The 112,116-nt window shown below is 63.7% G+C and carries 109 protein-coding genes (1 of these 109 cut by a window edge); 67 read left to right on the plus strand and 42 right to left on the minus strand.

Going from position 1 to position 112,116, the window contains the following annotated elements; genetic code table 11:
- Positions 1-180: 180 nt before the first annotated feature.
- A complete protein-coding gene (locus DJ563_RS22050; RefSeq protein ID WP_274100195.1) occupies positions 181-1,341 on the minus strand; it encodes an AAA family ATPase in 1,161 nt (386 codons plus the stop codon).
- Positions 1,342-1,449: 108 nt separating this feature from the next.
- On the opposite strand from DJ563_RS22050, the gene DJ563_RS22055 reads away from it, so the two are divergent.
- The 18 genes from DJ563_RS22055 (at position 1,450) to DJ563_RS22140 (ending at position 18,896) form a co-directional block, all read left to right on the plus strand.
- A complete protein-coding gene (locus DJ563_RS22055) occupies positions 1,450-2,538 on the plus strand; it encodes an efflux RND transporter periplasmic adaptor subunit (protein WP_434518327.1) in 1,089 nt (362 codons plus the stop codon).
- Positions 2,535-3,602, plus strand: coding sequence for an efflux RND transporter periplasmic adaptor subunit (locus DJ563_RS22060; RefSeq protein ID WP_274100197.1), 1,068 nt, complete (start codon positions 2,535-2,537; stop codon positions 3,600-3,602). The genes DJ563_RS22055 and DJ563_RS22060 overlap by 4 nt, the downstream gene beginning before the upstream one ends.
- On the plus strand, positions 3,599-6,652 hold the full coding sequence (locus DJ563_RS22065; protein WP_186664672.1) for an efflux RND transporter permease subunit: 3,054 nt from the start codon (positions 3,599-3,601) through the stop codon (positions 6,650-6,652). Before DJ563_RS22060 ends, DJ563_RS22065 begins: the two co-directional genes overlap by 4 nt.
- Positions 6,653-6,837: 185 nt before the next feature.
- Positions 6,838-7,020 carry a sulfur starvation response protein OscA gene (gene oscA, locus DJ563_RS22070; RefSeq protein WP_016489716.1) on the plus strand — a complete coding sequence of 61 codons (183 nt, stop codon included), beginning with the start codon at positions 6,838-6,840 and terminating at the stop codon, positions 7,018-7,020.
- 50 nt (positions 7,021-7,070) lie between these two features.
- Positions 7,071-8,078: a sulfate ABC transporter substrate-binding protein gene (locus tag DJ563_RS22075; RefSeq protein ID WP_033702118.1), complete on the plus strand. Its 1,008-nt coding sequence runs from the start codon at positions 7,071-7,073 to the stop codon at positions 8,076-8,078.
- Between the two features lie 87 nt (positions 8,079-8,165).
- Positions 8,166-8,984: a sulfate ABC transporter permease subunit CysT gene (gene cysT, locus DJ563_RS22080; RefSeq protein ID WP_434518328.1), complete on the plus strand. Its 819-nt coding sequence runs from the start codon at positions 8,166-8,168 to the stop codon at positions 8,982-8,984.
- A 12-nt stretch (positions 8,985-8,996) separates the two neighbouring features.
- Positions 8,997-9,869: a sulfate ABC transporter permease subunit CysW gene (gene cysW, locus DJ563_RS22085; RefSeq protein WP_033702114.1), complete on the plus strand. Its 873-nt coding sequence runs from the start codon at positions 8,997-8,999 to the stop codon at positions 9,867-9,869.
- Between the two features lie 3 nt (positions 9,870-9,872).
- Positions 9,873-10,862, plus strand: coding sequence for a sulfate/molybdate ABC transporter ATP-binding protein (locus tag DJ563_RS22090; protein ID WP_033702112.1), 990 nt, complete (start codon positions 9,873-9,875; stop codon positions 10,860-10,862).
- A 297-nt stretch (positions 10,863-11,159) separates the two neighbouring features.
- Positions 11,160-11,960 carry an energy transducer TonB gene (locus DJ563_RS22095; protein WP_434518329.1) on the plus strand — a complete coding sequence of 267 codons (801 nt, stop codon included), beginning with the start codon at positions 11,160-11,162 and terminating at the stop codon, positions 11,958-11,960.
- A gap of 40 nt (positions 11,961-12,000) precedes the next feature.
- A complete protein-coding gene (locus DJ563_RS22100; protein WP_033702106.1) occupies positions 12,001-12,723 on the plus strand; it encodes a MotA/TolQ/ExbB proton channel family protein in 723 nt (240 codons plus the stop codon).
- A gap of 1 nt (position 12,724) precedes the next feature.
- Complete coding sequence (locus DJ563_RS22105; RefSeq protein ID WP_047582129.1) at positions 12,725-13,126, plus strand: ExbD/TolR family protein; 402 nt, start codon at positions 12,725-12,727, stop codon at positions 13,124-13,126.
- 204 nt (positions 13,127-13,330) lie between these two features.
- The gene (locus DJ563_RS22110; RefSeq protein WP_434518330.1) at positions 13,331-13,912 is read left to right on the plus strand and encodes an alpha/beta hydrolase; all 582 of its coding nucleotides are present in this window, start codon (positions 13,331-13,333) and stop codon (positions 13,910-13,912) included.
- 64 nt (positions 13,913-13,976) lie between these two features.
- Positions 13,977-14,807, plus strand: a complete 831-nt coding sequence (locus tag DJ563_RS22115; RefSeq protein WP_274100289.1) for a sigma 54-interacting transcriptional regulator — start codon at positions 13,977-13,979, stop codon at positions 14,805-14,807.
- A 175-nt stretch (positions 14,808-14,982) separates the two neighbouring features.
- Positions 14,983-15,768, plus strand: coding sequence for a MetQ/NlpA family ABC transporter substrate-binding protein (locus tag DJ563_RS22120; RefSeq protein WP_274100288.1), 786 nt, complete (start codon positions 14,983-14,985; stop codon positions 15,766-15,768).
- Between the two features lie 183 nt (positions 15,769-15,951).
- Positions 15,952-16,617, plus strand: a complete 666-nt coding sequence (locus tag DJ563_RS22125) for an amino acid ABC transporter permease (protein WP_274100287.1) — start codon at positions 15,952-15,954, stop codon at positions 16,615-16,617.
- Positions 16,598-17,257: an amino acid ABC transporter permease gene (locus DJ563_RS22130; protein WP_434518331.1), complete on the plus strand. Its 660-nt coding sequence runs from the start codon at positions 16,598-16,600 to the stop codon at positions 17,255-17,257. The genes DJ563_RS22125 and DJ563_RS22130 overlap by 20 nt, the downstream gene beginning before the upstream one ends.
- On the plus strand, positions 17,254-18,027 hold the full coding sequence (locus DJ563_RS22135; RefSeq protein ID WP_274100285.1) for an amino acid ABC transporter ATP-binding protein: 774 nt from the start codon (positions 17,254-17,256) through the stop codon (positions 18,025-18,027). Before DJ563_RS22130 ends, DJ563_RS22135 begins: the two co-directional genes overlap by 4 nt.
- Entirely contained in the window at positions 18,024-18,896 is an 873-nt protein-coding gene (locus tag DJ563_RS22140; protein WP_274100284.1) for a transporter substrate-binding domain-containing protein, read from the plus strand. The genes DJ563_RS22135 and DJ563_RS22140 overlap by 4 nt, the downstream gene beginning before the upstream one ends.
- A gap of 27 nt (positions 18,897-18,923) precedes the next feature.
- On the opposite strand, the gene DJ563_RS22145 is transcribed toward DJ563_RS22140, so the two are convergent.
- Positions 18,924-21,287, minus strand: coding sequence for a penicillin acylase family protein (locus DJ563_RS22145; protein ID WP_434518332.1), 2,364 nt, complete (start codon positions 21,285-21,287; stop codon positions 18,924-18,926).
- 86 nt (positions 21,288-21,373) lie between these two features.
- Between DJ563_RS22145 and DJ563_RS22150 the strand changes: the two genes are divergently transcribed.
- A complete protein-coding gene (locus DJ563_RS22150) occupies positions 21,374-21,940 on the plus strand; it encodes a sugar O-acetyltransferase (protein ID WP_033702094.1) in 567 nt (188 codons plus the stop codon).
- On the opposite strand, the gene DJ563_RS22155 is transcribed toward DJ563_RS22150, so the two are convergent.
- The gene (locus DJ563_RS22155; protein ID WP_274100283.1) at positions 21,919-22,476 is read right to left on the minus strand and encodes a DUF6436 domain-containing protein; all 558 of its coding nucleotides are present in this window, start codon (positions 22,474-22,476) and stop codon (positions 21,919-21,921) included. The two genes, DJ563_RS22150 and DJ563_RS22155, sit on opposite strands and share 22 nt — an antisense overlap.
- A gap of 235 nt (positions 22,477-22,711) precedes the next feature.
- Here DJ563_RS22155 and DJ563_RS22160 point away from each other — a divergent pair, with 235 nt between their 5' ends.
- Positions 22,712-23,638 (plus strand): alpha/beta hydrolase, encoded by a 927-nt coding sequence (locus DJ563_RS22160; protein WP_033702090.1) that lies wholly within the window; start codon positions 22,712-22,714, stop codon positions 23,636-23,638.
- Here DJ563_RS22160 and DJ563_RS22165 read toward each other — a convergent pair whose 3' ends face one another.
- Positions 23,639-24,391, minus strand: a complete 753-nt coding sequence (locus DJ563_RS22165) for a DUF2059 domain-containing protein (RefSeq protein WP_434518333.1) — start codon at positions 24,389-24,391, stop codon at positions 23,639-23,641.
- A 113-nt stretch (positions 24,392-24,504) separates the two neighbouring features.
- Between DJ563_RS22165 and DJ563_RS22170 the strand changes: the two genes are divergently transcribed.
- Positions 24,505-25,137, plus strand: coding sequence for a 2OG-Fe(II) oxygenase (locus DJ563_RS22170; RefSeq protein ID WP_033702087.1), 633 nt, complete (start codon positions 24,505-24,507; stop codon positions 25,135-25,137).
- Positions 25,124-25,621, plus strand: coding sequence for a DUF523 domain-containing protein (locus tag DJ563_RS22175; protein WP_274097555.1), 498 nt, complete (start codon positions 25,124-25,126; stop codon positions 25,619-25,621). Before DJ563_RS22170 ends, DJ563_RS22175 begins: the two co-directional genes overlap by 14 nt.
- A gap of 6 nt (positions 25,622-25,627) precedes the next feature.
- Here the strand turns inward: DJ563_RS22175 and DJ563_RS22180 are convergent, their stop codons facing one another.
- On the minus strand, positions 25,628-26,116 hold the full coding sequence (locus DJ563_RS22180) for a transporter substrate-binding domain-containing protein (RefSeq protein ID WP_274097556.1): 489 nt from the start codon (positions 26,114-26,116) through the stop codon (positions 25,628-25,630).
- 199 nt (positions 26,117-26,315) lie between these two features.
- Between DJ563_RS22180 and DJ563_RS22185 the strand changes: the two genes are divergently transcribed.
- Positions 26,316-26,795, plus strand: coding sequence for a DUF4399 domain-containing protein (locus DJ563_RS22185; protein ID WP_047582145.1), 480 nt, complete (start codon positions 26,316-26,318; stop codon positions 26,793-26,795).
- Positions 26,796-26,877: 82 nt separating this feature from the next.
- Here the strand turns inward: DJ563_RS22185 and serA are convergent, their stop codons facing one another.
- The gene (serA, locus tag DJ563_RS22190) at positions 26,878-28,107 is read right to left on the minus strand and encodes a phosphoglycerate dehydrogenase (RefSeq protein ID WP_027592284.1); all 1,230 of its coding nucleotides are present in this window, start codon (positions 28,105-28,107) and stop codon (positions 26,878-26,880) included.
- Positions 28,108-28,278: 171 nt separating this feature from the next.
- Between serA and DJ563_RS22195 the strand changes: the two genes are divergently transcribed.
- From DJ563_RS22195 to DJ563_RS22210, 4 genes are all read left to right on the plus strand, one after another.
- On the plus strand, positions 28,279-29,676 hold the full coding sequence (locus DJ563_RS22195; protein ID WP_274097557.1) for an FAD-binding oxidoreductase: 1,398 nt from the start codon (positions 28,279-28,281) through the stop codon (positions 29,674-29,676).
- A gap of 25 nt (positions 29,677-29,701) precedes the next feature.
- The gene (locus tag DJ563_RS22200; protein ID WP_274097558.1) at positions 29,702-30,367 is read left to right on the plus strand and encodes a fumarylacetoacetate hydrolase family protein; all 666 of its coding nucleotides are present in this window, start codon (positions 29,702-29,704) and stop codon (positions 30,365-30,367) included.
- Positions 30,368-30,612: 245 nt separating this feature from the next.
- Positions 30,613-31,539: an SdiA-regulated domain-containing protein gene (locus DJ563_RS22205; RefSeq protein WP_434518334.1), complete on the plus strand. Its 927-nt coding sequence runs from the start codon at positions 30,613-30,615 to the stop codon at positions 31,537-31,539.
- A gap of 91 nt (positions 31,540-31,630) precedes the next feature.
- Positions 31,631-32,533, plus strand: a complete 903-nt coding sequence (locus DJ563_RS22210; protein ID WP_274097560.1) for an SdiA-regulated domain-containing protein — start codon at positions 31,631-31,633, stop codon at positions 32,531-32,533.
- 120 nt (positions 32,534-32,653) lie between these two features.
- On the opposite strand, the gene rpiA is transcribed toward DJ563_RS22210, so the two are convergent.
- Positions 32,654-33,328 (minus strand): ribose-5-phosphate isomerase RpiA, encoded by a 675-nt coding sequence (gene rpiA / locus DJ563_RS22215; protein WP_033702077.1) that lies wholly within the window; start codon positions 33,326-33,328, stop codon positions 32,654-32,656.
- Between the two features lie 133 nt (positions 33,329-33,461).
- Between rpiA and ilvA the strand changes: the two genes are divergently transcribed.
- Positions 33,462-34,976, plus strand: a complete 1,515-nt coding sequence (ilvA, locus tag DJ563_RS22220) for a threonine ammonia-lyase, biosynthetic (protein ID WP_274097561.1) — start codon at positions 33,462-33,464, stop codon at positions 34,974-34,976.
- 44 nt (positions 34,977-35,020) lie between these two features.
- The gene (locus DJ563_RS22225) at positions 35,021-35,446 is read left to right on the plus strand and encodes a DUF2269 family protein (protein ID WP_434518335.1); all 426 of its coding nucleotides are present in this window, start codon (positions 35,021-35,023) and stop codon (positions 35,444-35,446) included.
- Positions 35,447-35,497: 51 nt separating this feature from the next.
- Here DJ563_RS22225 and DJ563_RS22230 read toward each other — a convergent pair whose 3' ends face one another.
- On the minus strand, positions 35,498-36,154 hold the full coding sequence (locus tag DJ563_RS22230) for an HAD family hydrolase (protein ID WP_274097563.1): 657 nt from the start codon (positions 36,152-36,154) through the stop codon (positions 35,498-35,500).
- A 141-nt stretch (positions 36,155-36,295) separates the two neighbouring features.
- On the opposite strand from DJ563_RS22230, the gene DJ563_RS22235 reads away from it, so the two are divergent.
- Both DJ563_RS22235 and ptsP read left to right on the plus strand, forming a co-directional pair.
- Positions 36,296-36,775 (plus strand): RNA pyrophosphohydrolase, encoded by a 480-nt coding sequence (locus tag DJ563_RS22235; protein ID WP_003249017.1) that lies wholly within the window; start codon positions 36,296-36,298, stop codon positions 36,773-36,775.
- 22 nt (positions 36,776-36,797) lie between these two features.
- Positions 36,798-39,077 carry a phosphoenolpyruvate--protein phosphotransferase gene (gene ptsP, locus DJ563_RS22240; protein WP_274097564.1) on the plus strand — a complete coding sequence of 760 codons (2,280 nt, stop codon included), beginning with the start codon at positions 36,798-36,800 and terminating at the stop codon, positions 39,075-39,077.
- Between the two features lie 68 nt (positions 39,078-39,145).
- Here the strand turns inward: ptsP and DJ563_RS22245 are convergent, their stop codons facing one another.
- Complete coding sequence (locus DJ563_RS22245) at positions 39,146-39,892, minus strand: NRDE family protein (protein WP_434518336.1); 747 nt, start codon at positions 39,890-39,892, stop codon at positions 39,146-39,148.
- 130 nt (positions 39,893-40,022) lie between these two features.
- Between DJ563_RS22245 and DJ563_RS22250 the strand changes: the two genes are divergently transcribed.
- The 3 genes from DJ563_RS22250 to DJ563_RS22260 are packed head-to-tail and all read left to right on the plus strand — an operon-like array spanning position 40,023 to position 42,665.
- Complete coding sequence (locus tag DJ563_RS22250; RefSeq protein ID WP_274097566.1) at positions 40,023-40,805, plus strand: sulfite exporter TauE/SafE family protein; 783 nt, start codon at positions 40,023-40,025, stop codon at positions 40,803-40,805.
- 29 nt (positions 40,806-40,834) lie between these two features.
- Positions 40,835-41,644, plus strand: a complete 810-nt coding sequence (gene lgt / locus DJ563_RS22255) for a prolipoprotein diacylglyceryl transferase (RefSeq protein ID WP_033702066.1) — start codon at positions 40,835-40,837, stop codon at positions 41,642-41,644.
- A 49-nt stretch (positions 41,645-41,693) separates the two neighbouring features.
- Complete coding sequence (locus tag DJ563_RS22260) at positions 41,694-42,665, plus strand: thymidylate synthase (RefSeq protein ID WP_274097568.1); 972 nt, start codon at positions 41,694-41,696, stop codon at positions 42,663-42,665.
- 39 nt (positions 42,666-42,704) lie between these two features.
- Here the strand turns inward: DJ563_RS22260 and cadR are convergent, their stop codons facing one another.
- Complete coding sequence (gene cadR / locus DJ563_RS22265) at positions 42,705-43,148, minus strand: cadmium resistance transcriptional regulator CadR (RefSeq protein WP_047582153.1); 444 nt, start codon at positions 43,146-43,148, stop codon at positions 42,705-42,707.
- Between the two features lie 83 nt (positions 43,149-43,231).
- Here cadR and DJ563_RS22270 point away from each other — a divergent pair, with 83 nt between their 5' ends.
- The 5 genes from DJ563_RS22270 to DJ563_RS22290 all read left to right on the plus strand — a co-directional run bounded on the left by DJ563_RS22270 (position 43,232) and on the right by DJ563_RS22290 (position 50,270).
- A complete protein-coding gene (locus tag DJ563_RS22270; RefSeq protein WP_434518337.1) occupies positions 43,232-45,445 on the plus strand; it encodes a heavy metal translocating P-type ATPase in 2,214 nt (737 codons plus the stop codon).
- Positions 45,446-45,454: 9 nt separating this feature from the next.
- On the plus strand, positions 45,455-46,324 hold the full coding sequence (locus DJ563_RS22275; protein ID WP_033702061.1) for a LysR family transcriptional regulator: 870 nt from the start codon (positions 45,455-45,457) through the stop codon (positions 46,322-46,324).
- A gap of 117 nt (positions 46,325-46,441) precedes the next feature.
- On the plus strand, positions 46,442-47,500 hold the full coding sequence (locus DJ563_RS22280; protein WP_434518338.1) for a putative 2-aminoethylphosphonate ABC transporter ATP-binding protein: 1,059 nt from the start codon (positions 46,442-46,444) through the stop codon (positions 47,498-47,500).
- Between the two features lies 1 nt (position 47,501).
- Complete coding sequence (locus tag DJ563_RS22285) at positions 47,502-49,226, plus strand: putative 2-aminoethylphosphonate ABC transporter permease subunit (protein WP_434518339.1); 1,725 nt, start codon at positions 47,502-47,504, stop codon at positions 49,224-49,226.
- 18 nt (positions 49,227-49,244) lie between these two features.
- On the plus strand, positions 49,245-50,270 hold the full coding sequence (locus tag DJ563_RS22290; protein ID WP_434518340.1) for a putative 2-aminoethylphosphonate ABC transporter substrate-binding protein: 1,026 nt from the start codon (positions 49,245-49,247) through the stop codon (positions 50,268-50,270).
- 99 nt (positions 50,271-50,369) lie between these two features.
- Here DJ563_RS22290 and DJ563_RS22295 read toward each other — a convergent pair whose 3' ends face one another.
- Together DJ563_RS22295 and DJ563_RS22300 are read right to left on the minus strand one after the other, a co-directional pair.
- A complete protein-coding gene (locus DJ563_RS22295) occupies positions 50,370-51,734 on the minus strand; it encodes a GTPase/DUF3482 domain-containing protein (protein WP_434518341.1) in 1,365 nt (454 codons plus the stop codon).
- Complete coding sequence (locus DJ563_RS22300; protein WP_434518342.1) at positions 51,727-53,118, minus strand: DUF2868 domain-containing protein; 1,392 nt, start codon at positions 53,116-53,118, stop codon at positions 51,727-51,729. Before DJ563_RS22300 ends, DJ563_RS22295 begins: the two co-directional genes overlap by 8 nt.
- A gap of 54 nt (positions 53,119-53,172) precedes the next feature.
- On the opposite strand from DJ563_RS22300, the gene DJ563_RS22305 reads away from it, so the two are divergent.
- On the plus strand, positions 53,173-53,691 hold the full coding sequence (locus DJ563_RS22305) for a dihydrofolate reductase (protein ID WP_274097574.1): 519 nt from the start codon (positions 53,173-53,175) through the stop codon (positions 53,689-53,691).
- Between the two features lie 33 nt (positions 53,692-53,724).
- Here DJ563_RS22305 and DJ563_RS22310 read toward each other — a convergent pair whose 3' ends face one another.
- Positions 53,725-55,116 carry an L-cystine transporter gene (locus tag DJ563_RS22310; RefSeq protein WP_434518343.1) on the minus strand — a complete coding sequence of 464 codons (1,392 nt, stop codon included), beginning with the start codon at positions 55,114-55,116 and terminating at the stop codon, positions 53,725-53,727.
- 240 nt (positions 55,117-55,356) lie between these two features.
- On the opposite strand from DJ563_RS22310, the gene DJ563_RS22315 reads away from it, so the two are divergent.
- Positions 55,357-56,412, plus strand: coding sequence for a haloacid dehalogenase-like hydrolase (locus DJ563_RS22315; RefSeq protein ID WP_434518344.1), 1,056 nt, complete (start codon positions 55,357-55,359; stop codon positions 56,410-56,412).
- A gap of 11 nt (positions 56,413-56,423) precedes the next feature.
- Here DJ563_RS22315 and DJ563_RS22320 read toward each other — a convergent pair whose 3' ends face one another.
- Positions 56,424-57,092, minus strand: a complete 669-nt coding sequence (locus tag DJ563_RS22320; protein ID WP_434518345.1) for an FMN-dependent NADH-azoreductase — start codon at positions 57,090-57,092, stop codon at positions 56,424-56,426.
- A 140-nt stretch (positions 57,093-57,232) separates the two neighbouring features.
- Between DJ563_RS22320 and DJ563_RS22325 the strand changes: the two genes are divergently transcribed.
- The gene (locus tag DJ563_RS22325) at positions 57,233-58,093 is read left to right on the plus strand and encodes a LysR family transcriptional regulator (protein ID WP_434518346.1); all 861 of its coding nucleotides are present in this window, start codon (positions 57,233-57,235) and stop codon (positions 58,091-58,093) included.
- 97 nt (positions 58,094-58,190) lie between these two features.
- On the opposite strand, the gene ilvD is transcribed toward DJ563_RS22325, so the two are convergent.
- Positions 58,191-60,032 (minus strand): dihydroxy-acid dehydratase, encoded by a 1,842-nt coding sequence (ilvD, locus tag DJ563_RS22330; RefSeq protein ID WP_033702050.1) that lies wholly within the window; start codon positions 60,030-60,032, stop codon positions 58,191-58,193.
- Positions 60,033-60,510: 478 nt separating this feature from the next.
- On the opposite strand from ilvD, the gene mgtE reads away from it, so the two are divergent.
- Positions 60,511-61,566: a magnesium transporter gene (mgtE, locus tag DJ563_RS22335; RefSeq protein ID WP_274097579.1), complete on the plus strand. Its 1,056-nt coding sequence runs from the start codon at positions 60,511-60,513 to the stop codon at positions 61,564-61,566.
- Between the two features lie 39 nt (positions 61,567-61,605).
- On the opposite strand, the gene DJ563_RS22340 is transcribed toward mgtE, so the two are convergent.
- Positions 61,606-62,802: a class I SAM-dependent rRNA methyltransferase gene (locus DJ563_RS22340; protein ID WP_274097580.1), complete on the minus strand. Its 1,197-nt coding sequence runs from the start codon at positions 62,800-62,802 to the stop codon at positions 61,606-61,608.
- Between the two features lie 191 nt (positions 62,803-62,993).
- On the opposite strand from DJ563_RS22340, the gene DJ563_RS22345 reads away from it, so the two are divergent.
- The gene (locus DJ563_RS22345) at positions 62,994-63,812 is read left to right on the plus strand and encodes an HDOD domain-containing protein (RefSeq protein WP_274097600.1); all 819 of its coding nucleotides are present in this window, start codon (positions 62,994-62,996) and stop codon (positions 63,810-63,812) included.
- Positions 63,813-63,815: 3 nt separating this feature from the next.
- Positions 63,816-64,628, plus strand: coding sequence for a bifunctional DNA-formamidopyrimidine glycosylase/DNA-(apurinic or apyrimidinic site) lyase (mutM, locus tag DJ563_RS22350; protein ID WP_027592314.1), 813 nt, complete (start codon positions 63,816-63,818; stop codon positions 64,626-64,628).
- Between the two features lie 32 nt (positions 64,629-64,660).
- Here the strand turns inward: mutM and DJ563_RS22355 are convergent, their stop codons facing one another.
- The 5 genes from DJ563_RS22355 to DJ563_RS22375 form a co-directional block, all read right to left on the minus strand.
- Positions 64,661-64,912, minus strand: a complete 252-nt coding sequence (locus DJ563_RS22355) for a YfhL family 4Fe-4S dicluster ferredoxin (RefSeq protein WP_027592315.1) — start codon at positions 64,910-64,912, stop codon at positions 64,661-64,663.
- A 109-nt stretch (positions 64,913-65,021) separates the two neighbouring features.
- Positions 65,022-65,501, minus strand: a complete 480-nt coding sequence (gene coaD, locus DJ563_RS22360) for a pantetheine-phosphate adenylyltransferase (protein WP_016489662.1) — start codon at positions 65,499-65,501, stop codon at positions 65,022-65,024.
- A gap of 111 nt (positions 65,502-65,612) precedes the next feature.
- Positions 65,613-67,211 carry a GMC family oxidoreductase N-terminal domain-containing protein gene (locus tag DJ563_RS22365; RefSeq protein ID WP_434518347.1) on the minus strand — a complete coding sequence of 533 codons (1,599 nt, stop codon included), beginning with the start codon at positions 67,209-67,211 and terminating at the stop codon, positions 65,613-65,615.
- 20 nt (positions 67,212-67,231) lie between these two features.
- Positions 67,232-67,717: a twin-arginine translocation pathway signal protein gene (locus tag DJ563_RS22370; protein WP_274097583.1), complete on the minus strand. Its 486-nt coding sequence runs from the start codon at positions 67,715-67,717 to the stop codon at positions 67,232-67,234.
- A gap of 9 nt (positions 67,718-67,726) precedes the next feature.
- Complete coding sequence (locus tag DJ563_RS22375; RefSeq protein WP_434518348.1) at positions 67,727-69,157, minus strand: coniferyl aldehyde dehydrogenase; 1,431 nt, start codon at positions 69,155-69,157, stop codon at positions 67,727-67,729.
- A gap of 151 nt (positions 69,158-69,308) precedes the next feature.
- Here DJ563_RS22375 and DJ563_RS22380 point away from each other — a divergent pair, with 151 nt between their 5' ends.
- A complete protein-coding gene (locus DJ563_RS22380) occupies positions 69,309-69,974 on the plus strand; it encodes a TetR/AcrR family transcriptional regulator (protein WP_033702040.1) in 666 nt (221 codons plus the stop codon).
- Positions 69,975-70,009: 35 nt separating this feature from the next.
- Positions 70,010-70,864 (plus strand): sulfurtransferase, encoded by an 855-nt coding sequence (locus DJ563_RS22385; RefSeq protein ID WP_434518349.1) that lies wholly within the window; start codon positions 70,010-70,012, stop codon positions 70,862-70,864.
- A gap of 12 nt (positions 70,865-70,876) precedes the next feature.
- Here the strand turns inward: DJ563_RS22385 and DJ563_RS22390 are convergent, their stop codons facing one another.
- From DJ563_RS22390 to DJ563_RS22415, 6 genes are all read right to left on the minus strand, one after another.
- Positions 70,877-71,869, minus strand: coding sequence for a hydrolase (locus tag DJ563_RS22390; RefSeq protein ID WP_434518350.1), 993 nt, complete (start codon positions 71,867-71,869; stop codon positions 70,877-70,879).
- 60 nt (positions 71,870-71,929) lie between these two features.
- Positions 71,930-73,291, minus strand: a complete 1,362-nt coding sequence (locus DJ563_RS22395; RefSeq protein ID WP_434518351.1) for a M16 family metallopeptidase — start codon at positions 73,289-73,291, stop codon at positions 71,930-71,932.
- Entirely contained in the window at positions 73,284-74,570 is a 1,287-nt protein-coding gene (locus tag DJ563_RS22400) for a M16 family metallopeptidase (RefSeq protein ID WP_434518352.1), read from the minus strand. Before DJ563_RS22400 ends, DJ563_RS22395 begins: the two co-directional genes overlap by 8 nt.
- A gap of 107 nt (positions 74,571-74,677) precedes the next feature.
- Positions 74,678-75,280 carry a 16S rRNA (guanine(966)-N(2))-methyltransferase RsmD gene (gene rsmD / locus DJ563_RS22405; protein WP_274097589.1) on the minus strand — a complete coding sequence of 201 codons (603 nt, stop codon included), beginning with the start codon at positions 75,278-75,280 and terminating at the stop codon, positions 74,678-74,680.
- Entirely contained in the window at positions 75,280-76,770 is a 1,491-nt protein-coding gene (locus DJ563_RS22410) for a M16 family metallopeptidase (RefSeq protein ID WP_434518353.1), read from the minus strand. Before DJ563_RS22410 ends, rsmD begins: the two co-directional genes overlap by 1 nt.
- On the minus strand, positions 76,763-78,118 hold the full coding sequence (locus DJ563_RS22415) for a M16 family metallopeptidase (RefSeq protein WP_274097591.1): 1,356 nt from the start codon (positions 78,116-78,118) through the stop codon (positions 76,763-76,765). The genes DJ563_RS22410 and DJ563_RS22415 overlap by 8 nt, the downstream gene beginning before the upstream one ends.
- A gap of 231 nt (positions 78,119-78,349) precedes the next feature.
- Between DJ563_RS22415 and ftsY the strand changes: the two genes are divergently transcribed.
- The 4 genes from ftsY (at position 78,350) to rpoH (ending at position 82,597) form a co-directional block, all read left to right on the plus strand.
- Positions 78,350-79,942 (plus strand): signal recognition particle-docking protein FtsY, encoded by a 1,593-nt coding sequence (gene ftsY, locus DJ563_RS22420; RefSeq protein WP_434518354.1) that lies wholly within the window; start codon positions 78,350-78,352, stop codon positions 79,940-79,942.
- A complete protein-coding gene (ftsE, locus tag DJ563_RS22425) occupies positions 79,939-80,610 on the plus strand; it encodes a cell division ATP-binding protein FtsE (RefSeq protein WP_027592328.1) in 672 nt (223 codons plus the stop codon). Before ftsY ends, ftsE begins: the two co-directional genes overlap by 4 nt.
- Positions 80,607-81,629, plus strand: a complete 1,023-nt coding sequence (gene ftsX / locus DJ563_RS22430; protein ID WP_033702032.1) for a permease-like cell division protein FtsX — start codon at positions 80,607-80,609, stop codon at positions 81,627-81,629. The genes ftsE and ftsX overlap by 4 nt, the downstream gene beginning before the upstream one ends.
- Positions 81,630-81,742: 113 nt before the next feature.
- The gene (rpoH, locus tag DJ563_RS22435) at positions 81,743-82,597 is read left to right on the plus strand and encodes an RNA polymerase sigma factor RpoH (RefSeq protein ID WP_008092958.1); all 855 of its coding nucleotides are present in this window, start codon (positions 81,743-81,745) and stop codon (positions 82,595-82,597) included.
- 87 nt (positions 82,598-82,684) lie between these two features.
- Here rpoH and mtgA read toward each other — a convergent pair whose 3' ends face one another.
- The gene (mtgA, locus tag DJ563_RS22440) at positions 82,685-83,395 is read right to left on the minus strand and encodes a monofunctional biosynthetic peptidoglycan transglycosylase (RefSeq protein ID WP_434518355.1); all 711 of its coding nucleotides are present in this window, start codon (positions 83,393-83,395) and stop codon (positions 82,685-82,687) included.
- A 64-nt stretch (positions 83,396-83,459) separates the two neighbouring features.
- On the opposite strand from mtgA, the gene DJ563_RS22445 reads away from it, so the two are divergent.
- The 4 genes from DJ563_RS22445 (at position 83,460) to trmB (ending at position 85,715) form a co-directional block, all read left to right on the plus strand.
- On the plus strand, positions 83,460-83,831 hold the full coding sequence (locus DJ563_RS22445; RefSeq protein ID WP_274097594.1) for a DUF423 domain-containing protein: 372 nt from the start codon (positions 83,460-83,462) through the stop codon (positions 83,829-83,831).
- A gap of 102 nt (positions 83,832-83,933) precedes the next feature.
- Complete coding sequence (gene thiS, locus DJ563_RS22450; protein WP_033702586.1) at positions 83,934-84,134, plus strand: sulfur carrier protein ThiS; 201 nt, start codon at positions 83,934-83,936, stop codon at positions 84,132-84,134.
- Positions 84,135-84,188: 54 nt separating this feature from the next.
- A complete protein-coding gene (locus tag DJ563_RS22455; RefSeq protein WP_015272152.1) occupies positions 84,189-84,983 on the plus strand; it encodes a thiazole synthase in 795 nt (264 codons plus the stop codon).
- A 9-nt stretch (positions 84,984-84,992) separates the two neighbouring features.
- Entirely contained in the window at positions 84,993-85,715 is a 723-nt protein-coding gene (trmB, locus tag DJ563_RS22460; RefSeq protein WP_434518356.1) for a tRNA (guanosine(46)-N7)-methyltransferase TrmB, read from the plus strand.
- A gap of 140 nt (positions 85,716-85,855) precedes the next feature.
- Here the strand turns inward: trmB and DJ563_RS22465 are convergent, their stop codons facing one another.
- From DJ563_RS22465 to DJ563_RS22505, 9 genes are all read right to left on the minus strand, one after another.
- The gene (locus DJ563_RS22465) at positions 85,856-86,182 is read right to left on the minus strand and encodes a DUF3392 domain-containing protein (RefSeq protein WP_033702028.1); all 327 of its coding nucleotides are present in this window, start codon (positions 86,180-86,182) and stop codon (positions 85,856-85,858) included.
- A 9-nt stretch (positions 86,183-86,191) separates the two neighbouring features.
- A complete protein-coding gene (gene hemW / locus DJ563_RS22470) occupies positions 86,192-87,379 on the minus strand; it encodes a radical SAM family heme chaperone HemW (RefSeq protein WP_274097595.1) in 1,188 nt (395 codons plus the stop codon).
- Entirely contained in the window at positions 87,376-87,972 is a 597-nt protein-coding gene (rdgB, locus tag DJ563_RS22475) for an RdgB/HAM1 family non-canonical purine NTP pyrophosphatase (protein WP_274097596.1), read from the minus strand. Before rdgB ends, hemW begins: the two co-directional genes overlap by 4 nt.
- On the minus strand, positions 87,969-88,403 hold the full coding sequence (locus DJ563_RS22480; protein WP_434518357.1) for a DUF4426 domain-containing protein: 435 nt from the start codon (positions 88,401-88,403) through the stop codon (positions 87,969-87,971). Before DJ563_RS22480 ends, rdgB begins: the two co-directional genes overlap by 4 nt.
- Before the next feature lie 22 nt (positions 88,404-88,425).
- Positions 88,426-89,046: a methionine biosynthesis protein MetW gene (gene metW, locus DJ563_RS22485; protein ID WP_033702023.1), complete on the minus strand. Its 621-nt coding sequence runs from the start codon at positions 89,044-89,046 to the stop codon at positions 88,426-88,428.
- A 7-nt stretch (positions 89,047-89,053) separates the two neighbouring features.
- Positions 89,054-90,193 carry a homoserine O-succinyltransferase MetX gene (metX, locus tag DJ563_RS22490; protein WP_033702022.1) on the minus strand — a complete coding sequence of 380 codons (1,140 nt, stop codon included), beginning with the start codon at positions 90,191-90,193 and terminating at the stop codon, positions 89,054-89,056.
- Positions 90,194-90,293: 100 nt separating this feature from the next.
- Positions 90,294-90,884: a YggT family protein gene (locus DJ563_RS22495; protein ID WP_033702021.1), complete on the minus strand. Its 591-nt coding sequence runs from the start codon at positions 90,882-90,884 to the stop codon at positions 90,294-90,296.
- A gap of 10 nt (positions 90,885-90,894) precedes the next feature.
- A complete protein-coding gene (proC, locus tag DJ563_RS22500) occupies positions 90,895-91,713 on the minus strand; it encodes a pyrroline-5-carboxylate reductase (RefSeq protein WP_274097597.1) in 819 nt (272 codons plus the stop codon).
- A 38-nt stretch (positions 91,714-91,751) separates the two neighbouring features.
- Positions 91,752-92,438, minus strand: a complete 687-nt coding sequence (locus DJ563_RS22505; protein ID WP_434518358.1) for a YggS family pyridoxal phosphate-dependent enzyme — start codon at positions 92,436-92,438, stop codon at positions 91,752-91,754.
- A gap of 65 nt (positions 92,439-92,503) precedes the next feature.
- Between DJ563_RS22505 and DJ563_RS22510 the strand changes: the two genes are divergently transcribed.
- Positions 92,504-93,502, plus strand: a complete 999-nt coding sequence (locus tag DJ563_RS22510) for a type IV pilus twitching motility protein PilT (protein ID WP_434518359.1) — start codon at positions 92,504-92,506, stop codon at positions 93,500-93,502.
- Positions 93,503-93,632: 130 nt separating this feature from the next.
- Here the strand turns inward: DJ563_RS22510 and DJ563_RS22515 are convergent, their stop codons facing one another.
- Positions 93,633-94,256: a C40 family peptidase gene (locus DJ563_RS22515; protein WP_186652928.1), complete on the minus strand. Its 624-nt coding sequence runs from the start codon at positions 94,254-94,256 to the stop codon at positions 93,633-93,635.
- Positions 94,257-94,423: 167 nt separating this feature from the next.
- Between DJ563_RS22515 and DJ563_RS22520 the strand changes: the two genes are divergently transcribed.
- Positions 94,424-94,843 carry an NINE protein gene (locus tag DJ563_RS22520; RefSeq protein WP_033702015.1) on the plus strand — a complete coding sequence of 140 codons (420 nt, stop codon included), beginning with the start codon at positions 94,424-94,426 and terminating at the stop codon, positions 94,841-94,843.
- Positions 94,844-94,902: 59 nt separating this feature from the next.
- Here DJ563_RS22520 and DJ563_RS22525 read toward each other — a convergent pair whose 3' ends face one another.
- From DJ563_RS22525 to DJ563_RS22535, 3 genes are all read right to left on the minus strand, one after another.
- Complete coding sequence (locus tag DJ563_RS22525; RefSeq protein WP_434518360.1) at positions 94,903-95,601, minus strand: SPOR domain-containing protein; 699 nt, start codon at positions 95,599-95,601, stop codon at positions 94,903-94,905.
- 1 nt (position 95,602) lies between these two features.
- Entirely contained in the window at positions 95,603-97,339 is a 1,737-nt protein-coding gene (gene argS / locus DJ563_RS22530; protein WP_274097718.1) for an arginine--tRNA ligase, read from the minus strand.
- A 188-nt stretch (positions 97,340-97,527) separates the two neighbouring features.
- Entirely contained in the window at positions 97,528-99,747 is a 2,220-nt protein-coding gene (locus tag DJ563_RS22535) for a primosomal protein N' (protein WP_434518361.1), read from the minus strand.
- Between the two features lie 168 nt (positions 99,748-99,915).
- Between DJ563_RS22535 and rpmE the strand changes: the two genes are divergently transcribed.
- From rpmE to DJ563_RS22550, 3 genes are all read left to right on the plus strand, one after another.
- The gene (gene rpmE / locus DJ563_RS22540; RefSeq protein ID WP_033702012.1) at positions 99,916-100,131 is read left to right on the plus strand and encodes a 50S ribosomal protein L31; all 216 of its coding nucleotides are present in this window, start codon (positions 99,916-99,918) and stop codon (positions 100,129-100,131) included.
- 2 nt (positions 100,132-100,133) lie between these two features.
- Positions 100,134-100,955, plus strand: coding sequence for a thermonuclease family protein (locus DJ563_RS22545; RefSeq protein ID WP_434518362.1), 822 nt, complete (start codon positions 100,134-100,136; stop codon positions 100,953-100,955).
- A gap of 178 nt (positions 100,956-101,133) precedes the next feature.
- Positions 101,134-102,402 (plus strand): malic enzyme-like NAD(P)-binding protein, encoded by a 1,269-nt coding sequence (locus tag DJ563_RS22550; RefSeq protein WP_027592351.1) that lies wholly within the window; start codon positions 101,134-101,136, stop codon positions 102,400-102,402.
- Between the two features lie 176 nt (positions 102,403-102,578).
- On the opposite strand, the gene DJ563_RS22555 is transcribed toward DJ563_RS22550, so the two are convergent.
- Positions 102,579-105,029, minus strand: coding sequence for a penicillin-binding protein 1A (locus tag DJ563_RS22555; RefSeq protein WP_371856397.1), 2,451 nt, complete (start codon positions 105,027-105,029; stop codon positions 102,579-102,581).
- Positions 105,030-105,210: 181 nt separating this feature from the next.
- Between DJ563_RS22555 and pilM the strand changes: the two genes are divergently transcribed.
- From pilM to DJ563_RS22590, 7 genes are all read left to right on the plus strand, one after another.
- The gene (pilM, locus tag DJ563_RS22560) at positions 105,211-106,074 is read left to right on the plus strand and encodes a type IV pilus biogenesis protein PilM (RefSeq protein ID WP_434518363.1); all 864 of its coding nucleotides are present in this window, start codon (positions 105,211-105,213) and stop codon (positions 106,072-106,074) included.
- Positions 106,071-106,607: a PilN domain-containing protein gene (locus DJ563_RS22565; RefSeq protein WP_434518364.1), complete on the plus strand. Its 537-nt coding sequence runs from the start codon at positions 106,071-106,073 to the stop codon at positions 106,605-106,607. The genes pilM and DJ563_RS22565 overlap by 4 nt, the downstream gene beginning before the upstream one ends.
- Positions 106,604-107,620 carry a pilus assembly protein PilP gene (locus tag DJ563_RS22570; protein ID WP_434518365.1) on the plus strand — a complete coding sequence of 339 codons (1,017 nt, stop codon included), beginning with the start codon at positions 106,604-106,606 and terminating at the stop codon, positions 107,618-107,620. The genes DJ563_RS22565 and DJ563_RS22570 overlap by 4 nt, the downstream gene beginning before the upstream one ends.
- The gene (locus DJ563_RS22575) at positions 107,544-108,812 is read left to right on the plus strand and encodes a type IV pilus secretin PilQ (protein WP_434518366.1); all 1,269 of its coding nucleotides are present in this window, start codon (positions 107,544-107,546) and stop codon (positions 108,810-108,812) included. The genes DJ563_RS22570 and DJ563_RS22575 overlap by 77 nt, the downstream gene beginning before the upstream one ends.
- A 4-nt stretch (positions 108,813-108,816) precedes the next feature.
- Entirely contained in the window at positions 108,817-109,335 is a 519-nt protein-coding gene (gene aroK / locus DJ563_RS22580; RefSeq protein WP_033702005.1) for a shikimate kinase AroK, read from the plus strand.
- A gap of 96 nt (positions 109,336-109,431) precedes the next feature.
- Positions 109,432-110,529, plus strand: a complete 1,098-nt coding sequence (aroB, locus tag DJ563_RS22585; protein ID WP_274097724.1) for a 3-dehydroquinate synthase — start codon at positions 109,432-109,434, stop codon at positions 110,527-110,529.
- A gap of 15 nt (positions 110,530-110,544) precedes the next feature.
- Positions 110,545-112,116: the 5' portion of an SPOR domain-containing protein gene (locus DJ563_RS22590; protein WP_274097725.1), read on the plus strand. 54 nt of this gene lie beyond the right edge of the window; the window shows 1,572 of its 1,626 coding nt (coding positions 1-1,572); the start codon lies at positions 110,545-110,547; its stop codon lies off the right edge, out of view.

Genomic DNA, 112,116 nt, shown 5'->3' on the forward strand with positions numbered 1-112,116 from the left:
GCCGCTTCGCGGCCCTTTGCGGTATGGCAGAGACGTGGGTGGGCCCTGGATGGGGTTGCCGATATTTCTGCGTTGTTCATGAGATCGAGCGCCGCGCGGGCGGCGCTCGATCTGCGCAACACCTCAACAATCAAGGCGTACTCTTGCCCGCCCTGACGCGTCCCCAATTGCATTCACACCTCAATCCGGCCAATGCCAAGCCGGCTCATCGAGCATCCCCTGCCCGACGATCACTGTCTGCCCCAACTCTTTCGTCAGCCTTATGGCATTGCAGCCCTCATCCTCTTCCAGCGCCGCCACCAACCGCGGGGCATGCGATACCACCCACACCTGGCACTGCTGCGAAGCCCGCCGGATCAGCCGCGCCAGCGCCGGTAGCAAGTCGGGGTGCAAGCTGGTCTCCGGTTCGTTGAGCACCATCATGCTCGGTGGACGGGGCGTCAGCAGGGCTGCCACCAGCAGCAGGTAACGCAAGGTGCCGTCTGACAGCTCGGCGGCACTCAACGGCCGCAACAGCCCTGCCTGCTGAAAGCGCAGGCTGAACAAGCCACCCGGTGTCGCCTCGATGCCCACCTGTGAGCCAGGGAAGGCATCGCTGACCGCCGCCTGCAGCGCATCGAAATCGCCGATCTCCTTGATGGTCTGCAACGCCGCCGCCAGGTCACGGCCATCGTGGTGCAGCACAGGCGTGCGGGTGCCAAGGCGCGCTTGGCGTGCCGGTGCCTCGGGGTCGGTACGGAAGTGATCATAGAACCGCCAGCTGCGGATCTGCTCTCGCAGGTGCAGCACTTCAGGTGAGCCCTGCACGCTACCAACCTGGTCGAACAGGCTGTCGAACTCGGTCATGTGCTGGCTCATGACCTGCCACTGGCGCCCCTCGCGGGCGCGCACCATGGCAGCGCTGCGCTCCACCAGCAGGCTGGCGGGGCGGCAGACCGGGCCCGCCCAGATCGCTTCATGCTTGATCTGCGGGTCCAGGGAAAACTTCGACTGGCTTGGCTCCGGCAGCCCAAGGCCAATGGCATAACCGAAATCTTCATCGGTGAAGCCCATTTTCAGGCGCCGTACCTGCTGGCGCGGCCCACCTTGCACCGGCACCTCGCCCTTGAGCATGCGCCGGCTGAGTTTTTCTGGCCCGGCATGGAACGTGGACTCCAGCCCACCCTCGGCCGCCAAGGCATTGACCACCCCGCCGCGCGCTGTCTCGGCCAGCAGGCGCAGGGCCTTGTACAGGTTGGACTTGCCGCTGCCATTGGCGCCGGTAATCAGGTTCAGCCGACCCAGCGGCATCACCAGCTGGTTGATCGAGCGGTAGTTGGCAATGGCCAGAGTCGTGAGCATGGGGCGCTTCCGTGTGCGGGCGAACAGGCAGTATCGCTGTTTGCTGAACCCTGAACTACGCTAACAGTCGCATTCCTCGAACCATTTGCGCGCAAGCAAGGAGCCCGCATGACGTTGAGGCGTCTTCTGTCGGTCGTCTGCCTGGGGTTGCTGTTCATGTTGTCGGGGTGCGAGAGGGAAGTCTCGAGCCCGGAACTGCCTCGGGTCGGCGTGCTACAAGTACAACCCACTGACTTCGCTGCCAGGGTCACCCTGACCGGCGACGTGCAGGCACGGGTACAAACCGATTTGTCGTTCCGTGTGGGCGGCAAGATCATTTCACGCAGCGTCGATGTGGGCGATCACGTCAAGGCCAACCAGGTACTGGCGCGGCTTGACCCCAAAGACCTGCAGAACAACGTCGACTCGGCCAAGGCTGAAGTGTTCGCCGCCCAGGCGCGTGTGACACAGACGGCCGCCGCCTTCGTGCGCCAGCAAAAACTGTTGCCCAAAGGCTATACCAGCCAGAGCGAGTACGACTCTGCAGAAGCGGCGCTGCGCAGCAACCAGAGCGCGCTCAAGGCCGCTCAGGCACAGCTGGCCAATGCCCGGGAGCAGTTGAGCTATACCGCGCTGGTGTCCGAGGCCGATGGCGTGATCACCGAGCGCCAGGCCGAAGTCGGCCAGGTGGTGCAGGCGACCATGCCGATCTTCGGCCTGGCCCGCGATGGCGACCGCGACGCGGTGTTCAACGTCTATGAATCGCTGCTGGTGGCGCCGCCAAGCGATGCCGGAGTGGTCGTCAGCCTGCTCGATGACCCCAGGGTTCAGGCCCAGGGTTTTGTCCGCGAAATCACCCCGACGGTGTCGGCGCAGAGCGGCACGGTGCAGGTCAAGGTGGCCTTGCTCAACGTGCCGCCGGGCATGCAATTGGGCTCGCCGGTCACCGCCACGGCCAATGCTCAGGGGCGACCGAGCATCGAGTTACCTTGGGCGGCACTGACCAAGGCCTTGCATGAGCCGGCAGTGTGGGTGGTGGGCGAGGGCGACAAGGTCGAGCTGCGCAAAGTGCAGGTCACGCGCTACCTCACCGGCAAGGTCGTCGTCGCCCAAGGCATCAAAGGTGGCGAAACGGTTGTGGTCAGCGGTGGTCAGCTCTTGCATCCGGGCATGCAGGTTGAAAAAGTCGATGCTCAGGATGGAGGCGCCGCGCCATGAAACGTCTAATGCTGATAGGCGCGGCAGGGCTGTTGTTGAGCGCCTGTGGCAGTGAAGAACAGCAACCCGAAGCCGTGCGCCCTGTGCTGTCGACCTTGGTCGAAGCCCAGGCGCAGTCGCAACTGGGCCGCTTCGCCGGCGCAATCCAGGCGCGCTTCGAAAGTACCCTGGGTTTTCGCGTCTCCGGGCGCATCGCCCGGCGTTGGCTGGATGTCGGCGCCCAGGTGAAACCCGGCGATACCTTGGCCACCCTTGACCCGACCGACCAGCAGAATCAGCTGCGCGCGGCCGAGGGCGACCTGGCCAGGGTTCAGGCGCAGTGGATCAACGCCCAGGCCAACGCACGTCGTCAGCAGCAGCTGTATGACCGCGGCGTCGGCGCCCAGGCCCAGCTGGATATTGCCCAGACTGACCTGAAAACCACCGGTGCCAGCCTGGAACAGGCCCGCTCGGCGGTCAGCCAGGCTCGCGATCAGCTCGACTACAGCACCCTGCGCAGCGACCATGCGGCCGTGATCACCGCCTGGCAGGCCGAAGCCGGGCAGACCGTCACGGCCGGTCAGGCCGTGGTCACCCTGGCCCGACCAGACGTCAAGGAAGCGGTCATCGACTTGCCCATAAACATTGCCGAAGCATTGACCAAGGACCTTACGTTCACCGTTGCCTCGCAGCTGGATACCAGCATCAACACCACCGCCACCCTGCGTGAGCTGGAGCCCCAGGCCGACGCTGCCACGCGCACCCGGCGTGCCCGGCTGACCCTGGCCAGCACCCCGGATGCGTTCCACCTGGGCACGGCGATCAGCGTGACCCTGACCTCGGCGATCACCCCGCGCAGTGAACTGCCCCTGAGCGCGCTGCTCGAGCGTGATGGCAAGACCCAGGTCTGGGTGATCGACCCCCAACAGAAAACAGTCGCCACCCGTGACGTCACGCTGACCGAGCGCACCAGCGACAGCTTCTTGTTGAGCGCCGGCGTACAACCCGGCGAGCGCGTGGTTACCGCTGGCGTGAACAGCCTCAAGCCCGGCCAGAAAGTTACCTTCGACGAGGACGCGCAATGAAAGGAAGCTTCAACCTGTCCGAATGGGCGCTGCGCCACCAGTCCTTCGTCTGGTACCTGATGTTCGTCGGTTTGTTGATGGGGATTTTTTCCTATTTCAACCTGGGCCGTGAGGAAGACCCGTCGTTCACCATCAAGACCATGGTGATCCAGACCCGCTGGCCGGGTGCGACGCAGGACGAGACCCTTTACCAGGTCACCGACCGCATCGAGAAGAAGCTCGAAGAGCTCGACTCCCTCGACTACACCAAAAGTTACACACGCCCCGGCGAGTCCACCGTCTACGTCTACCTGCGCGACACCACCAAGGCCGCCGACATCCCGGACATCTGGTATCAGGTGCGCAAGAAGATCCAGGACATTCGCGGCGAATTCCCCCAAGGCATCCAGGGGCCGGGCTTCAACGACGAATTCGGCGACGTATTTGGCTCCATCTACGCCTTTACCGCCGATGGCCTGACCCTGCGCCAGCTGCGTGACTACGTGGAGCAGGCCCGGGCCGAAGTGCGTGAAGTACCCAATATCGGCAAGATCGAACTGGTCGGCACCCAGGACGAAGTGCTGTACCTGAAGTTCTCCACCCGCAAGCTGGCGGCACTGGGCATCGACCAGCGCCAAGTCATGCAGGCGCTGCAGCAACAGAACGCGGTGACCCCGGCCGGGGTGATCGAAGCCGGGCCAGAGCGCATCTCGGTACGTACTACCGGGCAGTTCGCCTCCGAGAAAGATCTGCAGACCGTCAACCTGCGGATCAATGACCGCTTCTTCCGCCTGGCCGATATTGCCGATATCGAGCGCGGCTACGTCGACCCGCCTTCGCCGATGTTCCGCTACAACGGCCAGACTGCCATTGGCCTGGCGATCGGCATGAAAGCCGGCGGCAACATTCAAGTGTTCGGCGCTGCGCTGAAGCAGAAGATGGACAGCATCGTCAGCGACCTGCCAGTGGGCGTGGGTGTGCACACCGTGTCCGACCAGTCGGTGGTGGTCAAGGACGCGGTGGGCGGCTTTACCAGCGCCTTGTTCGAGGCGGTGGTGATCGTGCTGGCGGTGAGCTTCGTCAGCCTGGGCGTGCGCGCCGGGCTGGTGGTGGCCTGCTCGATCCCGCTGGTGCTGGCCATGGTCTTTGTGTTCATGGAATACAGCGGCATCACCATGCAGCGGATCTCGCTGGGTGCGCTGATCATCGCCCTGGGGCTGCTGGTGGACGATGCGATGATTACCGTCGAGGTGATGGTCACACGGCTGGAAATGGGCGAGAGCAAGGAGCAGGCGGCCACCTTTGCCTATACCTCCACGGCATTCCCCATGCTCACCGGCACCTTGGTGACCGTGGCCGGCTTCGTGCCGATCGGCCTCAACGCCAGTTCTGCCGGCGAGTACACCTATACCCTGTTCGCAGTGATCGCCGTGGCACTGATCGTGTCCTGGGTGGTGGCGGTGTTCTTTGCGCCGGTGCTGGGCGTGCACATCCTCAAGATTGACAAGCTCAAGGCCCACGACGCCGAGCCTGGCCGGTTAGGGCGGGCGTTCGAAGGCGGTTTGCTGTGGTGTATGCGCAACAGATGGCTGACCATCATCGGCACCATCGTACTGTTCGTCCTGGCGTTGTTCTGCATGCGCTTCGTGCAAAATCAGTTCTTCCCGTCGTCCGATCGCCCGGAAATCCTCGTCGATCTCAACTTGCCGCAAAACGCCTCGATCGAGGAGACGCGCAAGGTGGTCGACCGCCTGGAGGCGAGAATCAAGGACGACCCGGACCTGGTGCGCTGGAGCACCTATATCGGCCAGGGCGCAATCCGCTTCTACCTGCCCCTGGACCAGCAACTGCAGAACCCGTACTACGCCCAGCTGGTCATCGTCAGCAAAGGCTTCGAGGAGCGTGCGGGCATGATGGCGCGCCTGCAGAAACTGCTGCATGAAGAGTTCGTCGGCATCGGCACCAACGTGCAGTCGCTGGAGATGGGCCCGCCGGTGGGCCGGCCGATCCAGTACCGCGTCAGCGGCAAGGACATCGACCAGGTGCGCAAGCATGCGATCGACCTGGCCACGCTGCTGGATGCCAACGAGCACATTGGCGAGATGATCTACGACTGGAACGAGCCCGGTAAGGTGCTGCGAATCGAAATCGCCCAGGACAAGGCACGCCAGCTGGGGCTGTCGTCCGAAGACGTGGCGAACGTGATGAACAGCATCGTCAGCGGCGCACCGGTGACCGAGGTCAACGACAATATCTACCTGGTGGACGTGGTCGCCCGTGCCGTGGACAGCGAGCGGGGCTCGCCGGACACACTGCAGAACCTGCAGATCGTCACCCCAAGTGGCACCTCGATACCGCTGCTGGCCTTCGCCACCGTGCGCTACGAACTGGAGCAGCCGCTGGTGTGGCGCCGTGACCGCAAGCCGACCATCACCATCAAGGCCTCGGTCAACGGCGACATCCAGCCCACCGACCTGGTGGCCCAACTGAAGCCGAAGATCGATGAATTCGCCAGCCAGTTGCCGGTCGGCTACGAAGTGGCCACGGGCGGTACGGTGGAGGAGAGCGGCAAGGCCCAAGGCCCGATCGCCAAGGTCATCCCGCTGATGCTGTTCCTCATGGCGACCTTCCTGATGATCCAGCTGCACAGCGTGCAGAAGCTGTTCCTGGTGGTCAGCGTGGCGCCGCTGGGGCTGATCGGTGTGGTGTTGGCGCTGGTGCCGACCGGTACGCCGATGGGCTTTGTGGCGATTCTCGGGATTCTCGCCCTGGCCGGCATCATCATTCGCAACTCGGTGATCCTGGTGACCCAGATCGACGAGTTCGAAGCGCAGGGGTTCTCGCCATGGGATGCGGTGGTGGAGGCCACCAACCACCGGCGGCGGCCGATCCTGTTGACTGCGGCGGCAGCCAGCCTGGGCATGATCCCCATTGCCCGAGAGGTGTTCTGGGGGCCGATGGCCTACGCCATGATCGGCGGCATCATCGTCGCGACGTTGCTGACCTTGCTGTTCCTGCCGGCCCTGTATGTGGCCTGGTACAAGATCCGCGAGCCGCAAAAACAAAACTGACGCGCATCATCGAACCCTGTGGGCGCGGCTAAACCCGCGCCCGCAGGGTCTTTTTAAAATGGTTATATAAACATTCTTAAACAGTATTTTTAAGAATATCCGCGCCTCACTACTATTGCCCTCAAGCCAGGCGCAAACCCCCCTTCAAACCTCTGCCCGGCACCCTCACTCCAAGGAGAACGAGCATGAGTGCATCTCTGCGTAGCATCGACGGTCAGGACGAAGCCACCATTCTGCGTGAGATCCAGAGCGCCTTGCGCGATCTGCGCTTCGGTGCGGTGGAGATTACCGTGCACAACGCTCAAGTCGTCCAGATCGAGCGCAAGGAGAAGTTCCGCCTGCAACAGCCCGGCAACAAGTCCGGCTGATCGCGCCACACCTTCAAAAAATTAGAAAAATGCCAATCGGGAGCTTCACCATGTCCATCCGCCGTTATGCGCTCGCCGCCCTGGCCAGTGCTGTTTTTGCCGGTTCCGCAATCGCCAAGGACTACGAACTGCTGAACGTGTCCTATGACCCGACCCGTGAGCTGTACCAACAGTACAACGCCGAATTCATCAAGCACTGGCAGCAGTCCCACCCGGACGACAAGGTGAAGATCCAGCAATCCCACGGTGGCTCGGGCAAACAGGGCCGTGCCGTGATCGATGGCCTGCGCGCCGACGTGGTGACCCTGGCCCTGGCCGGCGACATCGACGAAATCGCCAAGCTCGGCAAGACCCTGCCGGACAACTGGCAGACCCGCCTGCCGGACGCCAGCACCCCGTACACCTCGACCATCGTGTTCCTGGTGCGCAAGGGCAACCCGAAAGGCATCAAGGACTGGGGCGATCTGATCAAAAAAGACGTTTCGGTCATCACCCCGAACCCGAAAACCTCCGGCGGCGCACGCTGGAACTTCCTTGCCGCCTGGGCCTACGGCTTGAAGACCGGTGGTAGCGAAGACAAGGCCAAGGCCTATGTGCAGGAGCTGTTCAAGCACGTGCCAGTGCTGGATACCGGCGCCCGTGGCTCGACCATCACCTTCGTCAACAACGGCCAGGGCGACGTCCTGCTGGCCTGGGAAAACGAGGCCTTCCTGGCGCTGAAGGAAGACGGGGGCGCCGACAAGTTCGAAATCGTCGTGCCTTCGCTGTCGATCCTGGCCGAGCCACCGGTGGCCGTGGTCGACAAGAACGCCGAGAAGAAGGGCAATACCGCAATTGCCACCGAATACCTCAAGCACCTGTACAGCCCGGCTGGCCAGAAGATTGCCGCCGAGAACTTCTACCGCCCACGTGACGAGAAGGTGGCTGCCGAATTCGGCAAGCAATTCCCGAAACTGGACCTGGTAACCATCGACAAGGACTTCGGTGGCTGGAAAACTGCACAACCGAAGTTCTTCAACGACGGCGGTGTGTTCGACCAGATCTATCAGGCCCAGTAATTCTGCGCCTGCGGGAGCAACACCCTTCAGTAGCCTGCACGGGCCCGGCTTAACCGCCGGGCTTCGTGCGTTCAACCAGGGATATTTATGTCACGTCGTATTTCCCCCGTCATACCCGGCTTCGGGCTGACGCTGGGCTACACCTTGGTGTACCTCAGCCTGATTGTGCTGATACCGCTGGCCGCGATGTTCGTGCATGCCGCGCAGCTGACCTGGGAGCAGTTCTGGACCATCATCAGCGCGCCGCGGGTGATCGCCGCGCTCAAGCTGAGTTTCGGCACCGCCCTGTTCGCCGCCATCATCAATGGCGTGATCGGCACCCTGCTGGCCTGGGTGCTGGTGCGCTATACCTTCCCCGGGCGCAAGATCATCGACGCGATGATCGACCTGCCATTCGCCCTGCCGACTGCCGTTGCCGGTATCGCCCTGACTGCCCTGTACGCTCCGGCGGGCTGGGTCGGCCAGTTCGCCACCGACCTGGGCTTCAAGATTGCCTATACGCCGCTGGGTATCACCCTGGCGCTCACCTTCGTCACACTGCCATTCGTGGTGCGCACGGTGCAGCCGGTACTGGCCGACATCCCCCGTGAAGTGGAAGAGGCCGCCGCCTGCCTGGGCGCGAAACCGCTGCAGGTGTTCCGCCATGTACTGGCGCCAGCACTGCTGCCCGCCTGGCTGACCGGTTTTGCCCTGGCCTTCGCCCGCGGGGTGGGTGAGTATGGTTCGGTGATCTTCATTGCCGGCAACATGCCGATGAAGACCGAGATCCTGCCGCTGCTGATCATGGTCAAGCTCGACCAGTACGACTACACCGGCGCGACCGCCATCGGCGTGTTGATGCTGCTGGTTTCCTTCATTCTGCTGCTGCTGATCAACCTGCTGCAGCGCCGTATCGAAACCCCTTGAAGGAGGCCGGCTATGTCTAGTTCATCCCTGAGCGCTACTGCCGCCGCCAATGCTGCCCGGCGTGGCAGCGCCACCTCGCGGCGTATTCTGATCGGCCTTGGCTGGCTGGTGTTCGCGCTGTTCCTGCTGCTGCCGCTGGTGATCGTGGTGTCGCAGGCTTTGAAGAACGGGTTTGGCACCTTCTTCGAAGCGATTTTCGAGCCTGATGCGCTGTCTGCGCTCAGGCTGACCTTGCTGGCGGTGGCCATTTCGGTACCGCTGAACCTGGTGTTCGGCGTCAGCGCCGCGTGGTGCGTAAGCAAGTACACCTTCCGCGGCAAGAGCGTGCTGGTCACCCTGATCGACCTGCCGTTCTCGGTGTCGCCGGTGATCGCCGGCCTGGTCTACGTGCTGATGTTCGGTGCCCAAGGCTTCTTCGGGCCATGGCTGCAGGACCACGATATCCAGATCGTCTTTGCCTTACCGGGCATCGTGTTGGCCACCATCTTCGTCACCGTGCCGTTCGTGGCCCGTGAACTGATCCCGCTGATGCAGGAGCAGGGCACCCAGGAAGAAGAGGCCGCGCGCCTGCTCGGTGCCAATGGCTGGCAGATGTTCTGGCACGTGACCCTGCCGAACATAAAGTGGGGCCTCATCTACGGCGTGGTGCTGTGTACCGCGCGAGCCATGGGTGAGTTCGGCGCGGTGTCGGTGGTGTCGGGCCATATCCGCGGCGTCACCAACACCTTGCCGCTGCACGTGGAGATCCTCTACAACGAGTACAACCACGTCGCGGCCTTCAGCGTGGCCAGCCTGTTGCTGATCCTGGCGCTCTTCATCCTGCTGCTCAAGCAGTGGAGCGAGAACCGTATTAACCGCCTGCGCCACAGCGCTGCGGAGGAATAATTCATGTCGATCGAAGTTCGTAACGTCAGCAAGCGCTTCAACAGCTTCCAGGCCCTGGACAACATCAACCTGGATATCCACAGCGGTGAGCTGGTGGCCTTGCTCGGCCCGTCCGGCTGCGGCAAGACCACCCTGCTGCGCATCATCGCCGGGCTGGAAACGCCGGATGACGGCAGCATCGTGTTCCACGGCGAGGATGTGTCCGGCCACGACGTGCGTGATCGCAACGTCGGGTTCGTGTTCCAGCATTACGCGCTGTTCCGCCACATGAGCGTGTTCGACAACGTCGCTTTCGGCCTGCGCATGAAGCCCAAAGGCGAACGCCCGAGCGAGAGCAAAATTGCCGAGAAAGTGCATGAGCTGCTGAACATGGTGCAGCTCGACTGGCTCTCCGACCGTTACCCCGAGCAGCTTTCAGGTGGCCAGCGCCAGCGTATTGCCCTGGCTCGCGCCCTGGCGGTGGAGCCCAAGGTGCTGTTGCTCGACGAGCCGTTCGGTGCCCTGGATGCCAAGGTGCGTAAAGAGCTGCGCCGCTGGTTGGCGCGCCTGCACGAGGACATCAACCTGACCTCGGTGTTCGTGACCCATGACCAGGAAGAGGCCATGGAAGTGGCGGACCGCATCGTGGTGATGAACAAGGGCGTGATCGAGCAGATCGGTTCGCCGGGTGAGGTGTACGAGCAGCCGGCCAACGACTTCGTTTATCACTTCCTGGGTGACTCCAACCGCCTGGCCTTGAGCGAAGGGAACCATGTGCTGTTCCGCCCGCACGAGGTGTCGCTGTCGCGGCATGAGACCGAGGGGCATCACGCCGCCGAGGTGCGCGACATTCGCCCGCTGGGTGCGACGACCCGGGTGACCTTGAAGGTGGAAGGGCAGAGCGAGCTGATCGAAGCTGAGGTGGTCAAGGACCACGATAGCCTGACTGGCCTGGCGCGGGGGGAGACGCTGTTCTTCAGGCCGAAGGTCTGGCAGAAGGTGGCGGACATCTGATCTGTCAGTGAACGAAGAACCCGGGCATGGTCCCGGGTTTTTTATGCCTGATGGATTGCTGAGGCTGCGAAGCTCTCGCGACAATCTGATGCCTAACGCGAATATTTTATATGCCCTGAATGCATCGTCTTTTTCTGACGCCTCTACAGCCCTTGAGGCGCGAGGCTTTGCCAGAGAACATACTTTTTAATATTCAATATGGTTCTAACCATAATTTTAAACATTACTTTAAGAGATAAGCCTCTGGCCCCGATGATTCAGCCACACACCTGAATCGAGACCCCAGGAGTTTGATCAATGGGTAATGTCCAGACGGCCGTCAGGGCCTACGACCAGCCATGGCGCCCGGCATCCGGCGACCTGGTCGAGCTTGGACGCACGCTTCGTCTTCCGCTTGGCCAGCAGCGCCTGCAACGCACGCCTGCCAGCGGCCTGAAGCGCCGCGACAAGCTGGCGTTGGCGTTGCTGGTGCTGGCGCTGCATGGCGCCGCCGCCTACTGGGTCAGCCAGGCACCGACGCCTGAGCTGCCAGTGGTGCCGCCGCAGGTGCCGCCCATGACCATCGAGTTCGCCGCGCCTGCGCCGCCCGTGGTCGAGCCGCCACCCCCCGCCCCCGCACCGCCGGTGGTCGAGCCACCACCACCGCCGCCGGTAGTCGACGAGCTGGCAACCAAGCCCAAGCCCAAGCCAAAACCGGTGCCCAAGCCTGTGGTCAAGCAGCCACCCAAGCCGCAGCCGAAACCGGTCGAGGCACCGCCGCCTGCACCGGTGGCAGCCCCCGCGCCGCCAGCCCCCGCGCCACCCGCGCCGGCCCCGGTGACGCCGGCTTCGGCCAACGCTGCGTATTTGAAGAACCCGGCGCCGGAGTATCCGCAGATGGCTCAGCGCCGCGGTTGGGAAGGCACCGTGCTGCTGCGTGTCGAGGTACTGCCCAGCGGCAAGCCAGGGCAGATCCAGGTGCAGAAGAGCAGCGGCCGCGATGCCCTGGACGCCGCTGCGCTGGCGGCGGTCAAGCGCTGGAGCTTCGTCCCTGCCAAGCAAGGCGACGTGGCCCAGACCGGCTGGGTCAGTGTGCCGATCGACTTCAAGCTTCGATAACTCTTTTCAACGCATCAGCAGAACATAGGAAGACATCATCATGAGCCTGTTGGCATCCCCCCTCGAATCCGTTGAAAGCGCAGTCATCTGGCTGCTGGTCGGCTTCTCCGTCGTCACCTGGGGCCTCGCCCTGGTCAAGGTCGTGCAGTTCGTGCGGCTGAAGCACCAGGACAAACGCTTCCACCAGCAATTCTGGGCAGCCTCGAGCCTGGACTCGGCCGCCGAGATCAGCCACGAGCTGCCTGGCCCGGCCGCTCGCGTCGCGCAGTCCGGCTATGCCGCCATTGCCGTGGGCGATACCACCCAGGCCAACGACCTCAGTCACGCCATCAATCACCAGGACCGCCTCGAACGCGCCCTGCGCCAGCAGATCGTGCGCGAGCGCCGTTCGCTGGAAACCGGCCTGGCCGTGGTCGCCAGTATCGGCAGTACCTCGCCCTTCATCGGCTTGTTCGGCACCGTGTGGGGCATCATGGAAGCGCTCAAGGGCATCAGTGCGGCAGGTTCTGCCAGCCTCGAAACTGTGGCCGGGCCTATCGGCGCGGCGCTGGTGGCCACGGGTGTGGGTATTGCGGTCGCGGTGCCTGCGGTGCTGGTCTACAACTACTTCCTGCGTCGCCTGAAGCTGACCGCCGCAGACCTCGACGACTTCGCCCATGACTTCTACAGCCTGGCGCAGAAGAGTGCCTTCCGGGTACTGGTGCACCCGGCGGTGCACAAGGCCCAGGCCGGGTTTACCCAGCCAGTGAAGGAGGCGTCCTGACATGGCCTTTTCGACCCAGGACAGCGACGAAGTCCTCAGTGAAATCAACGTCACGCCGCTGGTGGACGTCATGCTGGTGCTGCTGGTGGTGTTCATTGTCACCGCGCCACTGCTGACCAACGCCATCCCCATCAACCTGCCCAAGACCGAGGCGGTGGCCCCGGTGGAGCAGAAGGACCCGCTGGTGGTGAGCATCGACGGGGCCGGCAAGTTGTTCATCAACAAGGACGAGATCCAGCCGGACCTGCTGGAGACCAACCTCAAGGCGGCCAAGGCCAAGGACGCGCAAGTGCGTGTGCAATTGCAGGCCGACGACGGCGTGAACTACGGCGAAGTCGCGCGTGCCATGGCGGCGATCGAACGTGCGGGCATCAGCAAGCTGGCGGTGATCACCGCGCGCTGATATCCGGCAACCCTCTTCAGGCAAGTACGCTCTGTGAGCGTTTATGGGCCACATCTCTTGGCAGGGGTTGGCCCTTTTTTTTGGTTGTTGATCGGTACCAGAAAACAACTTTTGGTTATTAATAAATAGCTTCTTATTCCTTTACGAATATAACTGCCTCCCTATACTGGTCTCCAAGCACGCAAACTTACTGGAGGCGTCCCCATGCGCAATGAGTCTATTCGCTACCTGATTGTGCCGGGCTGGCAAGGATCGCCAGACAACCATTGGCAGAGTCATTGGCAGCGCACCCTGCCCAACAGCGCCCGGGTCGAGCAGCACGACTGGCTGACCCCGCAACGGCGCGATTGGGTGCAGGCCCTGGAACAGGCGATCACCGCCGAACGCTCGCCGGTGATCCTCATCGCCCACAGCCTGGGCTGCATCACCGTCGCCCACTGGGCCGCCGAGGCCAGCCCGGCGATGCTGCGCCAAGTGCGTGGCGCGCTGCTGGTGGCGCCTGCGGATGTCGAGCGGCCGACCTGCGCACCGGCCCTGCGCAACTTCGCGCCGATCCCGATGCAGGCGCTGCCGTTCCCAAGCCAGGTGGTCAGCTCCGACAACGACCCGGCAGTGAGCGTGCCGCGTGCACTGCACCTGGCCCAGGCCTGGGGTGCTGAAGCGGGGTTGCTGACCAATGCCGGGCACATCAACGTCAAGTCCGGCCACGAGCGCTGGGAACAAGGCTTCGCCTACCTGTATCGCCTGCAGAGCCGGGTCGAGCAGCGCGCACTGCGCCGCGCCTGATCGCCCCTACTGATTACCGTTAGCCTGACGCCCGGCCATCGAAGGCCTGGGGCGGGAGTTCGTCATGACCTTTCAAAACCCGTTTGGCCAGCCGCTGCTGACCTTCCCCGAGCTGGACAAGAGCCCGCTGAGCATTCGTGCCAAGGCCCTGGTGTTCATCGACCCCCGTTCGCAACAGCTTCGCCAAGACCTCGAACGCCTGGCGCCACTGCCCTTGCCTGTGCTGATTCGTGGCGAGACCGGTACCGGCAAGGAGTTGCTGGCGCGGCAGATTCATCGCGCCAGTGACCGCAGCGGGCTGTTCGTGTCGGTCAACTGCGCGGCCATCAGCCCGACCTACGCCGACGCCGAATTGTTCGGCTACAGCGCTGGTGCCCACAGCGGCACTGCCAGCAGCCGCGCCGGGTGGTTCGGTTCGGCCAACGGCGGCACCCTGTACCTGGACGAGATAGCCGACTTGCCGCTGGAGATCCAGAGCAAGCTGCTGGCCGCGCTGGAAAACCGCGAGGTGACCCGCGTCGGCGCGCAGCAGCCTCAGCCTGTGGATGTGCGCCTGGTGGCGGCGACCAGCATCGACCTGGCGCGGGTGGTGAAGGCCGGCAGGTTCAATGAGCGCCTGTACCAGTACCTGCGCGAGGGCGCGCTGGAACTGCCCCCCTTACGCGAGCGCCGTGGCGATATTCTGCCGTTGGCCGAGTACTTTGTGGGTATCTACACCGCCCGCCTGCAACGCTCTGTGCCGCTGATCAGCGACGCGGCCCAGCAGGTGCTGGAAGCCCATGCCTGGCCCGGCAACACCCGCGAGCTGGAGAACGTCATCCACTTCGCCCTGCTGGTGAATGACAGCGAAGAGATCCAGCCGGAGGACCTCGACCTGCCCAACCCTGCGCGTTAGACAGCGCTCATAAGCAAAGGCGGTGATGGCAGTTTGTTTTTGGAATAAGCAGCTAATTAAAAGATATTGTTGCGGTATAAGAAATCTCGGTATTGTCCGCTTCACGCTCACCCCACACGGGCAGGGCATCCGACTTCGCCATCGCAGATGGCCCAGATTCAGAACAAGGACCACCATGAAGAAGACCCTGCTGACCACTGCCCTGGCCGCCGCCCTGTCGCTCGCTGGCCTGGCCAATGCCGCCGAAAAGCTGGTGGTGGCTGCCACTCCGGTGCCGCATGCCGAGATTCTCGAGCTGATCAAGCCGACCCTGGCCAAGGAAGGCGTGGACCTGCAGATCAAAGTATTCACCGACTACGTGCAGCCCAACGTGCAGGTTGACCAGAAGCGTCTGGACGCCAACTACTTCCAGACCCTGCCGTACCTGCAGAACTTCAACGAGGGCAAAGGCACCCACCTGGAAACCGTGGTTGGCGTGCACGTCGAACCGTTCGGTGGCTACTCGAAGAAGGTCAAAAGCCTGAGCGAGCTGAAGGAAGGCGCCACCGTTGCCATCCCTAACGAGGGCAGCAACAGCGGCCGTGCCCTGCTGCTGCTGCAGAAGGCTGGCCTGATCACACTGAAAGATCCGAAAAATGCCTTGGCGACCCCGAAAGACATCGCCACGAACCCGAAGAAGCTGAAATTCCGCGAGTTGGAATCGGCCATGCTGCCGCGTGTGCTGGATCAGGTTGACCTGGACATGATCAACACCAACTACGCCCTGGAAGCCGGCCTGAACCCGGCCAAGGATGCGCTGGTGATCGAAGGTGCCGATTCGCCGTACGTGAACTTCCTGGTGGCTCGCCCGGACAACAAGGACAGCGAGGCCATCCAGAAGCTGGCCAAGGCCCTGACCAGCCCGGAAGTGAAGGAATTCATCGCCAAGAAATACAGCGGTGCGGTACTGCCGGCGTTCTGATCCGGTTGTAGCCCCAAGCCTGAAAACGCCGACACGTTCATGTCGGCGTTTTTGTTTGTGCGCGTGACAAGGGCAAAGTTAACCTGTGATATGCATATTCGATAAAGGTATTTATTAAATATTTTTTAGATCATTAAAGTCTAGTGATCGTGCGCCGGGGCACACTGCAGACTTGTTCTACCCATGACCTTCGACATCGCATTCATCCTCAGCACCCTGCCGGCATTTCTCAAGGCCGTGGGTGTGACCTTGCAGGTAGGCCTGATCGCCATCGCCACCTCGACGCTGGTGGCCCTGATCAACGCCACGATCCTGGTATTGCGCACGCCATACCTGTGGCGCCTGGTAAAGGGCTATGTGGAGCTGGCGCGCAATACGCCGCTGCTGATCCAGCTGTTCTTCGTGTATTTCGCCTTGCCCAGCCTGGGCCTGAAAATTTCCGGTTTTACCGCAGCGATCCTCACCATGACCTTCATGGGCGGTGCCTACCTGACCGAGGTGCTGCGTGCCGGTGTCGAGGCGGTGCCGCGGGCGCAGTTGGAGTCCGGGCGCTCCATCGGTCTGTCCGAAGGCCAATTGCTGCGGCATGTGATCCTGCCCCAGGCCACTGTCCTCAGCCTGCCCGCGCTGTTCGCCAACTTCATCTTCCTGCTCAAGGAAACCACCGTCGTTTCCGCCGTGGCCGTACCCGAGATCCTCTACACCACCAAGAACTACATCGCGTTGTACTACAAGACTTATGAAATGCTCGCCGTGCTGACCTTGCTCTGCGTGCTGCTGTTCCTGCCGCTGTCGTTGCTGCTGCGGTACCTGGAAAGGAGGCTGCAGCATGGCCAGTTCGGCGCCTGAACTGTTGCTGGTGTCGCTGCCGCAACTGGCCGGCGGTGCCGCGCAGACCTTGGCTATTTCGGCATTGGGCATCCTCTTCGCGACCTTGGGCGGCGTGCTGTATGGCGTGCTGGCCAGCCTTGGCAACCGTGGCCTGAACCTCGCCCTGCAAATCTATCTGGAGCTGTTTCGCGCCATCCCCGTGTTGGTTTGGCTGTACTTGGTGTTTTTCGGCCTGCCGATCTTCTTCGCCCTGAGCATTCCCAGTTTCTGGTGCGCGGTGCTGGTGCTGGGCCTCTGGGGGGCCAGCGAAATCGGTGAGGTGGTGCGCGGTGCGCTGCATTCGCTGCCGCGTGGTCAACGTGAAGCCGGGCTGTCGATTGGCCTGTCCGGCTGGCAGTTGTATAGCTACGTACTGCTGCCCCAGGCACTCAAGCGCATGACCCCGCCGACCATCAACATCTACACGCGGATCATCAAGACCAGCTCGCTGGCGGTATTGATCGGCGTGGTCGAGGTGATCAAGGCCGGCCAGCAGATCATCGAGCGCACCTACGAGTCGGTGCTGATCTACGGCGCGTTGTTTCTGTTCTTCTTCATCATCTGTTATCCGCTGTCCGCCGCCTCGCACGTGCTGGAACGCCGTTGGGCACACGTATGAGCGCATTGATCGAATTTCAGGGTTTCAACAAGTTCTTTGGCGAGCACCAGGTGCTCAAGGACGTCGACCTCCAGGTGCACGCCGGCGAAGTGGTGGTGGTGCTGGGGCCCAGTGGCTGCGGCAAGAGCACCTTGCTGCGCTGCCTGAATGGCCTTGAACACGCCCACAGTGGCCAACTGCGCCTGGATGGCCAGGCACTGCTCGACCCGCGCACCGACTGGCGCCAGGTGCGCCAGCGGGTTGGCATGGTGTTCCAGAGTTACCACCTGTTCGGCCACATGAATGTGATCGACAACCTGCTGCTTGGCCCGCTCAAAGTGCAAAAGCGCGAGCGGGCCGAAGCGCAGGCCCAGGCCGAGGCGTTGCTGGCGCGGGTGGGCCTGCTGGACAAGCGCGATGCCTTCCCCCGGCAGCTGTCTGGCGGCCAGCAGCAGCGCATCGCGATTGTCCGCTCGCTGTGCATGAACCCCGAGGTGATGTTGTTCGATGAAGTCACAGCGGCCCTCGACCCGGAAATGGTCAAGGAGGTGCTGCAGGTGATTCAGGGCCTGGCCCGCGACGGCATGACCTTGCTCATCGTCACCCACGAAATGGCCTTCGCTCGCGCGGTGGCCGACCGCATCGTGTTCATGGAGGCCGGCAGGGTCCTTGAACAGAGCGACCCCGAGAGCTTCTTCACCCGACCGCAGACCGCACGCGCGCAGCAGTTCCTGGAGAAATTCTCCTTTGTAGAAAGCCTGCCGAAGACACTGCACAAGGAACTGTCATGAAAACTGCCAACTTCACCAAACTGCTGGCGCCGTTGTTCGGCCTGGCCTTGCTGGCCGGCTGCAACAAGGCCGAAGAACCCCCCAAACCCGCGGCGGCCTCACCTGCAACCAGCTACCTGGAAACCATCAAGGCCCGCGACAAGCTGATCGTCGGCGTGTTCACCGACAAACCGCCGTTCGGCTTCGTCGATGAAAAGGGCCGCTACGTGGGCTTCGATACAGACATCGGTCGCCGTCTGGCCAAGGACCTGCTGGGCGATGAAAACAAAGTCGAATTCGTTGCCGTGGAGCCGGCCAGCCGTATTCCGTTCCTGCAGAGTGACAAGGTCGACCTGATCCTTGCCAACATGACCGTGACCCCGGAGCGCAAGGAAGCGGTGGACTTCACCAACCCCAACCTGCGTGTCGCCGTGCAGGCCATTGTTGCCGACGGCAGCGCGGTGCAGAAGCTCGACGACCTGGCCGACAAGACCATCATCGTCACCACGGGCACCACGGCCGATATCTGGCTGACCAAGCACCACCCGGACTGGACGCTGCTCAAGTTCGAGAAGAACAGCGAGTCGCTGCAAGCGCTGGCCACGGGCCGTGGCGATGCCTATGCCCAGGACAACCTGATTCTGTTCAGCTGGGCCAAGCAGAACCCAGGCTACCGCGTGCTGCCTGAGCTGCTGGGCGACGAGGCACCGATTGCGCCGGCGGTGAAGAAGGGCAACACCGAGTTGCGCGACTGGGTGAATGCGGAGCTGGCCAAGCTGGGCGAGGAGAAGTTCCTGCTCAAGCTGTATGACCAGTATGTGCGCAAGGAGCTGAGCGACGACACCAAGCCTGAGAGCGTGATTGTCGAAGGCGGCAAGTGGCAGGGTTGATCGGCTAACGGGGCCGCACAGCGGCCCTTACTCAGCCGGCACCAATTTCAAGGTGCTCTGCGCCGGTATCACGCCCATCTGTGCCTTCTGATACTGCCCCTCGATATAGCCCTCGGCCTGATCCGCATAATGCTGGTCAAACGGCACGCCACTTTGCCCAACCGGGTTGCTCGTCAATGCCTGCCCCGCATCGGCAAAGTCGATCAGCCTTCGCGTCGAAGGCCCATAAGTCACCGGCCATGGCGCCGGCCCGATCTTCGCCGACAGATTGTTGGGCACCTCATGCGTGCCTGGCGCGGCAAACGGGCCGACGTTGAACAGCAGGTTCAGCGGCTTTTTCACGCCGAGCGGATGGTTATGGGTCAAGGTATGGGCCTTGCCCCATTGCCAACTGGCCGGGTCGCTGCCCAGGGTATCGCGCAGGTGCTTCAAGCTCTTCTGCCAGGCGATGCGCACGATTGCCGCGCGGTCGGTACGTTCGTTGGCACCTCGGGTGCTCCACCAGGGCGACGCGGCATCCGCTGCCAGGCGGGGCAGGGCGGCATCGATGGCACGGGTGCTGATCAGCACCGGGAACCAGGTGTCGCCCAGTTCGTCATGCAGGGCAGCGAATGCCAGTTCATAGAGAAACTGGTTGAACAGCGTCGCGCTGGTCGAGTCCAGAGGGTAGTCACCGGCCCAGGCGGCCAGTTGCTCGACCAGCTCTTTTTCCTCGTCGCCCTCGGCCACCGCGCGCAGCGTCGCCAGCAACGGGGCAAGGGTGCGCGGGCCATAATCGCTGTTGGTGTCCAGCTGCAAGGCCTGGCTGTTCTGGGTGTCCCACTTCACGTCAGGGTTGGCCAGGTGGCGGTCGAGCTGGCGGCCGCGGTCCGGCAAGTTGTAGTAGCCCGGGACGGGAACGGCCGAGGGCGGCTGATAGTTGGCCGAGACGATGTAGCCGCGTGCCGGGTTCTCTTGCTGCGGGTTGGTACTGAAGGGGTAGAAACCGAGCTTGTCCGCCTGTGGGCTGGCGCCATCGAGGATGAACGTCGGGTTGACGCCTTGCGGGCGGATCGGCAGTTGTGCCGCTGCCCACCAGCCGATATCGCCACGGGCATTGGCCCAGACGAAGTTCAGCCCAGGCGCCTGAACCTTGGCGGCGGCCTCGCGCATCTTGCCCAGGGTGTCGGCGCGGTTGAGCTGGTAGAACCCGTCGAGAATCGGGTTTTCGGTTTCAAGAAAGGCCCACCACATGGCCACCGGCGTGGTCCCGGCGCTGGCGCCCAGTACCTCGTTGACGATCGGGCCATGGGGCGAGCGGCGCAGGCTGATGGTGACCGGAGCCTCGCCTTTGACGGCAATGGTCTGTTCAGTCTTTTCCAGTGTTTGCCATGTGCCGTCGATCATCACCTGGTCGCTGTTGGCGGGGTTGGTCCGTTCGGCGATCAGGTCGACGTCATCGTTCTGGAACATGGTCAGGCTCCAGCCGAAGTCGCGGTTGTGCCCGAGCAGTGCGAAGGGGTTCAGGGCCTGGAAGTAGCCGTAGAGGTTGAACCCGGGCGCCGACAGTTCGGCCTCGTACCACACCGCCGGCACTGCGAAACTGATGTGCGGGTCACCGGCCAGCAGGGGCTTGCCGCTGCGGGTATGGCTGCCGGAAACGGCCCAGGCGTTGCTGCCTTCGAACTGCGGGATACCGGCGTCGTTCAGGGCGTCATGGCTGAGCCGGGCAAGTGCCTCCAGGCTGCGCCAGTCGGCGGCGGCCAAGGGGCTAGCCAAGGCACCCTCGGGCTGCCAGTCGAGGTCGAAGATCTTCAGGTACTGCGGGCCAAGCTGGTCGCGGATGTAGGTCAATGCCGGCTCGGTACGGAACGCGGCGGCGAAACTGTAGGCCAGGTAGCCGGCGATGCTGAGGGTGTCTTCGGCAGTGAACGGACGTGGGGTAATGCCCAGCAGGTCGAATTCGATTGGCTTGGGGTGGCTGGCCTGCCAGCTTTCGATGCCTTCAAGGTAGGCTTGCAGGGCCTGCCAGGCGGGCGATTGGCGGTCCAGCCGCTGCACCATCAGTGCCGCCTGATCGCGGATGCGCAGGCTGCGGAACAGGGTATCGGTGGGCAGCAGTTTGTCGCCGAGCACCTCGGCCAGCTCGCCTCGGGCCAGGCGGCGCATGATCTCCATCTGGAACAACCGGTCCTGGGCATGCACGTAGCCCAAGGCGCGGTACAGGTCCTGTTCGTTCTGCGCCTGCAGGTGCGGCACGCCGCGCCCGTCGTAGCGCACACTGACCGGCGCCTGCAGGCCGGCGATCAGCACCTCGCCCTCGCGTTGCGGCAGCTTGCCGTGCACGTACCAGTAACCGGCGCCAGCGGCCACGGCGATCACCACGGCCAACAGGGTCAGGCTGCGCTTCATCGAGACTCCTTGTGCATTAGAACGGAAACTGTGGTCCGATCATCGACGGATTCGCGAACAGAGCATAGCCCTCGAAAGGAGTTTCCATGTCCCTCAGCGAAAAACAGAAAATGCTCAGCGGCCAGCTCTACCACGCTGGCTGCCCCGAGCTGCAGGCCGAGCAGATTGCCAACAAGCACTGGATGCACCGCTACAACAACAGCTTCGAACTGCTCAACGACGCACGTCACAGCCTGCTGGCCGAGCACTTTGGCCAAGCCGGCGAAGGCACGGTGATCCGCCCGCCGTTCTATTGCGACTACGGCTACAACATCAACGTTGGCAGCAATACGTTCATGAACTTCAACTGCGTGATCCTCGATGTGCTGCCGGTGCACATCGGCGACGATTGCCAGATTGGCCCGGCGGTGCAGATCTACACCGCCGACCACCCATTGGACCCTGAGCTGCGCCGCACCGGCCTTGAAAGCGGCCGGCCGGTAACCCTCGGCAATAATGTGTGGATTGGCGGCGGGGCGATCATCTTGCCGGGGGTGACCATTGGCGACAACGCGGTGGTCGGCGCGGGCAGCGTGGTGACGCGTGATGTGCCCGCGGGTGCAGTGGTGGTGGGTAACCCGGCGCGGGTGCGTCAGGCGCCCCAAGGGCAGTAGCAACCCACCGCCAGAGTGTTGGAGGCGGTCACTGGGCGGCCGTCGAGCAACGCCTTGATAATCGGCTCGATGAAGCTGTTGCTGGCGTTGCACACCGCGCCCTCGCTGTAGGGGCCGAAGTAGGCCAGGTGGCCTTGCCGGTCCCAAATGGCCACGGCCGGGGAGGCGGGCAGGTGTTCGCTGCCAGGAAGGCTGGCGAGGGGCTTGAGGGCAGTGAGGTTCGCCGGTAGCTGGCCGTGGCTGCCGGGCTTTTGCAACACATGGAAAGTGACGCCCTGGCCTGTGAACTGGCTGACCAAGTCGCCCAGGTGTTGTTGGTTACCGACATTGCACGGGCAGGCCGGGTCCCAGAAGTGCACGACGCGGATCGGCCCGGGGCCGGCCAGTTCGGGGGGCAGTTGCAGTTGGCTGCCGTCGAACAGGGTGGCCTGGTTGTCGAACGTGCGCAGGTAGCGGGCCTGGAAAGCGTCGTAGGCCAGCCACAGGGTGAGGATGCAGAGCAACAGGGCAAGCAGTTTGATGACGCGAGTATTCATGAGGGTGTCCGCGGGCCTTTGTAGGAGCGGCCTTGCGTCGCGAACGGGGTGCGGAGCAGCCCCAGGATTTCAGCTTCGCCGCCGACAATGCCGGGGCTGCTCCGCACCCCGTTCGCGACGCAAGGCCGCTCCTACAAGGACCGATGCCAGGCATTGGTAAGTGACCAAGCTTGCCACGTTGAGGCTCAGAGCTGAATATCACAGATCAATACTCGCTTCGCTCTGGATGTACCCGATGCCCGCTGCCTTGCTCCCCGACCTTCTGCGCGCCAGCCTGGCGCCCTTGACCGATCGCCAGCCGTTGTCGGCGCAGGGTCGGGATTACCAGCATTTCTACGGCCTGGATCTGCCCGTACAGCGCTGGCTGGGTGGCTTCCAGGCGGCTGGGTTCGATGTGGTCGGGCAAGTCTGGCTACCGCCGCAGCCGGTGGCTACCGTATTCCTGCTGCATGGCTATTACGACCACATGGGCCTCTACCGGCATGTGATCGAGTGGGCGCTGGGCCAGGGCTACGCGGTGATCAGCTGCGACCTGCCCGGGCATGGCCTGTCCAGTGGTGAGCGGGCCAGCATCAGCGACTTCTCGCTGTATCAGCAGGTGCTCGATACCCTGTTCGAGCAAGCACGCAGGCTGGACCTGCCGCGCCCATGGCACCTGTGCGGGCAGAGTACGGGTGGCGCCATCGTGGTCGACCACCTGTTGCACCGGGGCGAGCAAAGCCCGGCCGACGGGCAGGTGATCCTGCTTGCACCGCTGGTGCGGCCCAGTGCCTGGCGGTGGTCGAAGTTCAGCTACTGTGTGCTGCGCCATTTCGTCAACGGTATCGAACGGCGGTTCAGTGAGAACACCAATGACCCGGCATTCCTGACGTTCCTGGAGGCCGACCCGCTGCAACCGCGCCGCCTCCCGACCGCATGGGTCGGTGCACTGATCGCCTGGGTCAAGCGCATAGAAGCGGCGCCACGCAGCACGCGGCGGCCCTTGATCGTGCAGGGTGAGGCGGATGGCACGGTAGACTGGCCCTACAACCTCGAAGTGCTCAAGGCCAAGTTCACCGAGCCGCAGATCCTGATGCTGCCCGACGCGCGGCACCACCTGGCCAATGAACTGCCCGGCATTCGCCAGCGTTACTTCGCCTTCATCGACCAGCGCCTGGGCTGATCACTTGAGGTCGGCAGCGCTCTGGCCCACCGCCAGCCCCGCGCGCACCGCTGCCAGTGCCGCCTGGTAATACGCCTTGCCTTCGGTCGACTCGGCGAAGGTGGCAAACGCTTCAAGCTCAGCGTCGGACAAGTCGCGGTAGACATACAGCAGGGTATTGTTGAGGTCTTCGCCGATCTGGTTCATCAGCCGCTGGCGCTGGCCGTCGAGCAGGCCCTGGGCCTGACCGCCGCCGAACAGGCCGGGGATCATCGAGCTGAGGCTGTCGGCGGCGACGCCGGCAATCGCCAGGCTGACTTCGGCACCCGCTTCGCGGGCTGGCAACGCCTGGGCCAGGTGGCCGATGAGCAGCACGCGGTCGTCGCTGGCCTGGATCTTCGGCAGGCCCTTGGCATGCTTGGCCAATTGGTCCTTGCGCGTGGCCTGCAGTTCGGCGGCCACCACCTTGCGGCCCAGCGGCGACTGGAAGAAGGCCAGCGCGGGTGCGGGGTTGTTCAGGGTGGCGCGCAGTTGCGCCTGGGCACGACGGTCCACGGCCTGGGCCTGGAAGCGCTGATTGCTGTTGTTGACCAGCGCTTGGTATACCGCAGGCGGCAGGCTGTTGCGATAGCGTTCCTGGGCGGCGCTCAGGGCATCGTTGAAGTGGGCGCGCTGGTCGGGCCAGCCGGCGGCCTTGTACAGTTGATCCAGGTTGTCTGCCCAGACAGGCATGGCGCAGATCATCAGCAGAATCAGGGAAAACAGACGGCGCATTCAGGACTCCTGTCGGCAGGCTGCCATTGTCCTTGTCCCAGCGTCGGTTTGTCGAGATACCCGCGCGCTTCTCAGCCAAGTGGCGCTGTGCGAGTGAAAGGCTAATGGATATGATGCGCGCCATGCACACCTCCCCTGAACACCCGATGCTTGCGGCCGTCGTCGACGATCTGGCCACCCATGGCTGGTCCCAGCAGGCGCTCTTTCTGCCTGCCGACCTGGTGCGCGCGCTGGCGGCCGAGTGCCGGCGCCGTGATGCCGAAGGCGAACTCAACCCGGCTGGGGTCGGGCGCGGGGCTTCACAGGAGGTACGCGAGGCGATCCGCGGCGACCAGATCCAGTGGATCGACCCCGGCCAGGCCGCAGCCTGCGACCAGTACCTGGCAGCCATGGACCAGCTGCGCCTGGCCATCAACCAGGGGCTGTTTCTCGGCCTGGAAGACTTCGAATGCCATTTCGCCCTGTATCCACCAGGGGCGTTCTACCGCCGTCACCTGGATCGCTTCCGTGACGATGACCGGCGCATGGTCTCGGCGGTGTTCTACCTGAACGAAGGCTGGCAGCCGCAGGATGGCGGCCAGTTACGCATGTTCCTGGCCAATGGTGTCGAGCACGATGTGCAGCCTGTGGCCGGCTGCCTGGTGGTGTTTCTGGCGGGCGATGTGCCCCATGAGGTGTTGCCGGCCGGGCGTGAGCGCCTGTCATTGACCGGCTGGTTCCGCAGGCGTGGCAATGACCCGTTCTGAGCTGCCCAAAGTACTCGTCAGCGCTTGCCTGCTGGGGCAGCCGGTGCGCTATGACGGCCGCGCCAGTGGCCACCCGGGCCTGTTGCAGTGCTGGCAGGGCGAAGGGCGGGTGGTGCCGTTGTGCCCGGAAGTGGCCGGCGGCCTGCCGACCCCGCGCCCGCCTGCGGAGATCCCCGGCGGGCAGGGCAGCGAAGTGCTCGACGGCCAGGCACAGGTGTTGACGGTGACCGGTGAGGACGTCAGCGACGCCTTCCTGGCGGGTGCTCAACTGGCATTGGCGCTGGTGCGCCGGCACGGGATTCGGGTCGCGGTGCTCAAGTCCGGCAGCCCCTCGTGCGGTAATCGCCTGACCTACGATGGCACCTTCAGTGGGGTGAAGGTGCCGGGGGAAGGGGTGACCACAGCCTTGCTGCGGCGCGAGGGGGTGCTGGTGTTCAGTGAGCTGGAGCTGGATGAAGCGCAGCAGGCGCTGGCGAACGTGTAGGCGCGGTCACTGGCCTGCAGCCGTCTCCTGCACACCCTTGAACCACTTCTGCTCAAGCTCCGCTGTGCGCCCGCTGTCCTTGAGGCGCTGCAAGGCGTTGTTCACCGCGCTCTCGAATGCCGGGTTGTCCTTCTGGAACGGGATGACCAGCTTTTTCTCGCCAAAAGGCTGGCTCAGGTCGAACGGTGTATCGGCTTTGGGCGCGTTGTCCGACGGGGTCAGGGTGATGTCGTACTTGCCGCTTTCGACACCTGGCAGCACTTCGGCCGCAGGCGTTTCGATGAACTCGGCACGCAGGTCCAGTTGCTTGGCCAACGCTTGGCCGAAGTCGATTTCAAAGCCCGTCAGGTGGTCGTTTTCCTTGAACGCATACGGCGAGTTGTCGGCCTGCACGGCAATGCGCAGTTCGCCCCGGTCGGCGATTTCGTCGATCAGCTCGGCTTGAGCCAATGGCGTGATCAGTACTGCCAGCAGTACACCTATGGTCGAACGCATGTAATGCCCCTTTTTCCTTTGGCAATTGAATAACTTTCGCCACGACTTTCTTCCTCGTCGTGGTCGAGCGCAGCCTATGACCTTGAAGCCTTGGCGAGGTTTAACCCTAACTGAAATATTTCTCTTTGTGGGCTATGGTGAACTACCGCCGCCGATCGTTTGCAGGTGGCGGTCAATAAGTGAATCACAGGAGAAGTGAATGAACAGCCTATTTTCGCGTGCTGCCGTAGCCGGTCTGCTGATGGGGGCCTCGGTGTTCGCCAGTGCCGCGGATGCCCTGAAGAGCCAGGAGCCGCCCAAGGATGCCAAGGTCTTCATCGTTTCTCCCGCCGATGGCGCAACGGTCGACAAGACCTTTACCGTGAAGTTCGGCATCGAGGGCATGGGGCTAAAACCTGCGGGTGACCAGACCCCGCATACCGGGCATCACCATTTGCTGGTGGATGTCGACAAGCAGCCGGTGGCCGACATGCCGCTGCCAACCAGCCTGATGCCGGAGAACAACGCGCCGCTGCCGGCCGGCCCGCAAGTGCTGCACTTCGGCAAGGCACAAACCGAGGCGACCATTACCCTGACGCCGGGCAAGCACACCTTGCAGCTGGTGCTGGGTGACCAGTATCACGTGCCGTTCAAGCCGAGCGTCGAATCGAAGAAGGTCACTGTCACTGTGAAAGAGTGAAAAAAGGCCTGCGCAGCAGGCCCAGGATCCAAACGAAAAAGGGAGGCCACCAGGGCCTCCCTTTTTCATGATGCAGTGAAACTTAGAACAGTACGCGGGAGCGGATGGTGCCCTTGACGTGCTGCAGTTTCTCTTGCGCCAGGTCCGAGTATTCGGCGTCGACGTCGATTACCACGTAACCCACTTTCTCGTTGGTCTGCAGGAACTGACCGGAGATGTTGATGCCGTTCTCGGCGAAGACCTTGTTGATCTCGCTGAGCACGCCCGGGATGTTTTCGTGGATGTGCAGCAGGCGGTGTTTGCCTGGGTGCGCCGGCAGGGCAACTTCCGGGAAGTTGACCGAAGACACCGAAGTACCGTTGTCGCTGTACTTGACCAGCTTCTCGGCAACTTCCAGGCCGATGTTGGCCTGGGCCTCGGCGGTGGAACCACCGATGTGCGGGGTCAGGATCACGTTGTCCAGGCCGCGCAGCGGGCTTTCGAACTCTTCGTCGTTGGAGCGCGGCTCGACCGGGAATACGTCGATGGCGGCGCCGATCAGGTGCTTGTCCTTGATCGCGGCGGCCAGGTGATCCAGCTCGACCACGGTGCCGCGGGCGGCGTTGATCAGGATCGAACCCTTCTTCATCGCGCGGATTTCCTTCTCGCCGATCATCCACTGGGTGGATGGCAGCTCAGGCACGTGCAGCGACACGATGTCGGCCAGGCCCAGCAGCTCGTGCAAGCTGGCGACCTGTACAGCGTTGCCCAGCGGCAGCTTGGTCAGCGGGTCGAAGAAGTAGACCTGCATGCCCAGGTTCTCGGCCAGGACCGACAGTTGGGTGCCGATCGAGCCGTAGCCGACGATGCCCAGCTTCTTGCCGCGGATCTCGAAGGAATTGGCCGCGCTCTTGATCCAGCCGCCACGGTGGCAGGAAGCGTTCTTCTCAGGGATGCCGCGCAGCAGCAGGATGGCTTCGGCCAGCACCAGCTCGGCCACCGAACGGGTGTTGGAGTACGGTGCGTTGAACACGGCGATACCGCGCTCGCGGGCCGCTTCCAGGTCGACCTGGTTGGTACCGATGCAGAAGCAGCCAACCGCGACCAGCTTCTTCGCACAGTCGAAGATCTCTTCGGTCAGTTGCGTGCGCGAACGGATGCCGATGAAGTGGGCATCGGCGATCTTTTCCTTCAGCTCGGCTTCCGGCAACGAACCAGTGAGGTATTCGATGTTGGTGTAGCCGGCAGCCTTGAGGGTATCGACCGCGTTCTGGTGCACACCTTCAAGAAGAAGGAACCTGATCTTGCTCTTGTCGAGAGAAGTCTTGCTCATCTGCGTAAACCTGTATCCCGGAGAAAAAATGGCGAGGGGTGATGCTAGGCGCGGCATCGGCCTTAGCATGAACAGCGGGAGGGCTATGCTAGCATACGCGACACAATCTGAGCTTATCCCGACAGGTGAAGAGTGCTCAGGGTGACTATGAATAAGTCGAGAGTTCCAGCGATGAACCACCCCGCTGTTATTGATGAACTGATGACCCTTGTCGACCCTGGCAAGGTCCTGACCGACGCGGCTTCCCTCGAAGCCTATGGCAAGGACTGGACCAAGCATTACCCGCCCGCGCCGACTGCCATTGTGTTGCCCAAGACTGTCGAGCAAGTGCAGGCGATTGTGCGCTGGGCCAATGCGCACAAGGTGGCCTTGGTGCCATCTGGTGGGCGCACCGGGCTTTCCGGTGGCGCGGTGGCCGCCAATGGTGAAGTCGTGGTCGCCTTCGACTACATGAACCAGATTCTCGATTTCAATGCCTTCGACCGCACCGTGGTCTGCCAGCCAGGGGTGATCACGCGGCAGCTGCAGGCCTATGCCGAAGAACAGGGCTTGTATTACCCGGTGGACTTCGCTTCCAGCGGCTCCAGCCAGATTGGCGGCAACATCGGTACCAATGCCGGCGGGATCAAGGTCATTCGTTACGGTATGACCCGCAACTGGGTGGCCGGGCTGAAAGTGGTCACCGGCAAGGGCGAGCTGCTGGAACTGAACAAAGACCTGATCAAGAACGCCACCGGCTACGACCTGCGCCAGCTGTTCATTGGCGCCGAGGGTACGCTGGGCTTCGTGGTCGAGGCGACCATGCGCCTGGACCGCGCCCCGCGCAACCTCACCGCGATGGTGCTGGGCACGCCGGACTTCGACTCGATCATGCCGGTGCTGCATGCCTTCCAGGGCAAGCTCGACCTGACCGCCTTCGAGTTCTTCTCCGACAAGGGCCTGGCCAAGATCATGGGCCGTGGCGACGTGCCGGCGCCGTTCGAGACCGATTGCCCGTTCTATGCGCTGCTGGAGTTCGAGGCCAGTACCGAGGAGGTCGCCAACGAAGCCTTGGCTACCTTCGAGCACTGCGTCGAGCAGGGCTGGGTGCTGGACGGGGTGATGAGCCAGAGCGAAACCCAGTTGAAGAACCTGTGGAAGCTGCGCGAGTACCTGTCCGAAACCATCTCGCACTGGACGCCGTACAAGAACGACATTTCCGTCACCGTGTCGAAAGTGCCTGCGTTCCTGCGTGATATCGACGCCATCGTCGCAGAGCATTACCCGGATTACGAAGTGGTCTGGTACGGCCATATCGGCGACGGCAACCTGCACCTCAACATCCTCAAACCCGACGCCATGAGCAAGGATGACTTCTTTGCCTCGTGCGCCAAGGTCAACAAGTGGGTGTTCGAGATCGTCCAGCGCTACAACGGCTCGATCTCCGCCGAGCATGGTGTGGGCATGACCAAGCGTGACTACTTGGGCTACAGCCGCTCGCCCGAAGAAATCGCCTGCATGAAGGCAATAAAGGCCGTTTTCGACCCTAACGGCATCATGAATCCGGGTAAGATCTTCGCACCTGAATAAAAAGCAGTATCCAGAGGAGTCGGCCATGAGTTACCAGCACCAGTACGTAGACGGCACGCGCATTCACTTCCCCTTGGGCAAGGTGGTGTGCATCGGCCGCAACTATGCCGAGCATGCCAAGGAACTGGACAACCCGATCCCCAGCGAGCCGTTGCTGTTCATCAAGCCGGGTAGCTGCGTGGTGCCGCTGGAAGGTGGTTTCAAGATCCCGACCGACCGTGGCGTTGTGCACTACGAGGCCGAAATCGCCGTGCTGATTGGCAAGCCGCTGTCGACCAAGCCGAGCGAAGAGGAGGTGCTCGACGCCATCTCCGGTTTCGCCCCGGCACTCGACCTGACCCTGCGCGATGTGCAGGCCAAACTCAAGGAAAAGGGCCTGCCGTGGGAGCTAAGCAAGAGCTTCGACGGTGCCTGCGTGCTGCCGCCGTTCGTTTCGGCGTCCAGTTTCGAGGACGTGACTGACATCCCGGTGCGCCTGACCCTCAATGGCGAAGTGGTGCAGGACGGCACCAGCGCGATGATGCTCAACCCGATCGTGCCGATCATCCAGCACATCGCTGCGCAGTTCTCGCTGCAGGCCGGTGACGTGATTCTGACCGGTACACCCGCTGGCGTAGGCCCGTTCAATGTCGGTGATGAGCTGGTGTTGGAACTGCCGGGTGTCAGCCGCTTCGAAAGCCGGGTGCTCTAACCTGGCACCGCCTTGTGTAGGAGCGGCCTTGCGTCGCGAACGGGCCGCAAAGCGGCCCCTCGATTTCAGCGTCGCCGCCAATACCCGGGGCTGCTTCGCACCCCTTTCCGACCGGTCCGGCGCCCCGGCAAGGCCGCTCCTACACACACACACACACCGATGTAACCTGGCGGGTTTTTACCGTTTTTTCACACGGTATCTGGATAATGCGCAAACCTTCGCCCATTCACCCAGGATAACTCTGCATGGCATTGCCTTCCGGCGCCCCCGTTTCTGCAAAGCCCAAGCGACGCTTCTACCTGCGCTGGCCCTTTGGCCTGGCAGTTGCTGCGGTCATCGGCTATGGCGTCGCCGTGGCCATGCACTGGGACGACCGCGGGGCACTGTGGGTCCAGGAAAGCTTTGAAAGCACGGCCGAGCAGAGCGAGAGCGTGTGGTTGCCGGCCTACCAGGTCGATATCGACGCCAAACCCCTGCCAGGTATGGACGATGACGAAGCCTCGGACATCGCCTTCAACCCGCAAACCCGCACCCTGTTCGCCGTCATGGGCAAGAACCCGTTCCTGGTCGAGCTGAGCCTGGACGGCAATGTGCTGCGCCAGATCCCGCTGCAGGGCTGGAACAACCCGGAAGGGGTGGCGGTGATGGAGGGTGGGCACCTGGCGATCGTCGACGAGCGGCTGCACGACCTGACCGTGGTCAAGGTGGATGCGCACACCACGTCGCTCAACCACGACGATTTCCCAAGCTACGACCTGGGCAAGTCGGTGAAGAGCAACAAGGGCTTCGAAGCCGTGGCCTGGGACCCTTTGCGCCAACGCCTGGTGATCGGTGAAGAGCGCCCGCCCAAGCTGTACACCTGGAGCACCGATGGCCGTAGCCCGCTCAAGGGCGATAAACAGCCGCTGCCCAGTGATGAACTCGACCTGCGCAACCTTTCGGCCCTTGGCGTCGACCCGCGTACCGGGCACATGCTGGTGCTGTCGGCAGACTCCAACATGTTGCTGGAGCTGGATGAGCAGGGCCAGCAAGTGAGCTTCATGACCTTGCTGGGTGGTTTCAACGGCCTTGAAGACACCATTCCGCGTGCCGAAGGCGTGGCCATGGACGACAAGGGCAACCTGTACATGGTCAGCGAGCCGGCGCTTTTCTATCGTTTCAAGAAAAACTGACACGATCATCTGATTTTTCGGATGATGGCATTAAGCTTTAGTTCAGTTGTTCGTGGTTAGATTCGCCACCCCTTCGTCGAGTCTGCCTCAAATGCGTCGTTTTCTTCGCCTGTCACTGATCCCGGTCTTCATTGGCCTGCTCTTGCTCGGTTGGGCCGGGCAAGAGTTTCGCCTGTTCGAGCGGGGCTGGTTCAACCTCAAGACCTGGTGGCAGCCTGCCGAACAAGGCATTGGCCTGGACCGCTATCGGGTAGTGGTCGAGGCGCAGCCTGTCGAGGGGCTGGATGACGACATTTCGGCCCTGACCTACGACCCCGACCGCAAGACCCTGTTCACCGTCACCAATGCACGCTCGGAGCTGATCGAGCTGTCGCTGGACGGCCGCATCCTGCGGCGGGTGCCGCTGACCGGCTTCGGCGACCCGGAAGCGGTGGAGTACGTGGGGCCCAACAGCTATGTGATCACCGATGAGCGCCAGCAGCGGCTGATTCGCGTGCGCCTTGACGACGACACGCTGTTCCTCGATGCCGGCGATGCCGAGCAGTTGACCTTGGGCATTGGCCTGAACGGCAACAAGGGCTTCGAGGGGTTGGCTTACGACTCGGCCGGTAAGCGCTTGTTCGTGGCCAAGGAGCGTGACCCGATGCTGATCTACGAAGTGCATGGCTTCCCGCATGAAAACCCCGAGCAGCCTTATGCCGTGAATGTGGTGCAGGATCGCAAGCGTGATTCGCGGTTGTTCGTACGGGATCTGTCCAGTTTGCAGTTTGATGAACGCAGCGGCCATCTCCTGGCGTTGTCGGACGAATCGCGGCTGGTGCTGGAGCTGGACGTGAAGGGCAGGCCACTGAGCACCCTGTCATTGCGCAAGGGGTACCAGGGGTTGAAGCAGACGGTGCCGCAGGCGGAAGGGATCGCGATGGACGAGGCCGGGACCATTTACCTGGTCAGTGAGCCGAACTTGTTCTATGTGTTCAAACAGCCGGCAGATTGATTGGCCTTGAGGGCCGCTTCGCGGGGCAAAGCCCGCCCCACGGCCGCCCCGCTGGATTGAAGGGGCGGGGATCTGTGGGCGCGGCGGTGCGGCGATCGGACTTGCCCCGTGAAGGAGGGGTTACTCGGCCTTCAGGCTCTGCACGCCTTCAGCGGTGCCCAGCAGCAGCAGGTCCGCCGGACGTGCCGCGAACAGCCCGTTGGTGACCACGCCGACGATCGCATTGATCTGCGCTTCCAGCTCGACCGGGTTGGTGATCTGCAGGTTGTACACATCCAGGATCACGTTGCCGTTGTCGGTCAGCACGCCTTCGCGGTACACCGGGTCACCGCCCAGTTTGACCAGCTGGCGCGCCACGTGGCTGCGGGCCATCGGGATCACTTCGACCGGCAGCGGGAAGGCGCCCAGCACCGGCACCAGCTTGCTGGCGTCGGCAATGCAGATGAAGGTCTTGGCCACGGCCGCGACGATCTTCTCGCGGGTCAGGGCCGCGCCACCGCCCTTGATCAGGTTCAGGTGCGCGTCGCTCTCGTCGGCACCGTCCACATAGAACTCCAGCTCGCTGACGCTGTTCAGCTCGTAGACCGGGATACCATGGCCCTTCAGACGCTGGGCAGTGGCCTCGGAGCTGGCGACCGCGCCGTCGAAGGCGGTCTTGTGCTGAGCCAGGGCGTCGATGAAGAAGTTGGCGGTCGAACCGGTACCGACGCCGACGACGCTCTTTTCATCCAGCTTGGGCAGAATGAAGTCGACAGCGGCCTGGGCGACGGCCTGTTTGAGTTGGTCCTGGGTCATGCGGGCTCCGAGAGGGGCGGGGGAGGTTTCAAAGGGGCTTAGTATAACGGCTTGCGCGGCTTTGCTGTGGTCGCCCGACGTAGCGCTGGGGTAGACTCGCAGCCCTTGTCCTGCGGCCAGTGATGCTTTCCCGATGCTCGAACAGTACGTCAAGAAGATCCTCACCTCGCGCGTCTACGACGTCGCTGTCGAAACCCCGCTGCAAAGCGCCGGGCAGCTGAGCAAGCGCCTGGGCAACCAGATTTTGCTCAAGCGTGAAGACCTGCAGCCGGTGTTCTCGTTCAAGATCCGTGGGGCGTACAACAAGCTGGCGCAATTGAGCCCGGAAGAACTGGCCCGCGGTGTGGTCACCGCTTCGGCTGGCAACCATGCCCAGGGCCTGGCCCTGGCGGCCCGCGAGCTGGGCATCAAGGCCACGATCGTGATGCCCAAGACCACCCCGGAGATCAAGATCGAAGGCGTGCGTTCGCGTGGCGGCAAGGTGGTGCTGCATGGCGATTCGTTCCCCGAGGCGCTGGCCTACTCGCTGAAGCTGGTCGACGAAAAGGGCTTCGTCTATATCCACCCTTATGACGACCCGCACACCATCGCCGGCCAGGGCACCGTGGCCATGGAAATCCTGCGTCAGCACCCAGGCCGGCTGGACGCGATCTTCGTGCCGGTCGGTGGCGGCGGCCTGATCGCCGGTATCGCCGCCTACGTGAAGTACCTGCGCCCGGAAATCAAGGTGATCGGCGTCGAGCCGGACGACTCCAACTGCTTGCAGGCCGCGATGGCAGCGGGCGAGCGCGTGGTGCTGCCGCAGGTCGGGCTGTTCGCCGACGGTGTGGCGGTGGCGCAGATCGGCCAGCACACGTTCGATATCTGCCGCCTGCACGTGGATGAGGTGGTTACCGTCAGTACTGATGAGATCTGCGCAGCAATCAAGGATATCTACGACGATACCCGCTCGATCACTGAGCCTGCCGGGGCCCTGGGTGTTGCCGGCATCAAGAAGTATGTCGAGCTGTACGGTGTGTCCGGCCAGACCCTGGTCGCCATCGATTCGGGCGCCAACGTCAACTTCGATCGCCTGCGCCATGTGGCCGAGCGGGCCGAACTGGGCGAGAAGCGCGAGGCGATCATCGCCGTCACCATCCCCGAGCGCCCTGGCAGCTTCAAGGCCTTCTGCGAAGCGATCGGCAAACGCCAGATCACCGAATTCAACTACCGCAAGCACACCTCCGACGAGGCGCATATCTTCGTCGGCGTGCAGACCCACCCGGACAACGACCCGCGCGCGGTGCTGGTGCAGCAGTTGATCGAGCAGGGCTTCCCGGTCACCGACCTGACCGACAACGAACTGGCCAAGCTGCACATCCGGCACATGGTCGGTGGCCATTCGGCCGGTGCCAGTGATGAGATCGTGCTGCGCTTCGAGTTCCCGGAGCGCCCGGGTGCGTTGTTCAACTTCCTCAACAAACTGGGCGGGCGCTGGAATATCTCGATGTTCCACTACCGTAACCACGGCGCGGCCGACGGGCGTGTGGTGGCGGGGCTGCAGGTACCGGAGGACGAGCGCCACCTGGTGCCGGCGGCCTTGGCGAAGATCGGCTACCCGTATTGGGACGAGACCGAGAACCCGGCTTACCGGCTGTTTCTGGGCTGAGCGGCTAAGCTGGGGCTGACGGCCTGCACAAGGACAATCGAAACATGGAACACCTGACCACACTCAAAACCTTGCACATCCTTGCCACCGCGCTGCTGCTTCTGGGCGCGCTGGGCCTGGCGGTCTGGACGGTTCGCGCCCGCAGGCTGGGTGATGTCGAGGCTTACGGCAAATTGCTGCGGCGGCCGCTGGTGTTCGTCTGGCTGGTCATGGGCCTGTGCCTGGTGAGCATGCCGTTCACGGGCTGGTGGCTGGTGCACCTGGTGGGTTGGCCGCTGGGGCAGACCTGGGTGCTGGCCTCCAGCGTCATCTATACCTTCGGGGCATTGGCGGTGTGGTGGCTGCTGGTGCGCTTGAATCGGCTGCGCAAGGCTGAGGTGGTGGGGTTGCGGTTTACCTTGGCCTTGGCGGTGTTCAGCGGGGTGTGCTTCCTGTCGATTGCCGGGCTGATGGGCGCCAAGCCGGTCTGAACCTGCCGGCCGCTTCGCAGGTATCCGCCAAGCGGCCGGCACAGAAAAACATCAATCCCTCAGCGAAATTACCGGCCACCCGCGCTGCTGCGCCTCCGCCTGCAGGTTAGGGTCCGGGTCCACCGCCACCGGGTGGGTTACCTGCTGCAGCAACGGCACGTCATTCATCGAGTCGCTATAGAAATAGCTGTCTGCCAGGTCATAGTCGTTTTCCAGCATCCAGCGCTGCAACCTCGTCACCTTCCCTTCACGGAAACACGGTATATCGGTACTGCGCCCGGTAAAGCGGCCATCACGGGTTTCGCATTCGGTCGCCAGCAGGGTGCGCACGCCCAGGCGGCGGGCAATCGGCGCGGTCACGAAACGGTTGGTGGCGGTGATGATCACCAGTTTGTCGCCCGCTTCGCGGTGCTGCTGCAGCAATGCCAGGGCCTTGGGCAGGATGATCGGCTCGATGCAGTCGCGCATGAAATCGCGGTGCCACGCGTCGAGCTGGGCCGTAGGCGTTGCCGCGAGAATCTCCATGGAAAAGGCCAGGTAGGCCTGCAGGTCCAGGGTGCCGTGCAGGTAGTCCTGGTAGAAGGCATCGTTGCGTTGTTTGTAGGCAACCGGGTCGAGGATGCCGCGCTCACACAGATAGTCACCCCAGGCATGGTCGCTGTCGCCACCGAGGAGGGTATTGTCCAGGTCGAATAAAGCCAGGCGCATCGCGTTCACTCGCATCAGCCACAGGGTAGGCCCGCAGAATACGGAGTTTTCACCTCGCTGCACATAAGCTTGGCGGGCGCGTTGCTGCGCTCGCAGGCTTTGTGGAACAATGCGGTGACATGCGTTTGCGAGGTTGCTGCCGTGATCGACCCGGATGGTTTTCGCCCCAATGTCGGGATCATTCTCACGAATGATGCCGGGCAGGTGCTATGGGCTCGACGGATCAACCAGGATGCCTGGCAATTCCCCCAGGGTGGTATCAACCCTGACGAGACGCCGGAAGATGCCCTGTACCGCGAGCTGAACGAAGAAGTTGGCCTTGAACGCGATGATGTGGAAATTCTTGCCTGCACCCGCGGCTGGTTGCGTTATCGTTTACCCCAGCGTCTGGTGCGTACGCACAGCCAGCCGCTGTGCATCGGCCAGAAACAGAAGTGGTTTCTGCTGCGTCTGGTCAGCAATGAACAAAGGGTACGGATGGACCTGACGGGCAAGCCGGAGTTCGACGGCTGGCGCTGGGTCAGCTATTGGTACCCGCTGGGCCAGGTTGTGACATTCAAGCGCGAGGTCTACCGTCGCGCCCTGAAAGAGCTAGCACCGCGTCTGCTGACGCGCGACTGACGACGGAGTTCGACCCCGAGCCATGCTCAATACGCTGCGCAAGATCGTCCAGGAAGTGAACTCCGCCAAAGATCTCAAGACGGCGTTGGGGATCATTGTCTTGCGCGTCAAGGAGGCCATGGGCAGCCAGGTCTGCTCGGTCTACCTGCTCGACCCGGAAACCAACCGCTTCGTGCTGATGGCCTCCGAGGGCCTGAACAAGCGTTCGATCGGCAAGGTCAGCATGGCCCCCAACGAGGGCCTGGTCGGCTTGGTCGGTACCCGGGAAGAGCCGCTGAACCTGGAAAACGCCGCCGATCACCCGCGTTATCGCTACTTTGCCGAAACCGGTGAAGAAAAATTCGCCTCCTTCCTGGGTGCGCCGATCATTCACCACCGTCGTGTGGTTGGGGTATTGGTCATCCAGCAGAAGGAGCGCCGCCAGTTCGATGAGGGCGAAGAAGCCTTCCTGGTTACCATGAGCGCCCAGCTCGCCGGGGTTATCGCCCACGCCGAGGCGACTGGCTCGATTCGTGGCCTGGGCCGCCAGGGCAAGGGCATCCAGGAAGCTCGCTTCGTCGGTGTGCCAGGTTCGCCAGGCGCCGCCGTGGGGCGTGCGGTGGTGATGCTGCCGCCGGCCGACCTCGAAGTGGTGCCGGACAAGGCCGTCGAAGATATCGATGCTGAACTCAAGCTGTTCCAGAATGCCCTTGAAGGCGTGCGCGCCGACATGCGCAAGCTGTCGGCCAAGCTGGCCACCCAGCTGCGCCCCGAAGAGCGCGCCTTGTTCGACGTGTACCTGATGATGCTCGAGGACGCCGCCCTGGGTGGCGAAGTGACCGAGGTCATCAAGACCGGCCAGTGGGCCCAGGGCGCGTTGCGCCAGGTGGTCGGCGAACACGTCAACCGCTTCGAACTGATGGACGACGACTACCTGCGTGAGCGGGCTTCGGACGTCAAGGACCTTGGCCGCCGACTGCTGGCCTACCTGCAGGAGGCACGCTCGCAGTCGCTGGTGTACGCCGACAACACCATCCTGGTCAGCGAAGAACTGACCCCGGCGATGCTCGGCGAAGTGCCTGAAGGCAAGCTGGTCGGCCTGGTTTCGGTACTGGGCTCGGGCAACTCCCACGTCGCTATCCTGGCCCGGGCCATGGGTATCCCCACGGTGATGGGCCTCGTCGACCTGCCTTATTCGAAGGTCGACGGCATCGAGCTGATCGTCGACGGTTACAAGGGTGAGGTGTTCACCAACCCCAGCGACGTGCTGCGCAAGCAGTACAGCGAAGTGGTCGAGGAGGAGCGCCAGCTGGCGCAGGGCCTGGATGCGCTGCGTGAGCTGCCTTGCATCACCCCCGACGGCCACCGTATGCCGCTGTGGGTCAACACCGGCCTGCTGGCCGACGTCGCACGTGCCCAGCAGCGCGGCGCTGAAGGGGTAGGCCTGTACCGCACCGAAGTGCCGTTCATGATCAACCAGCGCTTCCCCAGCGAGAAAGAGCAGCTGGCGATCTACCGTGAGCAACTGGCGGCCTTTCACCCGCTGCCGGTGACCATGCGTACCCTGGATATCGGCGGGGACAAGGCGCTGTCGTACTTCCCGATCAAGGAAGAAAACCCCTTCCTGGGTTGGCGCGGCATCCGCGTCACCCTCGACCACCCGGAAATCTTCCTGGTCCAGACACGCGCGATGCTCAAGGCCAGCGAAGGCCTGAACAACCTGCGTATCCTGCTGCCGATGATTTCCGGCATCCATGAGCTGGAAGAAGCCCTGCACCTGATTCACCGCGCCTGGGGCGAGGTGCGTGACGAAGGCACCGATGTGCCGATGCCGCCGGTTGGGGTGATGGTCGAAATCCCCGCGGCGGTGTACCAGACCAAGGAGCTGGCGCGGCAGGTGGACTTCCTGTCGGTGGGTTCCAACGACCTGACCCAATACCTGCTGGCAGTCGACCGTAACAACCCACGGGTCGCCGACCTGTACGACTACCTGCATCCGGCGGTGCTGCAGGCGCTCAATACCGTGGTGCGCGATGCCCACGGCGAGGGCAAACCGGTGAGCATCTGCGGTGAGATGGCCGGTGACCCGGCGGCGGCGGTACTGTTGATGGCCATGGGCTTCGACAGCCTGTCGATGAACGCCACCAACCTGCCCAAGGTGAAGTGGATGCTGCGCCAGATCAACATGAGCAAGGCCAAGGAACTGCTGACCGATGCCATGAGCCATGACAACCCGCAGGTTATCCACAGCTCGTTGCAGCTGGCGTTGAAGAACCTTGGGCTGGCGCGGATGATCGGGCCTGGGGCCAACAAGACCCTCTGACACCTGCAGCGGCCTCTTCGCGGGGCAAGTCGGGTCGCGAATGGGCCGGTACTGGCGAAACACTTCTATCAGACCATTAGCTCAACTTCCCCCAAATGCCCACCAAAAGGCCCGAAACTGCGTTCAATCAGCCGCCTTTCACCCTGATCATCCACGATCAGCACCGTACTGGCCCGCGTCCCATAATTCTGGCTGGCAATAAACACACTCGACAGCAGCTTCTCGGTCGCCACCCCCACGCCAGTCTCCGGCAGCTCAGCCTCAGGCGCCGTCTCGCCATCGGCCAGCAACCCCAGCAAACGCTGCGGGTCAGCTGAGCCCAGCAACCGTTCCAGGCCGTCGCGCGCCTTGACCAGCTTGGGCCACGGCGTATCCAGCCCGGCATTGGAAAGCCCGTACACCCCAGCCTCCAGCAAGCGCGGCGCCGCGTCTCGAGCGTGCAGATACCCCAGCCGCGTACCATCGCCCACCAGCAGGTTGAACCCCGAATACTGGCTGCTACGGCTGGCCACCTGGTCCAGATACGCTTCAACGCCAAGCTTACCCTGCAGAAACGCCGCCACCAGCTCCCCACGGGAACGTGCGCCAAGCGCCTGCCCGGGGTCGCGAATATTGGTCAGCGCAGCGAAGCGCCCCTGCGGCCCCACGCCGAGCCACGTGCCGCCGGCCTCCAGGTCACGCCCGGCATACACCCCAGGCGCATCCTCCCAGGCCGCCAGGGCCTGCGTGGGGCGGGCATAGAACTCGTCGCGGTTGGCCGCCACGATCAGCGGCAGGGCATGCCCCGGCCGCCAGGCGAATACGATCAGGCACATCGGTTGGGCCTCTGTGTTTTGTGCCACTGTACCCACTGCGGCGGTGCTGATCCATCCTGTCACGAAGTTCACTAGAGCCTCGAGCCCGGCTTCCGTTACCATGCCGGATTGATTTGCTCAGGGGCAACGAATGGAGTTCGTACTCTATCTGCTGTTAGGCGCATGCGCTGGCGTGCTGGCCGGGCTGTTCGGCGTGGGCGGTGGCATCATCATCGTGCCGGTACTGGTGTTCAGCTTCACCTTGCAGGGCTTCGACCCTTCGGTATTGACCCACCTGGCAGTCGGCACTTCGCTGGCAACCATCATTTTCACCTCGATCAATGCGGTGCTCGAGCACCATCGCCGTGGTGCGGTGCAGTGGCCGATCTTCGCCTGGATGACCCTGGGCATCCTGCTCGGCGCCGGCGTTGGCGCCAAGACCGCATCCTTGATCCAAGGCCCGCTGCTGCAGAAGATCATCGGTGTGTTCGCCCTGATCATCGCCGCGCAAATGGCCCTGGACCTCAAGCCCAAGGCCAGCCGCGGCATCCCTGGCAAGCCCGCGCTGACCGCAGCAGGTGGGGTGATTGGCTGGGCTTCGGCTATCTTCGGCATCGGTGGCGGCTCGTTGACCGTGCCGTTCCTGACCTGGCGCAGCCTGCCCATGCAGCAGGCGGTGGCAACGTCCTCGGCCTGTGGCTTGCCGATTGCTCTGGCCAGTGCCCTGAGCTTCATGTGGCTGGGCTGGCACGAACAACACCTGCCGGCACACAGCCTGGGCTACGTGTACCTGCCAGCGCTGCTCGGCATTGCCGTGACCAGCATGTTTTTCGCCCGCTTCGGCGCGCGCTTGGCGCACAAGCTGTCGCCACGCCTGCTCAAGCGTCTGTTCGCCGCGCTGCTGTTCTGCGTTGGCCTCAGCTTTTTGATTTAGCTCGCTGATTTGAAACTAGAGGAATATCCATGCTGCCTTACCCGCAGATAGACCCCGTGGCCGTGGCCCTCGGGCCACTGAAAATCCACTGGTACGGCCTGATGTACCTGGTCGGTATCGGCGGCGCCTGGCTGCTCGCCTCGCGTCGGCTGAACCGCTTCGACCCCACCTGGTCCCGTGAAAAGCTGTCCGACCTGGTGTTCTGGTTGTCGATGGGGGTGATCGTCGGCGGTCGCCTGGGCTACGTGCTGTTCTATGACCTGCACGCCTACCTGGCCAACCCGACGCTGATTTTCGAGGTATGGAAGGGCGGCATGTCGTTCCATGGCGGCTTCATCGGCGTGATGCTGGCGGCGTTGTGGTTCGGCAAGCGCAACAACAAGACCTTCTTCGAGCTGATGGACTTCGTCGCGCCGATGGTGCCGATAGGCCTGGGCGCCGGGCGTATCGGCAACTTCATCAATGCCGAGCTGTGGGGCAAGGCCACTGACGTGCCGTGGGCAATGGTGTTCCCGCCGTTCAGCGACCCTGAGCAACTGCCACGCCACCCGTCGCAGCTGTACCAGTTCGCCCTGGAAGGCGTGGCGCTGTTCCTGATCCTCTGGCTGTATTCGCGCAAGCCGCGGCCAACCATGGCGGTCTCCGGGATGTTCGCGCTGTTCTACGGCATCTTCCGCTTCATCGTCGAATTCGTCCGGGTACCCGATGCCCAGCTGGGCTACATCGCCTGGGGCTGGCTGACCATGGGTCAGATACTCTGCATCCCGATGATTCTGGCCGGCCTCGGATTGATCTGGTGGGCTTATAATCGCAAACCCACGGCGACACCCGCCATCTGATTCCCGACGGCAGGGGCGATCCCCCTGCCGTTCTTGCTACAGGTAAGCCATGAAACAGTATCTTGACCTGGTCCGTGACGTCATCGAAAACGGTACCCTGCAGGAAAACCGCACCGGCATCCGCACCATCAGCCTGCCGGGCGCCATGCTGCGCTTCGACCTGCAGAAGGGTTTTCCAGCCATCACCACGCGCAAGCTGGCGTTCAAGTCGGCCATCGGCGAGATGGTCGGTTTTCTGCGTGGCGTGAAGAACGCCGGTGAATTCCGCGACCTGGGCTGCAAGGTCTGGGACCAGAACGCCAACGAAAACGCCCAGTGGCTGGCCAACCCGTTCCGCCAGGGGCATGACGACCTGGGTGAGATCTACGGCGTTCAGTGGCGCCAGTGGCCGGGCTACAAGCGGGTACCGCTGAGCAACCCGGCGGCCATCGAAATGGCTGAAAAGCAGGGGTTCCGCAAGATTGCCCAGGACGAAGAAGACGGCCAGGCCTTCGTCATCCTCTACAAGGCCATCGACCAGGTGCGCCAGTGCCTGGACACCATCGCCAACGACCCGGGCAGCCGGCGCATCCTGTTCCACGGCTGGAACTGCGCCCAGCTGGATGAAATGGCCCTGCCGCCGTGCCACCTGCTGTACCAGTTCCACCCGAATGCGCAGACTCGGGAAATTTCCCTGACCCTGTACATTCGCTCCAACGACCTGGGCCTGGGCACGCCGTTCAACCTCACCGAGGGCGCGGCCTTGCTGTCGCTGTTCGGCCGCCTGACCGGCTACACGCCGCGCTGGTTCACGTATTTCATTGGCGATGCCCATGTGTATGAGAACCACCTGGACATGCTCAACGAACAGCTCAAACGCGAGCCGCTGGAAGCGCCGAAGCTGGTGATCAGCGACCGCGTGCCAGCGTTTGCCGAGACCGGCAAGTATGAGCCGCAGTGGCTGGAGAAGATCGAGCCGAGTGATTTCAGCCTGGAAGGGTATGAGCACCATGCGCCGATGACGGCGCCAATGGCGGTTTAACCTTCGCAATTGCTGGGGCGCAAAGCGCCCCCAGCATGCTCAATGCCCGTGGCTTCGTCCCACATGCGAATGCTCACCTTCCGGCACCGATACCGCCCCGTTCACCTCCAGTTGCTGCAAGATCGCGCACTCATCCCCTTGCGCATTGCACCGCTGCCGCAGTTCCACCAACTGCTCCTGCAACGCCACCAACCCATCGATCCGCGCCTGCACATGGGCGATATGCTCATCGATCAACGCATTGACGCTGCCGCACGACCCTTCAGGGCTGTCGCGCAGGCGTAGCAGGCTGCGGATCTCGTCCAGGGTCATGTCCAGGGTGCGGCAGTTGCGGATAAAGGTCAGCCGCTCGACGTGGGCCTGGGTGTAGAGCCGGTAATTGCCGTCGGTGCGCGCCGGCTCTGGCAACAGCTGCTCGCGCTCGTAATAGCGGATGGTTTCCACGGCACAATCGGTGGCTTTTGCCAGTTCTCCAATCTTCATCGCGAAATCTCCAGCGGATGGCTTGACCCTATAGTGGCTACAGGGTGTTCACTTGGCAACAGGCTCACTTTAAGGATGACCCAATGAACCAGCCTGCCAGCCCCCACCACAAGCATGACCACCACGCCCACAGCTGCTGCGGTAGCACCGCCGCCCCGGCGTTGGTGCAGTTGAGCGAAAAAGCCAGCGGCGACGCACAGCTCAGCCGCTTCCGTATCGAGGCCATGGACTGCCCCACCGAGCAAACGCTGATCCAGGACAAGCTGGGCAAGTTGGCGGGCATCGAGCAGTTGGAATTCAACCTGATCAACCGCGTGCTTGGCGTGCGTCACACGCTGGACGGCACCGCCGAGATCGAACGGGCCATCGACAGCCTGGGCATGAAGGCCGAACCCCTCATTGAAGGGGACGCGGCAACGGCCGCCAGCGCCTCGCCAAGCAAGACCCGCTGGTGGCCGCTGGGGTTGTCCGCTGTTGCCGCCATTGCCGCGGAAGTGGTGCATTTCACCGGGCTGGCGCCTGAGTGGCTGGTGGCCGCGCTGGCCTTGGCGGCAATTCTGGGTTGCGGCCTGGGCACCTACAAGAAGGGCTGGATTGCCCTGAAAAACCGCAACCTCAACATCAACGCCTTGATGAGCATTGCCGTGACCGGTGCGGTGCTGACCGGCCAGTGGCCGGAAGCGGCCATGGTGATGGTGCTGTTCACGGTCGCCGAGTTGATCGAGGCGCGCTCCCTGGACCGGGCCCGCAATGCCATCAGCGGCCTGATGCAACTCACCCCCGACATGGCGACGGTACAGCAGGCCGATGGGCAGTGGCGTGAAGTGGAGGTGCGTGAGGTGGGCATCGGTGCCCAGGTGCGGGTACGGCCAGGTGAGCGCATCGGCCTGGACGGTGAAGTCACCAGCGGGCAATCCAGCGTTGATCAGGCGCCGATTACCGGTGAAAGCCTGCCTGTGGAAAAGGCCATGGGTGACAAGCTGTTCGCCGGCACCATCAACCAGGCCGGTGCCCTGGAGTACCGCGTAACTGCCGCCGCCGGGCAATCGACGCTGGCGCGCATCATCAAGGCCGTCGAGGAGGCCCAGGGCGCCCGTGCGCCCACCCAACGCTTTGTCGACCAGTTCTCGCGCATCTACACCCCGGTGGTCTTTGCCCTGGCCTTGGCCGTGGCGCTTATCCCGCCGCTGTTCCTCGCTGGCGCCTGGTTCGACTGGGTCTACCGTGCGCTGGTGCTGCTGGTGGTGGCCTGCCCGTGTGCACTGGTCATTTCTACCCCGGTTACCATCGTCAGTGGCCTGGCCGCAGCGGCGCGCAAGGGCATCCTGATCAAGGGCGGGGTTTACCTGGAGGGCGGGCGCAAGCTGGATTACCTGGCCCTCGACAAGACGGGCACCCTCACCCACGGCAAGCCGGTGCAGACCGACGCCAAGGTGCTGGAGCCTCTGTTCGAAGGCCGTGCCCAAGCCTTGGCTGCCAGCCTGGGTGAGCGTTCGGACCACCCGGTGTCGCGTGCCATTGCCCAGTTCGGCAAGGCACAAGGGCTGGCCTTGAGCGAGGTGGGCGATTTCGCCGCCCTGGCCGGGCGTGGTGTGCGCGGGGTGATCGAGGGCGAGGTCTACCACCTGGGTAATCACCGCCTGGTGGAGGAGCTGGGCCTGTGCTCGCCGGCGCTGGAGGCGCAACTGGATGCACTGGAGCGTCAGGGCAAGACCGTGGTCCTGCTACTCGACCGCAGCGGCCCGCTGGCCTTGTTCGCCGTGGCCGACACGGTCAAGCAAAGCAGTCGCCAGGCCATCGCCGAGCTGCATGAGCTGGGTATCAAGACGGTCATGCTGACCGGTGATAATCCCCATACCGCCGAAGCCATCGCCGCCCAGGTCGGCATTGATCGCGCCGAAGGCAACCTGTTGCCGGACGACAAGCTCAAGACCATCGAAGCGCTGTACAGCCAGGGCCATCGGGTGGGCATGGTCGGCGACGGTATCAACGATGCGCCGGCCCTGGCCCGTGCCGAAATCGGCTTTGCCATGGCCGCTGCTGGTACCGACACCGCCATCGAGACGGCCGATGTGGCGTTGATGGACGACGACTTGCGCAAAATCCCGGCCTTCGTCAGGCTGTCGCGCCAAAGTGCGGCGATTCTCAGGCAGAACATCATTCTGGCCCTGGGCATCAAGGCGATTTTCCTGGCGATCACCTTTGCCGGCATGGCCACCTTGTGGATGGCAGTGTTTGCCGACATGGGCGTGAGCCTGCTGGTGGTGTTCAACGGCTTGCGCCTTTTGCGCAAATAGAGGACGTGCATGCAGAGTTCCGAGCTCAAAGCCTTCTACATGGTGGCCCGCCTGGGCAGCATCACCCTGGCGGCGAAGAAGCTCGGGCTCAGCCAGCCCACGGTGACCACGCAGATCCGCAACCTCGAAGCCCAGTACGCGGTGGAGCTGTTCTACCGTGGCGGGCGGCGCCTGGTGCTGAGCGAGGAGGGCGTGCGCCTGCTGCCGATGGTCAAGGCGCTGCTGCAGCAAGAGGCCGACATCGAGTTCGAACTGCGCAACAGTGGCCAGGCCCAGGGCAGCCTGCGCATCGCGGCCACTGCGCCTTACTACATTCTCGACCTGGTGAAGATCTTCCGTGAGCGCCTGCCCCAGGTGGATGTGACGGTGGAGATCGGCAACTCGCAGCAAGTGCTGGAAATGCTCGAAGACTACCGGGTCGATATCGCTGCCTCGTCGCAACTGCTGGAGGATGCACGCCTGGTGCGCCGCGTGCTGGGCACCGACCCGCTGGTGGTGGCGGTACACCGTAACCATCCGTTGGCCCATCGCCAGGCGGTGTCCATCGACGTGGTGGCCGGGCATTGCCTGTTGATGCGCGAGCAGGGCTCGACTACGCGCAAACTGACCGAGCAGATGCTGCAGGAGGCGGGCGTCAAGGCCGCAACATTGCTGGAAATCGGCAGCCGCGAGTCGATCCGTGAGGCGGTGTTGCGCAACATCGGCATCAGTGTGATCGCCCGGCATGAAGTGCCGCACAACCCCGAATTACGGGTGTTGGTGCTGGAGGGGGCGCCGCTGATGCATGAATACCTGTACTGCCTGAAGGAGCGGCGCCAGGCGCGTTTGCCGGCAGCGTTTCTGGGGGTTGCACAAGAAGTGGCCGGGTCACAGTTCTAGGTCAGTGGTGCAGATACAAAATCTGCCTATACCACTATCGCCAGCTTTTGCCTGAACGCCACAGAACCGTCGCACAGCCTTCCTAGCATGGCCCCATCTCTTCGATGAGGCCCTGCCATGAACAACGCCACCTCGGGCGCACAAATGAAAGTGCGCAATATCCACAAGCGCTTCGGCGCCTTCACGGCGCTCAACGATGTCTCCCTGGACATCGCCGCGGGCGAGCTGGTGTGCCTGCTCGGCCCATCCGGTTGCGGCAAGACCACGTTGTTGCGCTGCATCGCCGGCCTCGAACGCCAGGACCGCGGCGAGCTGTACATCGGTGAGCGCGACATCTCCGAGCTGCCACCCCAGGCCCGGGACTACGGCATCCTGTTCCAGTCCTACGCGCTGTTTCCCAACCTCACCGTCGAAGCCAACATCGCCTACGGCCTGATGAGCAGTGGCCGTGAGCAAGCGCGCCAGCGGGTGGTTGAAATGCTCCAGCTGGTCGGCCTGTCCGGTAGCGAAAAAAAGTACCCCGGCCAGCTTTCCGGGGGCCAGCAGCAGCGTGTGGCCCTGGCGCGTGCCCTGGCGCCGGCACCTTCGTTGTTGCTGCTGGATGAGCCGATGTCGGCGCTGGACGCGCGGGTTCGTGAGCACCTGTGCACCGAACTGCGCCAACTGCAACGCCAGTTGGGTATCACCACCTTGATGGTCACCCACAACCAGGACGAGGCCATGCTGATGGCCGACCGCATCGCCGTGATGAACAACGGCCAGTTCGAGCAGTACGCCACGCCGCAGGAAATCTACGACCAGCCCGCCACGCCCTTCGTGGCCGAGTTCGTGGGCCAGGGCAACTGGCTGCCGTTTCAGCGCAGCAGTGACAACCAGGCCCAGGTCGGTGGCATGCGCATGCGCCTGACCCCCGGCTCGGCGCGGGCCAGCAGCGGCCGGCTGTTCTGCCGGCCGGAGGCGATCACCGTCAACCCGGTGGTGCACGAAGAAAACCTGTTTGCGGCCAAGGTTCGCGAGATCACGTTCCTCGGCAACCGCTGCCGCATGAGCTTCGAACTCAAAGACCTGCCCGGCCATGCATTGCTGGCCGAACTGGCCCCCGAGGCCATGCCGCGGCTGGGCTCGCAGGACATCTGGGTGGCGCTGCCACCGCAGAGCCTGCAGGTGTTTGCCTGAGATGGCCGCGCCAATGTCCCTGCCGCTGGCCCCGGCCAAGGCCACGTCCGACCGTGGCGTCGCCCTCGGTGACCGATTGTTCGTCGTCGGTGGCAAGTGGTTGCTGCTGATGTTGCTGGTGCTGGCCGTGCTGATGCCGCTGCTGGCGATCTTCTGGCGCGGCTTCAGCGGTGAGGCTGGCCAGGGTGGCGGCCTGGCGGCAGCGCGTGAGCTGTTCACCAGCGAGAGCTTTCACTGGCTGCTCGGCAATAGCCTGTCGGTAGCGCTCACCGTTGCCGCCATCGTGGTACCGCTGGCGTACCTGTTCGCCTACGCCTTGCAGCGCACCCTGATCCCGGCCAAGGGCTTGTGGCGGGGTATCTCGTTGCTGCCGCTGCTGGCGCCGTCGATGCTTCCGGCCATTGCGCTGGTCTACCTGTTTGGCAACCAGGGCCTGCTGCGCGGGCTGCTGAGCGACAACATCTACGGCTTCTGGGGGATCGTGCTGGGCGAGGCCATCTACACCTTCCCGCATGCGCTGATGATTCTGCTGTCAGCCCTGTCGCTGGCCGATGCACGCCTGTTCGACGCTGCCTCCAGCATGGGGGCCGGGCCTTGGCGGGCGTTTTCCAGCATTACCTGGCCTGCCACACGCCAGGCAGTGTTCGCGGCGTTCTGCCTGGTGTTCACCCTGACCACCACTGACTTCGGCGTCCCGGTCGTGGTCGGCGGCGACTATCAGGTGCTGGCTCTGGAAGCCTACAAAGCTGTCGTGGGCCAGCAGCAGTTTGGCCGCGGTGCACTGATCGGCATGGTCTTGCTGCTGCCGGCACTGTTGAGCTTTGCCGTCGATGCCTGGTTGCGCCGGCGCCAGGGCGAGGCCATGAGTGGGCGTGCGCAAGTGTTCGAGCCCAAGCCCTCGCGCCGCCGCGATGCCTGCTTCCTGGCCATCGTCGTGCTGGTCTGCGCGGCCCTGTTGCTGGTGATCGGCATGGCCGTGTACTCGTCGCTGGTCACGTTCTGGCCCTATAACCTCTCGCTGTCGCTCAAGCACTACATGTTCGAGGACACTGCCGGTGGCGGCTGGCTGGCTTACCGCAACAGCGTGACCATGGCGATCGGCACGGCGCTGATCGGCAGCATCGTGATCTTCAGCGGTGCCTACCTGATGGAGAAGACCCAGGGCCAACGCCTGCTCAACCAGGCGCTGCGCTTGCTCAGCTTCATCCCTATGGCGGTGCCGGGCCTGGTGCTGGGCCTGGGCTACGTGTTCTTCTTCAACCTCAGCGGCAACCCGCTGCATGTGCTGTACGGCAGCATGGGGCTGCTGGTCATCTGCACCATCGCCCATTACCTGACCACCGCGCAGATGACCGCCACCACCGCCCTGCGCCAGCTCGACGGCGAGTTCGAGGCCGCCGCGTTGTCGCTCAAGGCGCCCTTGTACCGGCACTTCCTGCGGGTGACGGTGCCGATCTGCCTGCCGGCGCTGCTGGACATCATTCGCTACCTGTTCGTCTCGGCGATGACCACTGTGTCGGCTGCGATCTTCCTGTACAGCCCCGACACCATCCTTGCTGCCGTCGCCGTGTTGAACATGGACGACGCGGGCAACGTCGGCGGTGCCGCCGCCATGTCGACCCTGATTCTGCTGACCAGTGCCAGCGCTTCACTGCTGCTGGCCGCAGCCTCGCGCGGCCTGCTGCGCCGCTCCCAAGCCTGGCGCCAACGCGCCGCGACCGCCTGACCTGTAAGGAACCCCACCATGTTCAAGCACCTTGCACTTGCCGCTGCCGTTTCTGCCGTGTTCAGCCTGCAGGCTTCTGCCGCCGAGACCCAGCTGACGGTCTATACCGCCCTGGAAGCCGTGCAGCTCAAGACCTACAAGCAGGCCTTCGAAAAGGCCAACCCGGATATCGAGATCAAGTGGGTACGCGACTCCACCGGCATCATCACCGCCAAACTGCTGGCCGAGAAAGACCGCCCGCAGGCCGATGCCGTCTGGGGCCTGGCGGCGTCCAGCCTGGCCATCCTCGACCAGAACGGCATGCTCGAAGCCTATGCGCCAAAGGACCTGGGCAAGATTTCGGCGAACTACCGCGACGCCGCCAACCCGCCGGCATGGGTGGGCATGGACGTCTGGGCCGCGACCATCTGCTTCAACACCATCGAGGCCGAAAAGCAGGGCCTGAGCAAGCCGGTAAGCTGGCAGGACCTGGCCAAGCCTGAGTACAAGGGCAAGATCGTCATGCCCAACCCGGCCTCGTCCGGTACCGGCTTCCTGGATGTCAGCGCCTGGCTGCAGACCTTTGGCGAGCCGCAGGGGTGGGCCTACATGGACGCCTTGCACCAGAACATTGGCCAGTATGTTCATTCGGGTTCCAAGCCGTGCAAGTTGGCGGCGGCGGGCGAGTTCCCGATTGGTATCTCGTTCGAATACCCTGCCGTGCAGCTCAAGCGCCAGGGGGCGCCGCTGGACATCGTGCTGCCGAAAGAGGGCCTGGGCTGGGAGATCGAGGCGACGGCAGTGATCAAGGGCACGCCAAAGGGCGATGCGGCCAGGCGGCTGGCGGATTTCTCGGCAAGCCCCGCGGCGATGGAGTTGTACAAGGAGAACTTCGCGGTGCTGGCTGCACCGGGGATTGCCAAGCCGCAGACCGAGTTGCCAGCGGATTACGAGCAGCGTCTGATCAAGAACGACTTTGCCTGGGCTTCGAAGCACCGCGACGAGATTCTTGCCGAGTGGCGCAAGCGCTATGACGGCAAGTCGGAGAAGGTGGCGCAGCAGTGAAGGGGTAGGGGCTGGAGGGGCATGCCTTGATGGGTGTGGCGCCTGGTAGATCGATCGCCACACCTCTCAAGGCGAACACCTCCCGCCCACTCACAACACTCAAATCTGCAAAACCAACGCCTCCAACTGCTCCTGCCGTTCTGCCTGATTCACCCGTGCCCCTGGGTTCAGCGTCGACCATTGCGGATGCGCCCGCGCCTTGATCAAGGCCTCAGGCAACTTGCCCTCGCGCCAGGCCTTCTCATCCAGTTCGCCCAGGCGAATGCTGTCTTGCGCCGCATGCCCGCGGTTATCCAAAGCCACCATCAACTGCTGCTGGCGCAGCGCCAACAGCCGCAACACCGTATCGTCGACGGTCAGCTCGCGCTGGCCCTTGAGTTTGCCCATCAACCTCGACCCATAATTGCGTGCCGTCTGTAGCGCTCCGCCGGCGATGGCCCCGGCCAGGGCGGCGGCGCCAAGGGTGAGGCCGCCGACCAGCAGGTCGACCCCGGCACCCGCCGCAGCACCCGCCGCAACGCCACTGCCCAGGCGCACACCCAGCAGCTTCAAGGTCTCGGGGTTGAATAGGTCATCGCCCCAGCGCCCGTCCAACAACGGCAAATCGCTGGCATGGGCGTCCTCGCGGCGGAAGGCGTACAGCTTGAGCAGCGCCTCGACACAGCGCTGTTCACGCTGGCGCACGTCCTGGCGCAGCGCCTCGATGGCCTTGGCTTCGGCAGCAGGCTCGGCCACCACGCTGCGCCGGCAGGCGGCGCAATCGAGCAGCAGCTCGGCGATCAGGCGTTTACCGCTGTGGTGGCGGGCCTGGCGTTGCGCCTGCTGGTCGTCGATCAGCCGTTGCAGGGCAGGGCGGGCGTCTTCCAGCAGCAAGGCCAGGCTTTCGTACAAACGGCGTTCGCCGTCTTCCGGCGGCGCCACGCTGTCGAACCGCACCAAGGCGTGCAAGCCAAGGCGGGCGAGGGCTTCACGCCATTCTGGCTCGCGGTGCTGGTTGCTGGCAACGAAGTTGAGCACCGGCAGCAGGGGCTTGCCACAGCTGGCCAGCACTTCCAGCTCGTCGCGGTATTTGGCCAGCACCGGTTCGCGGGCATCGATCACATACAGGCCAGCATTGCTGGCCAACAACTGGCGCAGCACCTTGGCCTCCTGCTCGAAGCGCTGGCGCGCCTCGCTGCCCTGAAGGAAGCGCGCCAGACGGGCCGGGCCGTCCAGGCGCTCGCCCGGGCGCTCCAGCCGCTCAAGGTAGTCGAGCAGGGCGATGGCGTCTTCCAGGCCAGGGGTGTCGTACAGCTCCAGCAACGGCTCGCCGTCCACCGACAGGCGCGCCCCTTCCACATGGCGCGTGGTGCTGGGGCGGTGAGACACCTCGCCAAAGCCCACATCGCGGGTCAAGGTGCGCAGCAGTGAGGTCTTGCCAACGTTGGTATGGCCGACCACGGCCAGTTTCAGCGGCTCAGTCATGGCCGTGCTCCAGCCAGGTCAGGGGCGAGGTGTCGGCGTGGGGCAGGCCGAGACGGTCCAGGGCTTCGTGCCAGTCGCCCAGGCGCTCGGCATCCAGGGCTTGACCTGGCGCGGCCTGCAGCAACCAGATACGGGTGGCGCCGGCATTGCGTGCCAGTTCGGCGAGCAGCGCCAGGCTGCCGCGGTCGGGGGAGCGGCGCGGGTCGCAGGCGATGGCCAGTCGCGCAGGCGGGAAGCGGCTCAGTTGTTCGAGCAGCTTGTTGCGTGACTCGCGGCTATCGAGCACACCGGCATCGGTCACGTTCTTGGGCAGGGCGGGCGGCCAGGGGCGCTGGTCGTCCAGCTCCAGGCCGACCAGCAGAGCACCGCTGCTACCGCTTTCCAGTTGGCCGGCAGCGAAGTGAGGCAAGGTTTCGGGCGCGGCATCCTGCACACCGATGCGTTCGCTGCGGGGCATCAGGCTTTCGCGCAGGGCTGCGTAGCCGGGCAGGCTGAGGTCCAGCGCCAGGCGCGCGCGGCCCTGGCGCCAGCGCCACAGGCACAACCCGGCCAACAGCAGGCGCGGCAGCAGGCCATACACCAGCACCACGCCGAGCAGCCAGCTGGCCCACGCCTGGCGCGCCAGGTCCAGGGCTGGCAGCGTGTCGCCGCTGGCGCGGATCAGGGTTTCGTCCGGCACCGCAAAGCCCAGCAGCGAAGGCAGGGCGCCGAGCGCCTGCGTCAGGTGGATGAACGGTTCGGCGGCGAGCAGGGTGGTTTCCCAGACAAAGCCATAGCGCCGGGTAGCCAGCAAGACCACGAGCATACCCAGCGCTGTGCTCATCGCCAGCAGCCACAAGCCGTGCACCAGCACGCCCAGCAGCCAGCGGTTCAGGCGCTGGCGCTGCAGCAGCACCAGCAGCGCTGGCGCAAGGTGCGCGGCCTTGGCATCGCGGGCAAAGCGTTCGCTCAGCCACAGCCACAGGCGGCCCAGGCCTGCACCGTGTTCGCCGCTCAGGCCCAGGCCTATCGCCCAGCCCAGCAACATCAGCAGGTTCAACCCAAGCAGGCTGCCCAGCGCCCAGAACACATTCACCGGGCGTTGGCCGTCCCCCAGGGCCGCGAAGGCCAGGCCCGCGCCGCTGAAGGCAGCGACGATCAGCAGGGCCAGCAGTGCCAGGCGTGCGCCCTGTTTCCAGTGCCGCAGGGCAGTCGCCATGCCGTCGCGTTCGGCCAGGAACAGCGCACGGGTCTCGATACGGGCCGCCAGGTCGCCGCCGACTTGGCGGGCGCGGCGGTTGGCCTCCTGGTCTTCCAGGGGGCCGGCGTGTTCCTCGCGCAGGCGCACCGCTTCGGTGAGCCAGCGTTTGTCCAGTGGCGTCGGTCCAGTCACAAGGTCTTCCATTGCACAGGTCAGGGCAGAAGCATAACCCACGGCGGGTTTGCTATCCTCGCCAGCATGACTAGCACACTCCCTCTCAGCCTGATCGCGGCCCTCGCCGAGAACCGCGTGATCGGCATCGACAATTCCATGCCCTGGCACCTGCCGGGGGACTTCAAGTACTTCAAGGCCACGACCCTGGGCAAGCCCATCATCATGGGGCGCAAGACCTGGGACTCGCTGGGCCGGCCATTGCCGGGGCGGTTGAATATCGTGGTCAGCCGCCAGCCGGGGCTGCAACTGCCTGGCGCCGAGGTGTTTGCGTCACTGGAAGCTGCGCTGGTGCGGGCTGGCCAGTGGGCGCGCGAGCAGGGCGTCGATGAGTTGATGCTGATTGGCGGTGCGCAACTGTATGGGCAGGCGCTGGAGAAGGGGCTGGTGAGCCGCATGTACCTGACCCGTGTGGAGCTATCGCCTGAGGGCGATGCTTGGTTCCCGGCGTTCGACGAGCACCAGTGGCGGCGGGTATCGAGTGAGCCGCAGGCGCCTGAAGGGGCTGGGCCGGCTTACCATTTCGACGTTTGGGAAAGGGTTTGAGAGTGTGGGGCTGCGATGCAGCCCCTAGCCATCTCAGCTATGGCTCAACTCTGCATGCTGATCATCGGCCAGCACACCTTTGTCGGTCTCTTTCAACAGCTGGCTGGTAACCACCCCAGCCGTCATCGAACCATTCACGTTCAGCGCCGTCCGCCCCATATCGATCAACGGCTCCACCGAAATCAGCAGCGCCACCAACTCGACCGGCAAGCCCATGGCCGGCAGCACGATCAGCGCGGCGAAGGTGGCACCGCCGCCAACCCCGGCAACCCCGGCCGAGCTCAGGGTGACGATGGCGACCAGGGTCGCGATCCACAGCGGGTCAAAGGTATCGATACCAACCGCCGGGGCAACCATCACCGCCAGCATCGCCGGGTACAGCCCAGCGCAACCGTTCTGGCCAATGGTGGTGCCGAACGAGGCGCTGAAGCTGGCGATCGATTGCGGCACGCCCAGGCGGCGGGTCTGTGCTTCGATATTCAGCGGGATGCTGGCTGCGCTGGAGCGGCTGGTGAAGGCGAACGTCAGCACCGGCCACACTTTGCGGAAGAAGCGCAGCGGGCTTACCCCGGTCGCAGCCAGGATGAGGGCATGCACGACGAACATCAGCCCCAGGCCGATGTACGACACCACCACGAAGCTGCCCAGCTTGAGGATGTCGTCCAGGTTGGAGCTGGCCACCACCTTGGTCATCAAGGCCAGCACGCCATAGGGGGTGAGCTTCATCACCACGCGTACCAGGCGCATCACCCAGGCCTGCAGGGTGTCGATGGCCGACAGGGCGCGCTCGCCTTTTTCGGCATCGTCCTTGATCAGTTGCAGGGCGGCCAGGCCGACGAACACGGCGAAGATCACCACGCTGATGATCGAGGTCGGCTTGGCCCGCGCCAGGTCGCCCACCGGGTTGCTGGGGATGAACGACAGCAGCAACTGCGGGATATTGAGGTCGGCGACCTTGCCCGCGTAGTCACTGTGGATCGCTTGCAGCCGGGCGCTTTCCTGCACGCCGGCCACCAGGCCGTCGGCAGTGAGGCCGAACAGGTTGGTCAGGACGATGCCGATCAGCGCGGCGATGGCCGTGATCAGCAGCAGGGTACCGATGCTCAGCACGCTGATGCGCCCGAGCGAGGAGGCGTTGTGCAGGCGCGCCACCGCGCTGAGGATCGAAGCGAAGATCAGCGGCATGACGATCATCTGCAACAGGCCGACGTAGCCGTTGCCGACCAGGTCGAGCCAGGCGATGGTGGCTTTCAGTACCGGGTGGCCAGCGCCATAGATCGTGTGCAGGACCAAACCGAATACCACGCCCAGCACCAGGCCCAGCAGGACTTTCTTGGCCAGGCTCCATTGGGTATGGCGGGTTTGTGCCAGGCCCAGCAACAGGGCCAGGAACGCCAGCAGGTTGAGTGACAGCGGCAGGTTCATTGAAGCTCCAACAAGAACAGAAGAGGCATCGCCTCTGTGAGCGATTGCGAACGGAAATGCTAACAGCCTGAAAACAAACGAATTTATACCCAAATGGAATTTGCTTAGTCGTTAATGGAATAACGGCATGTCGCAAAAAGCAATGAACACGACGTTTCAAGCTGCCTGGGCGTCGTTGTCAGGGCTGGCGGGTGCGGCATGTTGGGCTAGCGTTGCCTGGTCATTTCAGGAGATTCGTACATGCAGCTTGCTCCGAAAGCCTTCGCCGTCGGTCTTTCCCTGCTGTTCAGTGTCCAGGCCTGGGCCACCGAACTCAAGCACTGGCCCGCCGAGGCCGCCAAACAGCTCGACAGCATGATCGCCGCCAACGCCAACAAAGGTAACTACGCGGTGTTCGACATGGATAACACCAGCTACCGCTACGACCTTGAAGAGGCGCTGCTGCCGTTCATGGAGAACCAGGGCCTGCTGACTCGCGACAAGCTCGACCCTTCGTTGAAGTTGATCCCGTTCAAGGACACGGCCGAGCACAAGGAAAGCCTGTTCAGTTACTACTACCGCCTGTGCGAAATCGACGACATGGTCTGCTACCCGTGGGTGGCCCAGGTGTTCTCGGGCTTTACCCTGAAAGAGCTGAAGGCCCAGGTCGATGCCTTGATGGCCTCGGGCAAGCCCGTGCCCAGCACCTACTTCGAGGGTGACCAGGTCAAGGCCATCGAGGTGCAGCCGCCCAAGGTCTTCGCCGGCCAGGCCGAGCTGTTCAACAAGCTGACGGAGAATGGCATCGAGGTGTATGTGATTTCTGCCGCCTCCGAAGAACTGGTACGCATGGTCGCGTCCGACCCGAAGTATGGCTACAACGTGAAGCCGCAGAATGTCATTGGTGTCAGCCTGCTGCTCAAAGACCGCGCCAGCGGCCAGCTGACCACGGCGCGTAAGCAGATTGGCGCCGGCCACTATGACCCCAAGGCCAATGAAGGCCTCGAACTGACGCCGTACCTGTGGACACCGGCAACGTGGATGGCAGGCAAGCAGGCGGCGATCCTCACCTACATCGATGAATGGAAGAAACCAGTATTGGTCGGGGGCGACACGCCGACCAGCGATGGTTACATGCAGTTCCACGGCGTGGATGTGGGCAAGGGGGGCATCCACCTGTGGATAAACCGCAAGGCCAAGTACATGGACCAACTCAACGGGATGATCGCCAAGCATGCAGCCGCCCAGGCCAAGGAAGGGCTGCCGGTGACGGCTGACAAGAACTGGGTGATCATCACGCCGGAGCAGATCCAGTAACGGGGCGCACCTCAGCCGCTGCGGCCGACGATGATGGTGCGGGCCTGTGCCTGATCGATATTGCGCGCCAGCAAGCTCACTTCTACGAGGGCGCTGGCACGGACGCTGGCGCCCGCAGGGCTTAGCGTTTGTTCGGCCACGATGCTGTGCACCCGGTTGATGCCGACAAAGCGGAACCACGCATCGAGGAAGGGCTTTTCCAGGCCGAACGCCTGGTCGGGCGTTTGCGAGTCGGGGCCATACCCCAGCCCGCGGGTGTAGATGGCCACCGCCCGGCGCCCACCGAGCATGCCGTTCAAGCCTTGCTCGTCGAAGGTGAACAGAACACCCTTGTGCGAAATCGCGTCTATCAGGTGCTTGAGCTTGTACGGTATGCCGAAATTCCACAGCGGCACGCTGAACAGCAACGTATCCGCCCGGTGGAAGCGCTTGGCGAGCGCTGTGATCTGTGCCCAGGCAGCGGTTTGCGCGGGTGAAAGCGGGGCATCGGCAAGCCCTGCGTATTTGGCCGCAAGCAGGTCGCCATCCACCTCGGGCAGCGCGCACTCCCAAGGGTCGAGGCGGTCAACCTCTACGGCTTTGCGCTCTGCCAGCGCCGACAGAAAGACTTCGGCAATCTGAGCGGAAACCGAGCGCTCTCCTCTCGGTGAGGCGCACACATACAAGACACGTTCAACCACGGGTGCTTCTCCTTGGCAGCGTTGATGACACGTCCCCTGGTGCTTGAGTGCACAGGCGGGCTGCGCAAAGTCTGATTGAGGATGATCCATTATAGAAATAACGTATGCTCGCCTCATTGAGTGAGATAGGTGATCAATCCGTGTTCGATACTGTCCTTCTGCGTAGCCTGCTTGCCGTTGCCGACAGCGGTGGTTTTACCCGTGCTGCCGAGCGGCTGCACCTGACGCAATCGGCGATCAGCGCGCACATTCGCCGGCTCGAGAGCGAAGCCGGGCACAAGTTGCTGGAGCGCACCACCCGCTCGGTCAGCCTGACGCCAGCAGGTGCGCGGTTGGCAGGCTATGCGCGTACCATCCTGGCGCTGCATGACGATGCCCGCGCAAGCCTTGGCGTGGGGCGGCGGGTTTCAGGCACGGTGCTTGTGGGCTTGAGCGAGGAGATGGTCAAGGCGCCGGTGATCGACTGCCTGCGCCGATTCTCGGTCGCTCACCCGGATACTGAGCTTGTGCTGAAAGTCGGCCTGACCGGGGAGTTGCTCCCGCTGGTGCAGTCCGGTGGGCTGGATTTTGTCCTGGGTAGCCGCTGCAACGGTGATGAGCCTGGTGAGGTGTTGTGGTCCGAGCCGCTGGTCTGGGCGAGAGGGCCGCTGGCGCTGCTTGCAGATGATGAGTCCAGCGCTGTTCCCTTGGCCGTGTTTTCTGACCAGTGCCCCTATCGGGCTGCTGCCATCGAGGCGCTGGCGCGCGCGGGGCGGCAATGGCGTATCGTCTGCCAGAGCCCAAGTGCCGGAGGCTTGATGACAGCCGTGAGCGGCGGTCTTGGGGTAACACCGGTCACTCGCACGGCCGCCCTGGCCGCAGGGCTGCTGGAAGTGCCAACGCTGCCGCCCTTGCCCCATGCGCAGTTTGTGCTGACAGCGGCGGCGAAACCGAAACGCTCGGTTGCCCTGCTGCTGGCGCAGTTGCGCCAATGTGTTGCCAGGGTCGGCACAGACTCGTAAGCAAGGTAGTTGCTCTCGTCGCTCGGCGCTGGCTTTGATCCTTCAGGCATAAAAAAACCGGCGCACAGGGCGCCGGTTCTTCAAACGCTAGGAAGCCTTACAGCCCGTCGAGCATCGCCTTGTTGCGTACCGCACCCTTGTCTGCACTGGTCGCCAGCAGGGCGTAGGCCTTGAGGGCGGTGGTCACCTTGCGCGGGCGCACTTCAACAGGTTTCCAGCCTTTCTTGTCCTGCTCGACGCGGCGCTCAGCCAGCTCTTCATCGCTGACCAGCAGGTTGATCGAACGGTTGGGGATGTCGATCAATACCTTGTCGCCGTCGCGCACCAGGCCAATGGCGCCGCCAGCGGCGGCTTCCGGCGAGGCGTGGCCGATCGACAGGCCCGAGGTACCGCCCGAGAAGCGACCGTCGGTGAGCAGGGCGCAGGCCTTGCCCAGGCCTTTGGACTTCAGGTACGACGTCGGGTAGAGCATTTCCTGCATGCCCGGGCCGCCTTTCGGGCCTTCGTAGCGAATGATCACGATATCACCGGCCTTCACTTCGTCGGCGAGGATGCCGCGCACGGCGCTGTCCTGGCTCTCGAAGATCTTGGCGCTGCCTTCGAACACGTGGATCGACTCGTCGACACCGGCGGTTTTCACCACGCAACCGTCGAGGGCGATGTTGCCGTACAGCACGGCCAGGCCGCCCTCTTGCGAGTAGGCGTGCTCGAAGCTGCGGATGCAGCCGTTTTCACGGTCGTCGTCGAGGGTTTCCCAGCGGGTCGACTGGCTGAACGCGGTCTGGGTCGGGATGCCCGCCGGGCCGGCCTTGAAGAAGGTGTGCACCGCTTCGTCGTCGGTCTGGGTGATGTCCCACTTGGCGATGGCTTCTTCCATGCTGCGGCTGTGCACGGTCGGCAGGTCGGTGTGCAGCAGGCCGCCACGGGCCAGCGAGCCGAGGATGCTGAAGATGCCGCCGGCGCGGTGCACGTCTTCCATGTGGTACTTCTGGATGTTCGGCGCCACCTTGCACAGCTGCGGCACCACGCGCGACAGGCGGTCGATGTCACGCAGGTCGAACGCCACCTCGCCTTCCTGGGCCGCGGCCAGCAGGTGCAGGATGGTGTTGGTCGAACCGCCCATGGCGATGTCGAGCATCATGGCGTTTTCGAACGCCTTGAAGTTGGCGATGCTGCGCGGCAGCACCGACGCATCGTTCTCACCGTAGTAGCGCTTGCACAGCTCGACGATGGTGCGGCCAGCCGTGAGGAACAGCTGCTCGCGGTCGGAGTGGGTGGCCAAGGTCGAACCGTTGCCCGGCAGGGCCAGGCCCAGTGCTTCGGTCAGGCAGTTCATCGAGTTGGCGGTGAACATGCCGGAGCACGAACCGCACGTCGGGCAGGCGCTGCGCTCGTATTCGGCGACCTTCTCGTCGGAAGCCGAGGAGTCGGCGGCGATGACCATTGCGTCGACCAGGTCCAGGCCGTGGCTGGCCAGCTTGGTCTTGCCCGCTTCCATCGGGCCGCCGGAAACGAAGATCACCGGGATGTTAAGGCGCAGGGCGGCCATCAGCATGCCGGGGGTGATCTTGTCGCAGTTGGAGATGCAGACGATGGCGTCGGCGCAGTGGGCGTTGACCATGTATTCCACGGCGTCGGCGATGATCTCGCGGCTAGGCAGCGAGTACAGCATGCCGTCGTGGCCCATGGCGATGCCGTCGTCGACCGCGATGGTGTTGAATTCCTTGGCCACGCCACCGGCGCGCTCGATCTCGCGGGCAACCAGCTGGCCCAGGTCCTTCAGGTGCACGTGGCCCGGGACGAACTGGGTGAACGAGTTGGCGATGGCAATGATCGGTTTCTTGAAATCTTCGTCCTTCATCCCGGTGGCGCGCCACAGGGCACGAGCGCCGGCCATGTTGCGGCCATGGGTGGAAGTCTTGGAACGATAATCAGGCATGAAGCGCTCCTGGCGGCTTAATCAGGTCACAAAAAGGGGAGTGAGCTTCTCTTGTCCTATGCGCCTTAGGCCGGTTGCCACTGGCACGGATGGGGCCGAAGACACCACGGGATCGCCGCGTGCTCGACCAGAGCTCATAAACCCGCCGGGGATGACTGGCGATGAATAGCCCGATTCTACACCGCTGGCGCGGCGAGGGAATGGCGATGTGTCTGGGCGGTGGCTTTGGCCGAATAGCCGGTAGTTTGTAGGACCCTTCCGAAACGGCGCTTCAAGGGCTGACCTGCCGGCCCAGGCTGACTATGATCCGCCCGCCGCATGTGCGGCTTCACGAGATACACCCTCAATGGACCTTCCCAGTTTCAGTTCATACCGAACTCGTAAATTGGCACTGAGCGCGTCGCCGCCAGGGCCTGCGAAGGCTTGAGCCCGTGTGGCTGAGGTTTGCAGGTGCCTGCGTCGGCGCCTGGAGAACCTCATGCAACACACTTCCGATCTCTGCGTTTCCCCCCTCGACCTGCGCCAGGCCGCCCAGGCGCGCCGTGACGACCTGCTGCACCCGCACGGCTACCGCGAAGGCACGGCCGGTTACCTGATGACCAGCGAATATTCTTGCCTCGATGCCGGCCTCACTGCCAGCCAGGCCATCGACATGCTGCGCCGCGAGGCCGCCGACGCCGAAACCATCTATCAGTCCTATGTCCTCGATGAGCAGCGCAACCTGCGCGGTACCTTGTCCCTGCGCGAGCTGATCCTGGCCGCCCCCGAGCAGCCGATCGAGCAGATCATGGTGCACAAGGTCATCTGCGTGTGTACCGCGACCCGCCAGGAGGAGGTGGCCCGCCTGATACGCCAGCACGACCTGCTGGCCGTGCCGGTGCTGGACGAGGGCGGGCGCCTGGTGGGGCTGGTGACGTGCGACGATGCGCTCGACGTGGTGGTCGATGAGGCCACCGAGGACTTCCACAAGGGCGCATCCATCACCAACCACGTGGGCAACCTGCGGGATGCCACGGTCAGCCTGTTGTACCGCAAGCGGGTGTTGTGGCTGGTGCTGCTGGTGTTCGGCAACCTGTTTTCGGGGGCGGGCATCGCCGCGTTCGAAGAGACCATTGCCGCGCATATCGTGCTGGTGTTCTTCCTGCCGCTGTTGGTGGACAGCGGTGGCAATGCCGGGGCGCAGTCGGCGACCTTGATGGTGCGGGGCCTGGCGACGGGCGAGGTGGTGATGCGTGACTGGCTGCGGATGCTGGGGCGCGAATGCGGTGTGGCGTTGGCGCTGGGGTTCACCATGGCGGTGGCGGTGGCATCGCTGGGTGCGTTGCGCGGTGGGATGGACGTGGCCATCATCGTTGCCAGCAGCATGCTGGTGATCGTGTTGCTGGGTAGCCTGATCGGCATGAGCCTGCCGTTCATGTTTACCAAGCTCAAGCTCGACCCGGCGACTGCCAGCGGGCCGCTGGTGACGTCGATTGCAGATGCGGCGGGGGTGCTGGTGTATTTCGGGATTGCTTCGTACGTGCTGGGTATCTGATGTGCCTTTGGGGCCGCAAGGCGGCCCCAGGGCAGTGCATCAGCTGTTTGGCAGCAACCGGCAGGTAATGCTCTTGATGTAGCGGGTTTCGGCAATGGCCGGGTGCACCGGGTGGTCCGGGCCTTGGCCGCCGCGCTCGAGCAGTTGCAGGTTGCGATCCAGGTGACGGGCGCTGGTCAGCAGGATGTTGTTCAGGTCATCTTCGGGCAGGTGCATGGAGCATGAGGCGCTGACCAGGATGCCGTCCTTGTTGAGCATGCGCATGGCCTGTTCGTTGAGGCGACGGTAGGCCGCTTCGCCGTTTTTCAGGTCTTTCTTGCGCTTGATGAACGCGGGTGGGTCGGCAATGATCACGTCGAAGCGCTCTTCGGCGGCCTTCAGCTCGCGCAGTGCCTCGAACACGTCACCTTCGATGCAGGTGAGTTTGTCGCTGATGCCGTTGAGTGCGGCGTTGCGCTCGACGCCGTCCAGGGCGAACGCCGAGGCATCCACACAGAACACTTCGCTGGCACCAAATGCGCCGGCCTGCACACCCCAGCCACCGATGTAGCTGAACAGGTCGAGCACGCGTTTGCCTTTGACGTATGGGGCCAGGCGCGCGCGGTTCATGCGGTGGTCATAGAACCAGCCGGTCTTCTGCCCTTCGCGTACCGGGGCCTCGAATTGCACGCCGTTTTCTTCCAGCGCAACCCAGTCCGGCACTTCGCCGTAAACGGTTTCGACGTAGCGCTGCAGGCCTTCGGCATCACGCGCAGCGGAATCGTTCTTGAACAGGATGCCGCTTGGCTTGAGCACCTGGACCAGGGCGGCGATCACGTCGTCCTTGTGCAGCTCCATGGTGGCCGAGGCCAGCTGAACCACGAGGATGTCGAAGAAACGGTCGACCACCAGGCCTGGCAGCAGGTCGGAATCGCCGTAGACCAGGCGGTAGCACGGCTTGTCGAACAGGCGCTCACGCAGCGACAGGGCGACGTTGAGGCGGTGCACCAGCAGCGACTTGTCCAGTGGCAGCTTGACGTCGCGCGACAGCAGGCGCGCGCAGATCAGGTTGTTCGGGCTCAGCGCCACGATGCCCAGCGGCTTGCCGTTGGCGGCCTCGAGGACCGCCTGCTGGCCGGCCTGCAAGCCTTGCAGCGGGGTCGCGGCGACGTCGACTTCATTGCTGTAGACCCACAGGTGGCCAGCGCGCAGGCGGCGGTCGGCATTGGCTTTGAGGCGAAGGCTGGGCAGGGACATGACGTCGCTCCGGGAAAAAAGAGCGGGAGTATACCGTGTTGGCCCTTGCTGCGGTGCTGGGTGCGACAAAGTGCTGGCCAGCCGTAAAGCCAGACGATCCGGTGTTAGAATTCGCCGTCCTCAACGAGTGTGTACGCATGTCCCAAGAACTCAGCGCCGAACAGATCCAGCAAGCCTTGCAAGGCATTACCATCCCGCCGCAACCGCAGATCATGGTTGACCTGCAGTTCGAGCAGTACATGCCTGACCCGGATCTGGAAACCATCGCCAAGCTGATTTCCCAGGACCCGGGCTTGTCCGGCGCCTTGCTCAAGCTGGTCAACTCACCGCATTTCGGCCTCTCCAACAAGATTGGCTCGATCCAGCGTGCGGTGAACCTGCTGGGCAGCCGTTCGATCATCAACCTGATCAACGCCCAGTCGATCAAAGGCGAAATGAGCGACGAAACCATCGTCACCCTGAACCGCTTCTGGGACACCGCGCAGGATGTGGCAATGACCTGCCTGACCTTGGCCAAGCGCACCGGCATGCAGTCTGCGGACGAGGCCTACACCCTTGGGCTGTTCCATGATTGCGGCGTGCCGCTGATGCTCAAGCGCTTCCCCAACTACATGGAGGTGCTGGAAGAGGCCTACGCCAAGGCCGACGGCGAAACCCGTGTGGTCGATACGGAAAACCGTGCGTTCAATACCAACCACTCGGTAGTGGGGTATTTCACCGCCAAGTCCTGGCGCCTGCCCGAGCACCTCACTGCGGCCATCGCCAACCACCACAATGCCTTGGCTGTGTTCCGCGACGAGTCTTCGCGCAATGCCCAGAGCCAGATGAAAAACCTGCTGGCGGTGCTGAAGATGGCCGAGCACATCTGCGCGTCCTACCGGGTACTGGGCAGCCAGAGCGTCGACCACGAATGGGAGGTGGTGGGGCCGCTGGTGCTCGACTACATTGGCTTGTCGGACTACGACTTCGAAAACCTCAAGCAGAATATCCGAGAGCTGGGCGGGCACTGACACATGCCGGAACTACCCGAAGTAGAAACCACCCGGCGCGGTATCGCGCCCCACCTGGAAGGCCAGCGGGTCAGCCGCGTGGTGGTGCGTGACCGGCGCCTGCGCTGGCCGATCCCCGAAGACCTGGATGTGCGCTTGTCGGGGCAGCGTATCGTCAGCGTCGAGCGGCGCGCCAAGTACCTGTTGATCAATGCCGAGGTCGGCACCTTGATCAGCCATTTGGGCATGTCGGGTAATTTGCGCCTGGTCGAGCTGGGCTTGCCGGCGGCCAAGCACGAGCATGTCGACATCGAGCTGGAGTCGGGGCTGATGCTGCGCTACACCGACCCGCGCCGTTTCGGCGCCATGCTCTGGAGCCTCGACCCGCTCAACCACGAGCTGCTGCTGCGTCTGGGGCCAGAGCCGCTGACCGATCTGTTTGACGGTGAACGCCTGTTCCAGCTGTCGCGCGGGCGCTCGATGGCGGTCAAGCCGTTCATCATGGACAACGCGATCGTGGTCGGTGTGGGCAACATCTACGCCACCGAAGCGTTGTTTGCCGCAGGCATCGATCCACGCCGGGAGGCGGGCGGTATATCGCGGGCGCGGTATCTGAAGCTGGCCATCGAGATCAAGCGGGTGCTGGCGGCGGCCATCGAGCAGGGCGGCACGACCTTGCGCGACTTCATCGGCGGGGATGGGCAGCCGGGGTACTTCCAGCAGGAACTGTTCGTCTACGGGCGGGGTGGCATGCCGTGCAAGCTGTGTGGCACGACCTTGCGCGAGGTGAAGCTTGGGCAACGGGCCAGTGTGTTCTGCCCGCGCTGCCAGCGCTGAATCGGGGCCGCTTGGCGGCCCACTCGCGGGGCTCAGGCCTTGCCAGTAATCAGACGATACTTGGCCATCAGCTGTTCTTCGGTCTCCGGGTGCGCTTCATCCAGCGGGATGCAGTCGACCGGGCAGACCTGCTGGCACTGCGGCTCGTCGTAGTGGCCCACGCACTGAGTGCACAGGTTAGGGTCGATCACGTAGATCTCTTCGCCTTGGGAGATGGCCTCGTTCGGGCACTCGGGTTCGCAGACGTCGCAGTTGATGCAATCGTCGGTGATGATCAGGGACATGGGGACTCCGGCCGGGGCTCACCGCCCGGGCATGTTCAACGCAATGGGCACAATTGTGCCGCATTCGCGCCCGCAGTGCACGCGGGCGCGATATTCAGGCGATCAGGCGTTACTTCTTGAAGCGTTCGGTCAGCGCCTCTGCCACCACGGGGTGGACGAACTTGCTGATATCGCCGCCCAATGCCGCGATTTCCCTGACCAACGTCGAGGAAATAAACGAATAGCGCTCCGAAGGCGTCAGGAACAGGCTCTCGACATCGGGGGCCAGTTGCCGGTTCATGTTCGCCAGCTGGAACTCGTACTCGAAGTCGGACACCGCACGCAGGCCGCGCAAGAAGACGTTGGCGCCCTGTTCCTTGGCGAAATGCGCCAACAGGGAAGAGAAGCCGATGACTTCGACATTGGGCAGGTGCTTGGTGACCTCACGGGCCAGCGCCACCCGTTGTTCCAGCGGGAACAGCGGGTTTTTCTTGGGGCTGGCCGCCACCGCGATAATCACATGGTCGAACAGCCGCGAGGCGCGCTCGACCAGATCGCCATGGCCCTTGGTAATGGGGTCGAAAGTACCCGGGTACAACACTCGGTTCATCGCGTCATCCTGGCTGGAGTGCGTTGGGGAGTCGGATGGTAGCGCAGCGATTGCGCCCGGCCAAGTCGTGCGGCCGGCTGATGGCACTATAGACAGTGGGTGCATTTGTTGTCATGCGTTGTGTGCCAGGCGGGTGATCAGGGCATCGGTAAGCTTTGCGCTGAGGGCGTAAACCGATAATTGCGGGTTGGCGCCGATGCTGGTGGGGAAAAGCGAGCCGTCGTGAATCGACAGGTTTTCCAGCTGGTGGTGCTGGCCCAGGCTGTTGCACACCGCCTGGCGCGGGTCTTCACCGAGGGCGCAACCGCCCATCACGTGGGCGCTGCCCAGGCGTGTGCGGTACGGCGCCAGTGACAGCTCGTCGATCATCGTCAGGGCTTCACTCAGGCTGCTGGCGTAGCGGGCATCGCCGTGCACCGGCAGTACCCGCGTGGCTCCGGCGGCAAACTGGATGTGCGCCATGCTGCGGTAGGCGCGACGCAAACCGTCGCGCAGGTAATCGTTGACCGGGTAATCCAGCACCGGTGAGCCATCGCCGCGCAGCTCGACGGCGCCCCCCTGGCTTTGCGGGTGGAAGCCATCGCGCAGCAACGCCAGCATCACGTGGGTGTGCGGCAGCTCGGCCATGCGCTGGGCATTGTCGTTGCCATGCCCGCCCAGCAGGGTGCTGGCCAGGGCCGGGTGCAGGGGCGGCACTTCGAGTTTGTAGCCGATCGGGCCGTCGCTGCCGCCCAACCATTGAAAATGGTCGCTGTAGATCGATTGCGGGGCGCCGTAGTAGGGGTCGATGCGCGCGTTGAAACGTGCCGCGCTGAAGTTGACCAGGTGCAGGAAAGTGCGTTTGCCCAGGCGCGCGTGCGGGTCGGGAGCGTTGGAGCGCAGCAACAGCGCCGGGCTGTTGATACCGCCCCCAGCCAAAATGTAGTGCCGGGCGCGCACGCTGATCTGCTTGCCGGTGGTGTTTATCCCGTTGGCGTCCAGGGCGCTGCACTGCAACCCGGCGATGCGTTCGCCGTCGTGCTCGAAGCGCTCTGCCCGGGCCAGGTACAGCAGCTCGCCACCCTGGTCTAGGGTGGCCGGTATGCTGGTCACCAGCATCGACTGCTTGGCATTGACCGGGCAGCCCATGCCGCAATAGCCAAGGTTCCAGCAACCGCGCACATTGCGCGGTATCACCGCCCAACGATAGCCGAGCTGTTCGCAGCCACGGCGCAGCACTTCGTTGTTGGCATTTGGCGGCAAGGCCCAGGGGCTGATGCCCAGCTGCTGTTCGATGCGTTCGAACCAGGGGGCTAATGCTTCGTTGCCCAAACCGCTGACCTGGTGCTCCTGGGCCCAATGGGCCAGGGTCTGTGGCGGTGTGCGAAAGCTCGAGGTCCAGTTGACCAGCGTGGTGCCGCCCACAGCGCGGCCCTGCAGAATGGTGATGGCGCCATCCTTGCTCATCCGCCCCAAGCCCTCCTGATACAGGCTGGCGTAGGCCTCGCTTTCCAGCAGGTGGAAGTCGCTGCTGGTCTTCAGTGGGCCTTCTTCGATCAGCAATACCTTGAACCCGGCGGCGCTGAGCAACTGCGCGCTGGTGGCGCCGCCAGCGCCGCTGCCGATCACGGCGATGTCGGCTTGCAGGGCCAGGTCCTGCGCCAGGCGCGAGCCGTCGTGGGTGATCCAGCCGCGTTCGAGGCCTTGGCGAAACGGGTCGATTACAGGCATTGGCGGTGCTCTTGTTGTCGTCAGATCTTCGGTGGCCCAGGGTAGCCGCAGGCCGCCCAGGCTTCCGGGCGCTCGTACCAGGCCATCAGCAGCAGTTGCAGCAGCGATGCATGGCCCATGCGCAGCAGGTTCAGCGAGCTGGCCTGCCAGCGTTGCAGAAACGCGTTGATCTGCTCGGCGCTGGCTTGCTGCCAGGCGCCCCAGATACCGGTCAGGGGGCCGCGGGTCAACGGCAGGCTGAGCACGTCGAACAATTGCCGGGTGAGCTTGAGCATCTCTGGCGACAGAGCCGCCAGTTTGTGATCCAGGCTGTGCAGCACCAGCGCTTCGACGGCCTGGGTGCCGGCAAGCACTACCGGGATCAGCGCGTTCAGCAGGTGCAGGTCGTCGTCGCGCAGCGCCCGATAGCCAGTTGCGGGCGACTGCGCCGTGCAGCCGACCAGGCTGGTGGTGGCGAGGAACGCACTGGCACCCAGGCTGAAACGGAGCAGGTCGCGTCGCTGCATGGCCCGGGCTCAGCGGATGAACAGCTTGTAGACCAGGCGCTGCAAGGCCTTGCCGTAAGGCGGGTAGATCAGGCGGGCAGCGTTCAGGCGTTGCTTGGCCAGCACCGCCTTGGCTTTGCTGAAGGTCAGGAAGCCGTCGTGGCCGTGGTAGTGCCCCATACCGGAAGGCCCTATACCGCCAAAGGGCAGGTCGTCCTGGGCGACATGCAGCAGGGTGTCGTTCAGGCACACGCCACCGGAGTGGGTGTGGCGCAGTACGTGCTCCTGCTCGGTGCGCTCGTAGCCGAAGTAGTAGAGGGCCAGGGGGCGTGGGCGCTGGTTGATGTAGGCCAAGGCTTGGTCGAGGGTGTCATAGGGCACCAGCGGCAACAGCGGGCCGAAAATTTCGTCCTGCATCACCTGCATGCCGTCGGTCACCCCCAGCAGCAGGTGAGGGGGCAGGCGTCGTCCCTGGCGGGGTTCGCCGGGGTACAGGTCGAGCACCTCGGCGCCTTGGTCGCGGGCGTCGTCCAGCAGGTGCTGCAGGCGCTGCAGCTGCCGCGGGTTGATGATGGCGGTGTAGTCGGGGTTGTCGGCGATATGCGGATACAGGCGGCGAACGGCGAGCTGGTAGGCGTCACTGAAGGCCTGCAGCCGTTCGCGCGGCACCAGCACGTAGTCGGGGGCTACGCAGGTCTGGCCGGCGTTCAGGGTCTTGCCGAAGGCAATGCGCTCGGCCGCGCTGTCCAGCGGCACGCTGGCCGAGACGATGGCCGGCGATTTGCCGCCCAGTTCCAGGGTCACCGGGGTCAGGTTATGGGCCGCAGCCAGCATGACCTGGCGGCCCACACTGGTAGCGCCGGTGAACAGCAGGTGGTCGAACGGCAGGCGAGCAAAGGCCTGGCCAACCTCGACCTCACCCAGCACCACGCTGACCAGGTCTTCGGGGAACACGCGTGCCAGCAACTGCTTGAGCGCCTGGGCACTGGCCGGCGTTGCTTCGCTGAGCTTGAGCATGACCCGGTTGCCCGCCGCCAGGGCACAGGTCAGCGGGCCAATGGCGAGAAACAACGGGTAGTTCCAAGGCACGATGATGCCGACCACCCCCAAGGGTTGGTAGCGCACCTGCGCGCTGGCGGGCTGGAAGGCCAGCCCGACCCGGCGCCGGCTGGGGCGCATCCAGCGTTGCACATGCGTTTCGGCATGGCGCAGGCCCTGGATCGAGGGCAGCAGTTCAGCCAGCAAGGTCTCGTCGGCGCTGCGCCCGTCAAAGTCGTGGTCGATTGCTTCGATCAGTTGCGCCTGCTCCGCCAGCAGTGCCTCGCGCAGGCTCTTCAGCCACTGGCGGCGCTGGGCCGCCGGTGGCGTGGGGTTGCCGGCAAAAGCCTGGCGTTGAGTGGCGAACCTCGCCGTCAGGTCGAGGTCGGAATGCACAGGAGGCAAGGCAACGGGCGAGGTCATATCGGCGCGAGTCCGGGCGTGGGAGTCCCTAGAGCCTATACTCTAATCGGTACCATGGTGCGAATTTTTCCTGGCGTTCGAGCGGTGCATTCCACAGCGGATAAGCCGTAAGATGACCCTTTGACCAAGGCCCGCAGACTGGGAGCTGAGCATGGCCCCGCGCATGAAGACCCGAGAGCGCATCGTGCAGAACAGCCTGGAGCTGTTCAACCAGCAGGGCGAACGTAGCGTCAGCACCAACCATATTGCCGCGCACATGGAAATCTCGCCCGGCAACCTCTATTACCACTTCCCCAACAAGCAGGCGATTATCGCCCTGTTGTTCAGCCAGTACGAAGCGCTGGTGGACAGTTTTCTGCGCCCGCCTCAAGGGCGAGCCGCAACGGTGGAAGACAAGCGTTTCTACCTCAAGGCCCTGCTCGCGGCGATGTGGAACTACCGCTTCCTGCACCGCGACCTGGAACACCTGCTGGACAGCGACCCCGAGCTGGCCGCGCGCTATCGGCGGTTTTCCGAGCGCTGCCTGCGCCAGGGCCAGGCGATCTACCGGGGCTTCGTCGACGCCGGGATCCTGGCCATGGCGCCGGCGCAGATCGAGTCGCTGACCATCAACGCCTGGATCGTGCTGACTTCATGGGTGCGTTTTCTCAGCACCACGCGTGAGCACTCCGCGCACCTGGGTGAAGAAGCCTTCAAGCGCGGCGTCTATCAGGTACTGGTGCTGGAGCTTGGCTTCGTCACCGTTGACGCCCGCAATGCCGTGGACGCGCTGTGCCAGGAATTCCATGTACCGTTCAACCAGGCCCTGGAACTGTGAACCAGGGCACGAGTGCCATCGATCAGGAGATAGTCATGCCCCTTGCGCAATTGATCACCCCGCAACAGCTGGCCGAGCGTCTGGGCTCGCCCGATCTGGTGATCCTCGACTGCCGCTTTGCCCTCGAGGATGTGGACTATGGCCAACGCAGCTATGCCGAGGGGCATATTGCCGGGGCCCACTTCGCCGACCTTGAGCGCGACCTCAGTGGCCCGGTAAGCAAGGGACGCACGGGGCGCCACCCATTACCGGATGCGGGGCGGCTGGTTGAGCGCCTGCGCGAGTGGGGGCTGGACAACGACAGCCAGGTGGTGCTCTACGACGACGGCCCCGGTGCATTTGCCGCGCGCGCCTGGTGGTTGCTGGCCTGGTTGGGCAAACGCAGTGGCGTGTCGATTCTCGATGGCGGCCTCAAGGCGTGGCATGCAGCGCATCTGCCGTTGAGCCTGGACCCACCCCTCAAGCGCGAGGGTACGTTCACAGGTGAGCCGGATAACACGTTGCTGATCGATGCCGAGCACTTGGCCAAGCACCTGGGCGATGCGGGGCTGACGTTGATCGACGCCAGAGGCTTGCCGCGCTTTCGCGGTGAAGTCGAGCCTATCGACCCGGTTGCTGGGCATATTCCTGGTGCGCAGTGCGCGGCGTTTACCGACAACCTGGGGGTCGACGGGCGTTTTCTACCGGCCGACGCACTCAAGCAACGGTTTGCCGAAAAGTTGGCGGGGCGCTCGCCGGAGCAACTGGTGGCCTACTGCGGGTCGGGGGTGACGGCTTGCCACAATCTGTTTGCCCTGGCACTGGCGGGCTATCCGCTGGGGCGGCTGTATGCGGGGTCGTGGAGCGAGTGGATCAATGATCCGGCGCGTGGGGTGGCGACTGGGGATTGATTCGGGCTGCTGCTACGCGCCTTCTACCAGCCACTGCGGAATCCGCCGTTCCAGGTAATACCCCGGGTTGCGCAGGCTGCCATCGACAAAACCCACATGGCCACCGCGATTGTGCAGTTCAAACTGCGTCTGCGCTGCCAGTTCGCTTGCCAAGGGCAAGCTGTGGCTGGACACGAATGGATCGTCGCTGGCGTGGATGATCAGGGTCGGCGTGCGGTTCTCGCCCAGGAAGAAGCGGCTCGATGAGCGGCGGTAGTAGTCGTGCGCATCGTTGAAACCATTGAGCGGCGCAGTGACCCTGCCGTCGAAGTCCCAGAAGGTGCGCAGTTTGGTCAGGGGCCCGAGCCGTTCCAGGGCTGCTAGCCGCTCGTGTTCGCCCTTCTCATGGAAGTGGCGTTGCTTGAGCTGCACATAGGCCAGCATCTCGCGCATGAAATGGGCCTGGTAAACCTTCGAAAAACCCTGGCCGATACGGTCGGCACACTGGTCCAGGCGAAACGGCACCGACACCGCGACCGCAGCTTCCAGCTGGCTGGCCGAGCCGCTTTCGCCCAGGTATTTGAGCAGCACATTGCCACCCAACGAATAACCCACTGCATAAAGTGGCGCCAATGGGCGCTGGGCGCGCAGGTGAGCGACGATTTCTGCCAGGTCCTCGCTGGCGCCGGAATGGTAGCTGCGCGGCAGCAGGTTCGGCTCGCCCGAACAACCGCGCCAGTTCACCGCCACGCTGGCCCAGCCGCGGCTCTGCAGGGCTTGCTGCAAGCCTTTGACGTAGGGCGAGTGGGAAGACCCGGTCAGCCCGTGCAGCACCAGCACCAGCGGCGCATCCGCCTGGTGCGGGCCATGCCAGTCGAGGTCGATGAAGTCGCCATCGGCCAGCCACAGCCGCTCGCGGTCGCGCTGCAGCGCTGGCAACTTGCGCCAGAGCGGGCCCCACAAGGTTTGCAGGTGCGGGTTGGACAGGCCGACGGCCGGGCGAAAATGGGCAGTGAGGCTGGGCATGCTGGGCGACTCGTGATGTGCCTGCCTAGAGTGCCATGAAACACTGCCCCTGTACCTGCGCTATTGGTCGATGGCCGGCAGCGGTTGCTGGTCCACCATGGGGCCGACGCTGACAAGCACCTGGCGCGTCAGGTCGAACCTGCGTTGCATGACTTCGCGGACCACCTCCGGGGTCAGCTGGGTCAAGCGTTCGATGTAGGTATTCGGGTAGTCATCCGCTTGCCGTTGATAGGTGGTGTTGGTGAGCAGTGCGGCCAGGCTGTTGTTCCTGGCAACACCACGCAACAACTGCCCTGCCAGCTGTTGGCGAGCCAGTTGCAGTTCGGCTTCGCTCGGCCCTTGCCGGATAAAGTCGGCAAGCAAGGTGGATACCCGGTCCTGCGTGCCGGCCACGAAATGCGGGGCGATCTCCCACTCGATGACGAACAGCCCTCCAGCACTCATGGGCACCAGTTGGCTACGGATGTCGTAGGTGAGGCCACGACGTTGGCGCAGTTCTTTCATCAGCCGTGAGTCGAGCCCCGAGCCCAGCACTTCACTGGCCATTACCAGAGCAAGGTACTCGGGTTCGTTGGCCGGTACGTTCATCGGCAACGCCAGAAGCACTGCGTTGCTCGCCCCAGGCTGTTCAACGTTGATCGTTGCACTTGTGGTTTCAGGGGGGACTGGCAGCTCGGCGGCGGCCCACCCTTGGGGCAGTGCCTGGCTGATGCGCTGTGCAATGCCTTGCGCCTCGGTGCGCGACAGGTCGCCGACAACGACCATTTCCAGGTTGGTGGCACTGTAGGCACGTCGGTGAAACGCTTTCAGGTCGTCGCGCGTGACCGTGGCCAGCCCTTGCGCCGTGCTGCCCTGCGGGTTGGCGTAGGGATGCCCGCTGAACAGGTGGTGAAAGACCTCGCGGCGCGCCCTGAGCACCGGCTGCTTCGCGCGGGATGCGTCGTGCTGCAAGAGTTGGCGTTTGACAGTCTCCAGCGAGGTGTCGTCAAAGGCCGGCTGAGCGACCATTTCGGTGAACAGTTCGATGGCAGGGTCGAGCAGCGCCGGGGTGCTCATGCTGCGCAGGCTCAAGGTCGCGTGCTCACGGCGTATCTGTTTATCCACAACTGCACCCAGCCGCTCCATACGCTGAGCATGCTCGATCGCGTCAAAGCGCTGGCTGCCCTCGTCGAGCATGTACAGGGTCAGCGCGGCCAGATTGGGCTGGTCACCCTGAAGGCTACCCGCCTTGAAGCGCAGCATCACATCGACGATGGGCAAACCGCGGGCCTCGACGAACGTCACGCCTGTACCCGCGTCGGTTCTCCAGACCTCTACTTGCGTCTTGATGGTTTCGAAATGGTTCAGGTCCAGCCCTTGGGCGCTGAGCAGACCGTTGCCTAGGTCCGGTGCCGCCAGAGGGGCCTCTGTTCTCTCATTCATGAGGGGTCTCCTGAGGGTGCAGGAAGGTGGTCGCCATGCGAGGTGGCGTCAGGTAATCGTGCGCGGCTTGGCGAACCTGCTCGGTGGTCACTGCCTCGATGGCTTCTCGATCATCATCCAGCGCGATGGGGTCCAGCCCGCAGACCGCCTGCCTGCCGATGGCTTCTGCCTGCTCCTCGATGTCGTCTCGTGCAAACACTTGCCTGGCCAGGAGGCGCGCCTTTGCGCGTTGAAGGTCTTGCGGGCTGGGCAGGGTCTGGCGAAAGGCTTCGATTTCAGCCATCAGTCTGTCGGCTGCTGCCTCGGGCGTGACGTTGCAGTAGGCATAGAGGGTCAGCAGGCTGTCGCCACGCCGACACGGCTCGTAGCTTGACTTCAGGGCTTGCAGTACCGGCTCGTCTATCAGCAGCCGACGCTGCAGCGTTGCCGCCTGGCCTTCGGTAAGCAGATCGGGCAGCAGCCGCAAGGCATGCGCTTGCGTGCTGGAGCTGGCGGTGCGTTGGCTGGGCAGGTTGAAGCTGAGGATCAGGCCGGGCCTCAGGCCTTGCAGGCGCAGTGTTTGCGAGCGTTGAGCCAGCTTGGGGGCCTCGACGGGCGCTTGTTGAAGTGGCAGGCGATGGGCGGGGATTGCCGCGAAATGCCGCGTGACCAGTGTTTGCAGTTGTTGCAGGTCGATGTCGCCGGCGACTGCAAGGGTGGCATTGTTCGGGTGATACCAGGTTTGGTACCAGGTGCGGGCGGCCGCAGGCGTCATGGCCGCGAGGTCGGCCTTGTAGCCGATCACCGGCGTTGCATAGGGGCTGGTGCCGTGGGCCAGCAATTGGTGCTGTTCCAGTGCGAGCGCCAAAGGGTTGTTGTCGACATCGGTACGCCGCTCGGCCATTACCACCGCAAGCTCGCGAGCAAAGGATGCATCGCCGAGGGTGGCTGTGGCCATGGTGTCGGCCATGGCTTCCAGGGCAACCTCCAGCCGGCTGACGGGCAAGGTCAGTGGGAAGACCGTGGCCTCGGCATGGGTGAACGCATTCGGGTCACCGCCGAGGCGGGTCATGAGGGTCGCATACTGCCCGCTGGCCAGTTTGCTGCTGCCCTCGAACAGCAAGTGCTCCAAAGCATGGGACAGGCCAGTATGCCCCTCGGGCTCGTAGCTGGCGCCAATGTGATACCACAGTTGCACGCTTGCCAACGGGGCGCGACGGTCTTCGCGTAAATAAACGCGCAGGCCATTGGCGAGGGAGAAGGCCTGTACCGAGGGTACAGGCGTTGGGTGTTCGGTCATGGCGCAAGTGCTCCTGCAAGAAACGAAGGAGCAGCTTCAGCCATGGCGCCGGTTACTGTGCTGTAACTAATTACGCCAACACAGTAAACCGGCGTGCCGGCGGGCGGTCAGCCGCGCTGCCAAAGCGCGTAATGCACCTGGCCGGTTTTTTTCTCGCGGTGCAGGCGCCAGTTACCGGGCATTTGCAAGGCCGAGGGTGCGGTTTCGCTCTCGGTGTAGATCCACGCCTGTTCACGCAGCCACTGGTTCTGTTCCAGCAGGTTGCAGGTGTTGGCCAGCAAGTCCTGATGGAAGGGCGGGTCGAGGAACACGACGTCGAACTGCTGCTTGGCCGGGTTCTGCAGGTAGCGCAGCGCGTCGGTCTGCAGGATTTGCCCGCGTGGGCAGCGCAGCAGCTCGAGGTTGTCCTTGAGGTTACTGATGGCGGCCGGGTTGCTGTCCAGGGCCACGGCATCTTCGGCGCCGCGAGACAAGGCTTCGAGCACCAGGGCGCCGCTGCCGGTAAAGGCATCCAGCACTCGGGCGCCTTCGATGTAAGGCGCAAGCCAGTTGAACACGGTTTCGCGCACGCGATCAGGCGTTGGCCGCAGGCCGTCGCCTTCAGGCACCGTCAGACGGCGGCTGCGCCACTCGCCGGCGATGATGCGCAGGTGGCCCTGGCCCTTGCTTTGGCCCGTTTGAGGGCGGGCGGGAGGGGTGGATCTTGGCATTAGTGCTCCGGTACGCCGGGCGGTTGCTCGGCGGGCTTGTCAGTGGGGGCTGGCAGCGGTTTTTGCGGCACCTTGGGGCCAGCGGTGACGATCACCAGTTTATCGGCCGACAGGTGTTTGTTCATGGCGGCCTTGACCTGTTCGACGGTAAGGGCCTGGGACTGCTGCATGAAGTCCTCGAGCCAGGTCAGCGGCAGGTTGTAGAAGCCGATGGCCCCCAGTTGGCCGACGATACTGGCATTGCTGGCATTGGACAGCGGGAAGCTGCCGGCCAGCTCGCGCTTGGCGTCGTCCAGCTCTTGCTGGGTCGGGCCGCTTTTCAGGTAGTCGGCAAGAATGTCCTGGACCAGCTTGAGCGTGCCTTCGCTGAGTTCGGCGCGGGTTTGCAGGTTGATCATGAACGGGCCGCGCACCTGCATCGGGCTGAACACCGAGTAGACGCCGTAGGTGAGGCCGCGCTTTTCACGTACTTCACTCATCAGACGGGTGCCGAACGCGCCACCGCCAAGGATCTGGTTGCCCAGCGACAGGGCTGGCCAGTCTGGGTTCTGACGGTCGATACCCAGTTCAGCCAGCATCAGGTGGGTCTGCTTGGACGGGAAGTCGATGTGGGTCAGGCCCGCCTTGGGCTCAACGGGCTGGGGCGGTGCCACCAGCGCCGGGCCCTTGGGCAGGCCGGCGGATACCTGGGCGGCAATGGCCTCGGCTTCGGCGCGGCTGAGATCGCCGACCAGGGCGATGACTGCGTTGCCGGCGGTGTAAGCCTTGGCATGGAAGGCGCGCAGCTGTGCCAGGGTGATGCCGTTGATGCTTTCGGCGGTGCCGTCGCTCGGGTGAGCGTAGGGATGGTCGCCGTAGAGTTTGCCGAACAGTGCCTTGCCAGCGATCTTGCCGGGGTTCTGCTTCTCGTATTCGAAGCCGGCCAGCATCTGGTTCTTGATGCGCTTGAGGGCGTCCTCCGGGAACGTGGGCTTGCCGGCGACCTCGGCGAACAGCTTGAGCGCCGGCTCACGCTTGTCCTGGGTGCTCAAGCTGCGCAGCGAGGCCACGGCCATGTCGCGGTACGAGCCGTTGCCGAAGTCTGCGCCGAGGCCTTCGAAGCCTTCGGCAATGGCGGTCACGTCCTTGCCGGCAACGCCCTCGTTGAGCATGGCGTTGGTCAAGGCGGCCAGGCCTGGCGTGGCGCCGTCCTGGCTGCTACCGGCGGCGAAAGTGACGCGCAGGTCGAACATCGGCAGTTCGCGGGCTTCGACGAACAGCACCCGGGCGCCTTCGGCGGTGGTCCAGTTCTGGATGTTCAGCTGACGCCGACTGGGTGCCTTGCCATCCAGCTCGGCCAGTGACTGCAGGGTATTGGCCGGGCGGGCCGCATTGCTGTCGGCCTTCGGCGCGTTGTCAGCCAGGGCCGGGGCCGCCAGCACTGCCGCCAGCGTAAGGGCGCGGATGCCCGTAGCCAGCAGGGTGTGGCGTGGTGCGCGACGATCACTCATGAGCGGACTCCTCGGGCAGTACATGGGCAACGCTCAGGCGTTCGCGGGTGAAGTAGGTGCGCGCAGCGTTCTGGATGTCTTGCGGGGTCACGCGCTTGAGCTCGTCCAGCTCGCTGTCGATCAGCTTCCAGGACAGGCCCACGGTCTCCAGCTGGCCGATGGTGGTGGCCTGGCTGCTGATGGAGTCGCGGTCGTAGACCAGGCCGGCGATCACCTGGGCGCGCACGCGTTCGAGTTCTTCGGCGCTAGGGGGCGTGGTCTTGAGCTCTTCGAGCAGTTGCCAGATGCCCTTTTCCACGTCTGCCAGGGTTTTGTGCTTCTGCACGTTCGGCGTGGCCGAGATCAGGAACAGGCTGTCGCCACGGGTGAAGGCGTTGTAGCTGGACGACGCACCGGCCACCAGCTCCTGACCGCGCTCCAGGCGGGCCGGCATGCGGGCGCTGTAGCCGCCGTCGAGCAAGGCCGAGATCAGGCGCAGGGCGTGCACCGTGCTCGGCTCCTGGGTGGTCGCCAGGCCGGGTACGTTGAAGCCGTAGATCAGGCTCGGCAACTGGGTGCGCACGTGCAGGGTCAGTTGGCGTTGGCCTGGCTCGGCCAGCTCCAGCGGCAGCTTGGCTGGTGGGACCGCGCGCTTTGGAATGCCGGCGAAGTACTTTTGCGCCAGGCCCTTGACCTCATCGACGGTGACATCGCCGACCACCACCAGGGTGGCGTTGTTGGGCGCGTACCAGGATTCGTACCAGTGCCGCAGCTCCTCGACCTTCATGCGTTCGAGGTCGGCCATCCAGCCGATGGTCGGGGTGTGATAGCCACTGGCCGGGTAGGCCATGGCGCGGAACAGCTCGAATGCTTTCGAGTTGGGTTGATCATCGGTGCGCAGGCGGCGCTCTTCCTTGATCACTTCGATTTCGCGGCTGAACTCGTCGGCGGGCAGGCGCAGGCTGGCCAGGCGGTCGGCTTCGAGTTCCAGGGCCACTGGCAGGCGGTCGCGGGCCAGCACCTGGTAATAGGCCGTGTAATCGTCGCTGGTGAAGGCGTTTTCTTCGGCGCCCAGGTCCCGCAGGATGCGCGAGCCCTCGCCGGGGCCGACTTTGGCGCTCCCCTTGAACATCATGTGTTCCAGGGCGTGGGACAGGCCGGTCTGGCCCGGGGTCTCGTAGCTGGAGCCGACCTTGTACCAGATCTGCGAGACCACGACCGGTGCGCGGTGGTCTTCGCGCACGACCACCTTGAGGCCGTTGTCGAGGATGAATTCGTGAGTCGGTTGCACATCGGCGGCGAAGGCCGCGAGCGGCAGGCAGAGCGTGCCGAGCAACAGGCCAGCGGCGCGGCGGGCTAGAGCATTCATACGGTGTTTAACCTGTTCGGCGGCCCGCAGGGTTTAGCGTCGGCGGGCCAGGAGGTGCTAGGATACTGATCCGGTTGCCTGGCGACCATGCCTGTCGCCGTTCTGGCCCGCAGGACACTAAGACAAAACGTTGCGCATGAACCAGCCGGCTTCAAGATAGTCTGTTCTGCGTATAGAGAATTCCCGATGCGCCATTGCTGGCGCATCGCTACCCTGAGATAGCCGTCCTCCATGTTTGGTTCCAACGACGACAAAAAAGCGCCGGCCGAGTCTGGCGAAAAGAAAGGCCTGTTCAGCTGGTTTCGCAAGAAGCCGCAGCAACCTGTCGCCGAACAGCCGCAAACGCCCGAGCCACAGCCTGCTGAACCGGTAGCGCCGCAGCCTGCCGTCGAGCTGCCTGAAGCGCCGCCGCTCGCGCCTTTGGCCGCACCGGCCCCGGTTGCTCCCGAGGTGCCCCAGCCTGCGCTGCCGCCTGCTGCCTTCGTGGCCCCCGAGCCGGCGCAGGCGCCTGCTGTTACCTCAGCTCCCGAGCCTTTGCCTGCTGTTGCTCCGGCCCCCGAGCCCGAGCAGCCAGCAGTAGGTGCGGGCTTGCCCGCGAATCCGCAAGCCGCCGCCACACCGGTCGAAAGCCCTTCGCCGCTGGTGCAAGCCCCTGAAGCCCCGGTAGTTCGCGCCGCAGAACCGCCTGTCAGCAACCTGGTGCTGCCGGTCGCCGAAGAGCCCGTGGCCCTGGTGCCGGACCTGGAGCCTATCGCCCCGCCAGCGATCCCTGAGCGCCCGGTAGCCGCAGCGCCTGAGCCGGCGCCCGTGGTTGTCGAGCCAGCAGCGGTCGCGGCGCCTGCCCCGGTCGAAGCTGAACCGGTTGCCGTACCGGCCGCCACCGAACAGTCCAAACCCGGCTTCTTCGCCCGCCTCAAGCAAGGCCTGTCCAAGACCAGTGCCAGCATCGGCGAAGGCATGGCCAGCCTGTTCATGGGCAAGAAGGTTATCGATGATGACCTGCTCGACGAGATCGAAACCCGCCTGCTGACCGCCGACGTCGGCGTTGAAGCGACCTCGGCCATTGTCCAGAACCTGACCCAGAAGGTTGCCCGCAAGCAACTGGCCGATGCCGATGCATTGTACAAGTCGCTGCAGGAAGAACTGGCCGCGTTGCTGCGCCCGGTCGAGCAGCCGCTGAAGATCCAGGCGCAGAACAAGCCCTATGTGATCCTGGTGGTCGGCGTGAACGGCGCTGGCAAGACCACCACCATCGGCAAAATGGCCAAAAAGCTGCAGCTGGAGGGCAAGAAGGTCATGCTGGCCGCGGGCGACACCTTCCGCGCTGCGGCCGTCGAGCAGTTGCAGGTCTGGGGCGAGCGTAACCAGATCCCGGTGATCGCCCAGCACACCGGTGCCGACTCCGCTTCGGTGATTTTCGATGCCGTGCAGGCCGCCAAGGCCCGTGGCGTCGATGTGCTGATCGCTGACACGGCCGGCCGTCTGCACACCAAGGACAACCTGATGGAAGAGCTGAAGAAGGTTCGCCGGGTCATCGGCAAGCTCGACGCCGAGGCGCCTCACGAGGTGCTGCTGGTGCTCGACGCCGGTACAGGCCAGAACGCCATCAGCCAGGCCAAGTACTTCAACCAGAGTGTCGAGCTGACTGGCCTGGCGCTGACCAAGCTGGACGGCACCGCCAAGGGCGGGGTGATCTTCGCCCTGGCCAAGCAGTTCAACATCCCGATCCGTTTCATCGGTGTCGGCGAAGGTATCGACGACCTGCGCACCTTTGAAGCCGAGCCGTTCGTCAAGGCGCTGTTCGCCGAGCGAGAGCATCCATGATCCGATTCGAACAGGTCGCCAAGCGCTATCCCAATGGCCATGTAGGCTTGCATGAGCTGAGTTTCCGGGCGCGCCGGGGCGAATTCCTGTTCGTCACCGGGCACTCGGGTGCCGGTAAGAGCACCTTGCTGCGTTTGCTGCTGGCCATGGAACGCCCGACCAGCGGCAAGCTGCTGCTGGCAGGGCAGGACCTGGGCCAGATCAGCAATGCGCAGATCCCCTTCCTGCGTCGGCAGATCGGTGTGGTGTTCCAGAACCACCAGTTGCTGTTCGATCGCACGGTGTTCAACAACATCGCCTTGCCGCTGCAGATCCTCGGTTTGTCCAAGGCCGAGATCACCAAACGCGTGGATTCGGCGTTGGAGCGTGTGTCGCTGGCCGACAAGGGCGAGCTGTTCCCGGCGGACCTGTCCACGGGGCAGCAGCAGCGGGTCGGTATTGCGCGGGCCATCGTCCATCAGCCAGCCCTGTTGCTGGCCGACGAACCCACCGGCAACCTTGACCCGCGCCTGGCCGCGGAGATCATGGGCGTGTTCGAGGACATCAACCGCCTGGGCACCACGGTATTGATCGCCAGCCACGACCTGGCACTGATTGCGCGCATGCGCCACCGCATGCTGACGCTGCAGCGCGGCCGTCTGATCGGCGATGGGGAGGCTGGGCAATGAGCACTACACGTACGCCGAAGGTTTCCGAGCGGGTTGCACCGAAACCCGCCGACCCGCAGCCGGGAAAGAAAAAACGCGACGACGATGACGGCCCGGACTTTCGCACGTTGCTGCATGCCTGGCTGGAGAGCCACCGGGCAAGCATGGCCGACAGCTTGCGTCGCCTCGGCAAGCAGCCGATCGGCAGCTTCTTCACCTGCCTGGTCATGGCCGTGGCCTTGAGCATGCCCATGGGCCTGTCGTTGCTGCTGAAGAACGTCGAGAAGCTCGGCGGGTCCTGGCAGCGTGCCGCGCAGATTTCGCTGTACCTGAAGCTTGACGCTGGCAGCAAGGAAGGCGAGGCCCTGCGTGACGAGATCAAGCGCATGCCCGGGGTGGCCGATGCGTTGTATGTCAGCCGCGACCAGGCGCTGGAAGAGTTCCAGCAACAGTCCGGGCTGGGCGAGGCCTTGCGCGAACTCCCTGAAAACCCGCTGCCTGGCGTGGTGGTGGTGACCCCGAGCGAGGTCGACAAGCCCGCGCTGGAGGCGTTGCGTCAGCGCCTGTCGGAGCTGCCCAAGGTCGAAGTGGCACAGCTGGACCTGGTATGGGTCGAACGCCTGGCGGCGATCCTCAAGCTCGGTGACCGCTTTGTATTCGGGTTGGCGGTCATGCTGATTTCTGCGCTGCTGTTAGTAATCGGTAACACAATTCGTCTACATATCGAGAACCGCCGCACCGAGATCGAAGTCATCAAGCTGGTAGGCGGCACTGACAGCTACGTGCGCCGGCCTTTCCTGTACATGGGTGCCTTGTACGGCCTGGGTGCGGGTTTCTTGGCCTGGGGTATCCTGGCGTTCGGCCTCAACTGGCTGAACCAGGCGGTTGTCGGGCTGTCCGGCTTGTACGGCAGTGACTTCGCCCTGGGTGGCGTGCCGGCGTCCGATGGTCTGTCGCTCTTGATCGGAGCGGTGCTGTTAGGGTATATCGGTGCATGGATCGCGGTCGCTCGCCACTTGAACGAGCTGGCGCCTCGATAGTTTTTCCCGTGCCAGCATTGACTTTATTACCGTTTTGGGAACTTGTTTACCGGTTTCCGGTCAATGTTGGCAGTGCCCACAAGGCGCGAGTCTAGTAAGTCGGAGGTTCTTGAATGACCACATCGTTGCAACCTGCCTATGCCTTGGTACCCGGTGCAAACCTGGAAGCCTATGTGCACACGGTCAACAGCATCCCGCTGCTGACGGTCGAGCAGGAGCGTGATCTGGCCGAGCGTCTCTATTATGAGCAGGATCTTGAGGCCGCTCGGCAAATGGTGATGGCCCACCTGCGTTTCGTCGTACATATCGCCCGTAGCTATGCAGGCTATGGCCTGGCCCAGGCCGATCTGATTCAGGAAGGCAACGTCGGCCTGATGAAGGCCGTCAAGCGCTTCAACCCTGAGATGGGTGTGCGCCTGGTATCCTTTGCCGTGCACTGGATCAAGGCAGAAATCCACGAATTCATCCTGCGTAACTGGCGCATCGTCAAGGTGGCTACCACCAAGGCCCAGCGCAAACTGTTCTTCAACCTGCGCAGCCAGAAGAAGCGTCTGGCCTGGCTGAACAACGACGAAGTTCATCGCGTGGCCGAAAGCCTTGGCGTTGAACCGCGTGAAGTGCGTGAGATGGAAAGCCGGCTGAGTGGTCAGGACATGGCCTTTGACCCGGCGGCGGAAGCCGACGACGACAGCGCTTTCCAGTCGCCAGCGCATTACCTGGAAGACCACCGCTACGATCCGGCGGTACAGCTGGAGGATGCCGACTGGAGTGACAACTCCACCAGCAACCTGCACGAAGCGTTGCAAGGCCTGGACGAGCGTAGCCGTGACATCCTCTACCAGCGCTGGTTGGCTGAAGAAAAGGCGACCTTGCACGAGCTGGCGGACAAATACAGCGTTTCGGCCGAGCGTATTCGGCAGTTGGAAAAGAACGCAATGAACAAGGTCAAGGCGTTGATCGCGGTCTGATTCGCGCCTTGCTGAATGAAAAGCCGTGCCCTGTGAGGGGCGCGGCTTTTTTATGGGCTTCTGGGGTTGCACTGCAGCCCCGGATAATCAGAGTTTGCGCGAGGTATCCAGCTGCATCAGGTAGCTAGGCCCGCCCAGCTGGCTCATCTGCCGCCGGATCCAACCCGCCCGATTGGCCACATAGGCGCTGGGCCGGCTGGCGCTCCACTTGATCGGGCTGGGCAGCACGGCAGCCAATTGCGCGGCCTGCTGGCGGCTCAGGCGGCTGGCATCGACACCGAAGTGGTAGCGCGCGGCAGCCTGGGCGCCAAACACCCCCTTGCCCCATTCGGCGCTGTTGAGGTAGACCTCAAGGATCCGCTCTTTCGACCAGAACAGCTCGATCAGCGCGGTAAACCAAGCCTCCAGGCCCTTGCGGAACCAGCTGCGGCCCGACCACAGGAACAGGTTCTTCGCCACCTGCTGGGTCAAGGTACTGGCCCCACGAATGTTGCCGCCACGCTCGTTATAAGCCAGCGCTGCCTGAATGGCCGGGATGTCAAAGCCCCAATGGCTGGCGAACTTCTGGTCTTCACCGGCAATGACCGCAACCTTCAGGTCATCGGCGATGTTCTCCCACGGCTGCCAGTCGCGCTGCAGGTCGATCGGCTCGCCACTCACCCAGGACTGCACCTTGCGCTCAGCCATCAACGCCGTGCCGGGTGGCGGTACCCAGCGAAACACCAGCACCAGCACGATACTGCCGGCAGCGAACCAGAGCAGGGCGCGGGTAAGGCGGCGGATAAGGGATGGCAGCATGTCGATGGCTTGGCCAGGCGGGTGGAAGGGGCCATTATACAGACCCGATACAAGGAGTCCTCCCATGCTTCGCAGCTTCCTGATGCTTGCCGCCTTTTTTGGCTTTACCGGTGTGGCCTTGGGCGCATTTGCCGCGCACGGGCTGAAAAACCGCCTCACGACAGATTACCTGGCCATCTTTCATACCGGGGTTACCTACCAACTGGTGCATGCCCTGGCGATCTTCGGTGTTGCCGTGCTTGCGGCGCACCTGCCGGGGCGCCTGGTCGGTTGGGCCGGCGGTCTGTTCGCGCTGGGTATCGTACTGTTCTCCGGTAGCCTGTACCTGCTGACCCTGACGGGTGTGAGCAAGCTCGGCATCATCACGCCCATTGGCGGGCTGTGCTTCCTGGCGGGTTGGCTGTGCCTGGGCCTGGCAGCCTGGCGGCTGGGCTGACCGAGCAGTCCACAATCGCGACTAATGGCGTGCACCGCCCTTGGGTTCAAGGGTTGTTCAGCGCTAGAATGCGGGCCCCAAAGAACAACGGTGGCCGTGCGCATGCGCATTCAACTGAACGGTGAACCTTACGAACTGCCCGCTGGCGAAAGCGTCGCGGCCCTGCTGACCCGCTTGGAACTCACCGGGCGCCGGGTAGCCGTGGAACTGAACCTGGACATCGTGCCGCGTAGCCTGCATGACAGCACGCAACTGAACGACGGCGACCAGGTCGAAGTGGTCCATGCCATCGGCGGCGGCTGATTACAGCTCGGCGGTTCACATGCAAGCCCAGTAACCTTTTCCCGAGGAACAACGATGAGCAACGTTCGTAGCGACAAGCCCTTTACCCTGGCCGGGCGCACTTTCCAGTCGCGCCTGCTGGTCGGCACCGGCAAATACCGTGACATGGAAGAAACCCGCCTGGCCATCGAGGCCTCGGGTGCCGAGATCGTCACCGTCGCTGTGCGTCGTACCAACATCGGCCAGAACCCGGGCGAGCCGAACCTGCTCGACGTACTGCCGCCAGACCGTTACACCATCCTGCCGAACACCGCTGGCTGCTACGACGCGGTCGAAGCCGTGCGCACCTGCCGCCTGGCCCGTGAACTGCTCGATGGCCACAACCTGGTCAAGCTGGAAGTCCTGGCCGACCAGAAGACGTTGTTCCCCAACGTGATCGAGACCCTCAAGGCCGCTGAAGTACTGGTCAAGGACGGTTTCGACGTGATGGTCTACACCAGCGACGACCCGATCATCGCCCGTCAGCTGGCCGAAGTCGGCTGCATTGCGGTCATGCCGCTGGCAGGCCTGATCGGTACCGGCCTGGGCATCTGCAACCCCTACAACCTGCAGATCATCCTGGAAGAATCCAAGGTGCCGGTGCTGGTCGATGCCGGCGTGGGTACCGCCTCCGATGCCACCATCGCCATGGAAATGGGCTGCGAGGCGGTGCTGATGAACTCGGCCATCGCCCACGCCCAGCAACCGGTGCTGATGGCTGAAGCCATGAAGCACGCCATCGTGGCAGGTCGCATGGCCTACCTGGCCGGCCGCATGCCGAAGAAACTCTATGCCAGCGCCTCTTCGCCGCTGGATGGTCTGATCAAGTAAGAGCTCCTGATGACTGAATCGCAAGAAACGCCGATCACCGCCGAAGGCGAAGAGCGCCCACACCGCCGTATCAAGAGTTTCGTGATGCGCGCCGGGCGCATGACCGAAGGCCAGCAACGCGGCCTGGACCAGGGTGGCCCACAGTTCATCCTGCCCCTGGCTGAAAGCCCGGTGGACTACGACCAGGTGTTCGGCCGCGCTGCGCCGCGCACCCTGGAGATCGGTTTCGGCATGGGCCACTCCCTGCTGGAGATGGCGGCCGCCGCCCCTGAACTGGACTTCATCGGTGTCGAAGTACACCGTCCGGGTGTTGGCGCGCTGCTCAATGGCGTGTTGACCCAGGGCCTGAAGAACCTGCGGGTGTACGATTGCGATGCCATCGAAGTGCTGAACCGCTGCGTGGCCGACAACAGCCTCGACCGGCTGATGCTGTTTTTCCCGGACCCTTGGCACAAGGCGCGCCATCACAAACGCCGCATCGTCCAGCTGGAGTTCGCCGAGCTGGTACGGCGCAAGCTCAAGCCCGGTGGCGTGTTCCACATGGCGACCGACTGGGAGCCGTATGCCGAGTACATGCTGGAAGTGATGAGCGCTGCGCCGGGTTACCGTAACCAGGCGGCGGATGGCGCCTATGTGCCGCGTCCGCAAGAGCGGCCGATCACCAAGTTCGAGCGCCGTGGTGAGCGCTTGGGGCATGGGGTTTGGGATTTGAAGTTCGAGAAGGTGGATTGATCGGCTGATTCAGCCGGTCGAACCGCAGCGCTTGCAGAAATGCAGGCGAAAAAACCGCCTTGAGAGAGGCGGTTTTTTTATGCGAGCGTCAGGACGGAGTCCCTGCTTGCACAGAGTAGGTGCAGTTCTGCAGACGTAGATCAACCCCGCCGATCAGCCACCACGCCAATCAACACCAGCACCACCAGCAGCACCGGTGCCAGCGCATAGTTATTGAACTGGCTCAGCCCCTTCACTACCCATGGCGTGGCATAGATCAGCGCCGCACCGCTACCGATCATCACCAGCAAGGCCATCACTGGCACGCGCAGCGCGCCCGCCAAGCTGCCGATGCGTTGCTCGGCCCAGGCTTTGATATCGGTGCCGAACAGCACCAGCAGGCAGCCTACCAAGGCCAGCGAAATCTCCGACAGGTTGCTGCGGCTCCAGCGGGAAACCGTCGCGAGCAGATCAAGTACCAGATCCATGGGTCATCCTTAGGTCAAGAAATACTGCAGCAGGTCATTGAGGAACAACTGGCCGCGTGGCGTGGCCACCAGTCGATCCGGTTCGACCTGCAAAAGGCCCTTTTGTTCGGCGGCACGCCGTGCCTCGACCAGTTGTGCCAGCGGCAGGCCAGTGCGCTGGGTAAACAGTTCGGCTTCCACGCCATCGGTCAGGCGCAAGGCATTCATCAGGAATTCGAAGGGCAGCTCGTCGGCCGGCAGCAGCTTTTCGCCGGCCTTGAACGGCTTGGCCAGGTTCAGGTAGTCCTTGGGCAGGCGGGTTTTCCAGGTGCGCAGGATGCGCCCGTCGGCGAAGGTCAGCTTGCCGTGGGCGCCGGCACCGATACCGATGAAATCACCAAAGCGCCAGTAGTTGAGGTTGTGCTTGGCTGCACGGCCCGGCTGGGCGTAGGCGGAAACCTCGTACTGGCGGTAGCCGTGCTCGGCCATCAGCGCCTGCCCCGCCTCCTGGATGTCCCAGAGGATGTCGTCTTCGGGCAGCTCGGGGGGCTGGTTCCAGAACACCGTGTTGGGCTCCACAGTCAGCTGGTACCAGGACAAGTGGGTTGGCCCCAGCTCGATGGCTTGGCGCAGGTCACCCAGGGCATCGTCCAGCGACTGGTCGGGCAGGCCGTGCATCAAGTCCATGTTGAAGTTGTCGAACCCTGCGGCGCGGGCCATGCCCGCAGCGCGGATCGCTTCGTCGCCATTGTGGATGCGCCCGAGCGCCTCGAGCTTGGCGGGCTGGAAGCTCTGCACGCCGATGGACAGGCGGTTGATGCCGGTTTGCCGGTACGCCTTGAATTTTTCCTGCTCGAACGTGCCTGGGTTGGCCTCCAGGGTGATTTCGATGTCTGGTGCGAACGGGATGCGCTGCTCAACACCGCGCAGCAGGCGGCCGAGGGCATTGGCGCTGAACAGGCTCGGCGTGCCGCCACCGAAGAAGATCGAGCTGATCGGGCGCCCCTGCACGGCCACAAGCTCTTGATCGAGGTCGGTCAGCAGGGCGTCGACGTAGGCCTCTTCAGGCAGCTCGGGGCCTGCCGCGTGGGAGTTGAAGTCGCAATAAGGGCACTTGCGCACGCACCACGGGATGTGGATGTACAACGCCAAGGGCGGCAGCACGGCGAAACCTGCCGCCCCCGTCGGGAACGGCTGGGTGGACAACGTTTCGATCATGCCAGGCCCAGGCGTTGACGCAGCAGGGCCATGGCGCGGGCGCGGTGGCTGAGCTGGTTCTTGTCGACCGGGGCGAGGTCCGCGCTCGAGCAGTTGCGCTCCGGTACCCAGAACAGCGGGTCGTAGCCAAAGCCGTACTCGCCGCTGGCTTCGAACATGATGCGCCCGTGCCACAGGCCTTCGCACAGGATCGGCAGCGGGTCGTCGGCGTGACGCACCAGCGCCAGCACGCAGACGAACTGCGCACCACGCTCAGCCTCAGGCACCTCCTTCAAGGCCTCCAGCAGCTTGGCATTGTTCGCCGCATCACCCTTGCCATCGGCATAGCGCGCGGAGTAGATGCCCGGCGCGCCGCCCAGGTAATCGACTGCCAGCCCCGAGTCGTCGGCCAGTGCCGGCAGGCCAGAGATGCGCGCGGCATTGCGCGCCTTGAGAATGGCGTTCTCGACGAACGACAGACCGGTTTCCTCTGGCTCGACCTGGCTGAATTCGCCGATCGAGCGCAGCTGTACGGAGGCTCCGAGCATGGCCTGGAGTTCCTTGAGTTTGCCGGCATTGTGGCTGGCCAATACGAGTTGCTGGAAATTCATCATTCGCCTGGGAACACTTCCTGGTTGAAGCTGAGAGAGTTACTGATGCCGCCGGTTTCGACATTGAGGTCGAAGGTCACGGTTTCGGGCTGTTCGATCTTGAACTGGGCGATGTAGTACACCGCACCCTGTTCGTTGATCTGCTTGAAGGACAGCGGGCTGCTGCGCCCGGTCAGGTCCTTCACCGTGCCGCTGACGACCGCCATGGCCGGCTTGCTGGCCTTGAGCACGGCAATGTTGAGCACGCCCTGGTTCTTGCTGCGCACCAGGCCCGTGGCCGCAGCCACCTCTGGTGTCAGCATGCTCGAGGTGAACGCGCTGTAGTGTACCGTTACGTCGCCAAACACTTCCTTGCGCTCGGGACGGGCGGCATCGGCAGCCAGTGCGGGCAGGGCCAGGCACAGGCTGATCAGGAACAGGGTCAGGCGACGCATGGTGCGATTCCTCCAGTGGGCGTCAAACCGCGAGCTGGTGCTCCTGCAGGCCTGGGCTACTGACGCGATAGATGCCGATCTCACCTAGAAGATTAGGCCATAGCCGGCCGCCCCACCCATTACGGTGCAAGTGGTCGACGGCCAGGCGGTCGAGGACCTTGGCATGGCGCTCGTGGCACAGCTCTTCAAAGTCGGCGAAGGTGCAGAAGTGGATGTTCGGCGTGTTGTACCAGGTGTACGGCATGAAGTCCGAAACCGGCATGCGGCCTTTGGTCGCCAGGTACCAGCGGCAGCGCCAGTGGCCGAAGTTGGGGAAGGTGATGATGCATTGACGGCCCACGCGCAGCATCTCGTCGAGGATGCGGTCGGGGTACTCCACGGCCTGCAGGGCCTGGGTCATGATCACCACGTCGAAGCTGTTGCTGGCGAAGTTGCCCAGGCCCTGGTCCAGGTCCTGCTCGATGACGTTGACGCCCTTGGCCACGCACGCGGCGATGTTGTCGGGGTCGATCTCCAAGCCGTAACCGGTGACCTGCTTGCGGTCACGCAGCGAGGCCAGCAGTTCGCCACTGCCGCAGCCCAGGTCAAGTACCCGGCTGCCGGCGGGAATCCAGTCGTGGATGATTTCCAGATCGGCTCTCATGCTGTCCTCAGATGGCGATGCGGTTCATGTAGTTCGAGAAACCCTGCATGTAGCGAGGTGTGGGGATCAGGAAGGCATCGTGCCCGTAGGGCGAGTCGATCTCCAGATAACAGACGTTCTTGCGTGCGGCCATCAGTGCGTCGACGATCTCGCGGGAACGGGCCGGCGAGAAGCGCCAGTCGGTAGTGAACGACATGATGCAGTAGTCTGCCGTGACGCCGGCCAGGGTGGCGGCAAGGTCGCCCCCGTGGGCCGCAGCGGGGTCGAAGTAATCCAGCGCCTTGGTCATCAGCAGGTAGGTATTGGCGTCGAAACGGCCGGAAAACTCCTCGCCCTGATAGCGCAGGTAGCTTTCGACCTGGAACTCGACGCTGTGGAAGTCGTAGTTGAGCTTGTCGCTCTTGAGCTCACGGCCGAATTTCTCACCCATCGAATCATCGGACAGGTAGGTGATATGGCCCACCATGCGCGCCAGCATCAACCCGCGCTTGGGGATCACGCCCTGGTCCTGGAACGAACCGCCGTGGAATTCCGGGTCGGTGAGGATGGCCTGGCGGGCCACTTCGTTGAAGGCGATGTTCTGCGCTGACAACTTGGGCGCCGAGGCGATATCGACGCAGTGCCGCACCCGGTCGGGGTAGGTGATGGTCCATTGCAGCGCCTGCATGCCGCCGAGGCTTCCGCCCACGATCGCGGCCCACTGGCCAATGCCCAGGCGGTCGGCCAGGCGTACCTGGCTGTGCACCCAGTCTTCCACGGTCAGCACCGGGAAGTCGGCACCATAGGGCTTCCCGGTGGCCGGGTTGAGGCTGCTGGGGCCAGTGCTGCCATTGCAGCCGCCGAGGTTGTTCAGGCTGACCACGAAGAAACGGTTGGTGTCGATCGGCTTGCCGGGGCCGATGCAGCTGTCCCACCAACCTGGCTTGCGGTCGGTTTCGGCATGGTAGCCCGCGGCATGGTGGTGGCCGGACAAGGCATGGCAGATCAGCACGGCATTGCTCGCGCTGGCGTTCAGGGTGCCATAGGTCTCATAGACCAGCTCGTAGCTGGCCAGGGAGCGGCCACAGGCCAGTGCCAGCGGCTCTTCGAACCGGGCTGTTTGCGGTGTAACCAGACCGACGGAATCTTCGGGAAGGACAGTGGACATCGACCCTGCTCACGCTTGACGGAGGCGTAAGTCTAAAGAGCGCTACCCCCTGCGGCAAGCAATGGCTTGCCGCAGGGGGCGCCGATGGCCAAGGAGGGTGTCAGATCATCCGCCACAGCTCTTGCGGCATGCCTGCGTAGGCGGCAAGCGGAGGCATCACGAACGACTGAATGACCTGAATGGCCAGGAAGGCGAAGATCGGCGAGATGTCCATGCCGCCCAGGTTTGGCACCAGGCGACGGAACGGAGCCAGTACCGGTTCGCTGATCTGGTACGCAAGCTCAGCAGCCGGGTTGTGGCTGTTGGGTGCGACCCACGAGACGATCACCATGACGATCATCGCGACCCAGAAGATCTTCAGGAACAGCGAGGTGATGCCGATGATGGCCCACATCAACAGGTGCAGCACATCACCGAAGGTGCCATAGGTGACCATCAGCACGAAGGCCATCAGCAGCGCCTGAATGATCACCGCCAGCAGCAGGGACGAGGTGTCCAGGCCGCCGATGCTGGGGATGACGCGGCGGATCGGCTTGAGCAGCGGCTGGGTGGCGCGCACCGTGAACTGGCACAGCGGGTTGTAGAAGTTGGCCTTGACCAGTTGCAGCACAAAGCGCAACAGGACGATCACCAGGTACAGGCTGACCAGGGTTTGCACCACGAAAATCGCGGCGCCTGACAGTGCATTCATCTAGAGCTCCTTATTTGCCCAGTTGTTCGGCCAGCTCGGCGGACCGCGTCGCTGCGGCCTGCAGCGCCTGCTCGACGATGGCTTCGAAGCCGCTGGCCTGGAACGACTTGATCGCGGCTTCGGTGGTGCCGGCTGGCGAGGTGACGCGGCGGCGCAGTTCGGCAGCATCGACATCGCTGGCAACGGCCATGCGCGCAGCGCCCAAAGCGGTCTGCAGGGTCAGTTGGGAGGCGGTTTCGCGGGGCAGGCCGAGTTTTTCGCCGGCGGCGGTCATGGCCTCGATCAACAGGAAGAAGTACGCCGGGCCGCTGCCGGAAACGGCGGTTACAGCGTCCAGTTGCAGCTCTTGATCAAGCCACAGGGCGGTGCCCACGGCAGACAGCAGTTGCTCGGCCTGCTGGCGTTGTGCCGTGCTGACTTGCTCGGTGGCATACAGGCCGCTGACGCCTTGGCGCAGCAACGCTGGCGTATTGGGCATGCAGCGCACCACTGGGCGTGGGCCAACCCAGCTTTGCAGGCTGGCGCAGGTAATGCCGGCGGCGATGGAAACGATCAGTTGGCCTTCCTGCAGGTGGGCTTGCAGGGCCTGGCAGACGTCCTTCATGACCTGCGGCTTGACCGCCAGTACGATCACGTCGGCACCGGCGATTGCCTGGGCGTTGTCTTCGAAGGTTTCGATGCCGTGCTCGGCCTGGATGCGGGTGCGGGTCTCGGCGCCCGGGTCGCTGGCGCGGATCTGCGAAGCCTCCAGGCCCTGGGCACGCAGGCCGCCGATCAGGCTGGCGGCCATGTTGCCGGCGCCGATAAAGGCAATACGTGTCTTGCTCATGTCAGGTCCTTGTGGGAAAGAGTGAGTAAAGCATGGAATCAGACGGGCCCGTAATCGCGGGCGCCGAACAGGGCGGTGCCGATACGTACCCAGGTCGCTCCCTGGGCGATCGCCGCCTCCAGGTCGTGGCTCATGCCCATGGACAAGGTGTCCAGGCCAAGGCCCAGGCCCTGCTGCAGCTCGCGCAGGGTGGCGAACGCGGCCTCCTGCACGGCACGCTCATCGCTAGGTTCAGGAATCGCCATCAGCCCACGCAGGCGCAGATTGGGCAGGCTGGCGACCGCCTTGGCCAATGCCGGAAGGTCGGCAGGGGCGCAGCCGGACTTGCTGTCTTCGCCACTGACATTCACCTGCAGGCAGATGTTCAGCGGCCCCAGTGCGGCAGGGCGCTGCTCCGAGAGGCGTTGGGCGATCTTCAGGCGGTCCACGGAATGCACCCAGTCGAAATGCTCGGCAATGGCTTTGGTCTTGTTCGATTGAATGGGGCCGATGAAGTGCCAGATCAAGGGCAGGTCGACCAAGGCCTGCTGCTTGGTCAGCGCTTCCTGCAGGTAGTTCTCGCCGACATTGCGCACGCCTGCGGCGTGGATTTCACGGATAGCGCTGGCGGGCTTGGTCTTGCTCACCGCCAGCAACTGGATGCTGGCCGGGTCCCGCCCGGCGGCCTGTGCGGCGCTGGCGATGCGGGCGGCGAGGGCGGATAGGTTGTCTGCTATGGTGGACATGGATCGATGCCGGCGGCGATAGGGTCTGCGGCATTCTACCTGCTTGATCGCCTTTGGGGAGTCTCATGGATGTGACCGACCTGTTGGCCCGCGCCGTGGAAGCGGGGGCTTCGGACCTGCACCTGGCTGCGGGCCAGGTACCGATGCTGCGCCTTGATGGCGAGCTGCAACGCATGGACGCGCCGCCATTGCTGTCGGCGGCCCTGAGCGATGCGATGACACCCTTGCTGGCGGATGAGCAGTGCCAGCAATGGGCACAGGGTGATGAGCTGGACGTCGCGTTGCAACTGCCAGCGCTGGGCCGCTTTCGCCTGAACCTGTTTCGCCAGTTGAACGGCCTGGCGGCAACCTTTCGCGTGATCCCGAAACGCATAGCGACGCTCGATGAACTCGACCTGGGCGAAGTGTTTCTAGCTGTTGCGCAGTGTACCGATGGCCTGGTTCTGGTGGGTGGGCCAACCGGCAGCGGCAAGTCCAGCACCTTGGCGGCGCTGCTCGATCAACTCAACCGCGAACGGCCTGTGCATATCATCACGCTGGAAGACCCTATCGAAGTTATCCACAGCAGCCAGCGCAGCCTGGTCAATCAGCGCGAAATTGGCCGCCATTGTGGCGGGTTCGCTCAGGGGCTGCGCAGTGCGCTGCGTCAGGACCCGGATGTGATCGTGATTGGCGAGCTGCGCGATCTGGAGACCATACGCCTGGCGTTGCGGGCGGCGGAGACGGGGCACCTGGTGCTGGCGACAGTGCACACCCGTTCGGCCATCAATAGCATCGACCGATTGGTCGAGGTCTTTGCTGCCGAGGAAAAGCCACTGGTGCGGGCGATGCTGGCCGAGTCGTTGCGGGTGGTGGTGGCGCAGGTGCTGGTCAAGCGCGTGGGCGGCGGCCGTGTGGCGGCGCGGGAAGTGCTGGTGGCCAACACGGCGGTGCGTAACCTGATCCGTGAGGGGCGGCTGGCGCAGTTGCAATCGGCGATGCAGTCGGGGGGCGCGGCGGGCATGCGGACGATGGAGGCGGCGTTGCGTGAGCTGCACGCTAAAGGATTGACCGAAATCTTGTAGGGGCGGCCTTGTGTCGCGAAAGGGCCGCAGCGCGGCCCCAGGTTTTCAGCTTCGCATCAAAGATCGCCGGGGCCGCGTTGCGGCCCTTTCGCGACGCAAGGCCGCTCCTACACATACACACAAAGCTTGATCAGCGCTTGGCCAACGCCAGTTGCTGCTCTTTCGGCAGCACGCGTTTGGCCACGACATAGTGCTTCTGCCAGTAAGGCTTGCTCAGGTTGTCGATGCTCACCCGCTTGCCGCGGCGCGGGGCATGGATGAAGCGATCGTTGCCCAGGTAGATGGCAACGTGGTTCACCCGGCGGCTCTTGATGTTGAAGAAGATCAGATCACCCGGCTTGAGGTCGCCCTTGGCTACCTTCACGCCGTGGCCCTGGGCCATGGCATTGGAGGTGCGTGGCAGGTCGACGTCGGCCACGTCGTTGAAGGCGTATTTGACCAGCCCGCTGCAGTCGAAGCCCTTCTTCGGGCTGCTGCCGCCCCAGACATAGGGCGTACCGAGCACATTGACCGCGCGGCTGAGCACATCGCTGCTCTGCTTCGGCGACATGGCAGCCACCGGCGCGCTGCGGCTGCTGGCGGCATTGTTCGGGCGCGCGCGCAGCGTGGTGTGCTTGGTCGGCGCGTGTTTCACCGAGGCATTGGTGGTATAGCCGGTGAAACCATTGGGAAGACGTTGCTCACGATTGGTGGCGTGGGCGGCCAGGGGTAATAATAGACAGAGGGTCAGCCATGTCTTGAGTAAAGGCGGCATAGATGAAGCTCTTTATGAATAGTTATGTGTTGGGCGCGCAACTTTATAACAGCTTTTTGATCAATTTTTGATCCGTTGGTCGATTGGCAGGGTGCCATACGTCGGCCAGCAACGAGAAAGTCACATTTTTTCTTAGAAAATTTTCGGATAACCCACGAGGGCTATGAATGAACAGTTATCAACAGAGTGAACCGCTTCACGACACCCACAGCAAGGTCATCGGTTACCTGTTGTGGATTTTTGGCTTCACCGGCTCGCACCGCTTCTACTATGGCAAGCCGATCACCGGCACCCTTTGGTTCTTCACCCTGGGCTTGTTGGGCATCGGTTGGCTGATCGACCTGTTCCTGATTCCCGCGATGGACCGCGAGGCTGACTTGCGCTTCCGTGCCGGCCGAATCGACTACAACATCGCCTGGATTCTGCTGACGTTCCTGGGCATCTTTGGCGTGCATCGCCTGTACCAAGGTAAATGGGTCACCGCGATCATCTACTTCTTTACCGGTGGCCTGTTCCTGGTCGGCGTGCTGTACGACTTCTGGACCCTGAACAGCCAGATCTCCGAAGCCAACAGCGACCGGCGCTGAGGGTAAGAAAAAAGGGTAAGAAAAAGGCCTTGGCGCATCACTGCGGCAAGGCCTTCTGGTTACTGGCGGGTCTGGCGCTGTTGCAACAGCAGGTTGCTGAAGCCAGCGCCGGCAAGCTGCTTCTGCGCCCCGGTCAGCTGTTCACGATTGCTGAACGGCCCGACCAGCACGCGGTACCAGGTCTCGTCCTTGACCGTGCCCGACTCCACCTTCACCGACTGGCCCAGCAGAATGATCTGCGCACGGACCTTGTCGGCGTCAGCCTGCTTGCGGAACGAGCCGGCCTGCAGGAAGAACTGGGTGGTCGCCGCTGGCTTGATCACCGGCGGTGCCGGGGGTGGCGTCTGGCCCAGCAGTGCAGCCTGGGCCCGCGCCGTGTCGATCTTCGCTGCTTCCGCCGGGGTAACCGGGGTCACCGGCTGGGCCGGTACCGGTGGGGTTTTCTCGGGTACCGCTTCCGGCGGCACGATGACTTCGGACTCCGGCAGCAGGGTGTAGAAGTCGTACTTCGGCTTCACCGGCTGCTGCGGGGTGGTCGCTGTGGTCTTGCTGACTTCGGCGGCCTTTTCCGGTTTTTGCTGCTCCGGCTTGGTGCGCGTAATGTCACCGCCACCCGGTTCCAGCTTCATCAGAAAGACGATGAACGCGCCTACGGTCAGCCCGACCGCCAGCCATACCCAGCCGGGAATCGGCTGCTTGGCCGGCGCCTGTTGGCGGCTGGCGCCGCGCTTTGGAGCAGGTTTTTTCTTGGCAGCCAACTTACATGCGCTCCAGGGTTTCCAGGCCGAGCAGTTCCAGACCTTGCTTGAGGGTGCGACCGGTCAGTGCGGCCAGGCGCAGGCGGCTTTGTTGCTGCTCTGGGGTGTCGGCAGCGAGGATCGGGCAGTTCTCGTAGAAGCTCGAGAACAGGCCCGCCAGGTCGTACAGGTAGCTGCACAGCACGTGCGGAGTGCCCTTGTCGGCCACGCTGTTGAGCACTTCGCCAAACTGCGCCAGGCGCGCGGCAAGGTCCTGTTCCTTCTCGGCCTGCAGCACGATCTGGCCATCGACCTCGTCGAAGCCCTTGCCCAGCTTGCGGAACACGCCCGCCACGCGGGTGTAGGCATACAGCAGGTAAGGCGCGGTATTGCCTTCGAAGTTGAGCATCAGCTCGAAGTTGAAGCTGTAGTCGCTGGTCCGGTGCTTGGACAGGTCGGCGTACTTGACCGCGCCGATGCCGACCACTTCACCGATGTGGCGCAGTTCGTCTTCGGACAGGCTCGGGTTCTTCTCCTTCACCAGGGCGTAGGCACGCTCCTTGGCCTCGGTGAGCAGGTCGATCAGCTTCACGGTGCCGCCGTCGCGGGTCTTGAACGGGCGGCCATCGGCGCCGTTCATGGTGCCGAAGCCCATGTGCTCCATCTGCATCGGGTGGCCGACGAAGCCGGCGCGGCGCGCCACTTCGAACACCTGGTTGAAGTGCAAAGCCTGGCGCTGGTCGACAAAATACAGGGCGCGGTCGGCCTTGAGCACATTGCTGCGGTAACGCACGGCTGCCAGGTCAGTGGTGGCGTACAGGTAGCCACCGTCGGCCTTCTGCACGATCACCGGCAGGGGCTCGCCTTCGCTGTTCTTGAATTCTTCGAGGAACACGCACTGCGCGCCCTGGTCCTCGACCAGCAGGCCCTTGGCCTTGAGGTCGGTGACCACGTTGGCCAGGTCGTCGTTGTAGGCGCTTTCGCCCATGACGTCGGCCATGGTCAGTTTGACGTTGAGCAGCTCGTAGGTTTTCTGGCAGTGGGACAGCGAAATGTCCTTGAAGCGGGTCCACAGCGCCAGGCACTCAGGGTCGCCAGCCTGCAGCTTGACCACCAGGCCGCGGGCGCGGGTGGCGAATTCTTCGGATTCATCGAAGCGCTTCTTCGCTGCGCGGTAGAAGTTCTCGAGGTCCGACAGCTCGTCGCTGGTAATCGGGTTTTCCTGCAGGTAGGCCATCAGCATGCCGAACTGGGTGCCCCAGTCGCCCACGTGGTTCTGGCGCACGACCTGGTCGCCAAGGAACTCCAGCACCCGTGCGACGCTGTCACCGATGATGGTCGAGCGCAGGTGGCCGACGTGCATCTCCTTGGCCAGGTTGGGTGCCGACATGTCGATCACCACCTTCTCGCTGGCACCGGCCTTGCGCACACCCAGGTGGTCGTCGGCCAGGGCGGCGTCCAGGCGGTTGGCCAGGGCACTGGTGTTCTGGAAGAAGTTCAGGAAGCCCGGGCCGGCGATCTCGACCTTGCTGATGTCGTCACTGGCCGGCAGCGCGTTGATCAGCTTTTCTGCCAGGTCGCGTGGCTTCATGCCGGCCGGTTTGGCCAGCATCATCGCGATGTTGCTGGCGAAATCGCCGTGGGTCTTGTCCCGGGCGTTTTCCACCTGGATCGCCGGCGACAGCCCTTCAGGCAGCACACCGTCGGTGACGAGTTGGGTGAGGGCTTGCTGGATCAGCTGGCGAATGGTGTCTTTCATGGGGTTCTCTTTTCGACCGCAAGCGCGGTGGAGCGCTTCGATGCGCAGGTGGAAAAACTGGGCATTATCCGTTGCCGAGAGCGGGTTGCCAACCTTTGAGCTGCAAGCTGCAAGCCACAAGCTGCAAGAAAAAGCGGCATCGCATCCGCCATGCTCTTGCTTGCGCCTTGTAGCTCGTAGCTTGCAGCTCAATAGAGGTCGACCGGGTCCACATCCAGAGACCAGCGAACCTGCCGGCCGCTCGGCATCTGCTCCAACACTAGCAACCAGGCACTGATCAGTCGATGCAGAGGTGCCCGGGTATTGGCCTGTATCAACAGTTGGGCGCGGAAACGGCCCGCTCGGCGCTCCATCGGAGCCGGTACGGGGCCCAACAGTTCAATGCCTGGGAGCTGCTGTTCGGCCACCAGGCGCTCTGCCGCGCTGCAGGCTTCGTCGAGAAAACCCTCGGCCTGGCCCGGTTTGTGCGCCTCGGCGCGCAGCAGGGCGAGGTGCGAAAAGGGCGGCAGGCCGGCCGCGCGGCGCTCGTCCAGGGCCTGTTCGGCGAAGGCGAAGTAGCCTTGTTCGGTCAGCTGTACCAGCAAGGGGTGGTCGGCCAGATGGGTCTGGATGATGACCTTGCCGGGCTCTTCTGCACGCCCGGCGCGCCCGGCCACCTGCACGATCAATTGCGCCATGCGCTCGCTGGCGCGGAAATCGCCCGAGAACAGCCCGCCGTCGGCGTCAAGGATGGCCACCAGGGTCACCCGTGGGAAGTGGTGCCCCTTGGCGAGCATCTGGGTGCCCACCAGGATGCTCGGCTGGCCGCGCTGGATGGTGCCGAACAGGTTGTGCATGGCGTCTTTGCGCGCCGTGCTGTCACGGTCCACGCGCAGGATCGGGTAGTCCGGGAAGAGCACCTTGAGGCGCTCTTCGGCCCTTTCGGTACCCGCGCCCACCGGGCGCAGGTCGACGTGGTTGCACTGCGGGCATTGGTGCGGCAGGCGTTCATCATACCCGCAGTGGTGGCAGCGCAGCACGCCGGAACGTTGGTGCACGGTCATGCGTGCATCGCAGCGAGGGCATTCGGACAACCAGCCGCAATCGTGGCACAGCAACGTCGGGGCAAAGCCGCGGCGGTTGAGGAACACCAGCACTTGCTGGCCCGCTTCCAGGGTTTGGCGGATGGCCTGCTGCAACGGGCCGCTGATGCCGCTGTCCAGTGGCAGGCTTTTCACATCCAGGCGCAGCATGCGCGGCGGGCGGGCGCCGCCGGCGCGGTGGTTCATGCGCAGCAAGGTGTAACGGCCGGTCTGGGCGTTGTGCAGGGTCTCCAGCGAAGGCGTGGCCGAGCCGAGCAGGATCGGGATGTTCTCCTGGTGGGCGCGCACCAAGGCCAGGTCGCGGGCGTGGTAGCGCAGGCCTTCCTGCTGTTTATAAGAGCCGTCGTGTTCTTCGTCGATGATGATCAGGCCGGGGTTTTTCATCGGCGTGAACAGCGCCGAGCGGGTACCGATGATGATGTCTGCCTCGCCATCGCGGGCGGCCAGCCAGGCATCCAGGCGCTCGCGGTCGCCGACGGCCGAGTGCAACAAGGCAATGCGGGCGTTGAAGCGCTGCTCGAAGCGCGCGAGGGTCTGCGGGCCCAGGTTGATTTCCGGGATCAGCACCAGTGCCTGCTTGCCGGCCTCGAGTGTTTCGCGGATCAGCTGCAGGTAGACCTCGGTCTTGCCGCTGCCGGTCACCCCGGCCAGAAGGAAGGCGTTGAAACTGCCGAACCCTGTGCATACCGCGTCGAAGGCGTTGCGCTGTTCTTCATTGAGCGGCAATTCGGGCTGCGCCAGCCAGTGCTCGTGGCGCGGGGTCGGCAAGTGGCGGCGAACCTCGACCGTGACCAGTTCCTTGGCCAGCAGCAGGTCGAGGCTGTCCTTGTTCAGGTTGAGCTTGCCCAGAAGGCTGTGCGCCACGCCGTGTGGATGCTGCGCCAGGGTCTTCAGCGCATCGCGCTGGCGCGGGGCGCGGGCGATACGCGGGTCATCATGGCGGGCATCGGCGGCCACATGCCAGAACCGTTCCTGGCGCATCTCTGCCGGTTCGCCCTGACGCAGCAAGGTCGGCAACGCCCAGTTCAGGGTGTCGCCCAGGCTGTGCTGGTAGTACTGAGCGGTCCACAAGCACAGCTTGAACAAGGCGGGCGGCAGCGGCGACACCGGGTCCAGCAGTGCGGTGGCCGGCTTGATCTTGTCGGCGGGTACTTCGCTCTGGTCGCACACTTCCACCAGCACCCCGATCATCTCGCGGCGCCCGAAGGGCACGCGAATGCGCATGCCGGGCGTGAGGGGCTGGCGCGCCATGCTCGCCGGTGCCCTGTAGTCGAAAAGGCGACGCAGCGGGGAGGGCAGGGCAAGGCGCAGGATGACATCGGACACGCGGAAGGTCTCGCAAGGGCGTTTCAAAGACTGGCGAGCCTAGCAGACGACAGTCGGTGCAAGCGACAACTTGCGCTGAGGCTGGGCTCTGGTATTATTCGCCGCCTAATTACGTGCGGTATTCAACAATTGGTGTTGGGTGGCGGCACGCAGCTCGAGGAAGTGACCATGAAAGCAAATATTCATCCGAACTACGAAGTAGTTGCAGTCACCTGCAGCTGCGGCAACAAGTTTGAAAGCCGTTCGACCCTGGGTAGCACCCTGGCGATCGACGTTTGCAACCTGTGCCACCCGTTCTACACCGGTAAGCAGAAAGTCCTGGACACCGGTGGTCGCGTACAGAAGTTTGCCGATCGCTTCGGCATGTTCGGTGCCAAGAAGTAATAATGCGCATGGCGAATCCCTCGGGTTTCGCGCTGTTGCAAAAAAAAGCGCCCCTTGTGGGCGCTTTTTTTGTGGCCGCGATCTGGCATTTGCCGGCCCTGGCGTTCTGCCCGCTGCCGGCCAACCCTCAGCCCGTGGCGGTGCGGCAGGTGGTGGACGGCGATACCTTGCGCCTGACCGATGGCCGCAGTGTACGCATGATCGGCATCAATGCCCCGGAGATCGGGCGCAAGGGGCGCACCAGCGAGCCCTATGCCGAGGCCGCCAAGCGGCGCCTGCAGGCCTTGGTCAAGGCCAGCGACAGGCGTGTCGGGCTGGTGCCGGGTGCCGAGGCCAAAGACAAATATGGCCGTACGCTGGCGCATATCTATGGCCGCAATGGCAACAATCTTGAAGCACAGCTGCTCAGCGAGGGGCTTGGCTACCGCGTCGCCGTTGCCCCCAATGTGCGCTTGGTGGGTTGCCAGCAAGTGGCCGAGCAAGTCGCGCGCAAGGCGGGTGCCGGCCTGTGGCGCAGTTCGCCAGTGGTGCGCGCGAGGGATGTCCGGCAGTCCGGCTTCGCTGTCGTTGGTGGCCGCATTCAGGGTGTCGAGCGTAATCGCGGCGGCGTCTGGCTGACGCTGGATTCCACCGTGGTGCTGCAGGTTCCCGCTCGTCTGCAACGCAACTTCCCGCCCAGCTTCTTCGATAACCTCAAAGGACGCCAGGTCGAGGCACGTGGCTGGGTGCTGGATCGTTCCCGCAAGGGCGGCTTGCAGCCTGGGCAGCGACGCTGGGTGTTGCCATTGACCGATCCGAGCATGTTGGAACGCATTTCAGGCTGAAAAGATGTAGACAGTTCGCTATTGGATTGTACACACTGTCAGTCTTATGCCCCGTGGGTTATAGCGTAAAGTCGTAGGCTAAAGGCCTTGACACAAGTGACCGACCAGTCTTGTGACTCCCCGGCTCTTTGCGTATCCTCGGCGGTCCGTCAGAACAGTAAATAGCGGAATGCCCACCATGTCAGACCTGAAAACCGCCGCTCTCGAATACCACGCTCAACCTCGTCCGGGGAAACTGAGCGTCGAGCTCTCCAAGCCCACCGCCACCGCCCGCGACCTCGCCCTGGCTTACAGCCCAGGTGTTGCCGAACCCGTGCGCGAAATCGGCCGTGATCCAGAGCTGGCCTACAAGTACACCGGCAAGGGCAACCTGGTTGCGGTGATCTCTGATGGTACCGCCATCCTCGGTCTGGGTGACCTGGGCCCACTGGCCTCGAAGCCGGTCATGGAAGGCAAGGGTGTTCTGTTCAAGCGTTTCGCCGGTATCGACGTGTTCGACATCGAAGTCGAGTCGGAGAGCCCACAGGCCTTCATCGACACCGTTCGCCGCATCTCGATCACTTTCGGTGGCATCAACCTCGAAGACATCAAGGCACCCGAGTGTTTCGAAATCGAGCGCACCCTGATCGAGCAGTGCGACATCCCGGTCTTCCACGATGACCAGCACGGCACCGCGATCGTTACCGCCGCCGGCATGATCAACGCCCTGGAAATCGCCGGCAAGAAGCTGGAAGAAGCCAAGATCGTCTGCCTGGGTGCCGGCGCTGCCGCCATCTCGTGCATGAAGCTGCTGGTCAGCATGGGTGCCAAGGTCGAGAACATCTACATGATCGACCGCAGCGGCGTGATTCACGCTGGCCGCGACGACCTGAACCAGTACAAGGCGCAGTTCGCCCACGCAACCGACAAGCGCACCCTGGCTGACGCCCTGAACGGTGCCGACGTGTTCGTTGGCCTGTCCGGCCCGAACCTGCTGAGCGCAGAAGGCCTGAAGTCGATGGCGGCCAACCCGATCGTGTTCGCCTGCTCGAACCCCGATCCGGAAATCTCGCCAGAGCTGGCTCACGCGACCCGCAACGACGTGATCATGGCCACCGGTCGTTCCGACTACCCGAACCAGGTCAACAACGTACTGGGCTTCCCGTTCATCTTCCGTGGTGCCCTGGACGTTCGCGCCAAGCGCATCAACGAAGAAATGAAGATCGCCGCCGCCATCGCCCTGAAAGACCTGGCCAAGCTGCCGGTGCCGAAGGAAGTCTGCGAAGCCTACGGCGTCGAAGGCCTGGAGTTCGGCCGTGAGTACATCATTCCGAAGCCTCTGGATGCCCGTCTGATCACCGTCGTTTCCGATGCCGTTGCCAAGGCAGCCATCGAATCCGGCGTGGCGACCCTGCCGTATCCGAAGCACTACCCGCTGAACAGCGTGGATGAAGTGTTCAACGGCTGATTCTGGTCGTAGCAACACAAGAAAGCCCCGGCTCGTGAGAGTCGGGGCTTTTTTTGTCTTGGAGGCGTAGGGGCAGTGGGGTTCGTCGCCACACTTTTGTCGGCGGCGACATCGGGCGCCGCGCGGGCGGCGCTCGATCTACGCGCCCACTCAAACCTCAAGACAGCACTGCGCTTTTAGAACAGATCCATCGGCGCCGCTTCATCTGCCGGCAGCGGGCTGCCCGGTGCCGCACCGTTGCCCAGCTCATCCACCGACGGCGGCGAGTCTTCAGCCTTGAACAGCTCGAAATAGGCGTTGGGCGTGCTCGGCGAGGCGGCGCGACCGCTGACCGGGTCAACCCGCAGGCTGAGGATGCCTTCCGGCTCCGCAGGGGCGTGGTTGGGCTTGTCCTTGAGCGCGGCGCCCATGAAGCTCATCCAGATCGGCAGTGCCGCCGTGCCACCGTATTCGCGACGGCCCAGGGTCTCGGGTTGGTCAAAACCGACCCATACCGTGGTCACGTAATCGGCGTTGTAACCGGAGAACCAGGCATCCTTGGACTCGTTGGTGGTACCGGTCTTGCCCGCCAGGTCGGTGCGGCCCAGGGCCAGTGCACGGCGGCCTGTGCCACGTTTGATCACATCCTGCAGCATGCTGGTGAGGATGTAGCTGGTGCGCCCGTCGATGATCTGCTCAGCCACTGCCGGCACTTGTGGCGCCGGTGTGACCTGGCCAAAGGCGGCTGGCGCCTCGCCCGGCATCGCTACGGTGCTGATCGGTTGTTCAGGCGCGGCAAGGCCGGCCTGGTCCTCGGCGCCTTGAGGCACACGGGCCGGGTTGGCGGTGAACAGCGTCTCGCCGTTGCGGCTCTCGATGCGATCGATCAGGTAGGGGGTGATCTTGTAGCCGCCGTTGGCAAAAGTGCTCCAGCCAGTGGCGATCTCCATCGGGGTCAGGGTAGCCGTGCCCAGTGCCAGCGACAGGTTGCGGGGCAGGTCCTGTTTGTTGAAGCCGAACTTGGCGATGTAGTCGATGGTGCGGTCCACGCCCATTGCCTGCAGCAGGCGGATCGATACCAGGTTGCGCGACTTGTACAGCGCCTCGCGCATGCGGATCGGGCCGAGGAAGGTGTTGGTGTCGTTCTTCGGTCGCCAAACCTTGTCCAGGTACTCATCGACGAACACGATCGGCGCATCGTTGACCAGGCTGGCGGCGGTGTAGCCGCTGTCCAGTGCCGCGCTATAGATGAAAGGCTTGAAGCTCGAACCGGGTTGGCGCTTGGCCTGCATGGCGCGGTTGTAGTTGCTCTGCTCGAACGAGAAGCCGCCGACCAGGGCACGGATAGCGCCGTTGTAAGGGTCGAGGGTGACCAGCGCGCTCTGTGCGCCCGGCACCTGGCTGAACTTGAGCGTGCCGTCATCCAGGCGTTGCAGGCGCACCAGGTCGCCGACCTGTGCAACATCTGCCGGGCTCTGCGGTGTGCGGCCCTGGGAGTTGCTATTGAGGAACGGGCGCGCCCACTTCATGGTGTCCCAGGCGACGGTTTCTTCTTGGCCGCTACGGGTCAGCACCGTAAGCCCGGCCTTGTCGACCTGGGTGACGATGGCCGGCTCAAGGCCGCCCAGGGTGCGCTGCTTGCCCAGCTCCAGCAGCCAGGCTGCGTGGGTCTTGCCCGGGAAGCGCGCATCGGGGCCGCGGTAGCCGTGGCGTTCGTCGTAGTCGGAAAGGCCGCCGAGAATGGCTTTGTTGGCCATTTCCTGCATGTCGCTCGGCACGGTCGTGGTGACACGGAAGCCTTCGGTGTAGGCATCGCTACCATAGCGGCCAACCATCTCGGCGCGGGCCATTTCAGCGATGTACGGGGCGTTCACCTCGGGGGTCGGCACGTGGTAGCTGGCGTTGAGCGGTTCGGCCAGGGCGGTCTGGTAGCTGGCCTGGTCAATCTTGCCGAGCTTGTACATGCGGCCCAGGATCCAGTCGCGGCGCTCTTTGGCGCGCACCGGGTTGGCCAGCGGGTTGAAGCGCGAAGGAGCCTTGGGCAGGCCGGCGATCATTGCCATCTGCGCCAGGCTCACGTCACGGATCGACTTGCCGTAGTAGACCTGTGCGGCCGCATCGATGCCGTACGCCCGGTTGCCCAGGTAGATCTTGTTCACGTACAGCTCGAGGATTTCGTCCTTGGTCAGCTCACGTTCGATCTGCAGGGCCAGGAGGATTTCGTTGGTCTTGCGCGAGAAGCTGCGTTCGCTGGTCAGGAAGAAGTTCTTCGCCACCTGCATGGTGATGGTGCTGCCACCGGTCTGGATATGACCGGTTTTGACCAGCTGAGTGGCCGCGCGCATCAGGCTGCTGGGGTCGACGCCATAGTGATTGAGGAAGTTGTCGTCCTCGGCTGACAGAAGCGCCTGGATAAATTGTGGGGGGATTTCCGCGAAGCGGATCGGCGAGCGGCGCATTTCGCCGAACTCGGCAATCAGCTTGCCGTCGCTGCTGTACACCCTGAGGGGGATCTGCAACTGGATGCTTCTGAGTGACTCGACCGAGGGCAGGCTAGGGCTAAGATACAGAAACGCACCGCTCACACCGAGTACGAGCGCGCTAATGACTGCGACGGAAGACCACCAGAAGAACTTCAGCAGACGTATCAAGGCTTTTGGGCGTCCAGGTTGATAAGTGAATTGCGTACGGGTCCAGCGGACCAAAAACGCTGGGCATTATAAGCATTTTTTCGCCTCGCCGGGTGACCGGCCAGGCGGCCCGTCGATCCGTTCGGCCGTGCAGGCCTAGTGTTGACGCGGGTTTGCGGCATACAGCAAAGGAGCAGTGATGCTTGGACGTTTCGGCATGGATGCCGGTTCATTGATGGGGGTGGAAATTGCCCCCGATTCGGTTCGGGTTGTGCAGCTGCAGCGGCGCAATGGGCGTTGCCAGGTCGCGGCCTGGGCGCACGAACCGTATGAACCCTACAGTGGCGGTGACTGGGCAAGTGACCCTGTGCGCGTGGTAGGTGCCTTGCAGCGTGCCTGCAGGCGCAGCGGCATTCGGCAGCGGCGGGCTGCGCTAGCGCTGCCGGCAAATCAGGTGATCTGCAAGCCTTGCCAGTTACCGGCAGGCCAGAGTGAGGCGGACATGGAAGCGCAGTTGCTGGCCGATGCCGATCGCCTGTTCCCCTTTGCGCTGGAGGATCTGGCCTTGGACTTTCAGGTGCTTGGCCCTTCCAAGGACCAGGCCGGCTGCCTGGATGTCATGGTGGCTGCCTGTCGCCAGCGCTCATTGGAGCCGATTGAAGCCCTGCTTGATGCCGCCGGGCTGCAGCTGGAGGTGATGGAAGTCGACAGCGTCGCGTTGCAGCGAATGTTGCCGCAGAGCGAGCTTGCTGGCTCGGCCTTGTTACGCCTGGAGGCGCAAGGTGCGACGCTGCATTGCTGGCAACAGGGCGTGCCAGCGCAGCGCCGCGAGTTGCACCTCGGGCAAATGCCTGGCCAATTGCATGCGCATTTGGCGGGCGAAGCCCAGCTGAAGGGCTTGCTGGTCGTCAGCAGCTCGGTGATCGAGCAGGGGTGGCTTGAAGGCCTGAGTGAAGCGGTGAACCTGCCCTGTCGGCAACTGCCGCTGCGTGCGGGGCTGGCGCCGGGTAACGGAGGCATGCTGCTGGCATGCGCCTTGGCCTCAGGGGGCATGCGCCTGTGATGCGTCTGAACCTATTGCCTTGGCGCGAGCGGCAGCGCCGCTCGATGCTTCGGCGCTTCCAGTGGATGTTGCTTGGCAGTGCAATCCTGGCGCTTTGTTGCGTGATGCTGATTGACCAACTGGCACGCCAGCGCGCTCAGCAGCAAGCGACGAGCAATGCCAGCCGCCAGTCTGCGCTGGCGCTGCTGGGCAAGCAGCTGGAGCAGCACACCGACGTGCGTGCCGACCACGATGCCACCCAGGCGCAGGTTGCGGCGCTGGCCCGCCTGAGGGCCGATCAGGGGGTACTGCCTGCCTTGCTCGCAGATGTGGAGGCCGCGTTGCCCGCAGGTTTGCAGCTCAATGAGCTAACGCTTGCGCACGGCCGTTTGCACGTCACCGGTGTGGCCGCATCCGGCGCCGTGGTCGCCCAGTTCATGCGCGACCTCGAACGCTCTGCGGTGTTGCAAGGCCTGGCCCTCAAGCACGTGAAGCACCTGCCTTCGGGTGACGAGTTCGTCCTGACTGCGCGCGTGTCGGCGTTCTGGTCATGAGTGCAGCGTGGTGGATGCGTTGGCAAGCAAGGGTCGAGCGGTCCAGCCGCTGCCGGTGGGGCGCTTCGTTCATGCTGGGTGTGCTGGTGTTGGCGCTAGGGTGTGCAGTCCGCCTGCCGGAGCTACGGCAGGCTCAAGCGCAGGTAACTGCGCAGCATGAGCAATTGAATGAGGCGCATGCGGCCAAGGTGGCGCAGGTAGTTGAGCTGGCGCGCGCAGAGGGTTCGCTGGCTGCCGCGCGGCAGGCATTGCAGCTCGCCCGATGGCAGCTTTCGGCAGGGCAGCGCATGAGTGACTTGCTCGATGCCCTGGCGGCCTCGGGGCATGAATATGGCCTGTTGTTCGAGCGGCTAGACATACATGACGAAGTGAGCCAGGCCGATTACCGAACCACCCCCCTGGATGTGCACGTAGTGGGGCGCTATACGGCGTTGCGCCTTTGGCTGGACGACTGGCTGGGCCAGGCGCGGCTGCTGCGCGTCGAAGACATGAGCCTGCATCAAGCCGAGGGGCGGCCTACCGTGTTGCGCTTGCGCCTGAGGGTTCATGCCTACCATGCCGATGCGGCGCCTCCGGCACCCGCCTCACTGGCGGATTTGCCCGCCAGGGCAGCGGCCATGCCGCCTTTGCTCGACCCGTTCGCCTCTGGCGCGGCGCGAATGCCGCCCGGCGAACTGGGCGGCGTGCCCTTGGCACAGTTGGAAATGGTCGGCAGCCTGGCACGTGGCACAGCGCATGAAGCCCTGCTGCTGTCCGCAGGGCGGCTGTATCGCGTACGCCCGGGTGATCGGCTGGGGCGCGATGAAGGTGTTGTGGTGCGAGTCGACGAGCGGCAGGTCGAAGTGCGCGAACGTTGGTTCGTGGCCAGTGCCTGGCACGAACGCACCGCGATACTCACACTCCGAAAAGCCCTGGACAAGGAGGTCCCGGACCCGCATGAAGAAGCTCTGGAAATGGATGGCGGCGTGGGTCTTGGCGATCCCGCTAGCGTCGGCAACGCCCTACCGGGGTGAGCCGCTATCGCTGAACTTTCAGGATGTGCAGGTGCGCGCGGTGTTGCAGGTGCTGGCGGACTACGCCGGTGTGAACCTGGTCGCCAGCGACGCTGTGCAGGGCAATATCACCCTGCGGCTGCAGGATGTGCCCTGGGACCAGGCGCTTGATCTGGTGCTGCGCAGCAAGGGCCTGGCCCGTCGCGAAGAGGGTAATGTGCTGCTGGTGGCGCCTGCGGCCGAGCTTGCCGGGCAATCGCTCGACGCCCGCATGGGCCAGGTGCTGGATGCCCAGTTGCAACCGCTGCAGCGTGAGCTGATGCCGATCCATCACGCCGAAGCTTCAGCGCTCGCGCAACTGCTGCTGGCGACACTGGCGGACGACGGCATCCTGACCGGGCGAGGCAGTTTGAGTGTGGATGCGCGCACCAACACGCTGGTGGCTTACCAACCTGCCGATCGCCTTGACGAGCTGCGCCAACTGGTGGCGCAGCTGGATGTGCCGGTGCGCCAGGTGGCGATCGAGGCACGCATCGTCGAGGCCAATGTCGATTACGAAAAGAGCCTAGGGGTGCGTTGGGGTGGGCCTTTGTACGGTGAGAGCGTGCGGCCAGGCAAGGAGCTGTTCGTCGACCTTGGCGTGGAGCGTGCCGGCTCCAGTGTGGGCCTGGGCCTGCTGCGCGGGGGTATCTTGCTCGATCTGGAGCTCAGTGCCATGGAGAAGAGCGGCAATGGCGAAATCATCTCGCAGCCCAAGGTGGTCACGGCCGACAAGGAAACCGCCAGGATCCTCAAGGGCACCGAGGTGCCGTACCAGGAAACCAGCAAGAGCGGCGCCACTTCGGTGTCGTTTCGCGAGGCTTCGCTGTCGCTCGAAGTCACCCCGCAAATCACCCCGGACAACAAGGTCATCATGACCGTCAGGGTGACCAAGGACGAGCCTGATTACGTCAATGCCTTGAACAACGTACCGCCGATCCGCAAGAACGAGGTCAACGCCAAGGTTCGCGTGGCCGACGGCGAGACGATCGTGATCGGTGGCGTCTACTCGACCACGCAAAACAATGTGGTCGACAAGGTGCCATTTTTCGGCGATCTGCCGTATGTTGGGCGGCTGTTTCGACGCGATGTATTACAAGAGAAAAAATCCGAGCTGCTGGTCTTCCTGACTCCGCGTATCATGAGTGACCAGGCGATTGCTGTGAGTCGTTGATTCTGTGCGAAATTTGATACTTGTGGGGCCCATGGGCGCTGGTAAAAGCACCATTGGACGCCTCTTGGCCAAAGAGCTGCGCCTGCTGTTCAAGGATTCCGACAAGGAAATCGAACTGCGATGCGGCGCCAACATCCCGTGGATCTTCGACAAGGAAGGCGAGCCGGGCTTCCGTGACCGTGAGCAGGCGATGATCGCCGAGCTCTGCGCGCTCGACGGCGTGGTGCTGGCCACGGGTGGCGGCGCGGTCATGCGTGATGCCAACCGTCAGGCGTTGTACCAGGGTGGCCGGGTCATCTACCTGCATGCCTCGGTGGAGCAGCAGGTCGGTCGTACCGCACGCGATCGCAATCGCCCGCTGTTGCGCACCGCCAACCCGGAAGCGACCCTTCGCGCCCTGCTCGAAGCGCGCGATCCGCTCTACCGCGAAATTGCCGACCTGGTCGTTGAAACCGATGAGCGGCCACCGCGCATGGTGGTGATCGATATTCTCGAGCGCTTGCAGCAGTTGCCGCCCCGATAAGCCGGGACTATTCTCGGCCACCAGCGCCGAGGCGAGGTTCAACTTACCGCGTGCGTCGCCCAAACGGCGCCGCACCCAAGTACATTGTGGGGATACATGCAGACACTAAAGGTCGACCTGGGCGAGCGTAGCTACCCGATCTACATTGGCGAAGGCCTGCTGGACCAGCCTGAGCTGCTGGCGCCGCATATTGCCGGGCGGCAGGTCGCCATCGTTTCCAATGAAACCGTCGCGCCTCTGTACCTCGAACGCCTGGCCAAGACCCTGGGTGCGTATTCAGTGTTGCCCGTGGTGTTGCCGGATGGCGAAGCCTACAAGAACTGGGAAACGCTGCAGCTGATCTTCGATGGCCTGCTCACCGCGCGGCACGACCGCCGCACTACGGTGGTAGCCCTCGGCGGCGGCGTGATCGGCGACATGGCCGGCTTTGCCGCAGCCTGTTATCAGCGCGGCGTCGATTTCATCCAGGTGCCGACCACCCTGTTGTCCCAGGTCGACTCCTCGGTCGGTGGCAAGACCGGCATCAACCACCCGCTGGGCAAGAACATGGTCGGTGCCTTCTACCAGCCCAACGCAGTGCTGATCGATACCACCAGCCTCAAGACCCTGCCAGCGCGTGAACTGTCCGCAGGCCTGGCCGAAGTGATCAAGTACGGTCTGATCTGCGACAAGCCTTTCCTCGGTTGGCTCGAGGACAATATGAATGCCCTGCGTGCCCTGGATTCTGCGGCCCTGACCGAAGCCATCAGCCGCTCCTGCGCGGCCAAGGCTGCCGTGGTCGGCGCCGACGAGCGTGAATCTGGCGTGCGGGCGACCCTGAACCTTGGGCATACCTTTGGGCACGCCATCGAAACCCACATGGGCTACGGTGTCTGGCTGCACGGCGAAGCCGTGTCGGCGGGCACGGTGATGGCCCTGGAAATGTCCATGCGCCTTGGCTGGATCGACCAGACCGAGCGTGATCGCGCAATCCGCCTGTTGCAGGACGCAGGTTTGCCGGTGGTGCCACCACAGGAAATGACCCCGGCGCATTTCATGGAGCATATGGCGGTCGACAAGAAGGTGCTCGACGGTCGTCTGCGTCTGGTGCTATTGCGCCAGATGGGCGAGGCCGTGATCACCGACGACTATCCGAAAGAGATTCTTCAGGCCACGCTGTCGGCGGATTACCGCGCGATCGTGGCCCAGCTTTGAGGTTGTGACAGCGCAATGACCAGTTTGCATGCCGATGAGGCCTTTCTCGACCATTACCAGTTGAGCCACGATCCGTTCGCGCCCCGCGTGCCCGGTTTCAAGTTCTTCCCTGCCCAGCGCAAGCCGGTGCTGGGCCAGCTGCACCACCTGGCGCGTTACAGCCAGTTGATGCTGGTTGTCACCGGCCCCCTGGGCAGCGGCAAGACCCTGCTGCGCCAGGCCCTGGTGGCCAGCACCAACAAGCAGTCGGTGCAAAGCGTGGTGGTTTCCGCCCGTGGCGCCAGCGATGCGGCCAGCGTGCTTGGCCAGGTCGCGCAGTCGCTGGAAGTCGCCCAGCCTGAGGTCCAGGCTATCTTGTCCAAGGTGGTGCAACTGGCGCTGACCGGGCAGGAAGTGTATTTGCTGGTGGATGATGCGGAACAACTCGACGAGTCAGCACTCCAAGCGTTGCTGGAACTGGCGGCGGGTGTTCCGGAAGGGCGCCCGCACGTGTTCCTGTTCGGCGAATCGTCGCTGATTGCCGGGTTGGATGAGCTCAGCATCGAGGAAGAACGTTTCCACGTCATCGAACTCGCCCCCTACAGCGAAGAAGAGACCCGCGAGTACCTGGAGCAGCGTCTGGATGGCGCCGGCCGGGGCATCGAGGTGTTCACCCGTGAACAGATCGTCGATATCCATGAGCACTCCGACGGTTGGCCTGGCACTATCAACCAGGTTGCCCGTGACACTTTGATCGAAGCCATGATCGCCAGCCGTTCGACGGCCAAGCGACCATCCATGGGGTTGAAAATGCCTAAGAAACACGTGCTCGCGCTGTCCGCTGTGGTCGTGGTCGCCGTTGCTGCCGCGGTTCTCATGCCCAAGAAAGGCGACAAGGCACCTGCCGAGGTGCCGGCCGCCCAGGCTCAGTTGCCCCTCGGTGAAGGCCAGCCAGGTGCTGCCCAGGCCAATAATGGCAACCCGGCCATCGAATTCTCCGGCTCGTCCCAGCCGATGCCACTGCCGTTGGTAGGTCAGTCGCAACCGGTGATGCGCGAGCCACTGGCCCAGGCCGCTGGCATGGGTGATGGCGAAGAAGGCAGCCCGGCGGGCAATACCGCACTGCAGCCTGGCAACCCGCCGACCGTGACCACCATCGCACCACCGCAAGGTGTGCCGGCTGGCCCGGCCCCGGTACCCGCGCAGCCAATCGCCAGTGCCCCAGTTCAGCCGGTTGCGCCTGCGCCAAAACCCGTTGCAACCCAGCCTGCCAAACCGGTTGCACCTGCCAAGCCTGCCCCGGCGCCGACTCAGGTCGCCAGCGCCAAGCCGGCCGCCAAACCTGTCGAAAAACCAGCCGCCAGTGGCAGCGCCGGTGGGGGTTGGTATGCAGGCCAGAAACCGGGCAATTATGTGGTGCAGATCCTCGGTACCAGCTCTGAGGCCTCGGCCCAGGCGTTCGTCAAGGCCCAGGGTGGCGACTATCGCTACTTCAAGAAAAACCTGCAGGGCAAGCCGCTGTACGTCGTGACTTACGGCAGCTTCGCCAACCGCGACGCAGCGGTTGCGGCAATCAAGAACTTGCCAGCGAAGGTCCAGGCTGGTAAA

It is taken from the genome of Pseudomonas sp. NFX1 (assembly GCF_051123555.1).
Lineage (GTDB): Bacteria > Pseudomonadota > Gammaproteobacteria > Pseudomonadales > Pseudomonadaceae > Aquipseudomonas > Aquipseudomonas capeferrum.

Coding starts and splice junctions, on each gene's coding strand:
- DJ563_RS22050 (WP_274100195.1), bottom strand. CDS start 1,341: ATGCTCACGACTCTGGCCATTGCCAACTACCGCTCGATCAACCAGCTG.
- DJ563_RS22055 (WP_434518327.1), top strand. CDS start 1,450: ATGACGTTGAGGCGTCTTCTGTCGGTCGTCTGCCTGGGGTTGCTGTTC.
- DJ563_RS22060 (WP_274100197.1), top strand. CDS start 2,535: ATGAAACGTCTAATGCTGATAGGCGCGGCAGGGCTGTTGTTGAGCGCC.
- DJ563_RS22065 (WP_186664672.1), top strand. CDS start 3,599: ATGAAAGGAAGCTTCAACCTGTCCGAATGGGCGCTGCGCCACCAGTCC.
- oscA (WP_016489716.1), top strand. CDS start 6,838: ATGAGTGCATCTCTGCGTAGCATCGACGGTCAGGACGAAGCCACCATT.
- DJ563_RS22075 (WP_033702118.1), top strand. CDS start 7,071: ATGTCCATCCGCCGTTATGCGCTCGCCGCCCTGGCCAGTGCTGTTTTT.
- cysT (WP_434518328.1), top strand. CDS start 8,166: ATGTCACGTCGTATTTCCCCCGTCATACCCGGCTTCGGGCTGACGCTG.
- cysW (WP_033702114.1), top strand. CDS start 8,997: ATGTCTAGTTCATCCCTGAGCGCTACTGCCGCCGCCAATGCTGCCCGG.
- DJ563_RS22090 (WP_033702112.1), top strand. CDS start 9,873: ATGTCGATCGAAGTTCGTAACGTCAGCAAGCGCTTCAACAGCTTCCAG.
- DJ563_RS22095 (WP_434518329.1), top strand. CDS start 11,160: ATGGGTAATGTCCAGACGGCCGTCAGGGCCTACGACCAGCCATGGCGC.
- DJ563_RS22100 (WP_033702106.1), top strand. CDS start 12,001: ATGAGCCTGTTGGCATCCCCCCTCGAATCCGTTGAAAGCGCAGTCATC.
- DJ563_RS22105 (WP_047582129.1), top strand. CDS start 12,725: ATGGCCTTTTCGACCCAGGACAGCGACGAAGTCCTCAGTGAAATCAAC.
- DJ563_RS22110 (WP_434518330.1), top strand. CDS start 13,331: ATGCGCAATGAGTCTATTCGCTACCTGATTGTGCCGGGCTGGCAAGGA.
- DJ563_RS22115 (WP_274100289.1), top strand. CDS start 13,977: ATGACCTTTCAAAACCCGTTTGGCCAGCCGCTGCTGACCTTCCCCGAG.
- DJ563_RS22120 (WP_274100288.1), top strand. CDS start 14,983: ATGAAGAAGACCCTGCTGACCACTGCCCTGGCCGCCGCCCTGTCGCTC.
- DJ563_RS22125 (WP_274100287.1), top strand. CDS start 15,952: ATGACCTTCGACATCGCATTCATCCTCAGCACCCTGCCGGCATTTCTC.
- DJ563_RS22130 (WP_434518331.1), top strand. CDS start 16,598: ATGGCCAGTTCGGCGCCTGAACTGTTGCTGGTGTCGCTGCCGCAACTG.
- DJ563_RS22135 (WP_274100285.1), top strand. CDS start 17,254: ATGAGCGCATTGATCGAATTTCAGGGTTTCAACAAGTTCTTTGGCGAG.
- DJ563_RS22140 (WP_274100284.1), top strand. CDS start 18,024: ATGAAAACTGCCAACTTCACCAAACTGCTGGCGCCGTTGTTCGGCCTG.
- DJ563_RS22145 (WP_434518332.1), bottom strand. CDS start 21,287: ATGAAGCGCAGCCTGACCCTGTTGGCCGTGGTGATCGCCGTGGCCGCT.
- DJ563_RS22150 (WP_033702094.1), top strand. CDS start 21,374: ATGTCCCTCAGCGAAAAACAGAAAATGCTCAGCGGCCAGCTCTACCAC.
- DJ563_RS22155 (WP_274100283.1), bottom strand. CDS start 22,476: ATGAATACTCGCGTCATCAAACTGCTTGCCCTGTTGCTCTGCATCCTC.
- DJ563_RS22160 (WP_033702090.1), top strand. CDS start 22,712: ATGCCCGCTGCCTTGCTCCCCGACCTTCTGCGCGCCAGCCTGGCGCCC.
- DJ563_RS22165 (WP_434518333.1), bottom strand. CDS start 24,391: ATGCGCCGTCTGTTTTCCCTGATTCTGCTGATGATCTGCGCCATGCCT.
- DJ563_RS22170 (WP_033702087.1), top strand. CDS start 24,505: ATGCGCGCCATGCACACCTCCCCTGAACACCCGATGCTTGCGGCCGTC.
- DJ563_RS22175 (WP_274097555.1), top strand. CDS start 25,124: ATGACCCGTTCTGAGCTGCCCAAAGTACTCGTCAGCGCTTGCCTGCTG.
- DJ563_RS22180 (WP_274097556.1), bottom strand. CDS start 26,116: ATGCGTTCGACCATAGGTGTACTGCTGGCAGTACTGATCACGCCATTG.
- DJ563_RS22185 (WP_047582145.1), top strand. CDS start 26,316: ATGAACAGCCTATTTTCGCGTGCTGCCGTAGCCGGTCTGCTGATGGGG.
- serA (WP_027592284.1), bottom strand. CDS start 28,107: ATGAGCAAGACTTCTCTCGACAAGAGCAAGATCAGGTTCCTTCTTCTT.
- DJ563_RS22195 (WP_274097557.1), top strand. CDS start 28,279: ATGAACCACCCCGCTGTTATTGATGAACTGATGACCCTTGTCGACCCT.
- DJ563_RS22200 (WP_274097558.1), top strand. CDS start 29,702: ATGAGTTACCAGCACCAGTACGTAGACGGCACGCGCATTCACTTCCCC.
- DJ563_RS22205 (WP_434518334.1), top strand. CDS start 30,613: ATGGCATTGCCTTCCGGCGCCCCCGTTTCTGCAAAGCCCAAGCGACGC.
- DJ563_RS22210 (WP_274097560.1), top strand. CDS start 31,631: ATGCGTCGTTTTCTTCGCCTGTCACTGATCCCGGTCTTCATTGGCCTG.
- rpiA (WP_033702077.1), bottom strand. CDS start 33,328: ATGACCCAGGACCAACTCAAACAGGCCGTCGCCCAGGCCGCTGTCGAC.
- ilvA (WP_274097561.1), top strand. CDS start 33,462: ATGCTCGAACAGTACGTCAAGAAGATCCTCACCTCGCGCGTCTACGAC.
- DJ563_RS22225 (WP_434518335.1), top strand. CDS start 35,021: ATGGAACACCTGACCACACTCAAAACCTTGCACATCCTTGCCACCGCG.
- DJ563_RS22230 (WP_274097563.1), bottom strand. CDS start 36,154: ATGCGCCTGGCTTTATTCGACCTGGACAATACCCTCCTCGGTGGCGAC.
- ptsP (WP_274097564.1), top strand. CDS start 36,798: ATGCTCAATACGCTGCGCAAGATCGTCCAGGAAGTGAACTCCGCCAAA.
- DJ563_RS22245 (WP_434518336.1), bottom strand. CDS start 39,892: ATGTGCCTGATCGTATTCGCCTGGCGGCCGGGGCATGCCCTGCCGCTG.
- DJ563_RS22250 (WP_274097566.1), top strand. CDS start 40,023: ATGGAGTTCGTACTCTATCTGCTGTTAGGCGCATGCGCTGGCGTGCTG.
- lgt (WP_033702066.1), top strand. CDS start 40,835: ATGCTGCCTTACCCGCAGATAGACCCCGTGGCCGTGGCCCTCGGGCCA.
- DJ563_RS22260 (WP_274097568.1), top strand. CDS start 41,694: ATGAAACAGTATCTTGACCTGGTCCGTGACGTCATCGAAAACGGTACC.
- cadR (WP_047582153.1), bottom strand. CDS start 43,148: ATGAAGATTGGAGAACTGGCAAAAGCCACCGATTGTGCCGTGGAAACC.
- DJ563_RS22270 (WP_434518337.1), top strand. CDS start 43,232: ATGAACCAGCCTGCCAGCCCCCACCACAAGCATGACCACCACGCCCAC.
- DJ563_RS22275 (WP_033702061.1), top strand. CDS start 45,455: ATGCAGAGTTCCGAGCTCAAAGCCTTCTACATGGTGGCCCGCCTGGGC.
- DJ563_RS22280 (WP_434518338.1), top strand. CDS start 46,442: ATGAACAACGCCACCTCGGGCGCACAAATGAAAGTGCGCAATATCCAC.
- DJ563_RS22285 (WP_434518339.1), top strand. CDS start 47,502: ATGGCCGCGCCAATGTCCCTGCCGCTGGCCCCGGCCAAGGCCACGTCC.
- DJ563_RS22290 (WP_434518340.1), top strand. CDS start 49,245: ATGTTCAAGCACCTTGCACTTGCCGCTGCCGTTTCTGCCGTGTTCAGC.
- DJ563_RS22295 (WP_434518341.1), bottom strand. CDS start 51,734: ATGACTGAGCCGCTGAAACTGGCCGTGGTCGGCCATACCAACGTTGGC.
- DJ563_RS22300 (WP_434518342.1), bottom strand. CDS start 53,118: ATGGAAGACCTTGTGACTGGACCGACGCCACTGGACAAACGCTGGCTC.
- DJ563_RS22305 (WP_274097574.1), top strand. CDS start 53,173: ATGACTAGCACACTCCCTCTCAGCCTGATCGCGGCCCTCGCCGAGAAC.
- DJ563_RS22310 (WP_434518343.1), bottom strand. CDS start 55,116: ATGAACCTGCCGCTGTCACTCAACCTGCTGGCGTTCCTGGCCCTGTTG.
- DJ563_RS22315 (WP_434518344.1), top strand. CDS start 55,357: ATGCAGCTTGCTCCGAAAGCCTTCGCCGTCGGTCTTTCCCTGCTGTTC.
- ilvD (WP_033702050.1), bottom strand. CDS start 60,032: ATGCCTGATTATCGTTCCAAGACTTCCACCCATGGCCGCAACATGGCC.
- mgtE (WP_274097579.1), top strand. CDS start 60,511: ATGCAACACACTTCCGATCTCTGCGTTTCCCCCCTCGACCTGCGCCAG.
- DJ563_RS22340 (WP_274097580.1), bottom strand. CDS start 62,802: ATGTCCCTGCCCAGCCTTCGCCTCAAAGCCAATGCCGACCGCCGCCTG.
- mutM (WP_027592314.1), top strand. CDS start 63,816: ATGCCGGAACTACCCGAAGTAGAAACCACCCGGCGCGGTATCGCGCCC.
- DJ563_RS22355 (WP_027592315.1), bottom strand. CDS start 64,912: ATGTCCCTGATCATCACCGACGATTGCATCAACTGCGACGTCTGCGAA.
- coaD (WP_016489662.1), bottom strand. CDS start 65,501: ATGAACCGAGTGTTGTACCCGGGTACTTTCGACCCCATTACCAAGGGC.
- DJ563_RS22365 (WP_434518347.1), bottom strand. CDS start 67,211: ATGCCTGTAATCGACCCGTTTCGCCAAGGCCTCGAACGCGGCTGGATC.
- DJ563_RS22370 (WP_274097583.1), bottom strand. CDS start 67,717: ATGCAGCGACGCGACCTGCTCCGTTTCAGCCTGGGTGCCAGTGCGTTC.
- DJ563_RS22375 (WP_434518348.1), bottom strand. CDS start 69,157: ATGACCTCGCCCGTTGCCTTGCCTCCTGTGCATTCCGACCTCGACCTG.
- DJ563_RS22380 (WP_033702040.1), top strand. CDS start 69,309: ATGGCCCCGCGCATGAAGACCCGAGAGCGCATCGTGCAGAACAGCCTG.
- DJ563_RS22385 (WP_434518349.1), top strand. CDS start 70,010: ATGCCCCTTGCGCAATTGATCACCCCGCAACAGCTGGCCGAGCGTCTG.
- DJ563_RS22390 (WP_434518350.1), bottom strand. CDS start 71,869: ATGCCCAGCCTCACTGCCCATTTTCGCCCGGCCGTCGGCCTGTCCAAC.
- DJ563_RS22395 (WP_434518351.1), bottom strand. CDS start 73,291: ATGAATGAGAGAACAGAGGCCCCTCTGGCGGCACCGGACCTAGGCAAC.
- DJ563_RS22400 (WP_434518352.1), bottom strand. CDS start 74,570: ATGACCGAACACCCAACGCCTGTACCCTCGGTACAGGCCTTCTCCCTC.
- rsmD (WP_274097589.1), bottom strand. CDS start 75,280: ATGCCAAGATCCACCCCTCCCGCCCGCCCTCAAACGGGCCAAAGCAAG.
- DJ563_RS22410 (WP_434518353.1), bottom strand. CDS start 76,770: ATGAGTGATCGTCGCGCACCACGCCACACCCTGCTGGCTACGGGCATC.
- DJ563_RS22415 (WP_274097591.1), bottom strand. CDS start 78,118: ATGAATGCTCTAGCCCGCCGCGCCGCTGGCCTGTTGCTCGGCACGCTC.
- ftsY (WP_434518354.1), top strand. CDS start 78,350: ATGTTTGGTTCCAACGACGACAAAAAAGCGCCGGCCGAGTCTGGCGAA.
- ftsE (WP_027592328.1), top strand. CDS start 79,939: ATGATCCGATTCGAACAGGTCGCCAAGCGCTATCCCAATGGCCATGTA.
- ftsX (WP_033702032.1), top strand. CDS start 80,607: ATGAGCACTACACGTACGCCGAAGGTTTCCGAGCGGGTTGCACCGAAA.
- rpoH (WP_008092958.1), top strand. CDS start 81,743: ATGACCACATCGTTGCAACCTGCCTATGCCTTGGTACCCGGTGCAAAC.
- mtgA (WP_434518355.1), bottom strand. CDS start 83,395: ATGCTGCCATCCCTTATCCGCCGCCTTACCCGCGCCCTGCTCTGGTTC.
- DJ563_RS22445 (WP_274097594.1), top strand. CDS start 83,460: ATGCTTCGCAGCTTCCTGATGCTTGCCGCCTTTTTTGGCTTTACCGGT.
- thiS (WP_033702586.1), top strand. CDS start 83,934: ATGCGCATTCAACTGAACGGTGAACCTTACGAACTGCCCGCTGGCGAA.
- DJ563_RS22455 (WP_015272152.1), top strand. CDS start 84,189: ATGAGCAACGTTCGTAGCGACAAGCCCTTTACCCTGGCCGGGCGCACT.
- trmB (WP_434518356.1), top strand. CDS start 84,993: ATGACTGAATCGCAAGAAACGCCGATCACCGCCGAAGGCGAAGAGCGC.
- DJ563_RS22465 (WP_033702028.1), bottom strand. CDS start 86,182: ATGGATCTGGTACTTGATCTGCTCGCGACGGTTTCCCGCTGGAGCCGC.
- hemW (WP_274097595.1), bottom strand. CDS start 87,379: ATGATCGAAACGTTGTCCACCCAGCCGTTCCCGACGGGGGCGGCAGGT.
- rdgB (WP_274097596.1), bottom strand. CDS start 87,972: ATGATGAATTTCCAGCAACTCGTATTGGCCAGCCACAATGCCGGCAAA.
- DJ563_RS22480 (WP_434518357.1), bottom strand. CDS start 88,403: ATGCGTCGCCTGACCCTGTTCCTGATCAGCCTGTGCCTGGCCCTGCCC.
- metW (WP_033702023.1), bottom strand. CDS start 89,046: ATGAGAGCCGATCTGGAAATCATCCACGACTGGATTCCCGCCGGCAGC.
- metX (WP_033702022.1), bottom strand. CDS start 90,193: ATGTCCACTGTCCTTCCCGAAGATTCCGTCGGTCTGGTTACACCGCAA.
- DJ563_RS22495 (WP_033702021.1), bottom strand. CDS start 90,884: ATGAATGCACTGTCAGGCGCCGCGATTTTCGTGGTGCAAACCCTGGTC.
- proC (WP_274097597.1), bottom strand. CDS start 91,713: ATGAGCAAGACACGTATTGCCTTTATCGGCGCCGGCAACATGGCCGCC.
- DJ563_RS22505 (WP_434518358.1), bottom strand. CDS start 92,438: ATGTCCACCATAGCAGACAACCTATCCGCCCTCGCCGCCCGCATCGCC.
- DJ563_RS22510 (WP_434518359.1), top strand. CDS start 92,504: ATGGATGTGACCGACCTGTTGGCCCGCGCCGTGGAAGCGGGGGCTTCG.
- DJ563_RS22515 (WP_186652928.1), bottom strand. CDS start 94,256: ATGCCGCCTTTACTCAAGACATGGCTGACCCTCTGTCTATTATTACCC.
- DJ563_RS22520 (WP_033702015.1), top strand. CDS start 94,424: ATGAACAGTTATCAACAGAGTGAACCGCTTCACGACACCCACAGCAAG.
- argS (WP_274097718.1), bottom strand. CDS start 97,339: ATGAAAGACACCATTCGCCAGCTGATCCAGCAAGCCCTCACCCAACTC.
- rpmE (WP_033702012.1), top strand. CDS start 99,916: ATGAAAGCAAATATTCATCCGAACTACGAAGTAGTTGCAGTCACCTGC.
- DJ563_RS22545 (WP_434518362.1), top strand. CDS start 100,134: ATGCGCATGGCGAATCCCTCGGGTTTCGCGCTGTTGCAAAAAAAAGCG.
- DJ563_RS22550 (WP_027592351.1), top strand. CDS start 101,134: ATGTCAGACCTGAAAACCGCCGCTCTCGAATACCACGCTCAACCTCGT.
- pilM (WP_434518363.1), top strand. CDS start 105,211: ATGCTTGGACGTTTCGGCATGGATGCCGGTTCATTGATGGGGGTGGAA.
- DJ563_RS22570 (WP_434518365.1), top strand. CDS start 106,604: ATGAGTGCAGCGTGGTGGATGCGTTGGCAAGCAAGGGTCGAGCGGTCC.
- DJ563_RS22575 (WP_434518366.1), top strand. CDS start 107,544: ATGAAGAAGCTCTGGAAATGGATGGCGGCGTGGGTCTTGGCGATCCCG.
- aroB (WP_274097724.1), top strand. CDS start 109,432: ATGCAGACACTAAAGGTCGACCTGGGCGAGCGTAGCTACCCGATCTAC.